This is a genomic window from Sporomusa termitida (assembly GCF_007641255.1).
Classification (GTDB): domain Bacteria; phylum Bacillota; class Negativicutes; order Sporomusales; family Sporomusaceae; genus Sporomusa; species Sporomusa termitida.
Window position 1 is genome coordinate 1,499,460 of the sequence record NZ_CP036259.1, and the last position, 115,343, is coordinate 1,614,802.

109 protein-coding genes, 5 tRNA genes and 1 other annotated feature (2 of these 115 cut by a window edge) are annotated in these 115,343 nt (G+C 47.9%); of the genes, 108 read left to right on the forward strand and 6 right to left on the reverse strand.

Annotated features, from left to right (window positions below):
* Positions 1–913 carry the 3' portion of an ATP-binding protein gene (locus SPTER_RS06560; RefSeq protein ID WP_144349592.1) on the forward strand. The gene continues 359 nt to the left of window position 1, outside the view, so 913 of the gene's 1,272 nt are visible here — the last part of the coding sequence; the start codon falls outside the window, past its left edge; it ends in the stop codon at positions 911–913.
* 11 nt (positions 914–924) lie between these two features.
* On the opposite strand, the gene SPTER_RS24620 is transcribed toward SPTER_RS06560, so the two are convergent.
* Positions 925–1,152 carry a hypothetical protein gene (locus SPTER_RS24620; protein WP_170233180.1) on the reverse strand — a complete coding sequence of 76 codons (228 nt, stop codon included), beginning with the start codon at positions 1,150–1,152 and terminating at the stop codon, positions 925–927.
* A 259-nt stretch (positions 1,153–1,411) separates the two neighbouring features.
* Between SPTER_RS24620 and SPTER_RS06565 the strand changes: the two genes are divergently transcribed.
* The 7 genes from SPTER_RS06565 to SPTER_RS06595 all read left to right on the forward strand — a co-directional run bounded on the left by SPTER_RS06565 (position 1,412) and on the right by SPTER_RS06595 (position 6,048).
* Positions 1,412–2,071 carry a hypothetical protein gene (locus SPTER_RS06565; RefSeq protein ID WP_144349593.1) on the forward strand — a complete coding sequence of 220 codons (660 nt, stop codon included), beginning with the start codon at positions 1,412–1,414 and terminating at the stop codon, positions 2,069–2,071.
* Positions 2,072–2,171: 100 nt separating this feature from the next.
* The gene (gene hrpB, locus SPTER_RS06570) at positions 2,172–4,679 is read left to right on the forward strand and encodes an ATP-dependent helicase HrpB (protein ID WP_144349594.1); all 2,508 of its coding nucleotides are present in this window, start codon (positions 2,172–2,174) and stop codon (positions 4,677–4,679) included.
* A 139-nt stretch (positions 4,680–4,818) separates the two neighbouring features.
* Positions 4,819–4,894: transfer RNA gene (locus tag SPTER_RS06575), tRNA-His, on the forward strand.
* A 16-nt stretch (positions 4,895–4,910) separates the two neighbouring features.
* Positions 4,911–4,986 (forward strand) — tRNA-Gln (locus SPTER_RS06580).
* A 126-nt stretch (positions 4,987–5,112) separates the two neighbouring features.
* A tRNA-Lys gene (locus SPTER_RS06585) sits at positions 5,113–5,188 on the forward strand.
* 66 nt (positions 5,189–5,254) lie between these two features.
* A tRNA-Leu gene (locus SPTER_RS06590) sits at positions 5,255–5,339 on the forward strand.
* 145 nt (positions 5,340–5,484) lie between these two features.
* On the forward strand, positions 5,485–6,048 hold the full coding sequence (locus tag SPTER_RS06595; protein ID WP_144349595.1) for a CDP-alcohol phosphatidyltransferase family protein: 564 nt from the start codon (positions 5,485–5,487) through the stop codon (positions 6,046–6,048).
* A gap of 66 nt (positions 6,049–6,114) precedes the next feature.
* Here the strand turns inward: SPTER_RS06595 and SPTER_RS06600 are convergent, their stop codons facing one another.
* Positions 6,115–6,363, reverse strand: coding sequence for a hypothetical protein (locus SPTER_RS06600; RefSeq protein WP_144349596.1), 249 nt, complete (start codon positions 6,361–6,363; stop codon positions 6,115–6,117).
* A 170-nt stretch (positions 6,364–6,533) separates the two neighbouring features.
* Between SPTER_RS06600 and SPTER_RS06605 the strand changes: the two genes are divergently transcribed.
* Entirely contained in the window at positions 6,534–7,118 is a 585-nt protein-coding gene (locus SPTER_RS06605; RefSeq protein WP_144349597.1) for a DUF2238 domain-containing protein, read from the forward strand.
* A gap of 69 nt (positions 7,119–7,187) precedes the next feature.
* On the opposite strand, the gene SPTER_RS06610 is transcribed toward SPTER_RS06605, so the two are convergent.
* Both SPTER_RS06610 and SPTER_RS06615 read right to left on the reverse strand, forming a co-directional pair.
* A complete protein-coding gene (locus tag SPTER_RS06610) occupies positions 7,188–7,544 on the reverse strand; it encodes a hypothetical protein (RefSeq protein WP_144349598.1) in 357 nt (118 codons plus the stop codon).
* Positions 7,544–8,782 carry a radical SAM protein gene (locus SPTER_RS06615; RefSeq protein WP_144349599.1) on the reverse strand — a complete coding sequence of 413 codons (1,239 nt, stop codon included), beginning with the start codon at positions 8,780–8,782 and terminating at the stop codon, positions 7,544–7,546. The genes SPTER_RS06610 and SPTER_RS06615 overlap by 1 nt, the downstream gene beginning before the upstream one ends.
* A gap of 159 nt (positions 8,783–8,941) precedes the next feature.
* Here SPTER_RS06615 and SPTER_RS06620 point away from each other — a divergent pair.
* The 52 genes from SPTER_RS06620 to SPTER_RS06875 all read left to right on the forward strand — a co-directional run bounded on the left by SPTER_RS06620 (position 8,942) and on the right by SPTER_RS06875 (position 67,209).
* A tRNA-Gly gene (locus SPTER_RS06620) sits at positions 8,942–9,016 on the forward strand.
* Positions 9,017–9,261: 245 nt separating this feature from the next.
* Positions 9,262–10,551: a trigger factor gene (gene tig / locus SPTER_RS06625; RefSeq protein WP_144349600.1), complete on the forward strand. Its 1,290-nt coding sequence runs from the start codon at positions 9,262–9,264 to the stop codon at positions 10,549–10,551.
* A gap of 36 nt (positions 10,552–10,587) precedes the next feature.
* Positions 10,588–11,193 carry an ATP-dependent Clp endopeptidase proteolytic subunit ClpP gene (gene clpP, locus SPTER_RS06630; protein ID WP_144349601.1) on the forward strand — a complete coding sequence of 202 codons (606 nt, stop codon included), beginning with the start codon at positions 10,588–10,590 and terminating at the stop codon, positions 11,191–11,193.
* A 12-nt stretch (positions 11,194–11,205) separates the two neighbouring features.
* Entirely contained in the window at positions 11,206–12,468 is a 1,263-nt protein-coding gene (clpX, locus tag SPTER_RS06635) for an ATP-dependent Clp protease ATP-binding subunit ClpX (RefSeq protein ID WP_144349602.1), read from the forward strand.
* A 279-nt stretch (positions 12,469–12,747) separates the two neighbouring features.
* Positions 12,748–14,442 (forward strand): ATP-dependent protease LonB, encoded by a 1,695-nt coding sequence (gene lonB / locus SPTER_RS06640; protein WP_144349603.1) that lies wholly within the window; start codon positions 12,748–12,750, stop codon positions 14,440–14,442.
* A 145-nt stretch (positions 14,443–14,587) separates the two neighbouring features.
* A complete protein-coding gene (gene lon / locus SPTER_RS06645; protein ID WP_144349604.1) occupies positions 14,588–16,906 on the forward strand; it encodes an endopeptidase La in 2,319 nt (772 codons plus the stop codon).
* Positions 16,903–17,541, forward strand: coding sequence for a ribosome biogenesis GTP-binding protein YihA/YsxC (gene yihA / locus SPTER_RS06650; protein WP_144349605.1), 639 nt, complete (start codon positions 16,903–16,905; stop codon positions 17,539–17,541). Before lon ends, yihA begins: the two co-directional genes overlap by 4 nt.
* A gap of 72 nt (positions 17,542–17,613) precedes the next feature.
* A complete protein-coding gene (gene ahbA / locus SPTER_RS06655; protein WP_144349606.1) occupies positions 17,614–18,063 on the forward strand; it encodes a siroheme decarboxylase subunit alpha in 450 nt (149 codons plus the stop codon).
* 55 nt (positions 18,064–18,118) lie between these two features.
* Positions 18,119–18,616 (forward strand): siroheme decarboxylase subunit beta, encoded by a 498-nt coding sequence (gene ahbB / locus SPTER_RS06660; protein ID WP_144349607.1) that lies wholly within the window; start codon positions 18,119–18,121, stop codon positions 18,614–18,616.
* Positions 18,609–19,517, forward strand: a complete 909-nt coding sequence (locus tag SPTER_RS06665) for a phosphate butyryltransferase (protein WP_246105512.1) — start codon at positions 18,609–18,611, stop codon at positions 19,515–19,517. Before ahbB ends, SPTER_RS06665 begins: the two co-directional genes overlap by 8 nt.
* 351 nt (positions 19,518–19,868) lie before the next feature.
* The gene (locus SPTER_RS06670; RefSeq protein WP_144349608.1) at positions 19,869–21,497 is read left to right on the forward strand and encodes an L-lactate permease; all 1,629 of its coding nucleotides are present in this window, start codon (positions 19,869–19,871) and stop codon (positions 21,495–21,497) included.
* Between the two features lie 504 nt (positions 21,498–22,001).
* Positions 22,002–23,078 carry a ferredoxin oxidoreductase gene (locus SPTER_RS06675; protein WP_144349609.1) on the forward strand — a complete coding sequence of 359 codons (1,077 nt, stop codon included), beginning with the start codon at positions 22,002–22,004 and terminating at the stop codon, positions 23,076–23,078.
* Between the two features lie 19 nt (positions 23,079–23,097).
* A complete protein-coding gene (locus SPTER_RS06680; RefSeq protein ID WP_144349610.1) occupies positions 23,098–23,868 on the forward strand; it encodes a thiamine pyrophosphate-dependent enzyme in 771 nt (256 codons plus the stop codon).
* Positions 23,869–23,872: 4 nt separating this feature from the next.
* Positions 23,873–24,589: a 2-oxoacid:ferredoxin oxidoreductase subunit gamma family protein gene (locus tag SPTER_RS06685; protein WP_144349611.1), complete on the forward strand. Its 717-nt coding sequence runs from the start codon at positions 23,873–23,875 to the stop codon at positions 24,587–24,589.
* Positions 24,590–24,601: 12 nt separating this feature from the next.
* Positions 24,602–24,850 carry a 4Fe-4S binding protein gene (locus SPTER_RS06690; RefSeq protein WP_144349612.1) on the forward strand — a complete coding sequence of 83 codons (249 nt, stop codon included), beginning with the start codon at positions 24,602–24,604 and terminating at the stop codon, positions 24,848–24,850.
* A gap of 99 nt (positions 24,851–24,949) precedes the next feature.
* Complete coding sequence (locus SPTER_RS06695) at positions 24,950–25,903, forward strand: polyprenyl synthetase family protein (protein WP_144352784.1); 954 nt, start codon at positions 24,950–24,952, stop codon at positions 25,901–25,903.
* 22 nt (positions 25,904–25,925) lie between these two features.
* On the forward strand, positions 25,926–26,711 hold the full coding sequence (locus SPTER_RS06700) for a FadR/GntR family transcriptional regulator (protein WP_144349613.1): 786 nt from the start codon (positions 25,926–25,928) through the stop codon (positions 26,709–26,711).
* Between the two features lie 130 nt (positions 26,712–26,841).
* Positions 26,842–27,057 (forward strand): twin-arginine translocase TatA/TatE family subunit, encoded by a 216-nt coding sequence (locus SPTER_RS06705; protein ID WP_144352785.1) that lies wholly within the window; start codon positions 26,842–26,844, stop codon positions 27,055–27,057.
* A complete protein-coding gene (gene tatC, locus SPTER_RS06710) occupies positions 27,057–27,887 on the forward strand; it encodes a twin-arginine translocase subunit TatC (protein ID WP_144349614.1) in 831 nt (276 codons plus the stop codon). Before SPTER_RS06705 ends, tatC begins: the two co-directional genes overlap by 1 nt.
* 32 nt (positions 27,888–27,919) lie before the next feature.
* On the forward strand, positions 27,920–29,380 hold the full coding sequence (locus SPTER_RS06715) for a menaquinone biosynthesis decarboxylase (RefSeq protein ID WP_144349615.1): 1,461 nt from the start codon (positions 27,920–27,922) through the stop codon (positions 29,378–29,380).
* Positions 29,373–30,224, forward strand: a complete 852-nt coding sequence (locus tag SPTER_RS06720) for a UbiA-like polyprenyltransferase (protein WP_144349616.1) — start codon at positions 29,373–29,375, stop codon at positions 30,222–30,224. The genes SPTER_RS06715 and SPTER_RS06720 overlap by 8 nt, the downstream gene beginning before the upstream one ends.
* 293 nt (positions 30,225–30,517) lie before the next feature.
* Positions 30,518–31,150, forward strand: coding sequence for a cyclodeaminase/cyclohydrolase family protein (locus tag SPTER_RS06725; RefSeq protein ID WP_144349617.1), 633 nt, complete (start codon positions 30,518–30,520; stop codon positions 31,148–31,150).
* A gap of 16 nt (positions 31,151–31,166) precedes the next feature.
* Positions 31,167–32,030, forward strand: coding sequence for a bifunctional 5,10-methylenetetrahydrofolate dehydrogenase/5,10-methenyltetrahydrofolate cyclohydrolase (locus tag SPTER_RS06730; RefSeq protein ID WP_144349618.1), 864 nt, complete (start codon positions 31,167–31,169; stop codon positions 32,028–32,030).
* 52 nt (positions 32,031–32,082) lie between these two features.
* Positions 32,083–32,730: a DUF3786 domain-containing protein gene (locus SPTER_RS06735; RefSeq protein ID WP_144349619.1), complete on the forward strand. Its 648-nt coding sequence runs from the start codon at positions 32,083–32,085 to the stop codon at positions 32,728–32,730.
* A gap of 95 nt (positions 32,731–32,825) precedes the next feature.
* On the forward strand, positions 32,826–33,590 hold the full coding sequence (locus tag SPTER_RS06740; protein ID WP_144349620.1) for an ATP-binding protein: 765 nt from the start codon (positions 32,826–32,828) through the stop codon (positions 33,588–33,590).
* Between the two features lie 42 nt (positions 33,591–33,632).
* On the forward strand, positions 33,633–35,306 hold the full coding sequence (locus SPTER_RS06745) for a formate--tetrahydrofolate ligase (RefSeq protein ID WP_144349621.1): 1,674 nt from the start codon (positions 33,633–33,635) through the stop codon (positions 35,304–35,306).
* Between the two features lie 188 nt (positions 35,307–35,494).
* The gene (gene cooS, locus SPTER_RS06750) at positions 35,495–37,432 is read left to right on the forward strand and encodes an anaerobic carbon-monoxide dehydrogenase catalytic subunit (protein WP_144349622.1); all 1,938 of its coding nucleotides are present in this window, start codon (positions 35,495–35,497) and stop codon (positions 37,430–37,432) included.
* Between the two features lie 71 nt (positions 37,433–37,503).
* Complete coding sequence (acsB, locus tag SPTER_RS06755) at positions 37,504–39,633, forward strand: acetyl-CoA decarbonylase/synthase complex subunit alpha/beta (RefSeq protein ID WP_144349623.1); 2,130 nt, start codon at positions 37,504–37,506, stop codon at positions 39,631–39,633.
* A gap of 134 nt (positions 39,634–39,767) precedes the next feature.
* Positions 39,768–41,114 (forward strand): acetyl-CoA decarbonylase/synthase complex subunit gamma, encoded by a 1,347-nt coding sequence (gene acsC, locus SPTER_RS06760; protein ID WP_144349624.1) that lies wholly within the window; start codon positions 39,768–39,770, stop codon positions 41,112–41,114.
* Positions 41,115–41,182: 68 nt separating this feature from the next.
* A complete protein-coding gene (locus SPTER_RS06765) occupies positions 41,183–43,153 on the forward strand; it encodes an ASKHA domain-containing protein (protein ID WP_144349625.1) in 1,971 nt (656 codons plus the stop codon).
* Between the two features lie 46 nt (positions 43,154–43,199).
* The gene (locus SPTER_RS06770) at positions 43,200–43,955 is read left to right on the forward strand and encodes an ATP-binding protein (protein WP_144349626.1); all 756 of its coding nucleotides are present in this window, start codon (positions 43,200–43,202) and stop codon (positions 43,953–43,955) included.
* Positions 43,956–43,976: 21 nt separating this feature from the next.
* On the forward strand, positions 43,977–44,945 hold the full coding sequence (cdhD, locus tag SPTER_RS06775) for a CO dehydrogenase/acetyl-CoA synthase subunit delta (RefSeq protein WP_144349627.1): 969 nt from the start codon (positions 43,977–43,979) through the stop codon (positions 44,943–44,945).
* 99 nt (positions 44,946–45,044) lie between these two features.
* Positions 45,045–45,836, forward strand: a complete 792-nt coding sequence (locus SPTER_RS06780) for a methyltetrahydrofolate cobalamin methyltransferase (protein WP_144349628.1) — start codon at positions 45,045–45,047, stop codon at positions 45,834–45,836.
* 131 nt (positions 45,837–45,967) lie between these two features.
* Positions 45,968–46,462 carry a 4Fe-4S dicluster domain-containing protein gene (locus SPTER_RS06785; RefSeq protein ID WP_170233181.1) on the forward strand — a complete coding sequence of 165 codons (495 nt, stop codon included), beginning with the start codon at positions 45,968–45,970 and terminating at the stop codon, positions 46,460–46,462.
* Complete coding sequence (locus tag SPTER_RS06790) at positions 46,459–47,322, forward strand: CoB--CoM heterodisulfide reductase iron-sulfur subunit B family protein (protein WP_144349630.1); 864 nt, start codon at positions 46,459–46,461, stop codon at positions 47,320–47,322. Before SPTER_RS06785 ends, SPTER_RS06790 begins: the two co-directional genes overlap by 4 nt.
* Before the next feature lie 118 nt (positions 47,323–47,440).
* Entirely contained in the window at positions 47,441–50,284 is a 2,844-nt protein-coding gene (locus tag SPTER_RS06795; protein ID WP_170233182.1) for an FAD-dependent oxidoreductase, read from the forward strand.
* A 1-nt stretch (position 50,285) separates the two neighbouring features.
* Positions 50,286–50,717, forward strand: a complete 432-nt coding sequence (locus tag SPTER_RS06800; RefSeq protein ID WP_144349632.1) for a hydrogenase iron-sulfur subunit — start codon at positions 50,286–50,288, stop codon at positions 50,715–50,717.
* Positions 50,714–51,382: a methylenetetrahydrofolate reductase C-terminal domain-containing protein gene (locus SPTER_RS06805; protein WP_144349633.1), complete on the forward strand. Its 669-nt coding sequence runs from the start codon at positions 50,714–50,716 to the stop codon at positions 51,380–51,382. Before SPTER_RS06800 ends, SPTER_RS06805 begins: the two co-directional genes overlap by 4 nt.
* Positions 51,379–52,335: a methylenetetrahydrofolate reductase gene (locus SPTER_RS06810; RefSeq protein ID WP_144349634.1), complete on the forward strand. Its 957-nt coding sequence runs from the start codon at positions 51,379–51,381 to the stop codon at positions 52,333–52,335. The genes SPTER_RS06805 and SPTER_RS06810 overlap by 4 nt, the downstream gene beginning before the upstream one ends.
* Positions 52,336–52,500: 165 nt before the next feature.
* The gene (locus SPTER_RS06815) at positions 52,501–53,022 is read left to right on the forward strand and encodes an NADH-quinone oxidoreductase subunit NuoE family protein (protein WP_144349635.1); all 522 of its coding nucleotides are present in this window, start codon (positions 52,501–52,503) and stop codon (positions 53,020–53,022) included.
* On the forward strand, positions 53,010–54,311 hold the full coding sequence (locus SPTER_RS06820; RefSeq protein WP_144349636.1) for a complex I 51 kDa subunit family protein: 1,302 nt from the start codon (positions 53,010–53,012) through the stop codon (positions 54,309–54,311). Before SPTER_RS06815 ends, SPTER_RS06820 begins: the two co-directional genes overlap by 13 nt.
* A 2-nt stretch (positions 54,312–54,313) precedes the next feature.
* On the forward strand, positions 54,314–56,059 hold the full coding sequence (locus tag SPTER_RS06825; protein ID WP_144349637.1) for an NADH-dependent [FeFe] hydrogenase, group A6: 1,746 nt from the start codon (positions 54,314–54,316) through the stop codon (positions 56,057–56,059).
* A 169-nt stretch (positions 56,060–56,228) separates the two neighbouring features.
* The gene (gene pabA, locus SPTER_RS06830; RefSeq protein ID WP_144349638.1) at positions 56,229–56,834 is read left to right on the forward strand and encodes an aminodeoxychorismate/anthranilate synthase component II; all 606 of its coding nucleotides are present in this window, start codon (positions 56,229–56,231) and stop codon (positions 56,832–56,834) included.
* Positions 56,831–58,237, forward strand: coding sequence for an aminodeoxychorismate synthase component I (gene pabB / locus SPTER_RS06835; RefSeq protein WP_144349639.1), 1,407 nt, complete (start codon positions 56,831–56,833; stop codon positions 58,235–58,237). The genes pabA and pabB overlap by 4 nt, the downstream gene beginning before the upstream one ends.
* A 10-nt stretch (positions 58,238–58,247) precedes the next feature.
* A complete protein-coding gene (locus SPTER_RS06840; RefSeq protein WP_170233183.1) occupies positions 58,248–59,093 on the forward strand; it encodes an aminotransferase class IV in 846 nt (281 codons plus the stop codon).
* Complete coding sequence (gene fdhD / locus SPTER_RS06845; RefSeq protein WP_170233184.1) at positions 59,090–59,896, forward strand: formate dehydrogenase accessory sulfurtransferase FdhD; 807 nt, start codon at positions 59,090–59,092, stop codon at positions 59,894–59,896. Before SPTER_RS06840 ends, fdhD begins: the two co-directional genes overlap by 4 nt.
* 131 nt (positions 59,897–60,027) lie before the next feature.
* Complete coding sequence (locus tag SPTER_RS06850) at positions 60,028–61,053, forward strand: molybdopterin-binding protein (protein WP_211367502.1); 1,026 nt, start codon at positions 60,028–60,030, stop codon at positions 61,051–61,053.
* Positions 61,054–61,067: 14 nt separating this feature from the next.
* Positions 61,068–62,282 carry a molybdopterin molybdotransferase MoeA gene (locus SPTER_RS06855; RefSeq protein ID WP_144349643.1) on the forward strand — a complete coding sequence of 405 codons (1,215 nt, stop codon included), beginning with the start codon at positions 61,068–61,070 and terminating at the stop codon, positions 62,280–62,282.
* A gap of 343 nt (positions 62,283–62,625) precedes the next feature.
* Complete coding sequence (gene fdhF / locus SPTER_RS06860) at positions 62,626–64,719, forward strand: formate dehydrogenase subunit alpha (RefSeq protein ID WP_144352786.1); 2,094 nt, start codon at positions 62,626–62,628, stop codon at positions 64,717–64,719.
* A gap of 51 nt (positions 64,720–64,770) precedes the next feature.
* Positions 64,771–65,316 (forward strand): 4Fe-4S dicluster domain-containing protein, encoded by a 546-nt coding sequence (locus tag SPTER_RS06865; RefSeq protein ID WP_144349644.1) that lies wholly within the window; start codon positions 64,771–64,773, stop codon positions 65,314–65,316.
* A gap of 12 nt (positions 65,317–65,328) precedes the next feature.
* Positions 65,329–66,699 (forward strand): [FeFe] hydrogenase, group A, encoded by a 1,371-nt coding sequence (locus SPTER_RS06870; RefSeq protein ID WP_144349645.1) that lies wholly within the window; start codon positions 65,329–65,331, stop codon positions 66,697–66,699.
* A 3-nt stretch (positions 66,700–66,702) separates the two neighbouring features.
* The gene (locus SPTER_RS06875) at positions 66,703–67,209 is read left to right on the forward strand and encodes a 4Fe-4S dicluster domain-containing protein (RefSeq protein ID WP_211367504.1); all 507 of its coding nucleotides are present in this window, start codon (positions 66,703–66,705) and stop codon (positions 67,207–67,209) included.
* A 77-nt stretch (positions 67,210–67,286) separates the two neighbouring features.
* Here the strand turns inward: SPTER_RS06875 and fdhF (SPTER_RS25275) are convergent, their stop codons facing one another.
* Positions 67,287–69,971, reverse strand: coding sequence for a formate dehydrogenase subunit alpha (gene fdhF, locus SPTER_RS25275; protein WP_144349646.1), 2,685 nt, complete (start codon positions 69,969–69,971; stop codon positions 67,287–67,289).
* A gap of 377 nt (positions 69,972–70,348) precedes the next feature.
* Between fdhF (SPTER_RS25275) and mobA the strand changes: the two genes are divergently transcribed.
* The 45 genes from mobA (at position 70,349) to mrdA (ending at position 113,355) form a co-directional block, all read left to right on the forward strand.
* A complete protein-coding gene (gene mobA / locus SPTER_RS06885) occupies positions 70,349–70,903 on the forward strand; it encodes a molybdenum cofactor guanylyltransferase (protein WP_170233185.1) in 555 nt (184 codons plus the stop codon).
* A 161-nt stretch (positions 70,904–71,064) separates the two neighbouring features.
* Positions 71,065–71,293, forward strand: a binding site (T-box leader).
* Positions 71,294–71,343: 50 nt separating this feature from the next.
* Complete coding sequence (locus SPTER_RS06890) at positions 71,344–74,004, forward strand: valine--tRNA ligase (protein WP_144349648.1); 2,661 nt, start codon at positions 71,344–71,346, stop codon at positions 74,002–74,004.
* A 59-nt stretch (positions 74,005–74,063) separates the two neighbouring features.
* On the forward strand, positions 74,064–75,347 hold the full coding sequence (locus SPTER_RS06895) for a bifunctional folylpolyglutamate synthase/dihydrofolate synthase (protein WP_144349649.1): 1,284 nt from the start codon (positions 74,064–74,066) through the stop codon (positions 75,345–75,347).
* A gap of 234 nt (positions 75,348–75,581) precedes the next feature.
* Positions 75,582–76,745, forward strand: a complete 1,164-nt coding sequence (locus tag SPTER_RS06900) for an O-antigen ligase family protein (RefSeq protein WP_246105513.1) — start codon at positions 75,582–75,584, stop codon at positions 76,743–76,745.
* 202 nt (positions 76,746–76,947) lie between these two features.
* Complete coding sequence (locus SPTER_RS06905; protein ID WP_144349651.1) at positions 76,948–77,310, forward strand: DRTGG domain-containing protein; 363 nt, start codon at positions 76,948–76,950, stop codon at positions 77,308–77,310.
* Positions 77,307–77,735: an ATP-binding protein gene (locus tag SPTER_RS06910; protein WP_144349652.1), complete on the forward strand. Its 429-nt coding sequence runs from the start codon at positions 77,307–77,309 to the stop codon at positions 77,733–77,735. Before SPTER_RS06905 ends, SPTER_RS06910 begins: the two co-directional genes overlap by 4 nt.
* 51 nt (positions 77,736–77,786) lie before the next feature.
* Complete coding sequence (locus SPTER_RS06915) at positions 77,787–79,133, forward strand: [Fe-Fe] hydrogenase large subunit C-terminal domain-containing protein (RefSeq protein WP_144349653.1); 1,347 nt, start codon at positions 77,787–77,789, stop codon at positions 79,131–79,133.
* Positions 79,134–79,145: 12 nt separating this feature from the next.
* Positions 79,146–79,487 (forward strand): serine kinase, encoded by a 342-nt coding sequence (locus SPTER_RS06920; RefSeq protein ID WP_144349654.1) that lies wholly within the window; start codon positions 79,146–79,148, stop codon positions 79,485–79,487.
* Entirely contained in the window at positions 79,484–80,227 is a 744-nt protein-coding gene (locus tag SPTER_RS06925) for a PHP domain-containing protein (RefSeq protein ID WP_246105514.1), read from the forward strand. The genes SPTER_RS06920 and SPTER_RS06925 overlap by 4 nt, the downstream gene beginning before the upstream one ends.
* A 58-nt stretch (positions 80,228–80,285) precedes the next feature.
* Positions 80,286–80,792, forward strand: a complete 507-nt coding sequence (gene nuoE / locus SPTER_RS06930; RefSeq protein WP_144349655.1) for an NADH-quinone oxidoreductase subunit NuoE — start codon at positions 80,286–80,288, stop codon at positions 80,790–80,792.
* 8 nt (positions 80,793–80,800) lie between these two features.
* Entirely contained in the window at positions 80,801–81,355 is a 555-nt protein-coding gene (locus SPTER_RS06935; protein ID WP_144349656.1) for an ATP-binding protein, read from the forward strand.
* Positions 81,352–81,717, forward strand: coding sequence for a (2Fe-2S) ferredoxin domain-containing protein (locus tag SPTER_RS06940; RefSeq protein WP_144349657.1), 366 nt, complete (start codon positions 81,352–81,354; stop codon positions 81,715–81,717). The genes SPTER_RS06935 and SPTER_RS06940 overlap by 4 nt, the downstream gene beginning before the upstream one ends.
* A gap of 36 nt (positions 81,718–81,753) precedes the next feature.
* Positions 81,754–83,544, forward strand: a complete 1,791-nt coding sequence (nuoF, locus tag SPTER_RS06945) for an NADH-quinone oxidoreductase subunit NuoF (RefSeq protein ID WP_144349658.1) — start codon at positions 81,754–81,756, stop codon at positions 83,542–83,544.
* Positions 83,545–83,612: 68 nt separating this feature from the next.
* Complete coding sequence (locus SPTER_RS06950; protein ID WP_144349659.1) at positions 83,613–85,340, forward strand: NADH-dependent [FeFe] hydrogenase, group A6; 1,728 nt, start codon at positions 83,613–83,615, stop codon at positions 85,338–85,340.
* A gap of 529 nt (positions 85,341–85,869) precedes the next feature.
* Positions 85,870–86,514 carry a redox-sensing transcriptional repressor Rex gene (locus SPTER_RS06955; protein WP_144349660.1) on the forward strand — a complete coding sequence of 215 codons (645 nt, stop codon included), beginning with the start codon at positions 85,870–85,872 and terminating at the stop codon, positions 86,512–86,514.
* Between the two features lie 80 nt (positions 86,515–86,594).
* The gene (locus tag SPTER_RS06960; protein WP_170233186.1) at positions 86,595–86,747 is read left to right on the forward strand and encodes a hypothetical protein; all 153 of its coding nucleotides are present in this window, start codon (positions 86,595–86,597) and stop codon (positions 86,745–86,747) included.
* 305 nt (positions 86,748–87,052) lie between these two features.
* Complete coding sequence (gene scpC / locus SPTER_RS06965; RefSeq protein WP_144349662.1) at positions 87,053–88,561, forward strand: succinyl-CoA:acetate CoA-transferase ScpC; 1,509 nt, start codon at positions 87,053–87,055, stop codon at positions 88,559–88,561.
* 102 nt (positions 88,562–88,663) lie between these two features.
* Positions 88,664–90,283, forward strand: a complete 1,620-nt coding sequence (locus tag SPTER_RS06970; RefSeq protein ID WP_425474359.1) for an acyl-CoA mutase large subunit family protein — start codon at positions 88,664–88,666, stop codon at positions 90,281–90,283.
* Positions 90,284–90,303: 20 nt separating this feature from the next.
* A complete protein-coding gene (locus tag SPTER_RS06975) occupies positions 90,304–90,696 on the forward strand; it encodes a cobalamin B12-binding domain-containing protein (protein ID WP_144349664.1) in 393 nt (130 codons plus the stop codon).
* 36 nt (positions 90,697–90,732) lie between these two features.
* Positions 90,733–91,671 (forward strand): methylmalonyl Co-A mutase-associated GTPase MeaB, encoded by a 939-nt coding sequence (gene meaB, locus SPTER_RS06980; protein ID WP_144349665.1) that lies wholly within the window; start codon positions 90,733–90,735, stop codon positions 91,669–91,671.
* 107 nt (positions 91,672–91,778) lie between these two features.
* On the forward strand, positions 91,779–92,222 hold the full coding sequence (mce, locus tag SPTER_RS06985) for a methylmalonyl-CoA epimerase (RefSeq protein WP_144349666.1): 444 nt from the start codon (positions 91,779–91,781) through the stop codon (positions 92,220–92,222).
* A 216-nt stretch (positions 92,223–92,438) separates the two neighbouring features.
* Positions 92,439–93,968 carry a methylmalonyl-CoA decarboxylase subunit alpha gene (mmdA, locus tag SPTER_RS06990; protein WP_144349667.1) on the forward strand — a complete coding sequence of 510 codons (1,530 nt, stop codon included), beginning with the start codon at positions 92,439–92,441 and terminating at the stop codon, positions 93,966–93,968.
* 46 nt (positions 93,969–94,014) lie between these two features.
* A complete protein-coding gene (locus SPTER_RS06995; protein ID WP_144349668.1) occupies positions 94,015–94,287 on the forward strand; it encodes a hypothetical protein in 273 nt (90 codons plus the stop codon).
* Positions 94,288–94,326: 39 nt separating this feature from the next.
* Complete coding sequence (locus SPTER_RS07000) at positions 94,327–94,719, forward strand: biotin/lipoyl-containing protein (RefSeq protein WP_144349669.1); 393 nt, start codon at positions 94,327–94,329, stop codon at positions 94,717–94,719.
* 132 nt (positions 94,720–94,851) lie between these two features.
* The gene (locus SPTER_RS07005; RefSeq protein ID WP_144349670.1) at positions 94,852–96,009 is read left to right on the forward strand and encodes a sodium ion-translocating decarboxylase subunit beta; all 1,158 of its coding nucleotides are present in this window, start codon (positions 94,852–94,854) and stop codon (positions 96,007–96,009) included.
* A gap of 12 nt (positions 96,010–96,021) precedes the next feature.
* Positions 96,022–96,171: a hypothetical protein gene (locus tag SPTER_RS24625; protein ID WP_170233187.1), complete on the forward strand. Its 150-nt coding sequence runs from the start codon at positions 96,022–96,024 to the stop codon at positions 96,169–96,171.
* Positions 96,172–96,291: 120 nt separating this feature from the next.
* Complete coding sequence (locus SPTER_RS07010; RefSeq protein WP_144349671.1) at positions 96,292–97,593, forward strand: SLC13 family permease; 1,302 nt, start codon at positions 96,292–96,294, stop codon at positions 97,591–97,593.
* A gap of 305 nt (positions 97,594–97,898) precedes the next feature.
* Positions 97,899–99,248 (forward strand): SLC13 family permease, encoded by a 1,350-nt coding sequence (locus tag SPTER_RS07015; protein WP_144349672.1) that lies wholly within the window; start codon positions 97,899–97,901, stop codon positions 99,246–99,248.
* Between the two features lie 304 nt (positions 99,249–99,552).
* On the forward strand, positions 99,553–100,095 hold the full coding sequence (locus tag SPTER_RS07020; protein WP_144349673.1) for a hypothetical protein: 543 nt from the start codon (positions 99,553–99,555) through the stop codon (positions 100,093–100,095).
* Positions 100,096–100,446: 351 nt separating this feature from the next.
* A complete protein-coding gene (locus SPTER_RS07025; RefSeq protein WP_144349674.1) occupies positions 100,447–100,866 on the forward strand; it encodes a SoxR reducing system RseC family protein in 420 nt (139 codons plus the stop codon).
* A 70-nt stretch (positions 100,867–100,936) separates the two neighbouring features.
* Positions 100,937–102,259, forward strand: coding sequence for an electron transport complex subunit RsxC (rsxC, locus tag SPTER_RS07030; RefSeq protein WP_144349675.1), 1,323 nt, complete (start codon positions 100,937–100,939; stop codon positions 102,257–102,259).
* A 16-nt stretch (positions 102,260–102,275) separates the two neighbouring features.
* Positions 102,276–103,295 (forward strand): RnfABCDGE type electron transport complex subunit D, encoded by a 1,020-nt coding sequence (locus SPTER_RS07035; RefSeq protein WP_144349676.1) that lies wholly within the window; start codon positions 102,276–102,278, stop codon positions 103,293–103,295.
* A gap of 12 nt (positions 103,296–103,307) precedes the next feature.
* Positions 103,308–103,919: an RnfABCDGE type electron transport complex subunit G gene (locus SPTER_RS07040; RefSeq protein ID WP_144349677.1), complete on the forward strand. Its 612-nt coding sequence runs from the start codon at positions 103,308–103,310 to the stop codon at positions 103,917–103,919.
* Between the two features lie 15 nt (positions 103,920–103,934).
* A complete protein-coding gene (rsxE, locus tag SPTER_RS07045; RefSeq protein WP_246105515.1) occupies positions 103,935–104,621 on the forward strand; it encodes an electron transport complex subunit RsxE in 687 nt (228 codons plus the stop codon).
* Positions 104,614–105,192, forward strand: a complete 579-nt coding sequence (locus tag SPTER_RS07050) for an electron transport complex protein RnfA (protein ID WP_144349678.1) — start codon at positions 104,614–104,616, stop codon at positions 105,190–105,192. The genes rsxE and SPTER_RS07050 overlap by 8 nt, the downstream gene beginning before the upstream one ends.
* A 51-nt stretch (positions 105,193–105,243) precedes the next feature.
* Positions 105,244–106,191, forward strand: coding sequence for an RnfABCDGE type electron transport complex subunit B (rnfB, locus tag SPTER_RS07055; RefSeq protein WP_246105516.1), 948 nt, complete (start codon positions 105,244–105,246; stop codon positions 106,189–106,191).
* A gap of 139 nt (positions 106,192–106,330) precedes the next feature.
* A complete protein-coding gene (locus SPTER_RS07060; RefSeq protein WP_144349679.1) occupies positions 106,331–106,711 on the forward strand; it encodes a NusG domain II-containing protein in 381 nt (126 codons plus the stop codon).
* A 1-nt stretch (position 106,712) separates the two neighbouring features.
* On the forward strand, positions 106,713–107,255 hold the full coding sequence (locus tag SPTER_RS07065) for a Gx transporter family protein (RefSeq protein WP_144349680.1): 543 nt from the start codon (positions 106,713–106,715) through the stop codon (positions 107,253–107,255).
* A gap of 67 nt (positions 107,256–107,322) precedes the next feature.
* A complete protein-coding gene (locus SPTER_RS07070) occupies positions 107,323–107,613 on the forward strand; it encodes a DUF4321 domain-containing protein (protein WP_246105517.1) in 291 nt (96 codons plus the stop codon).
* Between the two features lie 16 nt (positions 107,614–107,629).
* The gene (locus SPTER_RS07075) at positions 107,630–108,199 is read left to right on the forward strand and encodes a Maf family protein (RefSeq protein WP_144349681.1); all 570 of its coding nucleotides are present in this window, start codon (positions 107,630–107,632) and stop codon (positions 108,197–108,199) included.
* Complete coding sequence (gene radC, locus SPTER_RS07080; protein WP_144349682.1) at positions 108,196–108,885, forward strand: RadC family protein; 690 nt, start codon at positions 108,196–108,198, stop codon at positions 108,883–108,885. The genes SPTER_RS07075 and radC overlap by 4 nt, the downstream gene beginning before the upstream one ends.
* A 29-nt stretch (positions 108,886–108,914) precedes the next feature.
* Positions 108,915–109,949, forward strand: a complete 1,035-nt coding sequence (locus SPTER_RS07085) for a rod shape-determining protein (protein WP_144349683.1) — start codon at positions 108,915–108,917, stop codon at positions 109,947–109,949.
* Positions 109,950–109,998: 49 nt separating this feature from the next.
* Positions 109,999–110,916, forward strand: coding sequence for a rod shape-determining protein MreC (gene mreC / locus SPTER_RS07090; RefSeq protein ID WP_144349684.1), 918 nt, complete (start codon positions 109,999–110,001; stop codon positions 110,914–110,916).
* Positions 110,913–111,407 carry a rod shape-determining protein MreD gene (gene mreD, locus SPTER_RS07095; protein ID WP_144349685.1) on the forward strand — a complete coding sequence of 165 codons (495 nt, stop codon included), beginning with the start codon at positions 110,913–110,915 and terminating at the stop codon, positions 111,405–111,407. Before mreC ends, mreD begins: the two co-directional genes overlap by 4 nt.
* 115 nt (positions 111,408–111,522) lie before the next feature.
* Positions 111,523–113,355 (forward strand): penicillin-binding protein 2, encoded by a 1,833-nt coding sequence (mrdA, locus tag SPTER_RS07100; RefSeq protein ID WP_144349686.1) that lies wholly within the window; start codon positions 111,523–111,525, stop codon positions 113,353–113,355.
* A 118-nt stretch (positions 113,356–113,473) separates the two neighbouring features.
* Here mrdA and SPTER_RS07105 read toward each other — a convergent pair whose 3' ends face one another.
* Positions 113,474–114,436, reverse strand: a complete 963-nt coding sequence (locus SPTER_RS07105; RefSeq protein ID WP_144349687.1) for a bile acid:sodium symporter family protein — start codon at positions 114,434–114,436, stop codon at positions 113,474–113,476.
* Positions 114,437–114,610: 174 nt separating this feature from the next.
* Here SPTER_RS07105 and minC point away from each other — a divergent pair, with 174 nt between their 5' ends.
* The gene (gene minC / locus SPTER_RS07110) at positions 114,611–115,294 is read left to right on the forward strand and encodes a septum site-determining protein MinC (protein ID WP_144349688.1); all 684 of its coding nucleotides are present in this window, start codon (positions 114,611–114,613) and stop codon (positions 115,292–115,294) included.
* A gap of 32 nt (positions 115,295–115,326) precedes the next feature.
* Positions 115,327–115,343, forward strand: partial view of a septum site-determining protein MinD gene (gene minD, locus SPTER_RS07115; RefSeq protein ID WP_144349689.1) — the beginning only. It continues 775 nt past the right edge of the window; only the first 17 of its 792 coding nucleotides appear in the window; the start codon lies at positions 115,327–115,329; its stop codon lies beyond the right edge, outside the window.

Sequence of the window (115,343 nt, forward strand, 5' to 3'; positions counted from 1 at the left end):
TGAAGACTACCGGCCTGTAAGCGGGGTGCAGGGCAGCCGGCAGGCAGGACTTCAGAATCTGAGTTTGCTCAGGGCCCTGTTTCTGGACGTTGCGGCAAGCCCGGCACCGGCGGCTGTCGTTAAGGCTCTCAGCGGGTATTACAACCGTTACGGCTGTGGCCGGTTAGCCGGCTATTATGCTTTTAAATGGGATGCGGAACAACGGGAGCTTGCCGGTATCGGTCATACTGATCCTGTCCAGTTAAGCGATATCATCGGCTATGAATATCAAAAAGCCGAACTTGTGCGAAACACCGAGGCTTTTATGAGCGGTAAACCGGCTAATAATGTGCTGCTGGTCGGTGCCCGGGGGACGGGCAAGTCATCCTCGGTAAAAGCAGTGGTCAACCGTTATGCTGATCAGGGTCTCAGGATTATTGAAATAGCGAAAGCTGATTTTAAACAAATTCCTGAGATTATGAAAATTCTGCGGCAGTGGGGCCAAAAATTCATCGTTTTTATTGATGATTTATCATTTGAAGAGTATGAGGCTGAATATAAGATTCTAAAATCGCTTATTGACGGCGGGGTCGAGGTGAGGCCGGACAATGTTTTGATTTATGCGACTTCCAACAGGCGGAATCTGATCAAAGAGACCTGGGATGACCGGGACGGCAGTGAACTGCACCGGCAGGATACGGTTAATGAAAAGATTTCGCTGGCCGACCGTTTTGGGGTTACCCTGTTCTACGCATTACCCAATCAGGAAGAGTATTTTAAGATGGTGGAAGCGATTGCCCGGAAGAACCGTATTGACCTGCCCCGGGAGGAGCTGCGGAGTGCGGCATTGCGCTGGGAAATGTCGCACTCCGGGCGTTCAGGCCGGCTTGCCCAACAATTTATTGACTATCTGGGAGGAAATATTGCCAATTAGTTAACTGTCGGCTATACATTTGGACTTGGTCTAAACCAAGTCTTTTTATTGTTGTAATTTGCAGATAAAAAGAATTTATATTCATGTAAACGATTTGGGACAGGGCCCATGTTCTGGCCTGCGCGGACAAAATTCGCCAGGCTTTGCGGTGGCAGCCCGGGTATACCGATATCAGAAAGATCATTGCCACAGCCTGGCGGTGGCATAAAGGCAATCCGGTAGGCCGGTTGTGCCTGCATAGCAGCTTAAGGGGGAGCAATTTTTGACATAATGGCGACAGGGCCAGGTGAAGTTGGATACCGCCATTGAGGCTGACGGTCCGCTCTGCTGTTGTGGTAACAGCCGAGACAAGCAGCGCCTAATTTGCAGAAATGCAAATCAGGCGCTGACTGTTTAGTCTCCGATTTACATCTGGCTTTTTTGTGGTATTATATAGTAGTGGGTATAAGAACCAGCTAATATATCCAGCCTTTAAAAGTCGGAGGAGGAAGAATTTACTTGAAAAAGATCATAGCAGCAACAGTGGGCCTCGTTTTCGCAGGCACTGCGGCATTGGCATCGCCGGCGGTTGATTATACTCCGGGGGCAGTAACCGTTGAGTTTGGCAGCACATTAAATTCAACTTTTAATGGCAAAGGCGCAATCGATGATTCGGTTGATGGCAAATCCGGCTTTAAGTACGGGGTTGCTGCCGGTCTGGGCGACAATTTTGCGCTGCAGTACAAAGGCGGGCATTTTGTATCAGAAGACTTTGCGGCGCTCGGCCGCACGATTCACGGTGTTTCGGATTTACAGGAAGTTAACCTTCTGTACAGGCTGAGTCCCGAAGTCTCTATTGTTGCCGGCTGGGTGCAGAATAAGGTATCTTATAGCAGCCTGATTAGTGATGCGAAAGTCTCAGGCCTGCATTTTGGCTTAACGGGGTCCAGGCAGCTTGATGATAAGTCGGCTCTGTTTGCCGCCTACATTGCCGGCAGTGACACTTTATTCTGGGAAGCCGGGGTTAGCCGCAAGCTGGGAAAAGCTACATACTTAAATGTCTCTTATGCTGTGCGTGAGTTCAGGGAGGTTGATCTGTATGTGCCGGCTATTAATCAGGGGAGCAAAGAGGATTATACGCTCAAAGGCATCAGTTGTGTAGTTGCGACTAAACTTTAAGCAGAGAGTAAACCGTACAGCCGTAAAAGTGGTTTGTACGGTTTAATTTTTCCGCTATAATAATAAATAACATTACTTGTTCATACTTATGAGGTGACAAATGAACCGGCTTCCTATTGAAGATATACTGCCTGATCTTAAGGCCGCACTTACTGCCCAGGCCAGCGCTGTGCTGGTGGCGCCGCCGGGATCAGGCAAGACGACCCGTATTCCGCTGGCCCTGATGAACGAAGAGTGGCTCCGGGGCCAGCGCATCCTGATGCTTGAGCCCCGGCGGCTGGCGGCCCGGGCGGCTGCCCGCTATATGGCGCAATTGCTGGGCGAACAAGTGGGAGAAACAGTGGGGTACAGGGTCCGGCTGGACAGTTGTGCCGGACCCCGAACGCGCATTGAGGTGATTACCGAAGGCATACTTACCCGCATGCTCCAGGCTGACCAAGCCTTGGCCGGGGTAGGGCTTATTATATTTGATGAATATCATGAGCGCAGTCTGCAGGCGGACCTGGGGCTGGCACTGGCGGTAGAAGCACAAGCTGTACTGAGAACGGATCTGCGGTTATTGATCATGTCGGCAACCCTGGCGGCGGAAGCCGTGGCTGAGCTGCTGGGCGGCGCCCCTGTAATCTGCGGCAGTGGCCAGGCTTATCCTGTAACGACTCATTATCTGGAGCAGCGCAGGGAAGAACGGTTGGAAGCTGCTGTTGTGAAAGCTGTAGGCAGAGCTCTCGCTGCCGGTTCAGGCGATCTATTGGTATTTTTGCCTGGCGCCGGCGAGATCCGGCGTGTCCAGGCCGGGCTGATGCGGGCAGGAATCGGCAAATATGCGCAGGTTGCCCCCCTGTATGGCGGATTATCGCTGGCCGCCCAGGATTTGGCTATATTACCAAGTACGCAGGGGGGGCGTAAGATTGTTCTGGCGACCTCCATTGCCGAGACAAGCCTTACCGTAGAAGGGGTCCGCATTGTTATTGACAGCGGTTTAATGCGTGTGCCGCGTTTTTCAGCCCGTACCGGCCTGACGCGCCTGGAAACCGTGCGGGTATCGCGGTCGTCTGCCGATCAGCGGCGGGGCCGGGCCGGGCGGCTGGGACCGGGGGTATGTTTCCGGCTTTGGACCAGACAGGAGGATTTATATTTAGAGACTGCTGCTACGCCGGAAATTTTGGCTGCCGATCTGACAGCACTGGCACTGGAACTGGCAGCCTGGGGCGTTTCTGACCCCGGACAGCTGCAATGGCTGGATGCACCGCCGGCAGCCGCATTCCTCAAGGCCTGCGAGCTGCTTAACCGGTTGGGCGCGATGGACAATGGCATTATCACCGGCCATGGGCGGCAAATCGTCCGCAGCGGTTTACACCCGCGCCTGGCGCATATGATCCTTAAGGCTGCAGAGCTTGGTTTGGGCGGCTTGGCCTGTGAGCTTGCGGCGATTCTCAGTGAACGGGATTTTTTCAGCGGAGCTGACATTGATTTGCGTCTGCGTGTTGATATGATCCGCAAGCTGGCAAATAACAAAAACGATACGGCCTGGCTGGCCGCGCAAAATATAGATGCAGCTGTATGCCGGCGGATTATGCAGGCAAGCAATCAGCTTAAACAGCAATTCGGGATTGCCGCTGACTGTCGGGAGGATATTGAAGCCTGCGGCCTGGTCGTGGCTATGGCCTATCCGGACCGAATCGGGCAGCAGCGGGACAATGGCCGGTTTTTGTTAGAGAACGGGCGTGGTGCCATAATCGCTGAGACGCAGCCGCTGGCGCACAACGCCTATATAGTGGCCGCAGATCTTGATGGCCAAGGAAGCGACAGCCGTATTTTTCTTGCTGCGCCTGTAACATTGGAGGAGCTGAGGTGTTATCTGGCCCCGCAAATCGTCACTGAGACAACCGTTGCTTGGGATGAGTCGGTGCAGGCGGTGCGGGCCAAGGTAGGCGAACGGTTAGGGACACTGATTCTAAAAGAAAGTCCTGAGCCTGAGCCTGATCCAGCCGCCGTGTTAGAGGCTTTGCTAGCGGGAATCGCCGGTGAGGGACTGAGCATTTTGCCCTGGACAAAGGCCGCGCGGCAGTTGCGTCAACGCCTGCTGTTCATTCATCAGCAGGAACAGAACTGGCCGGATGTTGCCGATGAAGGGCTGCTTGCTACTCTTGCAAACTGGCTGGGTCCGTATGTGTATGGATTAACCGCCCGGGCTCAGCTGGCGCAGTTAAACCTTGCGTCTATATTAGAAGCCATGCTTAGCCGGGAGCAGCTACGGGAGCTTAATGCCTACGCGCCGGCTCAGTTGACTGTGCCCAGCGGGCAAAGAATTTCTATAGATTACAGCAATCCCGAGCAGCCGGTACTGGCGGTAAAAATTCAGGAAATGTTCGGACTTAGTGAAACGCCGCGTATTGCCGGCGGCAAGGTTTGTTTAACCTTGCATTTGCTGTCGCCGGCCCAGCGGATTGTGCAGGTTACGCAGGATTTGGCTAATTTCTGGTCTAAAACCTATTTTGAGGTAAAACGGGATTTACTGGGACGATATCCGAAACATCCCTGGCCTGATGAACCAATGAAGGCTGTCCCGACAAGACGCGCCAGGCCAAAACCGATTAAAGCGGAGTGAAGTTTATTCTGGCTTAAAAACAGGTACCGGGGCAGCTGATAATACAGCAATAGCGGGGGATTTCTTGATAGAAATGATGCTTGACATATTGAATTTGGCATGATAGAATAAACTCTGTCGTTAAACGATGTTTCACATGGTGGCTATGGTGAAGTGGTTAACACGGCGGATTGTGGCTCCGTTATTCGAGGGTTCGAACCCCTCTAGTCACCCCAATTCAAATTTATTTGTAGGGGCGTCGCCAAGTCGGTAAGGCAACGGACTTTGACTCCGTCATGCGTTGGTTCGAGTCCAGCCGCCCCTGCCAACTTATTCTATTGCATAAGGAGCTGCCAGCGCAGCTTTGCGTTTTCTCCTGTTGCTGCTGAATGCAGGCGGAGTGGTTCATCAATATGCAGGGTTACAGTATACTGTTTATCGGTATTTATACGTCGACCTACTAGCTCAGTCGGTAGAGCACCTGACTTTTAATCAGGGTGTCCCGCGTTCGAGTCGCGGGTGGGTCACCAAATGGTATTGACATAGTACTACTACTATGATAATATAGCTTTTGCAGCGTAAGCTGCTGATTTAATGCGGGAGTGGCGGAACTGGCAGACGCACTAGACTTAGGATCTAGCGCCGTGAGGCGTGCAGGTTCAATTCCTGTCTCCCGCACCAAAACTTTGATATGAAAAAAGAGGCTGCCCATAGCGGGCGGCCTCTTTGCATATAGGCCGGCAAGGTTCTACAGCTGAAGGCACGCCCGCCTGCAGGCAGCGAATATAACCTGGCGGGATAAAGTATGCTATAGCTAAATAATGGCATGGAGAGGGTTTTTATTATGGCCGGATTACCCAATGTGCTTTCATGTTTGCGGATTGTGCTCGCTTTATTGCTAGTGCTTCTTTCAGAATCACCTGCTTTATTTACAATAACTTATATTGTATGCGGCATCACCGACATTGCCGATGGCTATATCGCGCGGAAGTACAACGCGGCAACAAAATTAGGCTCTAAGCTAGACAGCCTGGGGGATTTCATTTTTTGGGCTGTTGTCGTAGCCGTGCTTTTCTTTCGGACCAGTATATATACAGATAGCCTGGTCCTAACAGGCGGCTTGGTTGTAACAATAATGCGCGCAGCCAATTTTTTGATAACAAAAATCAAATTTAAGCAATGGGGTATGTTGCATTCTACCGGGAATAAAGCAGCAGGGCTGGCCCTCTACCTTGCTTTACCTATTTGTGTTTTATTGGGCTACATGCCGCTTTATCTTGCAATTCCTGTATTTATCATCGCCCTGCTATCTGCCTTGGAAGAAATGGCGATATTGGTTACTTCCAATAAATACAACGCTAATAGAAAGAGCCTGGCCACAAAAGATTAAACCTGAAAATTCCGGTAAAAACTAAAAAATAGCTGGCGCAATTTTGCACCAGCTATTTTCCTTCCACTACTTTAAGCTGATAATGTCCATGCTGGCCGGCCAATTTTGGACTCTGGCCAGCAGGCTGCACCATTCGGCTGTGTTAAGAATCACCTGCCCGGGTTCCAATACATGAGCCGGTATCCGGAAATTTTCCGCACTGCCTAAACCGGTGCCGAATAAATCACCGCCATAGGCCGAGATTGCGATGCGGTCAATCTTTTTAATGGGGAGTGTCTGACTGAGAAAAAAATCTTTGCTTACAATTGCCCTCATTAAACTGCCCTCCCGGGAAATGAGATGTTTTGTAGCCGTAACCCTCTGGAATTATCATACCATATACTTCTCCGGCTACGGAAGAGGCGGCTGGCATTAGTCCTGGCAGCAGGGCCTGCTGATTATAGTTTCCCTAAACTGGACAATAATAAGAGCAGGGAGGTGTCTCGTTGACAGACCATAACAAGCTTCTTTATTTCCTCACAGGCCTATTTCTCTTGAGCATGATTGCCATTATTGTTGCCTTGGCAGTACAGGAGCGATATGAGTTTGCGCAAAACATAACGGTAAAAACCTGCTTGCTGACAGTGCTTACCTGGCTGGAGGTAAAATATACCGTTAAAATTCCCCATACCATACGCATACTGGTGTTAACAGCAATTCTTAGTGATAGTTTCTTTGGGCTGTATATGAATTTATACACTACGTCGGCAATCTTTGATAAATTGCAGCATGTTTTCGGCAGCTATACATTTTCCTTATTTTTTTATAATCTGATTTGTCAGCTTACCCAACCGGCAATAAGCCGCACATTTAGCTTTATCTTTGTTATATCGCTGGGGTTAAGTATCGGGGTTTTCTATGAAATTGGTGAATTTATCGGCGACTTGACGATTAAGCCCAGTGTTCCCAGTCAACCCAGTTTATTGGACACAAACCTTGATTTAATTGCCGATGTGATCGGGGCGTTTATTGCTGCTGTGCATCTGATAATTGTGTTGCAAATTAATGATAATCGGTTTGATAAGAAATAGCCAGAGAGTATAGAACGACACAGAGGCGTTTGCTTTCGCCCAGATGCGGCCCGGCCGCGTTTGCTTTATTTACAGAGGCATGCAGGGACGATTGGGTTTGCATTTACGGGGCCAGCAAAAGCGTGGTGAGCATGCATTCGGCTGGCAGGGAGTCGAGGAGGGGCGGCAGCCGATTGGCTGGTTAGGCCGGCAGGGAGACCAGGAAGGGCGGCAGCCGATTGGCTGGCTGGGCCGGCAGGAAGACGAGGAGGGGCGGCAGCCGATTGGCTGGCTGGGCCGGCAGGGAGACCAGGAGGGGCGGCAGCCTATATTATTTACCCGCTCATCAAACTCTTCGTCATCAAACTCGTCATCAGTAAAATCATCATTCCACTCTTCGATATTAGGGGCTTCCCATTTAGGTTTTTTGTATTTTTCATCAGACATTAATTATCCTCCTCCCATTTTCCGGTGTAAGGGTTATACAGACAGTCGGCAGGTGCGGCCTGCCACGACTTTTGCGGGTCGGTACCCTGAGCCAGCGGCCGGCAGTCATAACAGGCATAACGATACTCACAGGCCTTGCATTTATTTACACAATCTTTAGTCGTACACCAGCACTCGGCCAGCAATTGTCCATTAAGGATGTCAGCCAGTGAACTTTTCAATATATTTCCACAGATTTGATCGCGGGCAAATATGCAAGGGATAACGTCGCCGTTGGCGGTAATAGCAACCCGGCCGGCCAAGCAGCTGTGAAACTTCCGGGATTTATCAAACGTTTCCGCATCAGTAAAAAACGGCGGTTTAATCATTGGTTTACTGTAGGTAAGCGGCAGCAGGGCCTGATCATCGCCCCGCCCGGTGGGGCGTACTACATCAGGCGGAGCCGGTTCCAGCCCGAGCCGGGCGTATAAATTCATGATGTTTTCCACTTCATGCTCATTGGCTTGCATAATAATTGACGCAATGCGCAGGGGGATATCGTTAGCTAATAGCTTTTTAACAGCGGCCATGGTTTTTTCGAAGCTGCCCTCATGAAGTGTCACGGTGTCGTGAACCAAAGCATTGTCGGCGTAAATGGTCGTAGCAATGCTGATATTATGCTGTTTAAAAAAATCAATACAGTCGTCATTGACAAGCGTAGCATTCGTGAAAATTTCAATTAATTCGTAGTTTTCCTGACGGGCTTTAACAATAAGTTCCTGCCAGCGGGGATACAGCAATGGTTCGCCCCCAATAAGCTGGATACTGTTTGCCCCTTGCCGGCGGGCCTCGCTAATGAGGTCAAGCCAGCGGTTATGCGGCACCAAACCCGCAGGGGTATGGGGGCTGCTTGCCGAGTAGCAGTGCAGGCAGCGATTGTTGCAGCTGGTAGTAAGTTCCAGCCAAAGAAATTCTAGCTGGGGCTTATAATCTGACAGCGCTCTCTTCTGGTCAGGGGGGGGATCAGTATAACCGGCTCCTAGCCCGAGCGCTGTCAGTCTATCAAGAAATGACAGATAGAGTTTGTTATCAGATAAAGTAAGGTCCATTATGTCTTCCAGAGCCGCTTGCCGGCAGGCCTGCAATAAATTTACTGCACCCTGATTAATTGAATATACCCGGCCTGTGGTTAATGCATAAATAGCTCCCCGGGCCTGGCCTTCTACTAGCACGCAGTCTTTGTTCAGCCGGTAATGCAACTGGCCAGCCTCCTTCAGGATATTGTTTCGTTGTATATCCCTGATACATAATATGCAGGCTGTCAGGCAGGTGTTAGCTGAGAATTAATTAGCAAATTTTTCAGGTTGACAAATAATTGATTATGGTATAAGATAAATAATGTTCTTGACGAGGTAAACGCGGAAGTAGCTCAGCGGTAGAGCATCGCCTTGCCAAGGCGAGGGTCGCGAGTTCGAATCTCGTTTTCCGCTCCATATTACACATAACCCAGCACAGAACTGCTGGGTTTTTTGCTCATATCTTGTCTTTGTTATTTACTTGTGTTATGATATTATCCATGACATTGCTACAAATTATGGACACTGGCCAAAAAAAATATTGGTTAATCCAAGAACCCCATAAAATTTATGTCAATAATGGGAATACTATTTACGGGAGAACTATGTTGACAATTAATAAGCTGTGTCAGCAGTTAATTTAATAAGGAGGAAATACATAAATGAAGGTAACAGCGGAAAGAATAGACAATCATAAAACGGTGCTTAATCTTGAGGTACCCCAGACTGAGGTGGTTAAGGCTGTTGAAAAAGCATACCGCAAGCTGGCTAATCAGGTCAACATACCCGGCTTCCGTAAAGGTAAAGCTCCCCGTAAAGTAGTGGAAATGCGTGTTGGCAAAGAGGCACTGCTTGACGAGGCCTTCGAAATTCTGGCTCCTCAGGCCTATGCCAAAGCATTGGAGGAACAAGCAATTGATCCTGTGGGTCGTCCGGAAATTGAAGTTGTTACGCTAGCGGAAGATCAACCGTTAGTGTTTAAAGCTACTGTCGTTAAAAAACCTGAAGTTACTTTAGGTCAATATAAAGGTCTGACAATAGAAAAGACGGCTGCCGAGGTTACTGATGCAGACGTGGATAGTGAACTGGAAAAAAACCGCAGCCGCAATGCCAAAATGGTAGTGGTAGAGGACGCTGAACTTAAACAAGGTGATTTGGCCATTATTGATTTTAAAGGTTTTGTGGACGGCGTTCCTTTTGATGGCGGCGAAGGCAAGAGTTATCCGCTTGAAATCGGGTCTGGCAGCTTTATTCCCGGCTTTGAAGAACAACTGATTGGGGCTAAGTCGGGGGATGAGCGGGAGGTAAGTGTTTCTTTTCCGGCAGATTATTTTGTGGCCGAATTAGCTGGCAACGAGGCTAAGTTTACGGTTAATATCCACGACATCAAACGCAAGGAAATGCCGGAGCTTGATGATGAGTTCGCTAAAGAGACCGGGGAATTTGATACGCTGGCGGAATTAAAAAGCGATATTAAGAATAAGTTAGAACAGACTGCTGCCGACAAAGCCGAACGTGAGTTCCGGGCTGCTGCCATCAAAGCTGTAGTTGATGGGGCTGAACTTGATGTTCCGGACGTAATGGTTGAGAATCAAATTGATAACATGATTCAGGACCTGGATGTAAATTTACAGCAGCGCGGCATGCAACTTGCAAAATATCTTGAATATACTAAAATGGATATGGCAGCCCTGCGGGAAAACTACCGTACTGCGGCCTTATATAATGTAAAGACCGACCTGGTGCTTGAGGCTATTGTCAAAGCGGAAGGCTTTACTGCTGCGCCTGAAGACCTGCAGCGGGAGATTGAATCCATGGCGCAAAACTATCAAACAACAGTGGAAGAGATTGTCAAAGTGATTCGTGAAACAAACCGTTTTCAGGCGCTTAACGACTCAGTCCTGCGTAAAAAAGCTGCACAATTAGTAATTGATAGTGTTGCAGCCCAATAATTTAGATAAAAAATTTAGATATTGAGGTGATTTTTTATGCCCTATGTGCCAATTGTAGTAGAGCAGTCTAACCGCGGTGAGCGAGCTTATGATATTTACTCCCGGCTATTAAAGGACCGTATTGTATTTATCGGCGGACCGATTGACGACAATGTGGCAAATTTGTTTATTGCTCAGCTGCTGTTTTTGGAGTCGGAGGATCCGGAGAAAGATATTCATGTATATATTAACAGCCCGGGGGGAGTGGTAACGGCGGCAATGGCTATGTATGATACCATGCAATATGTCAAGCCGGACGTAACGACTACCTGCATGGGGCAAGCCGCCAGTGCGGGTGCATTGCTGCTTGCAGCCGGCGCGAAAGGTAAACGCTATGCCCTGCCTAATTCACGCATTATGATTCATCAGCCTCTTGGTGGTACGCAAGGGCAAGCTACCGATATTGAAATTCATGCTCGGGAAATTCTCCGTATGCGGGAACATTTAAATGGCATCCTTGTCCATCATACCGGTCAGCCGTTAGAAAAAATTCAGCGTGACACGGAGCGTGATTTTTTCATGTCCAGTGAGCAGGCGAAAGACTACGGCCTTATTGACTCAGTTGTGGTGCGGGGTGACAGACACAAGGAGACTCCCAAGTAGAGAGGTGGTAATATGTTGAAATTCGGTGATGACAGGGGTCAACTAAAGTGTTCGTTTTGCGGTAAACTGCAAGAGCAGGTAAAGAAACTTGTTGCCGGCCCAGGAGTGTATATTTGTGATGAATGTATAGAACTTTGCAATGAGATCATTGAAGAAGAACTGAGCGAAGATATGGATGTTGAGCTCAGGGATGTTCCTAAACCCAAAGAGATCAAAGACATTCTTGACCAGTATGTCATTGGTCAGGAGGAAGCTAAGAAATCTCTGGCTGTAGCTGTGTACAATCATTACAAGCGAATTAATCTGGGGGCTAAAATGGATGATGTTGAGCTGCAAAAATCCAACATCATTATGCTTGGTCCAACTGGCAGTGGTAAAACGTTGTTAGCACAAACGCTGGCTAAAATTCTCAATGTTCCCTTTGCCGTAGCCGATGCCACCTCGTTAACTGAAGCCGGTTATGTAGGTGAGGATGTAGAGAATATTCTCTTAAAACTTATCCAGGCTGCTGATTACGATGTGGAAAAAGCCGAAAAGGGCATTGTGTATATTGATGAAATTGATAAAATTGCCCGTAAATCAGAAAACCCCTCAATCACCCGCGATGTTTCCGGCGAGGGTGTACAGCAGGCCTTGCTTAAGATACTGGAGGGTACGGTAGCCAGTGTGCCACCGCAGGGTGGGCGTAAGCATCCCCACCAGGAGTTTATTCAAATTGATACCACAAATATTCTTTTTATCTGCGGCGGTGCTTTTGATGGCATTGACAAGCTGATCAGCGCCAGAACCGGTAAAAAATCTATGGGGTTTGGGGCTGAAGTCCGCAGTAAGGAAAAGAAGCTTCTGGGTGAGATTCTTAGAAATATTCTGCCTGAGGATCTGCTTAAATTTGGGCTTATTCCCGAGTTTGTCGGGCGTTTGCCTGTTATTGTCACCTTAGACGCACTTGATGAAGAGTCATTGGTGCGGATCTTAATCGAACCCAAAAATGCTTTGGTAAAACAGTATCAGAAGTTCCTGGAAATCGACAATGTTCAGCTTGAATTTAAAGATGAGGCGTTAAAAGCGATTGCGGCTGAGGCCTTGAAGCGCAACACCGGTGCCAGGGGCCTGCGGGCTATTATCGAAGGCATCATGCGAAACGTAATGTATGATATTCCGTCACGGACGGATGTTGCCAAATGCATTGTCACCAAAGAGGTTATTGTTAACAAAGAGGAACCGGTGCTGGTGACTGCGGAACGAAAAACAAAGAAAAAAGAAGAATCTGCTTAACAAAAGGAGCCGGCCGGCTCCTTATTTTTTACCCCAGCAAAAATCATAAAATTTTGAGGTCCGGATCTAAGGATAAGAAAAATCTCAGGCGGCTGCCGGCGTCCTAAAGGACTTGGCACAAGCCAAGTTTTTAATGCCAGGTATTTAATGGTACCCGCTTTTTTTGCAATGTGCCTGCCGGGTTTTGCCAGGATAAAATCATGTTCATTGCCTATACTAGACACATGGTAATTTAAAAACACTCAAATCTTTTGCTCGGGAAAGGAGGTTCATTGAATTTTGGATTATGCTGTAAATATTATCAGTGTGATTCAGTTGTTTTTTGCCGTGGTGATCGGGCTCTATTTTTGGAACCTGCTAAAATCGCAGCAAGGCAACAAGATGGCGGTGGAGCGCGAATCCAGAAAAGAAATGGACAAATTGCAAAAAATGCGAGAGATATCCTTAACTGAACCGCTAGCTGAAAAGACCAGGCCCACCGACTTTTCTGAAATTGTCGGTCAGGAAGAAGGTCTTAAAGCGCTCCGTGCCGCTCTGTGCGGTCCCAACCCGCAGCATGTTCTTATTTACGGACCCCCTGGTGTAGGCAAAACTGCGGCAGCGCGTCTGGTACTTAATGAAGCCAGGCGTAATGGTTATTCACCTTTTCGGGTTGCGGCTAAATTTATGGAACTAGATGCCACAACCGCCAGATTCGATGAGCGTGGTATAGCCGATCCATTGATCGGCACGGTCCATGATCCTATTTATCAAGGGGCCGGACAAATGGGGATGGCCGGAATTCCCCAGCCCAAACCGGGCGCTGTAACCAAAGCGCATGGTGGCGTGCTGTTTATTGATGAAATCGGTGAACTCCATCATATCCAGATGAATAAACTATTAAAGGTGCTGGAAGACCGGAAAGTATTTTTGGACAGTTCATACTATAATAGTGAAGATACTAATATACCACAGCATATCCATGACATATTTCAAAATGGACTGCCGGCAGATTTCAGACTGATTGGGGCAACAACCCGCATGCCCCAGGATATTCCTCCGGCCATCCGCTCCCGGTGTGTGGAAATATTTTTCCGGCCGCTGCTGGCCGACGAGATTGCTAAAGTAGCTCTTAACGCTACCAAAAAAATCAACTATACCCTTGATGATGGTGCTTTAGAAGTCATTAAGCGTTATGCCACAAACGGGCGTGAGGCTGTGAACATCATCCAGATTGCTGCGGGTATTGCCCAAAGCAGTTGTAAAAATGATAACCTCCTTACCCAAGCTGATGTTGAGTGGGTAATCAATTTTGGCCAGTATAGTCCGCGCCCGGAGAAAAAGATTCCCGCCAAATCTCAGGTAGGTGTAGTAAACGGGTTGGCTGTGTATGGAGCCAATATCGGTATGCTAATGGAACTGGAGGTAACGGCCGTACCCAACAATTATGGTACCGGGAAAATGACGGTTACCGGGGTTGTTGATGAAGAGGAGATAGGCTCGCCGGGGCGTACCATGCGCCGCAAGAGTATGGCCAAAGGCTCGCTTGACAATGTACTTACCGTCTTGGCCAAGGAATTTGGCATTGATTATACCAAATATGACATACATGTTAACTTCCCAGGCGGCGTGCCTGTTGACGGACCATCAGCCGGTGTGACGGTCGCAACTGCGATTTACTCGTCGATTTTCAATCTGCCAATTGATAATACTGTGGCCATGACCGGTGAAATCTCTATCCGCGGCCTGGTAAAACCTGTCGGCGGTGTAAGTGCGAAGGTAACTGCTGCCAAGCAGGCCGGAGCACGCCGGGTCATTATCCCCAAGGAAAACTGGCAAGAGTTGTATGCCGATATGGATATTGAGGTTATACCGGTGGAAACTCTGCAGGAAGTGCTGAAACATGCAATGGTTAAAAACGGTGAAGTTCTGCGGAAGGATATACCGGTGGCCATGCCGGAGGTGCTTGCTGCTGCCGGTATTGATAAAGTATGATTAATTTTAGCCGGGTTAACTAACCCGGCTGTTATTATTGGCAAATAAAAGGATTTTTTGCTAATCACTCAGAATATTTTACATAGCGGTGTTGAAACTATTATTAACTACTGATACCGCGGGTTACCGAAGGGAGGAAATAATTTTGGCGGAAAAACGGCGTACAATACCACTCTTGCCGCTCAGAGGCATATTAGTTTTCCCATATATGATTATTCATCTGGATGTTGGCCGGGAAAAGTCAATCAGCGCCTTAGAAGAAGCCATGGTTCAAGACCGGCTGATCATGCTGGCAACACAAAAAGATGCTCAAAATGACACACCTCAGCCTGAAGATATTTTTTCAGTGGGCACTGTCGCTGAAATTAAACAGTTATTGAAGCTGCCAGGCGGCACTATCCGGGTGCTGGTAGAAGGTCTGCACCGGGGGGAGATTGAAGAATTTATCAGTTTTGATCCCTATTATCAGGTGCAGATTCGCGAGTTTTCCGACGTGGAACCGAAGACACCGGAAACGGAAGCACTTACCCGTACGGCAATTAACCAGTTTGAACAATGGGTCAAACTGAGTAAAAAAATTCCCCCGGAAACCCTGGTTTCGGTGGTGGTAGTGGAAGAGCCCGGGCGTTTGACCGACCTTATCGCCAGCCATTTATCGCTGAAAATTGAAGATAAACAGATACTGCTGGAGGCTGTTGGTGTTAATGCCCGGCTGGAACGCTTGTGTGAAATTTTAGGACGGGAAATGGAGATTCTTGAACTTGAGAAAAAAATTCACGTCCGGGTTCGCAAGCAGATGGAAAAAACACAAAAAGAGTATTACTTGCGGGAACAGCTTAAAGCCATTCAAAAGGAATTAGGCGAGAAAGACGAGCGTACGGCTGAAGTGGAAGAATACCGTCAGCGGGTCAAAGAACAGAATTTGCCTAAGGATGTAGCGGAAAAGATAAATAAAGAAATCGACCGTCTGGAAAAGATGCCGCCCATGGTGGCTGAAAGCGGTGTAATCCGTACGTACCTGGACTGGCTGCTGACATTGCCGTGGACTGTGGAGACCGATGACCGCCTTGATATTACTGTGGCCGAGAATATATTGGATGAAGATCATTACGGGCTGGAAAAAGTCAAAGAGCGTATTTTAGAATACCTCTCCATCCGTAAGCTGACGGAAAAAATGAAAGGTCCGATTTTGTGCCTTGTGGGGCCGCCAGGTGTTGGTAAAACGTCGCTGGCCCGTTCGATTGCCCGCGCTATGGAGCGGAAATTTGTCCGTGTTTCCCTCGGCGGCGTTAGAGATGAAGCCGAAATCAGAGGCCATCGGCGGACTTATGTTGGCGCGTTACCAGGCCGGATTATTCAGGGGATGCGTACGGTTGGCTCGAAAAACCCGGTATTCCTCTTAGATGAAATTGATAAGATGAGTGCTGATTTTAGGGGTGACCCCTCATCTGCCCTGCTGGAAGTGCTTGATCCTGAACAAAACAATTCCTTCAGCGATCATTATGTGGAGCTGGCGTATGACTTATCCCGGGTGCTGTGGGTGGTTACTGCTAATGTGATGCATAATATTCCCCGGCCATTGCTGGATCGTATGGAAATCATCACAATTGCCGGTTATACCGAGGAGGAAAAGGTCGAGATTGCCAAGCGTTATCTTATCCCTAAGCAGACAACCGACCATGGCTTGTCGGGCAAACAGATTTCCTTTTCGGAAGGAACAATCCAAAAAGTTATCCGCGAATATACCCGGGAAGCGGGTGTAAGAAACCTGGAACGCAATATTGCCAATCTCTGCCGTAAAGCCGCCCGCAAAATCGTGCAGGACCAGGGGCCGGTTATTAAAATCACTGCCCAGAACCTGCATACATTCCTGGGGGCGACAAAATATCGTCATGCCCAGGCTGAAGAAACCAGCCAGGTAGGTGTAGCTACCGGTCTGGCCTGGACCGAAGTAGGCGGTGATGTATTGGCTGTTGAAATTTCCACGATGAGAGGCAAAGGCAAATTAACCCTGACCGGACAATTGGGCGATGTTATGCAGGAATCAGCGCAGGCCGGGTTCAGCTACATCCGCTCCCGGGCTAAGGACCTGGGCATTGAAGAAGACTTTCATGAAAAACTGGATATCCATATTCATTTACCGGAAGGCGCTATTCCGAAAGACGGACCGTCGGCAGGCATCACCATGGCTACCGCCGTAGCCTCAGCCCTGACCGGCAAGCCGGTCAGAAGCGACATCGCCATGACGGGAGAGATTACTCTGCGCGGCCGGGTATTGCCCGTCGGGGGAATAAAAGAAAAAGTGCTTGCCGCTCACCGGGCCGGTATCCGGAAGGTTATGCTGCCTAAAGAGAACAAGCGTGATCTTGATGAAATCCCGGCTAATGTTAAACGCAGTCTGGAGTTTGCTCTTGTCGAGCATATGGATGAAGTGCTTAAAACAGCATTGGTGACCACGGAATGACCGCTGTTGCCGCGTTTAATATTGTCAAGGCCAGCTATGTAGCTACGGCTGTGAATGCCGGTCAGTACCCGGAGAGTGAATTAACCGAGATTGCTTTTATTGGCAGGTCTAATGTCGGCAAGTCTTCATTGATTAACTCACTGTGCCGCCGGCATGGTTTGGCCCGCACCAGCGGGACACCGGGCAAGACGCAGACCATTAATTTTTTTAGTCTTACCGGTAAACTGCCTGATGAGTCGCGCCTGGATTTTATGCTTGTGGATCTTCCCGGTTACGGGTATGCCAAACGGGCGCAGACGGCACGGGCAACCTGGTCTAATTTTATAGAAGAGTACTGGCTGAAATCAACCCGGCTGAAGCTGGTGTGCCAATTAATTGATGTCCGCCATCCGCCCATGGAGAGTGATATAAACGTTTATCAATGGCTGGTGGAGCATGGCCTGCCTGTTCAGGTAGTGGCTACTAAAGGTGACAAAATTCCCAAAAGCCGTATTCAACAGCATGCACAGGCAATCAGCACAGGCCTTAATATGCCTGTGCTTGCTCCCGGCGGCCGCGTTATTACTTATTCAACCGTTACCGGTGCCGGACGGGATGAACTCCTTGACGTAATCAGAATTATTTTGCTAAAATAATAGTGCTACACTGAGGAGACAGTCGGCAGGCTGTCTCTTTTGCTTAATTACAAATTCAATTAGGAGGCATGCATGCTAAGTACCTTTGATAAAGCACTGCTTAATATTATCCAGACAGGGTTGCCTCTTGAGCCGCGGCCTTTCGCCAAGGTGGCTGCCTGTCTGGCGGTTGATGAAGCTACGGTGCTTAAACGGTTGGTTTGGCTTAAAAAACATAATTATGTACGGCGAATAGGTGCTTTCTTTGATTCCGCTTATTTGGGGTATGTCAGTACTCTGGCGGCAGTTAAAGTACGTGACGGCTATACAGAGGCAGTTGCCGAGGCTATTAACACTTATCCTGGTGTTACCCATAATTATGAGCGTGAGGGCGAATATAACCTTTGGTTTACACTCCTTACCGCCGGTCAGGACGAGCAGGAAAAAACGCTGGCAGCTATAGCGCAATTAGCAGGGGTTGACAGCCTGATTAGCCTGCCGGCCACTGAAAAATACAAAGTCAGTGTCGAGTTTACCCTGTAAGAAATAAATTAAGCTGCTTTCTGAAAAGATAATAGCGGTTGGCGAGGTGTGTCTGATGTTAGATAGCCTGGATAAAAAAATTATTGCCGTCATGCAAGGCGAGTTTCCTCTGGTAGCGGAACCTTATAAGGAGCTGGCGCAGCAAATTGGCATTACCGAGGAGGAACTGCTGGCAAGGCTGAACAAATACCGGCTGTCGGGGCAACTGCGCAAGATGGGAGCCGTATTACGGCACCGGGAGGTTGGCTATGCAGCCAATGCGTTGTGCGCCTGGGTAGTTCAGGAATCGCAGTTGGACAAAGTCGGCCGGATAATGTCCGGCTTTAGGGTGGTTACTCATTGTTATGCCCGTATTCCCCAACCAGGCTGGCCTTATAATTTTTATACCATGCTGCATGCCCATACCCGGGACGAATGCCGCCGATTGGCCGCAGAACTGGCAAAGACAGCCGGGCTTGAGACATACACCCTGTTATTTAGCACCCGGGAGTGGAAAAAGACCAGTATGAGTTATTTCCCTGAATACGCGAAAGGAGAGGAAGCTTTTGACTGACAAGCTGCTGAAAAATTTTGCTGATGTGCTGGCGGCGGTACAGAATAAGGCGCCTAAGCGGGTTGCTGTGGCTGCCGCCCAGGATGATGCCGTGCTTGAGGCTGTTCAGGGAGCGCAGGCCCAGCAACTGGCCGAGTTTATTCTGGTAGGCGATACGGATAAGATTAAAGCTGTTGCCGGCAAAATTGGCGTTACGCTCGACACTGTCAGGCTGATCAATGAACCTGACGACCGCAAAGCCGCCTACCGGGCGGTAGCCCTTGTATCCAGCGGCGAAGCCGATGTGCTTATGAAAGGCATAATTAATACGGCCGATTTTCTTAGGGCAGTGCTTGATAAGGAAATTGGCTTAAGAACAGGCAGGGTGCTCAGCCATACTGCCGTCTACGATCTCCCGGGTTTTAACCGGCTTATTATGATTACTGACGGGGGGATGAACATTGCGCCGTCGTTACAGCAAAAAGCCGATATTATTCAAAATAGTGTTCAATTAGCTACCGTACTGGGAATCAGACCTGCCAAAATAGCCATCCTGGCGGCTGTCGAGGTGGTTAATCCTGATATGCCGGTAACGCTGGAAGCGGCGGCTCTGGCCAAAATGGCGGACCGGGGCCAGATTAAAGGGGCTATTGTTGATGGTCCGTTAGCGCTTGATAATGCAATCAATATGGAGGCAGTGAAACATAAAGGCATTACCAGCCCTGTGGCCGGTATGGCCGATATCCTGGTTGCACCTGATATTGAAGCCGGCAATATCCTTGGCAAATCATTAGTCTACATTGCCAATGGTAAAATGGCCGGCTTGGTATTAGGTGCCGCTAAGCCTGTCATAGTAACATCACGGGCCGATACTTACGAAGCAAAAATTATGTCAATAGCACTGGGAGCATTACTTGGTTAGTCATAGGGGCAGCTTTCGGCAGGGCTGCCCTTTTATGACTTTTATTAAGATATATAGAAAATTACCAAAAAGATAAAAAGTTATAAATATTTGGATTTTACAAGCAGGATTTTGTTAGTACAAGTAGAATAACATCAGAGGTAAGATGGTCAGACCACCAGTCCTCTAGGGCGGCCAATTTTGCTTACATCTGCAGGTGCCCGGACGGGTGGTTTATGCAAAAAGGTTAGTAACTTTTGCAACTTTACTGGAAAGCGAGGGGGTATAAGCAGCGTCTTAACTTGCAGACTATTCAAACAAATTAATTTAGAGAGAAAGCGTTAATGCTAAAAAAGAGGGGTGTAAAATTTCATGACGTGGACACAAATATATGACCCAATGGGAAATTTAGCTTTATCGGCATTTATGGCAGCAATCCCGATGATTATAATTTTTTATCTGCTTGCCATTCGCCGGACACCTGGTCAAATTGCCGGCGCAGCCGCTGTAACCTCGGCTGTGCTTGTGGCTATACTGGTATATAAGATGCCTGTGGCAACAGCGCTTACGGCTACCGGTATGGGGGCAATGTATGGTGTATTCCCCATCTTTTGGATCGTTATTACCGCAATTTTCATTTACAATATGACCGTTGAGACCGGTCAGTTCGAAATTATTAAAAACTCAATCGCTTCTATTACCGATGACCGCCGCCTGCAGGCGCTGCTGATTGCGTTCGCTTTCGGCGCATTTCTGGAGGGGGCTGCCGGTTTTGGCACGCCTGTTGCTATATCGGCAGGCATGCTGGTAGGCCTTGGCTTTAACCCACTCTATGCAGCAGGTCTTTGCCTGATCGCAAATACGGCCCCTGTTGCTTTCGGTGGTATTGGTATTCCAATTATAGTAGCTGGACAGGTAACCGGTTTGGATACGATGAAGATCAGCCAAATGGTAGGGCGCCAACTGCCATTCCTCTCGGTAATTATTCCAATTTGGCTTGTTGTCCTTATGTCGGGCTGGAAGTCGGCAATGGAAGTGCTGCCTGCCTGTCTGGTAGCAGGTATTTCGTTTGCCACGGTTCAATATCTTTCATCTAATTTCATTGGTCCGGAACTTCCCGATATCCTCTCGGCGTTAGCTACAATTGTAGCTTTAACAGTATTCCTGAGATCGTGGAAGCCTGCTAAAATCTGGCGGTTCGCCGATGAAAAAGCTGCAGCTACCGCCACAAAAATTCCTGTGTATTCATTGGGAACAATTATTAAGGCCTGGTCACCCTTTATTGTTCTTACCGTTATGGTTATTTTATGGGGCTTAAAGCCGATTCAGGCTGTAATTGATGCAGTTTCACTCAAGATATTGGTGCCTGGTTTGGATAAAGCGGTTATGCAGGTTGCACCGATTGCGAAACAGTCAACAGCGATGGCGGCCTTGTACAAAGTTAACTGGCTGAGTGCCGCCGGCACGGCTCTGTTTATTGCCAGCATTATTTCAGCCGCTATTTTGGGTGTTGGTCTCAGCCGTTTCTGTAATATTTTTGTCAAGACCTTTAAACAGTTAACAAAACCGTTAATTACTATCCCCTGTGTGCTGGGGCTTGCTTATGTTATGAATTATTCCGGCATGAGTTCCACTTTAGGTTTGTTCCTGGCAGGAACAGGCAGCTTTTTCCCCTTTTTCTCAGCCTTCCTGGGCTGGCTGGGTGTATTCCTGACCGGTTCGGATACTTCTGCTAACGCTTTATTTGGCAATCTGCAGGCTGTCACCGCTCAGCAAGTGGGCATGGATCCGGTCCTGGCTGTGGCCGCAAACTCCTCCGGTGGTGTAACCGGTAAGATGATTTCACCGCAGAGCATTGCTGTAGCTACTGCTGCTACCGGCCTGGTCGGCAAAGAGGGAGATCTTTTTAACTTTACTGTATTGCACTCCCTTACTCTGGCTGTTATGGTCGGGCTTATGACCTATGCCCAGGCGTATATTCTGACCTGGATGATTCCTTAGCTTAATTAGGATTACTTGTCAGTAACGCCAGATACAGGCGCTGCATATAGAACTGCCGGATGCTGGGTATGATATGAGGGGGGGGGAAATATCCCCGCCTCATATCATTATCTGTATATAGGCCAACCATTTTTTGAAAACTAGTGTCTTGGCAAAGTTAGATGTTAGTTTTAGACAACGTAGATTTTTTCGCAATGCAAGGCGGAGGACGCTAACTGATTCATTAAAATCTGCTTTAATGAGACCTGTATGATATGGGCCTCTTATTACTTGCACGGGCCGCGCAGATCGGCAATCTGTAAGGCGACGACAACGAAGCAGTGCGGGAAAAGATGCGTTGTATAACCGAACATTTGACTTTGTCAAGATACTAGTACATGAATCTATAGCTTGACCAGTGTCCGGGACGAACCCGCCGCGGGTGCTGGTCAGGCTATAGCCTGAGTAAGGCCCGGCCGCAAGGCTGATCGTAAGCAAGGCTATATATTTTCAGGAGGTGCTCTTATGGCCGAAGTTTCACTGAAAGGTGAACAAAGAGTATTCATGACAGGCAACGAGGTGTGTGCCTGGGCTGCAGTGGCGGCTAAAGCCGATATTATGTACGGCTACCCAATCACACCGCAAAATGAGATTATGCATTATTGGACAAGGCTGGCGCCTAAATACGGCAAACGCTTTCTGCAGACGGAAGATGAGATTTCTGCCGGTTTTACCACTCTTGGCGGCGTAATTTCAGGCCGCAAGGCATTTACGGCAACGGCAGGGCCTGGCAATGTTTTAATGCAGGAATCCGCCGGCATGGCCGAAATGATGAGGCTGCCGATTGTGTACATTATTCAGCAGCGGGGCGGCCCCTCGACCGCCACCGTTATCTATGCCCAGCAGGAAACGACCCTGACTACCTTCGGCGGCAACGGCGAGGGCCATCGTATCGTATATTCCACTGCCACTCACCAAGAATTATTTGATTATACGATTAAATCATTTAATGCGGCCTGGACTTACCGCTTTCCGGCCTTTGTGCTGGGCGACGGTTATCAGGCGAAAATGCGTGAACCGCTCACTATTTATGATCCTGAAGAAAAAGGAATGGAATTGGTTAAGCCAGCACCGATCCTGGGGGATACTGAAAAACCGGACCGTCAGATTAAGCATATTCGCAATACTTACAACACGGAAGATGAATTATATGAAGTAGTGATGAACCATCAGCGCGACTGGGAAAAGATGGCGGCTGAGATTGTGGAATGGGATGCCAAAGGGTGTGAAGATGCCGAGGTGATTTTTGTTACCCATGGCATTGTGTCCCGCGCGGCTTTGACCGCTTACAACCAGTTGCGGTCTGAAGGCAGGAAAGTAGGTTATTTCCGGCCGGTCACGCTTCGCCCTTTCCCTGGCAAACAGCTTACAGCTGCCAGCAAAGGCGCTAAGAAACTGCTGGTGGCTGAATCGGCCTATGGTCAACTGCTCAAACTTGTTCAGCATGAAATCTTCGGCAGCACCATTGAAATTGTCCCGATGCTCCGGCCTGGGGTCGGGATTACGACCGAAGAAATTATCGAAGAATATAACAAACTGTAAACCAGAAAGGAGGACTAACATGCAAGACCTGAAACAAAACGATGTTTTGCAGCCGGCCATGCCTGCCAGCTGGAACCAAGATACGAAGGCGCATAAGTTCTGTCCGGGCTGTGGGCATGGTATTATTCTGAAATGTCTGGGTGAGGCTATTGATGAACTAGGGATAAAAGATAAGATGGTGTTCGGCTGTGACATTGGCTGTTCACTTCTGGCCTGGGATTTCTTTAACGTTGATACGGTGCAAACCCATCACGGACGCACGACGCCGGTAATAACAGGCATGAAGCGGGCCAATACGGACATTATCGGCGTTGCCTATATGGGGGATGGCGGCGGCTATGCCATTGGTTCCCAGCATCTGTTCAATGCCGCTGTCCGGGGTGAAAAAATCACAATTTTCCTGTGTAATAACTGTAACTATGGTATGACCGGCGGGCAGATGGCACCGACCACACTGCCGGGAATGAAAACGGAAACTACACCTTACGGACGTGATGTGGAACAGGCCGGATATCCGACTAAAGGACCGGAAATGGTTGCGGCAGTGGCCCCCGCCGGCGCGTATGTGGCCCGTGGTACTGTTGCTAATCCCCGGCAGTTGAAAGGCTTTATTAAAAAAGCCCTGCAGAACCAAATCGAGGGTAATGGCATCTCCTTTGTGGAATGTCTGGCCGGCTGCCCGACCAACTGGCGCACTAACGCCAAACAAACCTGGCAATTTATTGAAAAAGATATGGCTCAATACTTTAAAGTCGGCGAGCTCCGCACGCCGCAAGCGAAGGAGGGCTAAACCAATGGCAAAAGTCATTAAAATAGCGATTGCGGGTGAAGGTGGTCAAGGCGTTCAGTCCATTGCCGAAATTTTAGCGGAAGCTGCTAACGCAGAAGGTAAAAATGCCTTGTATATTCCGAATTTCGGGGTCGAGCAGCGGGGCGGTGTTTCCATTGCTTTTGTTCAGGTTAGCGATGGTGCCATTGGGGCGCCAAAATTCCAGAAAGCCGATATTCTTATTCCCGTAAGTCCCCGCGCTGTTGACCGGACCCAAATGTATGCCGGGAAAGAGACTGTATACATATATGATAATTCGCTGATTCAGGAGGGTGAGGTTAACGACAGTATCATCGGCCTGCAGTACTTTGATGTAACCCCGCCCTGTCCGACCGCGGAACATCCCAATGCCGATTTGCCGCAGGACCTGATTGCCGGCGAACCCAAGACCTGTTCGTTTACCAAACCCGGACCGGGGGTAGACCCGGCATCGATTCCGGAAGTTAAGAAAATTGTAGCCATCCCTGCCAATGACATTGCGAAAAATGAACTGCATCCACGCGTGTTCAATATCATTATTTTGGGTGCCGTCATTGCCGCAACTGAGGTTTTGCCAATGGACAGTATTAAAAAGGCGCTGGAGACTAAGCTGGGCGATAAGTTTAAAGCAAATCCCGCACTCCGAGACATGAATTTTAAGGCTCTCGAACGCGGCTATCAACTCATTAAGAGTGCAATGTAAGGAGGGGCTGCAATGGCTAAAGTTAACTGGGAATCTGTAAAATCTGACGGCGAAAAAGGCTTTTGGGCTGTTTTTCCTAACCTGTGCAAAGGCTGTGGCTTGTGTACGGAAAAATGTCCGGTAAAGTGCATTACCTGGTCAGAAGAGCTGGGAGTATATGGTACACCGCGCGTCGAAGCCGACATGGAAAAATGTATCGTGTGTGGTATTTGCCAGATGGTTTGTCCTGATTGTGCTATCCGCGTGGAAAAAAATAAGTAAAGGTCTGCCAATATTGTAGACTACTGCCGGTATATGGTGTATTATAGAGACAGATTTTGTCTTGTAGGTGATTATTGAGTGAGCAAATTTCCAAACAACATATTTGGCATAGTTCAAGATGATCTGGCTGCTGTGGAAAAAGAACTGTATTCTATTATACAATCACCGGTTGATTTGGTTAACGATATTAGCGTGCACCTGGTACAGGCGGGCGGTAAGCGTTTACGGCCCGCTTTGTATCTGTTATGTGCCCGGGGCGCTACTCCTAATCAGTCTGAGCTTTTACCCCTGGCAGTAGCCATTGAATTAATTCACATGGCTACCCTGGTACATGACGATGTGATTGATAATGCCGCAACCCGGCGCGGGAGCCCGACAGCTAACGCCCGCTGGGGTAATCATAGCTCGGTTTTGACTGGCGATTATTTGTTTGCCAAGGCGTTTTCGGCGGTAACCGCCGGTGCTGATAACCACATGCTGAGGATTCTGACTGATGTCATTTGCACAATGTGTGAAGGTGAAATCATTCAACTAAAAGAATCTTTTAACCCCGAGCAGGATGAAGCTGATTATCGTCTGCGAGTGGCGCAGAAGACAGCAGAGTTTATTGCGGCGAGTTGTGAACTGGGGGCTTTGTCCGGGCGGATGGAACACAGCGAGGTGGTGCAGTTACGGGAGTACGGCTATTCAATTGGCATGGCTTTTCAGATTACTGATGACATTTTGGATATTACAGCCTCGGCCGAACAAATTGGTAAACCGGTTGGGAATGATTTGCGGCAGGGGATAGTTACTTTGCCGGTTATCTATGCGTTAAAAAACAGCCCTGATCATGCTGAACTCAGACAAATAGTTGTAAACCAGGTTATGTCGGACGAGGATGTTAAACGTGGGCTGGAAATAGTCCATGGGACTGACGCCATAGAATATAGTTATGCTCAGGTCCATAAATACCTGCAACATGCTCGTAATAGTTTGCCAGTAACACTCAACAGCCCTGTGAGACAATCCTTATTGGCTGTAGCCGATTTCGTAGGTCTGCGTAAGTACTGACGGCATTGCCGCGGAAGGTGCTATGTTTAAGCCGGTTAAGACAAAAAAAGTTTATGAAGAAATTATTGGCCAAATCAAAAAACTTATTATTGACGGTAAATTACATCCTGGTGACAAATTGCTGTCTGAGCGGGAGCTGGCCGACACCCTAAACGTCAGCCGCGCGTCGGTGCGTGAGGCGTTTAGCGCGCTTGAGATTATGGGGATTATTACCATTCGCCCGGGGGAAGGCAGCTTTGTCAGACAGGTTTCTTATGAAGGCATGATGGAGCCCTTATCTTTTCTTTTACAGATTGAAATTGATGATATTGTGCAGTTGCTGGAAGTAAGGAAAATTTTAGAGATTGAAGCAGCGGCCCTTGCGGCCTCACGCTCCAGTCCGGAAGATCTGGAGAATATAAAACACGCGCTTGTCAGCATGCTTGAGGAGGTAAACGCCGGCGGTATCGGGGAGATTGGTGATGCATCTTTTCACTTTTCAATTGCTAAGGCAGCCCATAATCCCATACTGATCAAATTAATGAATGCCATTTCAGACCTGCTGACAAATACGTTCCGCACATCAAGGCAAAAACTATTTTTAATTGATAATATGCCGACTTTATTGCATCAATCACATTATGAAATATATGAGGCGATAGCGGCCCGTAATCCGCGTTTGGCAAAACGGAAGATGCAGGAGCATCTCAACCTGGTGGAAGATGTTCTCATTAAGATTAAAACAGGCAAAGTCCATACCATTAATAAACGCAAGAGCAATAAAGAGCTGCTGCAAATTCCTAACGAAGATTACGGCTTTCCTTCGTAATGTGTCTTGACAGGACATAACATAACAGGGTTAGCCGTATTTTGCTATTCGTTTTGATGGATTGTATTTTGCGGGACGGGCAGGTATAATATAGCTGTATATTAATATGCAGAAAAAGGGGCTGGTTTTGATGTTTAGTTTCAGCATGCCGGAATTAGTGTTAATTTTAGTTATTGCACTGGTCGTTTTTGGGCCGGGGAAACTGCCGGAGGTTGGTAAGGCGATTGGCAAAGGGATCCAGGAATTCCGCCGGGCCAGCAGCGATATTGTAAATAAGGATGAACCGTCCAAAGTTGAAGCCACAGCCGATAACAAACAGCCTGATGAGAAAAAGAAGGATATTTAATGCCAGATCGCACGCAAAATGAACCGAATCAGCCGGCAGTGACGCCAGCTGAAAATAGTGTAATATACAGTGACAAAGTGGCTAGAGATGAGCCGTACCGGGCAGAAAACGATGAAGTTGCTGCTGAAGATCAGCCGCAGGGGGGAATGTCTTTAATCGGTCATCTTGAAGAGCTGCGCCGCAGAATCATTATTATGATCGTTGCCATTGCTGCCGGTAGTTTAATTTGCTATTTTTACGCCACCGAGATTACGGGCCTGATTACCGCCCCGGCGGGGAAGTTATATTATATGAATCCGGCCGAGGCTTTTTTTACCTACTTAAAAGTTTCTGTTTTTGCCGGATTTTTGTTGGCACTGCCTATTGTTATGTATCAGATATGGTCGTTTGTTATGCCGGCATTGACCAATAATGAACGGACGGCAGGGGTCTTTCTGGTACCGGCCTCAATTATTTTATTTTTTATTGGCCTGTTTTTTTCTTATTATCTGGTCTTGCCGGCCGGGATTAAGTTTTTTATGGGCTTTGCCAATGAAAGCCTGCAGCCCATGTTTTCCATCAGTCAATACATATCATTCGTAATTTCTTTTTTATTGCCTTTTGGCTTTATTTTCGAGTTGCCGCTGTTTATTCTGGTTATGGCCAGAGTCGGCCTTATTAGTTCTGCCTTTTTGACCGCCAAACGCAAAATCGTTTTGGTTATGTCTTTTGTTATTGGCGCTTTAATTTCCCCGACACCCGACGTTTTTTCCCAGACAATGGTGGCTGTTCCCATGATTTTGTTATATGAGGTCAGCCTCCTGATTGTAAAATATATATTGCGCAAATAGTGGTTTTTTTCTTGGGAAAGGAGCATTTTACTTTGGCCTATAACGATCTGCGGGAATTTATTGCGGCACTGGAGTCGCGGGGCTGGCTTAAGCGGATCAGCCAGCCTGTGGAATGCGAGCTTGAAATTACTGAGATTACCGACCGGGTTTCAAAAATGCAAGGCGCAAAAAACGTTGCTTTGCTGTTTGAGAATGTTAAGGGGTATGATATGCCTGTGCTGATGAATGCTTTTGGCAGCATGGACCGTATGGCTCTGGCCCTGGGGGTTGAACATATCGATGATATAGCCCGTGAAATCAGGCAAATTCTGAAGCTGCCCTATATCTCGCTCCAGAATAAAATGGATTTGGTTAGGATCATCCCCGCCGCCAAGCGGGCCATTAATTTTCCAAAATATGTAAAAAATGCTCCCTGCAAGGAAGTGATTATTAAGGACAAGCCGTCACTGGCCAAGTTCCCAATCTTAAAATGCTGGCCGGGTGATGCAGGGCGGTTTATTACCCTGCCGCTGGTCTTTACCAAAAATCCGCTTACAGGCAAACGCAATGTCGGTATGTACCGGCTACAGGTGTTTGACAATCAGACAACAGGTATGCACTGGCATATCCATAAAAACGGGGCCGAGAACTACCGCGCCCACCGGGAACTGGGGAGGGACAGAATCGAGGTTGCTGTTGCCATCGGCGGCGATCCGGCGATAACCTATTCCGCAACAGCCCCGTTGCCCCGTGATATTGATGAAATGGTTTTTGCCGGCTTTTTACGCAAGAAAGCGGTGGAAATGGTTAAATGTGAAACCATTGATGTTGAAGTACCGGCAGGCTCGGAGATTGTGCTTGAGGGTTATGTGAAAATAGATGAACTCAGGGTGGAAGGTCCCTTTGGCGATCATACCGGTTATTATTCGTTAGCCGATAACTACCCTGTTTTTCATATCACCTGTATTACCCATCGCCAAAACCCTGTGTACCCGGCGACAGTTGTCGGCAAACCGCCAATGGAAGACTGTTTTTTGGCCAAAGCCACGGAACGGATTTTTTTGCCTGTATTACAGACCCAGTTACCGGAGATTGTGGATATAAACCTGCCCCTGGAAGGTGTATTCCATAATTGTGCCGTGGTGGCAATCAAAAAAAGCTACCCGCAGCAAGCGAAGAAAGTCATGCATGCCATCTGGGGGATGGGGCAGATGATGTTTACAAAAATGATTATTGTTGTCGATGAGCATGTCAATGTCCAGGATATGAACGAGGTCTGGTGGCGGGTGTTTAATAACATTGATGCCCGCAGGGACATAACAATGGTCGATGGTCCGCTTGATGTCCTTGATCATTCTTCGCCCCTGCCGAACTGGGGGACCAAAGTCGGCATTGATGCGACCAAGACCTGGCGGGAAGAAGGTCAGACCCGTGAATGGCCTGATGAAATTATTATGTCGGCTGATATAAAACAAATGGTCGATGCCAAATGGAAGGAATTAGGTCTTGAGTAAGTTAAAAGCCCATATGGATAATATTGCCTTGTCCCACTCTATTTTTGCGTTGCCGTTTGCCTATATGGGGGCTTTCCTGGCGGCTGGCGGCCTTCCCGACGGACATGATCTCCTGTGGATTACGGTCGCTATGATCGGTGCCCGCAGTGCCGCGCTGGCGCTCAATAATCTTATCGACTTAAAATATGACCGGCTGCACCCCCGGTTTACCCAAAGGCCGATGGTTACCGGCCTGGTTAAACCCTGGGAGGCGGTGGCTTTAATTGCCGGCAGTCTGTTACTGTTTCTGCTGGCTGCCGCCCGGCTGCAGCCGTTGTGCTTACAGCTGTGGCCGCTGGCGCTTATACCGCTGGTACTATATCCTTATATGAAACGGTTTTCCTGGACCTGCCACCTGGTTTTAGGGGGGGCGTTAGCGGCAGCGCCTGTCGGGGCCTGGATTGCTGTCAGGGGTGATATATCACCTGCTGTCTTGATTCTGGGGTTGGCGGTGGCAGTATGGATTGCTGCCTTTGATGTCATTTATGGCTGTCAGGATGTGGAGTTTGATAAAGCCCAGGGTCTGCATTCGATGCCTGTGCGCTTTGGGGTAGCGGGAGCATTATGGTTAGCCAGATGTATGCATCTAGTAAGCATTGCCGGTTTTGTTATTGTCGGGTTTTGTTTAAAATTGTCCAGCCTTTATTACGCCGGGGTGGCCCTGGCGGCAGCCGTACTTGTCTATCAGCACTTGATTGTGAGTCCGGCGGATTTGAGTAAAGTGACCCAGAAATATTTTATGCGCAATGGCCTGGTAGGGATGGCAATGCTCTTATTTACTGCATTGGCCCTGCTTTACAAGTAAAACATTTGGTCCGGATTTACACTTAAATACTGAAGGTCCTAGATAAATAACTAGCTTACGCTGTCTGTAAAGAAGGTAAGGTAGTTTATTTTTATACGGAAGCTTCGACAATATTAGACAATAAAATTTTTTTTGAATAATTAAAAACTAGCAGGAATTTCAGAATAAAAAGCGAATTTTTTCCATTGGAATGTATGTGAAATAACAAACTAGTTTACACGGAATATAAGGCGTGTTATTTTACAACCAAATTGTACAGCAAATAACAAAGCAGATGGGAGGAGAAAACATTAATGAGTATGCTGGATAAGTCCTGTACGGATTTTCTGGATGTACTGGCCTCAAAGGCCCCGGTGCCGGGCGGCGGCGGGGCTGCAGCTCTGGGCGGTGCGATTGGCATGGCTCTTTCCAACATGGTAGGTAACCTTACCGTTGGCAAAAAGAAGTATGCTGAAGTTGAGGATGAGGTCAAGGAGCTGATTGTTAAAGGGGATAAGGTAATTGCGGAATTAAGAGCTTTAGTGGATGAGGACGCTGCGGTTTTTGAACCTCTGTCCAAGGCTTATGGCCTGCCTAAAGATACGCCGGAACAGATTGCCTATAAAGAAAAAGTGATGGAAAAATGCTCTAAGGATGCCTGTGAAGGCCCTATGCAGATTATGCGTAAGTGTTATGAAGGCATCAAGATTCATGAGCGTATGGGCCAGATAGGAACAAATCTGGCTATTTCTGATGTCGGCTGCGGGGTCGTCTTCTTGAAATCGGCGCTGATCAGCGGGATGCTTAATGTTGTCATTAATCTTAATACCATCAAAGATCAGGAATATGTCAGCAAAAACCGGGCGGAGATGGAACAACTCCTGGCTGCCGGTTCGCAGATCGCCGATGCGACGTTGGAATTGGTTTTAAATAAAATAAAGAAATAGGAGGGGATGTTGGATAATGGCTGAGAGATTAGCCGGTAAAGCAGTTGCCGATGCCATGAAGGAGGAACTCTCCCAGAAAGTGGCAGCAATTAAAGCCAAAGGCATTACGCCCAAATTAGGAATTATCAGGGTTGGAGCCCGGCCGGACGACCTGTTCTACGAGGGCGGTGCCAAGAAAACCTGTGATTCCGTCGGTATGGCTTATCAGGTCTTTGAGTATCCGGCCGATATTGACCAGGCTGCGTTTGAACAAGCAGTGACTGCTGTTGGCGCGAATAAAGAAATAAACGGTATTTTGATGTTTGCCCCGCTCCCCAAGCAATTGGACGAGAAGAAGATCCGTAATCTGATCCCGGTGGAAAAAGATGTTGATTGCATGACAATTGGCAGTGCTGCCAAGGTGTATACCGATGATCCCACCGGTTTCCCGCCCTGTACGCCCACGGCCTGCATGGATATCCTCAAATTTTATAATATCCCGCTGAAAGGCAAAAAGGCAGTTGTGCTGGGCCGCTCCCAGGTTGTTGGCAAGCCTGTGGCGATGTTGTTGCTCAGAGAACATGCCACCGTTACCATTTGTCATTCCCGTACTGACAACCTGCCGGCAGTATGTGCTGAGGCCGATGTCCTGATTGCTGCCGTCGGCCGTGCTAAAATGGTGAAGGCCAATTATGTCAAGCCAGGCCAGATTGTCATTGATGTAGGTATCAATGAAGATCCCGCTAACCCCGGTAAATATTGTGGTGATGTGGATTATGCCGAGGTTGAGCCCATTGTCGGTAAAATTACGCCGGTTCCCGGTGGTGTCGGGTCTGTAACTACGGTGGTTCTCTGTAAACAGACCATTCAGGCCTGCGAAATGCAAAACGGACTGGCATAGTTTTCTGATAATCGTTAGTTTCACTTATCTATCGCGCTAGGAGGCACAGCTGATGCAAACTGGTAACATTATTCCGCAGCATCTGCAGAACGGCTATTTATTAGCGTATGAAAAAGCCTGTACAGACCTGTCTGCTAAAAATCCGGCAGCAATGGCCGCCCGCAGTGGCGCTGGATTTGATAGTGCCAACAAGCTTTTTACCCTTAACTATCTCAATGAAGTATATACTGTCAGCTATCCTGAAGGGGAAGTAAGCTATGCCTGCCGGCAGGAGCAAGTGCCGCTGGCGGCAAAGGTAGTCATCCTGCATTATTTGGTGACCGCCGGCGGTCAGCTGTTAAGCGGACAATTGATATCCTTTAAAGAAATACCGGGCGGTATGATTTATTTACAGCCTTTTAATGGCCGCGTTCTCGGCGGCTTTAAAGCAATATTTGGCAAGAAAGCCGGACTCCTGGTTAAAGCCGGGGAAAAGCTGGACGGCCGGATTGTAAAGTATGGTGATGCTGCTGTTACTGTGGATGTCTTGCCCAGGGTTCCTGTTACCTATGTGATCTGGGAAGGTGACGAAGAGTTTCCGGCCAACGCCACGGCGCTGTTTGACGCTACGGCCTCCGATTACCTGCCTACGGAGGATCTCGTTGTAGCTGCCGCCGCCGGCGCCAGTTTGCTGGGGAAGACGGCCCGGGCACTTGCCTGATGCAATGGCAGACTGTCTGAATTTGGCAGATAATTTAGTCAATAACAAAATAACCAGTTTTACTGGTCCGCGTACGTGGGAAAGGAGGTGAAATTTTGAAAATCGCAGTCTCCGGCAAAGGCGGCGTCGGTAAAACGTCTGTCTCTGCCAGTTTAGCCAAATTATTTGCCCGTGATGGTCGTCGCGTTTATGCAGTGGATGCTGACCCGGATGCCAGTTTAGGTCTTGCTCTGGGAATTTCTGATGATATCTTGGCTAAAGTAATTCCGTTAATTGATATGGAAGAAGTGATTAAGGAAAAAAGTGCCGGTGGTGGCCTGTTCTACACCCTTAATCCTGATGTTGACGACATTTTAGACGAGTATTCCATTAGCGTGGGTAACATCAGATTTTTAAGAATGGGTGCCGTTAAACCCGGTGGTTCAGCCTGTTACTGCCGCGAAAATGCTTTTTTGTTTTCAGTTGTGGATTCCCTGATCCTTGAAAAAGATGATGTCGTTATTCTTGATATGGGTGCCGGCATTGAGCACTTAACGCGGGGAACATCGAAAGGTGTAGACCTGATGATTGTGGTAACAGAACCCAGTAAAACCAGTGTGCAAACTGCAAGGGTGGTCATGCAGCTGGCAAAGGATTTAGGCATTGAAGTTGCAAAAGTAATCGCTAATAAAATACGTTCTCCTAAAGAAGAAGCATTTATCCAGGAACAGTTTGCATCTCATGAACTGTTAGGCGTCATTCGTTTTGATGATGAACTGCTGGATGTTGCTCTCGGAAATGGAGGGGACATACTTACCGGAGCCTTCAAAACGACAATGGAGGAAATTTATGCGCGGCTGGCCGCCAACTCCAAACCCTAGGTTTTAAAGAGCAAAGCTCGAAAATATTGGAGGTAAGGATGAATGTCTTTTAAAAGTGACGTAGAAATCGCTCAAGAGGCGAAGATGTCCAAAATCATTGATGTTGCCAATGAACTCGCGATCCCTGCAGAAGAGCTGGAACTCTACGGTAGTTACAAAGCTAAGGTTTCCCTGAAAACCTGGGAACGCATTAAAGAACGGCCGGATGCCAAGCTGATTCTTGTAACCGCCATCAATCCGACCCCGGCCGGTGAAGGCAAAACCACGACTACGGTCGGACTTGGCGATGCTTTGCGGAAAAAAGACAAAAAGGTTGTTATTGCCCTGCGTGAACCATCCCTTGGACCCTGTTTTGGCGTTAAAGGCGGCGCTGCCGGCGGCGGCTATGCCCAGGTAGTGCCAATGGAAGATATTAACCTGCATTTTACCGGTGATTTCCATGCGATTACCACTGCCCATAACCTCCTGGCAGCAATTATTGACAATCACCTGCATCACGGCAATGCTCTGGGGATTGATCCCCGCCGTGTAACCTGGCGCCGGGTGCTGGACCTTAACGAGCGGGCCCTGCGTTTTATCGTTTGCGGTCTGGGCGGCAAAGCCAACGGCGTACCGCGGGAAAATGGCTTTGATATTACGGTTGCGTCGGAAATGATGGCTATTCTGTGTTTGGCTAAAGATCTTGATGATATGAAAGCCCGTATCGGCAAGATTATTGTTGCTTATACGCTGGACGGCAAACCGGTGACTCCGAACGACCTGAAAGTAACCGGGGCTTTGACTTTGCTCTTCAAAGATGCCATTAAGCCGAATCTGGTGCAAACCCTGGAAAACACACCGGCTTTCGTCCATGGCGGCCCGTTTGCAAACATTGCTCACGGCTGTAACAGTGTATCTGCCACCAAATATGCCATGAAGCTTGCCGATGTTGTTGTAACTGAAGCCGGTTTCGGTGCTGACCTGGGGGCGGAGAAATTCCTGGATATTAAATGCCGTTTTGCCGGCTTTACGCCTGCTGCAGTTGTGATAGTCGCCACAGTTCGGGCCCTCAAGATGCATGGCGGCGTACCTAAAACCGAACTGGTCGGCGAAAATATGGCGGCACTGGAAAAAGGGCTTGCCAATCTTACCAAACACATTGAAAATATGCAGAAATTCGGACTGCCCACGGTTGTTGCCATCAATGCCTTCCCGACTGATACGGATAATGAACTTGCATTTGTTGAGGAAAAATGCAATGCTATGGGGGCAGAAGTCGCCTTATCCGAGGTTTGGGCCAAGGGCGGCGAGGGCGGCCTGGTACTTGCCGATAAAGTTCTGGCAGCTTGTGAAAAGCCCAACAACTTTAAATTTATCTACGACGAAAAAGCTGGTATTAAAGATAAGATCAGTGCTATTGCCACCGAAATCTATGGCGCTGACGGTGTAAACTATACCCCGGCGGTGGAAAAGACCATTCAGGAGCTGACTGCTCTTGGTTATGATAAAACGCCGATTTGCATGGCGAAAACCCAATATTCCCTGAGTGACGACATGGCTAAACTGGGGCGTCCGTCCGGATTTAGCATCACTGTCCGTGAACTGCGGGTTGCCGCCGGTGCCGGTTTCCTGGTGGCAATCACCGGCGAAATTATGACAATGCCCGGTTTGCCGAAAGCCCCTGCCGCCGAAAGAATGGATATTGATAATACCGGTAAAATTATTGGTTTATTCTAATTCTACAAAAAATACTAATATATCAAAAATTTTTCGCAATCCTTGCAGGTATTCGCCCGATATAGGGCGAATACTGAAGATAGAGTTTGTGAAAAAAACCTCATAATCGTAAAAACCTGAGTAGCCAGCTCCTTTGTAAGTGGACTCACTGAAAAACAACTATGAAGAACATAGGGAGGAAAAGAAGAATGTCCGACAAAAGAACAATCGACGTGGCAGCCACCCCAATGCTGGATAGGGCTAAAGAAATCGGCTTTTTAACAACATTTGACCGCGCCAAAGCGCAAGAGCCCCGTTGTACTTTCGGGAACACAGGTATCTGCTGCCGTATTTGCCTGCAAGGCCCCTGCCGTATTCTGCCTAAGAAACCGGGTGGAAATAAAGGCATCTGCGGTGCTATGGACTACACTATTGTTGCCCGTAACATTGTCCGTTATATCGCCGGTGGTTCCGCTGCTCACTCTGACCATGGCCGTCACATTGCGGAAACCGTTCTGCATGTTGCCGAAGGCAAACTGAAGGATTATCAGATCACTGATGCTGTAAAACTAATAGCTGTTGCTAAAAAGATTGGTGTCGAAACGGAAGGCCGCGATGTACTGGCTGTTGCCAAGGATGTTGCCACAGCTGCTCTGGATGAGTTTGGCCGCGTTAATGAAGACGAGATTACCTGGCTTACTGCCAATAGCAATGAAAGCACATTGGACGTCCTCCGTAAAACCAACATCATGCCCAGCGGGATCAATCTGAGTCTGGCCCAATTATTGCACCAAACCCATGCGGGTAATGACGCCGATCCTGTTAATATTATTTTCGGCGGCCTGAAGGCTGCTCTGTGCGACTATGACGGTATGGCGCTGGCTACCGATCTTTCCGATATTCTGTTTGGTACCGGTGTACCTGTAGTGACTGAAGCAAACCTTGGCGCCATCAAAGCTGACAAGGTTAACATTGCTCTTCATGGCCATAACCCGCTGCTCTCGCAAATGGTAGTTAAAGCTGCCAAAGAGATGCAGGGAGAAGCTAAAACTGCTGGCGCTGCAGGCATCAACCTTGTTGGTATCTGCTGTACTGGTAATGAAGTCTTGACTCGTGAAGGTGTCGCTATTGCCACTAACTTTGCTACTCAAGAATTGGCTATCCTTACAGGAGCTATGGACGCGATGGTTGTTGACGTACAGTGCATTATGCCGAGCTTACGCAGCCTGGCTGAGTGCTATCATACCAAGATTATTACTACCATGCCGATTATGAAAATTCCTGGATCCTATCACCTGGCCTTTGATGAGCACCGTGCCCTGGACAGCGCCAAAGAGATTATCCGTCTGGCTATTGATGCTTACAAGGTTCGCGATACTGAAAAGGTTTGCATTCCGGATGTCAGAAACACGGTTGTTGCCGGTTTTACGCTGGAATCACTGCTTAATATCTTTAAGAAGATAAATGCCGATGCGCCAATCCGGGTTCTGACCGATGCCATTGAGGCTGGTGAAATAAAGGGAGTTGCCCTGTTTGCCGGTTGCAACAACCTTAAGGGCACTCACGATGAAAACCATTTCACTATCGCTACCGAGCTGGCTAAAAACGACGTATTTATTGTCGCTACCGGTTGCGCAGCCCAGGCATTTGGTAAAGAAGGCCTGCTAAACGGTGACGGTGTGCAGAAATATGCCGGTGAAGGACTTAAGAAATTCATTGCCCGTTTGAATGCAGCTGCCGGTTTAACAGCTGAGCTGCCACTTATATTCCATATGGGCTCTTGCGTTGACAACAGCCGTGCCCAGGACCTGGCCAATATGATGGCGAAGGAAATGGGCCTGGATAACCGTGATGTGCCTTATGTTGCCTCAGCGCCGGAAGCAATGTCGGAAAAAGCTGTTGCCATCGGTTCCTGGAATGTTGCTCTTGGCAATCCTGTGCATGTGGGCGTTGTTGCTCCTACTGTTGGCAGTACCCTTGTCAATGACGTTGTTACTAAGGTTGCGGAAGACGTGTTTGGCGGCTTCTTCTTCTGGGAGACTGATCCGGTTAAAGCAGCGACAAGACTGGTAGACATCCTTGAAGAACGCAACTGGAAGAATGCCATGCGCAAGAAAGCCAATCAAGCAAGAGAAGAAGCTAACTAAGTAACTTTAAATATATATTGCACCTTTTTGATACTGAGAAATTGACTCTATGAAGGAGGACGAAAAATAATATGTCTATGGAGCTTTTTAAAGGCGCCTACGAAGGTGCTGTTACAGCTACTAGCTATGCGGAAATTCTTCTGGCCAAAGCCATCAAGGAACATGGTGCCGATTGCCCGGTAAAATATCCTGATACTGCCTACAGACTGCCGGTAATTACAGCTTTGAGCGGTGAAGAGGTTAATACCATTGGTGACCTGGCCCCTATTCTAAACCGGATCCGGACGACTAACATCAGGGAAGGATTAACTTTTGAAAACGCTAAACTGAACGGGGAAGCAACCCTGTATGCCGCTGAAGTTATTGAGGCCTTGCGTTATCTTAAAGGTGTTAAACCTGATAAATTTCCTTACTGTGGGTTCATTGCTGACCCTATTCTGCGTAAGTTCGGTGTGCCACTGGTTGACCAGACGATCCCCGGTGTTGCCGTTATTGTCGGCAAAGGCAAGGACAGCAAGTCAACTGCCAAGCTGGTAAAAGACCTCCAGTCTAAAGGGATAATGATCTTCTTATGCAATGAGGTTATCGAGCAGTGTATTGAGGAAAACGTTAAAATCGGCGCCGATTTCATTACCTTCCCGCTCGGTAACTTTACTCAGGTTATCCATGCTGTTAACTTTGCTTTCCGTGCCGGTCTGGCCTTCGGCGGCATTCCTGCCGGTCAGCGTGAACGGGCCATTGAATACCAGGGTAAACGCGTACTGGCCTTTGTCGTTCAGCTTGGACCCAATGATATTGTTAAATTTGCCGCCGAATTCGGCGCCATCTTTATGGGCTTCCCCATTGTCACCGACCAGCCGGTGGCCGAGGAAATTCCCGACTGGTATCAATCTGAACCGGACTATGAGAAAATCGGCAAATTGGGTCTTGAAATGCGCGGCATCAAAATCAAGATCGTTGATATCCCTGTACCAATCACCATTGGACCTGCTTTCGAAGGCGAAACCATCCGCAAAAAAGATGCTCATGTTGAGTTCGGCGGCGGTCGTTCCACCAGCTTCGAGCTTGTTCGGATGTGTGAGGCCGATGAGGTGGAAGACGGCAAAATTCAGGTTATCGGACCGGAAATTGATGAAATGCCGGAAGGCAGCGTCTTCCCGCTCGGTGTCATGGTTGATGTCTATGGCCGTAAGATGCAGGAAGACTTCGAAGGCGTGCTTGAGCGCCGTATCCATTACTTCGTTAACTACGGCGAAGGTTTATGGCACGTAGCTCAACGTAATATGATGTGGGTGCGTATTGGCAAAAATGCTAAAGAGCTAGGCTTCAAAATTAAAGATATTGGCGAGATTCTTATTGCTAAATTCAAATCTGACTATCCGGCTATTATTGACCGTGTACAAGTCACTCTTGTTACCGATAAGGATGTCATTGAAGAAAAAATCAAACTGGCAATCGCCAAATACTCTGCCCGTGACGCCCGTCTCAAAGGCCTCACTGACGAAGCAGTCGAAACCTGGTACACATGCACACTCTGCCAGTCCTTTGCACCTAACCATGTGTGTATTGTAACGCCAGAACACGTAGGCTTGTGCGGTGCTGTTAGCTGGCTGGATGCCAAAGCCTCCAATGAAATTACCCCAACCGGCCCCAATCAGCCGGTTACAAAAGGCGATTGCATAGATCCTGTAAAAGGTCAGTGGCAAAACCTTAATGAATTCTTCTACTCAGGCTCCAACCGGACGATAGAAAAGGTTAATTTTTATACCATGATGGAAGATCCGATGACTTCCTGCGGATGTTTCGAAGCTATTATGGCGATACTACCGTTGTGTAATGGTGTCATGCTTACCACTCGTGAACACACTGGTGATACCCCTTGCGGCATGACCTTCTCGGCTTTGGCCGGTACTTGCGGCGGCGGTGTTCAAACCCCTGGTTTCATGGGAATGGGCCGTCGTTACCTCTGCAGCGCTAAGTTTATTCCAGCAGATGGTGGTTTGGCACGTGTTGTCTGGATGCCGAAAGAACTTAAGGAATTCCTGGGTCAGGATTTGATTGATGCGGCTGTAGCGGCCGGACTGGGCGCTGATTTTGTCGATAAAATTGCCGACGAAACTGTTGGCACCGATGAAGAGGCAATCCTGCCGTTCCTGGAAGAAAAACAACATCCGGCAATAACTATGGATCCCATGATGTAATAAAGCAGCTCTTGGTTATTTAATTTAAGGAAGAATGAGTGGCACATCTTGGTACTGAGTATTATATAGGGTTCAAGATGTGTCACAATTCTCATATTTATTTAAAGTGCTTATAATCGAAAGGAGAAGAGAAAATGGCATTAACAGGTTTGGATATCTTTAAACAACTACCAAAGACAAACTGTAAAGACTGTGGTTCACCTACCTGCCTGGCTTTTGCAATGGCAATGGCTAACGGCAAAGCATCCCTAGATATGTGTCCGCACGCAACGGAGGCGGCGAAAGAAACCCTGGGCGCGGCTACTGCTCCGCCTGTACGCACTGTAAAGGTCGGCGTCGGCGAACAAGAGGTTGTAATGGGCGATGAAACTGTCCTGTTCCGTCATGACAAAACCTTCTATCATCCGACTGCTTTGGCAATTCAGATTTCCGACACCCTGTCCGGTGCGGAACTGGATGCTAAGATTGAAAAAATCAACGGTCTGGTCATGGACCGCGTAGGCCAAAAAATAGCCATTGATATGGTTGCTGTCACCAACTGCTCCGGCAATGCGGCTACTTTTAAAGCTGCCGTTGAAGCTGTTGCTGCCAAAGCTAATTTTGCGCTCCTGCTGGTAGCCAATCTGGAAGGCCTGGAAGCAGCTGTGCCTGCAGTAGCTGCCAAGAAACCGCTGCTCCATGCGGCAACTGCTGAAAACTGGGAAAAGGTCGTAGCTCTGGCCAAAGCCAATAACTGCCCGGTAGTAGTAAAAGGTGACGGCCTTGACGACACAGCCGCCCTGGTTGAAAAAGTGGCTGCCCAATATAAAGAGCTTGTTATTGATTTCGGAAATAAGCAACAGGCGAAAACGTTAGCCGAATTGATTAATGCCCGCCGGCTGGCGATCAAGAAAAAATTCCGGCCTTTCGGCTACCCGCTGCTTGCTTGCACAGTAGCCACCGATTCCAAAGAAGAAATTGTCGAAGCGGCTACTTATGTCGCTAAATATGCCAGTATTGTCTGCTTGAAGGTTGATGAAAAAGCTCAATTGCTGCCTTTGATGGCCTGGCGCATGAATATCTATACAGATCCGCAGAAGCCAATGGCTGTTGAGTCCAGTAAGGTTTATGAAATTGGCAATGTTGGTCCTGACTCGCCTGTGTATGTATGCACAAACTTCGCTCTGACCTATTTTGCTGTTGAAGGTGAAGTGGCAGCAAGTAAAATTCCCGGCTATATCGTAGCTGTTGATACCGACGGTGCTTCAGTTCTTACTGCCTGGGCCGCAGGGAAGTTTGTTGCTGAACCTATTGCTGAATTCATTAAAAATATCGGCATTATGGATAAAGTGAATCATAACAGCATTGTTATTCCCGGTTATGTTGCTATTATCAGTGGTAAACTGAAAGAAAAATCCGGTTTAGACGTAATCGTTGGACCGCAGGAAGCTGCTGGCATTCCGGCTTTTGCCAAAGCACGTTACCCGCACCTTGTGAAATAATCACCCCTGTAACTGTTGGCTGAATGCTAATAGCAGCCTTGCTCAACGAATCAGGAGGGTAGTTTAAGATGAACAAACGGTTCGTAACATTTCTTCCCGCAGGAGTCAAAGTTGAGGTGGTTGCAGGCACTGATCTTCTCACTGCCGCCGGTAAAGCCAATATCGAAATGAAAGCACCTTGCGGCGGCGACGGTACTTGCGGTAAATGCACAGTACACATTAAGAGCGGTGCTGTTAAAGCCAAACGGGACAGCCATTTGGCAGCTAAGATTGCAGAGCAGGGCTTCAATTTAGCCTGCCAGACTTTGGTTCAGGACGAGGATTTGGTGGTAGAGATCCCTAAAACCTCGGTCATGAGCAAAAATCAGGTGCTTGTTGCTGACAATAAGCTTAATAGTGGAATTTCCGAAGCCTTAAGCAACTATTTGCTGCATGTATGGCAGCTTAAAGAATTGTTGCTCGAGAAACAGGAAAGCCCACTGAACGGCTATCCGCTCAACCCGCTCTGCCGGTGTATCAGGCTGACCCTGCCTGCAGCTAACCTGCAGGACAATCGTGACGACCTTAATCGTTTGACTTTGGCTCTTAAGAAAGAAACTAAGTGTACGGATATTAATATTTCCCTCCCGATTATTCGGAATTTGGGAGAAACCCTCAGGGCTGCCCAATTTAAAGTGACTGTACTGGTGTCTGAGGTTGGTGGCAAGGCGGAAATAATTGCTGTTGAGCCAGGCCATAGTCAACAGCCTCTGTATGGTATTGCCGTCGACATCGGTACTACTACCGTAGTGGCCTATCTCCTGGACCTGGAGAAGGGCCGGGTTGTTGAAACTGCAGGTACTCATAACCGGCAAGCCCGTTTTGGTGATGATGTCATCAGCCGTATTGTTTATGCAGTAGATGAGCCTGATGGCTTGAAGACTGTCTATCAATCAATTATTGATACGATAAACACTTTGATTACAGACTTATTGATTAAGCAAAAGCAGATTAAAGAAGCTGATATCCGGGTAATGATGGCCGCCGGTAACACTACCATGGCTCATTTGTTCCTGGGGATTAGCCCCAAATTCATCCGCCTCGAGCCGTATATTCCGACCGCTAACTTCTTTCCTGTGGTTAAGGCGCAGGCATTGGGGCTTAGAGTGAATCCTGATGCCTTGGTGTTCAGCTATCCGTCAGTGGCTAGTTATGTTGGTGGCGATATTGTATCAGGCACTTTGTTTACCGGTATGGGCAATGAGGATGCACCAATCTCCCTGTTGATTGATATTGGAACAAACGGCGAGATGGTCTTAGGTTCCGGTGACTGGCTGGTAACCTGTTCCTGTTCAGCCGGTCCGGCCTTTGAAGGGTCGGGGATAACTTTTGGTATGCGGGCTATGTATGGTGCGATTGAGCGCGTGGAAATAGACTCGCAAACCTATGAGGCATCTTATTCGACGATCAATAACGGCAAACCAATCGGCATCTGCGGTTCCGGGCTGATTGACTGCCTGGCTAAACTTCGGCGTACCGGCATCATTGACAGGGCCGGAAAATTTCAGACCAGTCTGCCGACTGAACGCATCCGCATTGGTGATACCGGGCCGGAATATGTCCTGGTTTGGCAGGAAGAAACGGATATTGACCGTGATATTGTCATTAGTGAAGCCGATGTCAAAAACCTGCTCAGAGCGAAAGGTGCAGTTTTTGCCGGTATTCGCACTTTGCTGAATGTAGTGGGTTTCGAGCTTGAGAGTATTGAAAACATCTATGTGGCCGGCGGCTTCGGTAATTACCTTAATATACCTGATGCAATCGCTATTGGCTTATTACCGGATATACCTATAGAAAAATACAAATATGTTGGCAATACCTCGGCCAAAGGTGCCTGTATGGCCCTGTTATCGCAAGAAGCCTGGCTTGAAGCCAACAGTCTCGCCGGAAAAATGACATATATTGAATTATCGGTTGGTAATCTGTTTATGGATGAATTTGTCTCATCCTTGTTTATTCCACATACTGATTTGACCTTATTTCCCAATATCAGTCTTTGATGCAGAGACTGTTTAAGCCGGGTGTTATTGAAAGGAGTTTCAAGATATGGCAAAGCATATAGCAGTGGCAGGGAAAGGCGGTACCGGAAAAACCACATTTGCGGCGTTACTGATTCGGTATCTTGTTAAAAACAATAAAGGCTCCATTTTGGCAGTTGACGCAGATGCCAACGCTAATTTGAATGAAGCGTTGGGTATGGATGTTGACCAAACGATATCGGAAATGATAACAAGTACCAAAAATCCCAAGAACATTCCTGCCGGTATGACCCAGGAAACTTATATTGAATATAAACTCCAAGCTTCATTAGTCGAATCAGACAATGTTGATATGCTCGTGATGGGTGGACCTGAAGGCCCAGGTTGTTATTGTTTTCCTAATAACCTTCTTAAAGGCTATATGGATAAGCTGAGCAAGAACTACAGCTATGTGCTGATGGATAACGAGGCCGGTTTGGAGCATATCAGCCGCCGCGTAACCCAGGATATTGACTATATGTTCGTGGTGAGTGACGCCTCAGCCCGCAGTATTCGTTCGGCCGGACGTGTGCGGCAGCTTGTTGACACACTAAAATCGGACGTGAAAAAAATCTATTTAATCGTTACTAAAACCCAAAGCGATGAGGATCTCCTTACCCTGCAGGGAGAGATTGACAAAACCGGTCTGGAATTAATCGGCGTAATCCCCAATGACCCTTTGGTAGCTAAATATGATTTGCTTAGTCAGCCCCTGTTCGATTTACCAGACAGTTCAGTGGCTGTACAGGCGGTAAACGCCATTTGTAAAAAAGTAGAAATCTAAAAGTTTGGAAGGAGCGTAACTATGGCAACTAATATATTGAAAGAAAGATATTCCGGTAAAATCAATACCGTTACCCTCGGTGCAACCAAAGAAGAGGGCGGCACCCGTACCAGCACCGTAACTGTTGGCGGCGAAACGACAATGCCGTTCCTTCATTTTGAAGGTGACATGCCGTTAAAGCCTGTAGTTGCAATGGAAATTCAGGACATTAATCCTGGCTGGCATCCTGTTCTGAATGAGGTTTATGCCGATGTAATCGACAACCCTGTTGCCTGGGCCAAGAAATGCGTCGAAGCCGGCGCCGACCTGATCTATCTGAAACTGGCCGGTGCCCATCCTGACAATGGCGATAAAAGCCCCGAAGACTGCGCAAAAATCGTTAAGGAAGTACTGGCTGCAGTGGGTGTGCCGCTTATTGTTGTAGGCTGCGGCGAGGATGAAAAGGATAATGCGGTTTTGCCTGTTGTTGCTGAAGCCGCTGCCGGTGAGAACCTGCTTATCGGTTTGGCTAAACAGGACAGCTATAAATCCGTGGCTGCCGCAGCGATGGTGCATAAGCACAAAGTGCTGGCCCAAAGCCCGCTTGATATCAACATTTGCAAACAGCTGAACATCCTTATCTCCGAGCTGGGCCTGTCTGCTGAAAACGTTCTGATTGATCCAAGTACGGCAGCGCTTGGTTATGGTATTGAGTATACCTATTCTATCCTTGAACGCGGCCGCCTGGGCGCTCTGGCCGGCGATAAAATGCTGTCCCAGCCTGTAATCTGTCAGGTTGGCTATGAAGCATGGCGGGCCAAAGAGGCAGTGGCTACCGAAGAAGACTTCCCCAACTGGGGCAACCAGGCTGACCGTGCCATCCTGTGGGAAGCCATGACTGCGGCCGGTTTGTTGCAAGGCGGCGCTCACATTATGGTTCTCCGTCATCCGGAAGCGGTTCGTCTCTTCAAGAAAAATTCGGAAGAATTAATGGTTAAACCTGAAATCTAATTCTTATACACAATGCCGCGCTATACAGGGACTTGGTGAGACACTTTCTTTAATTGCGATTTCCCTTAATATAATTAATAAAATCGAGGAGGATTACTAATGCTTATTATTGGCGAGAGAATTAATGGTATGTTCAAGGACATCGGTTTAGCAATTCGGGAGCATGACCCGAAACCGCTCCAGGAATGGGCTGCAAAACAAAAAGAAGGCGGTGCTCACTACCTGGACGTAAACACCGGCCCTAACTCGGAAGATCAAACAATTGACCTTCCCTGGATGGTAAGTGTGTTAAAAGAGTGCACTGATCTGCCGCTGGCTATCGATACTACGAACTATGATGCTATGGAAGCCGCTCTTATCGCTTATGGTAAACCGGGCGCTATCATCAACTCTATCGGTTGCGAGCAGGAAAAAATTGACCGTGTATTCCCGATGGCTGCAAAATACCAGGCTGATGTTGTTTGCCTCTGTATTAATAAAGTCGGTATTCCGAAGAGCGCTGAAGACCGGGTAGCAATGGCAATGGAGTTTGTCGCTAATGCTGAAGCTTATGGTCTGCAGCCGGATAACCTTTTCATTGACCCGATTATTTTGCCGGTTAACGTTGCCCAGGAACATGGCATTGAAGCTTTAGAAACAATTCGCCAGATTAAGATGATTTCTAATCCTCCTCCCAAAACCACTGTCGGCCTTTCCAATATCTCGCAAAAAAGCCCGCATCGTCCGCTGATCAACCGCACCTTTGCCGTAATGGCGATGACTGCCGGTCTGGACTCCGCAATCTGCGACGCTAATGATGACGCGCTGGTGGATGCTATCGCCACTGCCCGCTTAATCCTGAATCAGGACATTTACTGCGACTCCTACGCTAAGGTGTTCAGACAGCGTTAATACCGCTGGGTTTACGCCAGGAAAGGAGGTCAATGATGTCAACGGTGAACGAACCCGTAAAGGGAAAAGCTTCTTTCTGCCAGGAAATCGAAGAAAAATCTCATCAGCCAATCACTTCATGCTATCATTGCATGAAGTGTGCTGGTGGCTGTCCGATAAACTTTGTCATGGAGCATAACAATTACGAAATCTTGCGGATGATTCAGCTGGGAGAAAAGGATAAGGTTTATCAATCCAATACTCCATGGCTCTGCGTTGGTTGTAAAACCTGCGCAGTACGCTGTCCAAACGGAATTGACACATCCAAGGTCATGGACACGATTAAGATGGAGACCATTGCTGAAAACAAAATTCCGGCCAGCCATTATAATGTCAAGTTGTTTTACGAATTGTTTCTTGACTCCATGAAAGGGTTTCCGGTGATCGGCGGCGAAGGCCGGGGTTATGAACTTGGTCTCATGGGACTTTACAAATTGTGCACAGGCACTTATTTGGCGGACATGAATCTCGGCAAAGAAATGACTAAACGGGGCAAAATGCCGTTTTTGCCACATAATGCCCTTAAGCGGCGCAAGGGTGAAGTCAAGAAAATATTTCAGAGAGCAAAGGAGAAAAAGGCGCGATGAAACTAGGCTATTATCCAGGCTGTTCGCTGCACTCCACTGCGGCTGAATACAATATGGCTACCGAGGCTGTATTTAATGCGCTAGGGCTGGAGTTAGACGAACTGCCCGAGTGGAATTGCTGTGGCGCTACCGCCGGTCACTCCACTGACAAATTTCTTGCGCTTGCCTTGCCGCTGAGGAATCTCGTTATTGCTGAAGCCGAACAGCAAAAAGAACTGGTCCTGCCATGTGCTGCCTGTTATAATCTTGTGAAAGGCGCGGACCATTATTGCCGTGAAGGTACTCCGGAAGCCAGGGATGCTAACGAAGAACTGAAAAGTATAATGGGATCAGCCTACAATGGCACTGTTCATGTCACCCACCCGCTGGAAGTCATTATGAGGAAAGAATATATCAGTAAGGTTGGCGCGCAGGTTAAAAAACCGCTTAGCGGTCTTAAGCTTGCACCTTATTATGGCTGTCTTCTTACCAGACCTACGTATGTGGCTTTTGATGACGTAGAGCAACCGCAGGCGATGGACCAACTGATGAAACTGGCCGGTGCCGATGTCAAGCGGTGGTCATATAAAACTGACTGCTGCGGCGGCAGTTTAACGGTGCCACGTACCGATGTTGTTTACGAGATAACGAAAAATCTGGTGACTGCCGCGCAACGGGCAGGGGCCGATGCGATCGTAACAGCATGTCCATTGTGTCAGATGACTTTAGAAACCCGGCAGAAAGAAATACAGAAACCCATACCAGTCTTTTTCTTCACCGAATTGCTGGGGATTAGTTTCGCTCATCCTGAAGCAAAAAAATGGATGAAGAAACATATTATTAATCCCATACCGCTCTTGACATCATTGCAGTTGTTGTAACCTATCCAGAGAAACCGGCAGAACTATTATATAGCTATGTCCGGTTTCTCGGCGGTTATACCACCTAATTTGCAATGATGGTGAAGATAAGATATTTTAGCGAAAGGCAGTGAGAGCCATGCAAAAGGATGTGCTCGTTATTGGCGGTGGCATTGCCGGTCTGCAGGCGGCTCTGGAATTAGCTGGGGCAGGATACCCGGTTCATCTGGTAACAGATGAAGCAAATCTTGGCGGCAAACTAATCGACTCCTCCGGACAGGGCAACCAGTCGGCCTGTATCTGGGGTGAGCAGGTAAATATTTCCGCTTTGTATTTGGGTGGTAATCTCCATGCAGCCAGTACGGTGTTGGGGTCACTCATTATCCGGGCCTGCAACAACCCGCTTGTTCATGTTTATACCAGCAGCAGGCTGGTGGAATTACAAGGGGATGTAGGCCATTTCCAGGCTACCATCAGCGATGTTGCCGCAGGCAAGCGCAGCCAAAAACTCGTCGTCGGAGCGGTTATTCTGGCAGCAGGTTTCAGCATGTATGATGTATCCCAAAAAGGCGAATACGGATATGGGTATTATAAAAATGTCATTACCAGTTTAGAGTTTGAACATTTATTATCCGAAAGCCGTTATCGCTCAGACTGTATCAGACGCCCGTCAGACGGAAACTGTGCCGAAAAAATTGCTTTTATTCAATGTGTCGGCTCCCGGGATGTAGTATCCAAAGGGGAATATTGTTCAGCTATTTGCTGTATGTTTACGGCCAAAGAAGCTATTTTGGCCAAAGAGTTTGCTCCCAAGACTGATGTTACTGTGTATTATCTAGACCTAAGAGCCTGCGGCAAGAACTTTGATACCTTTTTAGCGCGGGCGCAGGAATTAGGCACTAACTATGTACGGACTATGATTTCTGAGGTTAAAGAAGACCCTGTAACGGAAAAATTATCAATTAACTATGCTGCGGCTAGTAGACCAGTGAAAGAAGAGTTTGATCTGGTTGTACTGGCGGCAGGTATTCGTCCGTCTACCCGTTTGCAAGAAACTGCCGCAATTTTGCAAATTCAGTTAAACCAGTTTGGTTTTGTTCAGGTTGACCCACTTGAACCGGTAACTACCAAACGGCCTGGTATTTTTTCAGTTGGTGGCAGTCAAGGCCCGCTTGACGTCCCGGAAACAATGGCCCTGGCCAGCGCAGCAGCTGCTGCCATTACGCGGGCCTTAGGGAAGCCGGAAGGCCGTCCAGGCCGGAGGCCGGCGGCTGAGCGTGATATCAGCCAGGAACCTGTCCAGGTTGGCGTATTCCTTTGTAAAAGCGGTCTAGCTACTATGGGGGCGGATGCCGATGCTGTAGCTGCAGCAGCGAAAGGTCAGGCCGGTGTAACTGTAGTTGAATGTGATCAGGCGGTTTGTCAGCCTGAAGCCATAGCGAAGATTCAGAGGCTGATTGCCACGCAGGGACTGAACCGTATTGTTGTTGCTCCCTGTGTTTTAAAACATAACCTAAATCTTTTCCAGGAAACAGCACAAACGGCGGGTTTAAACCGGATGCTTGTTGAACTGGCAGAGGTGCCGGCCAGGGTTTGGGATAAGAATGCCGAAAAGGCCACGAAAGCGGCCACGGCGGTAACTGTCCGCGCTGTAAATGATGTCAAAGCCTTTAAGCCGCTTAGGTGGCATGCTGAACCGGTGACCCCCCGGGCCCTGGTGGTCGGCGGCGGCGTCAGCGGCCTGGCGACAGCGCTGGCACTGGCAGATCGTGGTTATGGCTGTACTATTGTGGAGAGAGCGGCTGTACTTGGCGGATATGTTAATAATTTCACCGGCAGTTTAGAAACTGAGGATCTTAAACAAACTGTTCAGAATCTGACTAAAGAGGTGCAGCAAAACGACAAGATTCAAATACTGCTTAATTCAGAGGTAACGGAGCTTAGCGGCCGCCAGGGGAATTTTATCACCACTGTTGCCACCGGTCAAGGTCCTGTTAAAGCCGTTAAGAAGGTTGAACACGGAGTGGTTATTCTGGCTACCGGCACGACCGCTTATGTTCCGTCAGATTATTTATATGGTCAGGATCAACGGGTGATTACCGGGGTTGAGGCCATGTACCGCCTGATTGACGGCCGCTTACCGCTTAAGGGCGAGGCTACGTATGTCTTTGTGCAGTGTGTTGGTTCGCGGAATGAGGAACATAAGTATTGCAGCCGTACCTGCTGTGGTGAGACAATTTATGCAGCCACAAAGATAAAAGAACAAAAGCCTGAGGCCCAGGTCTATGTACTATCACGTGATATTCGCACACCAGGCTATCTTGAGTTGAAATATCGTGATGCCCGTAAAGCCGGTGTCATCTTTATCCACTATGATGAAACTGCCCAGCCTGTCCTGGAAAAAGACAATGCCGGCAACCTGTCGATGGCTGTCTGTGATCCCCAGTCAGGCCTGACACTGACACTGAAGCCGGACCAGGTGATTTTGGCAGTTGCCCAGACAGCATCACCGGCGGCCCGGCAAATGGCTGAGATATTCAAAATTCAGGTCAATGCCGATGGTTTTCTGTCAGAAACGCATTCTAATTTCGGTACAATTGCCTTCCCCGGCGGTGGTATTTTTATTGCCGGTGCCGCCCATGGTCCCAAATCAGTTGTGGACTGCCTGATTCAGGCCAAGGGGGTAGCAGGTCGTGCCGCCCGTATTCTGGCTCAGCCCGCGCTGATGATGGGCGGGATGGTGGCAGAGGTGGAGTGGGATAAATGTGCCGCCTGTTTGACCTGTGTACGGACTTGCCCGTACACCATTCCGCAGATTACCCGGGAGAAAAAGGAAATGGGGGCTGCTTATATTCCGCCGGCCGATTGCCGCGGCTGTGGAATGTGCGCGTCTGAATGCCCGAATAAAGCAATTTTTGTCCATCATTATCAGGATGATGAGGTCCTCGCCCGGGTTGAGACCGCGTTGACGGAGGTAGGTTAAAATGAGTGATGTTAAAGTAGTTGGGTTTGTTTGCCGCTTGTGCGCGCTGATCAGCTCTGACCTAGGTCCTCCGGCCGACGTTACTATTAAAATCGAGACTGTTGAGTTGCCTTGCGCTGGTAAAGTTGACGGCAGACTGCTGTTAGAAGCGTTTGAAAAAGGCGCTGATGCCGTATTTGTAGCTGGCTGTCCTGAGCATGAGTGCATGAACGTGAAAGGTAGTTCCCGTGCCCGGAAGCGTTTAGAGCATATTAAGGAAATGCTGGATCAGGTTGGGGTTGGCGGCGACCGTTTGGTTATGTATAACGTGTCCGGCACACATGGCCCGCGTTTTGCCCAGATCGCCCGGGATATGGCCGGACTGCTTGAAAAATTAGGTCCGAGTCCGTTAAGGCCCGGAAGGCCTAGAAAGGAGACGAGTCAAGCGATATGATAGTTGCAGAAATAAAGCCGATTGAGGAAATTGCCGAGGCGATAAAAGGCGCAAAAAAAGTATTGGTTGCCGGCTGTGGCGGCTGTGTTACCGTGTGTCTGTCCGGTGGGCAGAAGGAAACTGATATTATGGCCAGTGCTCTCCGGATGAAAATGAAAGTTGACGGTCAGCCTCTGGAAATTGAAACGGCAACGTATGAACGTCAGTGCGACCCTGAATATGTAATCAGATTTAAAGAGCATTTGCAAGACGTAGATGCGGTTGTGTCTATGGCCTGTGGTGTTGGTGTACAGTTTATGGCCGAGAATTATCCTGAAATCATTTTTGTGCCCGGTCAGAACACTAAATTTGCCGGTGCTGCCATTGAACACGGGATCTGGGAAGAGCGCTGTATGCTATGCGGTGAGTGTGTACTTGCCAAAACCGGCGGTGTCTGCCCGGTTATCCGCTGTTCCAAGAGCCTCATGAACGGACCGTGCGGCGGCTCGCAAAACGGCGTGTGCGAGATCAGCAAAGACACTCCCTGTGCCTGGCAGCTTATTTATGACCGCCTCAAAGGTCAAGGACGTCTGGATATGATGACCGAAGTACTGCCGGCTAAAAACTGGTCTAAGAACAGAGACGGCGGTCCCCGCAAAATTGTGAGGGAGGATGTGCGGTTATGAGTGAAGCAGTAGCCCTTGATAAACAAGCTGAATTAAAGACCGACAGCAAACTAGAGAAGCTGTACTCCTTAGGTCATTTTGTCGTCACCGGTGAGCTTGGTCCGCCTCAGCATGCCGAAGGCCATGAACTGGAGCACCATGCCCATGAACTGAAAGACATCGTGGACGGGTTTAACCTGACTGACAATCAGACCGCTATTGTACGTTTGTCCAGTATTGCTGCCGGTATTCATGTTCTCAAAGGCGGCGGTGTTCCCATTATCCAGATGACATGCCGGGACCGGAACCGGATTGCGATGCAAAGTGATTTGCTTGGTGCCTACAGCCTGGGGATTCGTGATGTTTTGTGTTTGAGCGGCGACCACCAGTCTTTCGGTAATCACCCGACCAGTAAGAATGTATATGATGTTGACTCAGTGCAATTGATTGCCATGGTCAAAAAGATGCGGGATGATAAAAAATTCCTGTCAGATGCTGTCATAAAAGCTAACGAGCCGCGGTTTTTTATCGGCGCGGTAGAAAATCCATTTGGTGATCCCTTTGAATTCCGGGCAATCCGTCTGGAAAAGAAAGTGAACGCCGGCGCCGATTTTATCCAGACGCAGGCAATATTTGATCTGGAAAAGTTTGCCCGTTTTATGGAAATGGCTGTAGCACGCGGGATTCATGAAAGAACCAAGATTACAGCCGGTATTCTGCCGGTACGTTCGGTAAAAGCGCTGCAGTATATGAAAAAAGACGTTGCCGGTATGGAAATACCTGACAGTCTCATTGAGCGGATGAAAAAAGCCGAGGATCCGAAAAAAGAGGGTATCCAGGTTGCTATCGAAATGTGTAACGAGCTCAAAAAAATCCCTGGTGTTGCGGGTATTCATATTATGCCTGTTGGCTGGGAAGCCGCACTACCTGAGATTGTCAAAGGTGCTGGATTCCTGCCTCGCCCTAAAGTTTAAATAATAGACAATTTCAAAAGTAGCGGATCAAGTATTAGCTTGTCCGGAGCAAATGCAGTGTATGGGGTCAGCTGGAATACTGGCTGATCCTGTATTGTTTTAAGATTATAACAGCCTTATTCTCCGTAGCCTTAAGAGGTCATAGGAAAGGGTGAGATAAAAAGCATGTGTTCAAAAGTGACAAAAGATCAGGCATTAGAAATTATCGGGAAATATGAGAAAGTCCTGGCCATCATTAATAAGTACGGTAAAGCGAAAGAACAATTGTTATCTATTCTCCTGGATATTCAGTGTGCTTCAGGAGAGAATTACGTAGCTGAGGAATGGGCTGAGGTGGTAGCTTGTCAGCTGGATCTGCCTATTAGCAAAGTACATGATGTTCTTACTTTCTATGCGATGTTCAACATAAAGCCTCATGGTAAATATGTCATTGAGATCTGCAAAAGCACACCCTGTCATGTCACAAAAGCTGACGCCGTAGTTAAAATGTTTGAAGAAGTATTGGGTATAAAACTGGGCGAAACCACTCCCGACAATCTTTTCACCCTGATGCATACCAGTTGCGTTGGTGCCTGCGACATTGGTCCGGTAGCCAAGATCGGTGATGAAGTATATGGTAACCTGACAGCGGCTAAAGTGGCCGAGGTTGTTACTAGTTACCGGGGGGTGTCCTCATGTCAAAAATAAATAAACTTATTTCCAGTAATTGCGGCGTAATCAGACCCGATTCTGTTGAAGACTATGTGAAAGCAGGCGGGTATGAAGGTCTGAAAAAGGCTTTCACTATGACGCCGGAAGAAATTATTAGCGAAGTTAAAAAGGCTAAATTGTTAGGTCGCGGTGGCGCTGCTTATCCGGCTGGTTCAAAATGGGAACAATTGCTGGCAATCCCGGAGTTCCCGAAATATATTGTTATAAATGCCGATGAAGGCGAGCCAGGTACTTTTAAGGATAAGTTGTTGCTAAGTCAAGATCCACTTAGAGTAATCGAAGGTATGACCATCTCCGGACATGTTTTCAGTTCCCATGACGGCTATATCTATATTCGCGGTGAATACCGCGCTATTCAAAAGGTTTTCCAGAGTGCCATTGATAACGCTGTAAAGGCCGGGTATCTTGGCACAAACATTATGGGTACTGATTTTGAGTTTAATATCCATATTATGACCGGTGCCGGCGCTTATGTATGCGGTGAAAACTCGGCGCTCCTTAACTCCATTGAAGGTAAAGCCGGACGTCCACGCATTAAACCCCCGCATTTGGCAGAAGTCGGATTGTTCCTTATGCCGACACTTGTTAATAATGTGGAATCAATCGCCAATATCCCGACAATTGTTCTCGATGGCGGTGATAAATACCTGAGCTACGGCACCAAAGACAGTGGTGGGACAAAACTTATTTGTCTGTCAGGCAATGCTGTTAACCGCGGCGTATATGAAATTCCTTTTGGTGTGAGCCTGCGTGATGCCATTTATGATCCTGAAATGGGCGGTGGTGTTCCTAACGGCAAAAAACTTAAATTCTTCCATCTTGGTGGTCAGTCAGGTCCGATAGGCGCTGAGGCGCAGTTAGATACTATGTATTGTTATAAAGCGCTTCGCAACGCCGGTTTGAGCGTTGGTTCCGGCGCAATCGTGGTTATGGACGAAGATGTCTGTGTAATTGATTATTTAAAAGGGGTCACTGAATTCTTTATCCATGAGTCTTGCGGTAAATGTACTCCTTGCCGGGAAGGTAACAAGCAAATTTATGCAATACTTTGTAAACTCTCTGAAGGTGAAGCGACCAAGGAGGATATGGCAGTTCTTAAGCGAATGATTGATACAATGACCAATACCTCATTCTGCGGTCTGGGTCAATCGGCAGCAGTTGCCTTAAATACCTGCTGGAAGCTTTTCAAAGCTGAATTTGAAGATCACCTGCATAAGAAATGTCCGGCGCAAGTTTGCTTTACTGAACAGGAAAGGGGTGAGTAGTGATGGGCCATCATGCTTCAGATCCTAACAAGATAGTAAATATTACAATTGACGGTATTCCTGTATCATGTCCAGAAACCACACTTATCCTGGATGCCGCAAAAATGGTTGGTATAGATATTCCCGTATTATGCTATCATCCTGACTTGAAAGTGCGTGCTACCTGCCGGGTATGTGTAGTAGAGATGAAAGGCCAGAGGAAACTTAAGACTGCTTGCGGTAATGAGGTTTGGGACGGTGCAGAGTTTATCACTAACAGTCCGTCAGTTCGCCAAGCCAGGAAAGATGTTCTTGAACTTATCCTGGCTGAGCACCCGCAGGACTGCTTACAATGCATTAGAAGTACAAATTGCGAACTGCAACAGTTAGCAAGAGATTTTGGTATTAGCAAGCCATTATTTGCAAACCAGCCTAAACAAATCCCGATTGAGGATTCCAATGGCGTTATTGTCCGCGACATGGAAAAATGTGTAAAATGCGGACGCTGTGTTGAGATGTGCCAAGAGGTTCAAACCGTTGGCGCCATCAATACTGCCCATCGCTCAGTTGAATACGAAGTGACCACTGCTTTTGACCGGCCGCTGCAAGATACTACCTGCGTATATTGCGGACAATGTATTGCGGTTTGTCCGGTAGGCGCATTATATGAAAAAGATGATAGCGAAAAGGTTTGGCAGGCGCTTGCTGATGCCGACAAACATGTTATTGTCCAAGTCGCCCCGGCTGTCCGGGTAGCATTGGGTGAGGAATTCGGTATGGGCTCAGGCAGTATTGCTACAGGCAAAATGGTGGCTGCTCTCCGGCGCTTAGGCTTTGATAAAGTGTTTGATACCGATTTCGCTGCCGATGTAACCATTATGGAAGAAGGTAGCGAGCTGTTAGAAAGAATGAGTCATGGTGGCGCATTGCCGCTTATTACCTCTTGCAGCCCAGGGTGGGTTAACTTTGTTGAGACATTCTATCCGGATTTATTGCCTAACGTGTCAAGCTGCAAATCACCGCAACAAATGTTTGGTGCATTAGCTAAAACCTATTATCCGCAAAAAGCTGGTATTGATGCCAGCAAAATAGTATCGGTGTCTATCATGCCTTGCGTTGCTAAAAAATATGAGAGTGCCCGCCCTGAAATGAATGGCAGCGGCTATCGCGATGTAGACATTGTTTTGACCACACGGGAGTTAGCCCGGATGATTAAACAGTCAGGATTTGACTTCAATAAGCTAACAGATGAAGAGTTTGACGCTCCGCTTGGTTTGTCTACTGGTGCGGCTGTTATCTTCGGTACCTCTGGTGGCGTTATGGAAGCAGCCCTTCGTACTGTGTATGAAGTTGTGACTGGCAAAGAGCTAGCCAATGTTGACTTTGACGGCATACGCGGCTTGGCCGGCGTTAAAGAAGCCGAAGTTGACCTCGATGGCCAAAAAGTTAAAGTAGCCATTGCCAATGGTCTTAAAAACGCCCGCCAGATTTTGGATAAGATTCGAGCCGGCGAATGTGAATATCAGTTTGTTGAGATTATGTGCTGCCCAGGTGGCTGTATTGGCGGCGGCGGTCAGCCGTGGGGTACTACTGCTGCTACTAAAGAGGCTCGCATGGCCGGTCTCTATCAGGCAGATCGTGAAACTCCGATTCGTCAGTCGCATAAGAATCCGGCAGTGAAAGCATTGTATGAAGAGTTTTTAGGTAAACCGCTTAGCCATAAGTCTCACGAACTTCTTCATACTCACTACCATCCCCGCCATAAGTAGGAGTAAGTAAGAGCTTGTAGATTGTTAATGAGGACGGCTTCCCATAGCCGTCCTCATTTGTCAGCTATAATATAAAATAGCTGTTTGTGTAGTAGCGACGGGCTGTGATAAAATACAAATAGAGCCTATCCAACTTGTTAACGAGAACATGCCAAGGAGGATCTGACCCTTGATATTAATGCTAGATAACTATGATTCCTTTGTATATAACCTCGTCCAGTACCTTGGCGAAATGGGAGAAGATATCCGGGTTTTCCGGAATAATAAACTGACGCTTGCTCAAATTGAAGACATGCGTCCTGACCACATTGTTCTCTCACCCGGCCCTTGCACTCCTAATGAAGCCGGTATTAGCCTTGAACTTATTAAGTATTTTAAAGGTAAAATACCTATTCTGGGCGTTTGTCTTGGTCATCAGGCCATCGGACAGGCGTTTGGCGGCGATGTTGTGCGAGCGCCACGCTTGATGCATGGCAAAACGTCTCTGGTATATCATGACGGTAAAGGTGTTTTCTGCGGTTTAAAGAACCCATTATCAGCTACCCGCTATCATTCATTAATAGTTAAGAAAGAAACCCTGCCTGATTGCTTTGAGATTACTGCTGAGACTGAGCTCGGCGAGATTATGGGAATTCGACATAAAGAGTATCTGATTGAAGGTGTCCAGTTTCATCCAGAGTCCATTCTTACTGAAGAGGGACATGCCATGTTGGAAAACTTTCTTACGATGAACCCTACATGGACAACCAAGAGAAAGGGGCCAGCCGGTAAATGAGACCGACACCGATTATACGCGAAATCAACCTGACATTGCCGCCTGCTGAAGTATTTTCGTTATTTGCCCAGCAGCCTTACAGTGTTTTTTTGGATAGCGGCGTGGATACAAACGGTATGGGACGCTATTCTTTTATAGCCCGTGACCCATTTTTGCTGTTTTCCAGCAAGGCACAAACAATACATATTGAAGATAAGAGTGGTAGCCGGACTTTGGCTGGCAACCCTTTTGACGAGCTTAAGCGACTACTTACTATATATAAAACCCAAAAAGTATCCGGACTACCCCCGTTAACAGGCGGGATTATCGGTTATTTCGGTTATGATATGGGATATCTCTTAGAAATAATTCCCGGGTTAAGTACAGATGACCTCAACAACCCTGACTGTTTCTTTGGTTTTTATGATACAGTGTTGATTTTTGACCACCATACCGGTAAGTCATACATTGCCGCCAATGGTTTTCCTGAACACAACGAGCCGGCACGGCACCAGCGGGCTGAAGCCCGCATTGCGGAACTGGCTGGTATGCTAGCTGCAGCTAAACCATTGCCTGAACCTAAACCTCAAATACCTGAAGGTGACTTCCAGTCAAATTTTACGCGCGAGGGACATTGTGCAATGGTGCAGCAAGGCATAGACTACATTGCTGCCGGTGATATATTTCAGGTAAATCTGACACAACGGTTTAACGCTAAAGTGACGGTTCCTCCTTACGAGCTTTATCGCTATCTTCGGCATATCAATCCAGCGCCCTTTGCTTCATATTTAAATTTTGGTGAGGTTATTGTTGCCAGTGCTTCACCTGAACGCTACTTACTTGTGACTGATAAAATGGTGGAGACAAGGCCAATAAAAGGCACAAGACCACGTGGCACAGATCCGGAAGCAGACAGGCTGCTCAGAGATGAACTGCTCGCCAGTGAAAAGGATCGGGCTGAGCTGGTTATGATTATCGACCTTGAACGCAACGATCTGGGAAGGGTTTGTGAGTTTGGCAGCGTCCGTGTGCCTGATTTAATCCGGTTGGAGCAATATGCGACAGTCTTTCATCTTGTATCAACTGTGGTGGGAAAGCTGGCAGAGGATAAAGATATTATTGATCTTGTAAAAGCCTCTTTTCCCGGCGGTTCGATTACCGGAGCCCCTAAAGTCCGGGCAATGGAGATTATTGATGAGCTTGAGTCAGTCCGGCGAAGTATCTATACCGGTTCGGTTGGGTATATTGATTTTAACGGCGACGCTGACCTAAATATTATTATCCGAACATTTATTATTAAAGGGGACCGTGCTTATTATCAGGTCGGGGGTGGTATAATAGCTGACTCTATTCCTGAGCTTGAATATGAAGAAAGTTTAGACAAGGCCCGGGCGCTTATGCGAGCTCTGGGTTATCATGTGTAAGGACGTTGTGATGATTATTTATTTTAATGGTCAGCTTGTTCCCGCAGGCGATAGTATTGTTTCTCCGTTAGATCACGGCTTTCTTTATGGGCACGGCTTATTTGAAACTATGCGCGCTTATAAAGGCAGAGTTTTTTGTCTTGCAGAACATCTCAAACGCCTTGAAGAGGCCGCTGATTTTCTTGGCTGGCCTAAAATCCCCGGCAGGGTGGAATTAAGTATGGCTATTGCCAGTGTGCTAAGCGAGAATCATCTGAGTGATGCCTCAATTCGCCTGACATTATCCCGGGGTATTGGGGCTGCGCGCCCAGACCCCGGCAGTTGCGGTCAACCGACAGTGGCAGTGTATGCTTCGCAGCTACCGCCCCCATTGTCACCAGCTGGCTGGCATATAGCTATAGTAAAATTACGCCGGAATTTGTCTTCACCACTTGTTAGAATCAAATCTGCCAATTACCTTGACAACCTGTTAGCCAAAGCTGAAGCCCGGTCCCGCAATGCCCAGGAGGCCATTATGCTTAATACTGACGGCTTTGTTGCGGAGGGGGCGATGAGTAATATATTTTATGTTACAGAGGGACGGCTGATTACCCCTGATGATGACAGTGGCATTCTGCCCGGTGTGACCAGGCGTATGGTAATAGAACTGGCGCAAGCGGCAGGTATCCCGGTTGAGATGCGGCAGGTATCCCTGGCAGAGCTTATCAGGGCTGATGAAATATTTTTAACAAGTTCAATTATGGAGATTATGCCGGTAACTGCATGTGAGGGCAAGACAATTGGCGCTACGCCGGCAGCCGGGGTTATTACAGCAAAGTTGCAGACACTGTACCGGGAATTGGCCGCAAGGGAGTGAGAAACACGGACCCACTTAAAGGAACAGCCCAATATCAGGTTGTTAAATTCCGAGGGGCGGATGTTACAAACACTGAAGAACCGGTCGTCGAAGAATTGCCCCTTACTATATACTTAAATGGTAAAGAACTTGTGACAATGCTCGCTGCTTATGGTGAAGAAGACTATTTGGTGACAGGCTTTTTGGCTACAGAAGGAATAATCCAGAATATTAAAGATATTAAGAGCCTTGATGTTGATGTGCTCCAAGGGATCATTCATGTAACAACCGCATCTGGAGAAACAGTAGCTGAAAAGATGTTTTTAAAACGTTATCTTACCGCCTGCTGCGGCAAAGGGCGGAGTGCCTTTTACTTTGCCAATGATGTTTTAACCGCAAAAACTGTTGATAGCGAGATCAAGCTAACAGCGCAGCAAGCGATGGCTTATTCGGAAATGCTGGAATCAGCCTCTGCGACATTCCGGCTAACCGGTGGCGTACATGGAGGTGCATTGGCGGCAGAGGGTAAGTTAGTCTGTTGGAGTCAGGATATTGGACGGCACAATGTCTTCGATAAACTATACGGGCGTTGTTTAATTGAAGGAATCAGCACTCATGATAAAGTTCTGGTTTTTTCCGGGCGGGTATCATCGGAGATAATTCTAAAGGTTAGCAAAATGAACATATCTATTATTATTGCCCGTTCGGCGCCGACAAGCTTAGCCCTTGATATGGCTGAAGAACTTGGTGTGACAGTAATTGGCTTTGCCCGGGAAGAGCGGTTAAATGTGTATACTCATGCGGAGCGAATTATTGGCTGTTAGAGCAACTCTTCCTAAGGTAGAATTCTTTCGGACGAATTTGCATAGGCAGGGATTTTAAGGGCATTACGTGAATCTACTATTTGAAATATCTACGCAAATAGATGCAGATTGGTAGGCAGGAGGAGACGCTAGTGGCACTAAAAAAAGTGCGGGTAAGTGAAGCAGTTGGCATGGTATTGGGTCATGATATAACCAAGATTGTACCAGGAGAGTATAAGGGACCGGCATTTAAGAAAGGGCACATTGTTTCCCCGGAGGATATACCACATCTGCTTAACATCGGCAAAGATCATATATATTTACTGGAATTAGGTGAAGGACAAGTCCACGAAAATGATGCCGCACAACGAATTGCCTGTCTGGTGGGTGGGGAGAACACCTGTTTTGCAGGGCCAACCGAGGGCAAGGTGAATATCTTAGCTAAGCATGACGGGTTGTTAAAGATAAACCGCGATGCAGTAATCAGGATAAATTCGGTTGAATATACAGTTTTATCTACTTTGCATGGTAACAGACTGGTTAAAGCCCGTGAAATTTTGGCTGGAGTAAAGGTCGTACCATTGATCGTAGATGCAGAAACAATTGAGAAAGTCGAAAGAATAGCAGGTAAGTATCACGATATAGTATCAGTAAAACCATTGCAGTCTTTGAAAACAGCTGTAATTACAACAGGTAATGAGGTTTATTACGGGCGTATCCAGGATAAATTTGGCCCGGTATTAGCAGAAAAAATTAAAACCTATAACGCAACTTTTAGCGGGTTGAGCTTTCAGCCTGATGACAAAGAAAAAATCACTCAGAATATTTTGGATTGCATTCATGCCGGGGCAGCGGTCATTGTTGTAACCGGCGGAATGTCTGTTGATCCTGACGATGTTACCCCTGATGCTATTCGGGCAACCGGCGCTGAGATTATTACCTATGGAACACCGGTATTGCCGGGTGCTATGTTTATGCTGGCCTATCTTAACAATGTAGCCATTTTAGGATTGCCGGCTTGTGGTATGTTTGCAAAAATCACGGTATTTGATCTGGTTTTCCCAAGAATACTTGCTGGTGAAAAATTGAGCAAGCAGGATTTTGCGGAAATGGGATATGGCGGTTTATGCATGAATTGTAAAGAATGTGTTTATCCGTGCTGCCCGTTTGGAAAGTGATGGGGGGAATATCCGTGTCAGTTAAATTAGAGGTAGCTCAGGAGATTTTATTAAATTTAGTAAAAGTGATGCCAAAGGAAAAAGTGGTGTTGAGCGAATGCTGGCGCCGGGTGTTGGGGGAAACGGTCGTTTCTGATATGGACTTCCCGCCTTTTGATCGATCACCGCTTGATGGTTATGCCCTCATTGATGCAGAAGTGGCTGGCGCGACTCCGGAATCCCCGGTAATCCTGCAGCAAATTGACTATATTCCGGCAGGCGAGACCCCCCATAAGCCTGTTATTCCCGGAACTGCATGCCGCATCATGACCGGCGCGCCGATACCGCCGGGGGCCACAGGCGTAATCCGTTTGGAGGACACCATTGTAGATGGTGATAAAGTAACGATTCTGGATGGCAGAGGGGCCGGCAAAAATATATGTCTGCGTGGCGAAGAGATTGCGCGGGAAGAAGAGGTCATTTTTCAGGGTACTGTTATCAATGCTGGCGTAATGGGAATGTTAGCTGTGCTTGGCAAGAGCCGTCCTGCTGTATTTTGCAAGCCACGTGTGGCTCTTATTGCTACAGGCAGTGAGATTGTGCCTGTTGATTTTCCCCTGACACCGGGGAAAATCCGAAACTCAAATAGTTTTATGCTGAGCGCGCAGGCTGCTGAGGCTGGGGCTCAAACTGTTTTATTGGGTAATGCATCAGATAATGTTGATGAGATTGCTCACTTGTTGGAAACAGCCTCTGACTGTGATGTATTTATCACTACCGGTGGCGCCTCTGTCGGCGATTATGACTTTATTAGTGAAGTGTATAAGAAATTAGGAATCACATTGCTATTTGAACGAGTAAGTATTAAACCCGGAATGCCGGTGCTGGCCGGAATTCGTGATGGCAAACTCTATTTTGGCCTATCAGGCAATCCGGCAGCAGCGGCGATTTCCTTTGAACAGCTGGTACGGCCTGTATTGATGAAGATGGGGGGGCGTAAGGTGTGGTGGCGGCCGCGAATTAAAGCCATATTGGCAGCTCCTTTTAAAAAAATGACAGGTGCCAAACGTTTTGTGTGGGCACGGTGCTGGCAAACAAATAATGATATCTTAGTTGAGCCGTCACGCGCTCAGGGTAACGGTATGCTTAAATCGGCGATGGGGGCTAATGCAATTATAGTTATTCCCGAGAATTCTCCACCATTACCGCTAAATGCTGAAGTTGAGGTTATTTTGCTAGTTGATGCATAATATTATAAACTGTAAATTGAATCTGACGTTTACCAGCAGGAAGTGAGGTCTGGATAGGAATAAGTTGCCGGCAGGCCTAACTTGCAATGGTTTGTAGGCAATGAATTTGAGCTTAAGGTCTGTTAGCTTTGACAGTAATACCTGTGAAATTCTTTTCACAATGAGGCAGGAGTTTATTAAGAGAAAGGGAATAAAGTCAGAAGATTGTAATTTATATTTCTGAGTTGCATTAAATCGATACTGAAATGCAATAAAAAGCGACTCAGGTGCTACAAGGTTTATTGGGGGGAGCAATTTGGAGAAAGTTTTAACAGTCTGTCCTTACTGTGGTGCCGGCTGCCAAATGTATCTGCTGGTCGAAAACCAGCAGGTTATTGGTGCTGAACCGGCAAACGGACATATTAACGAAGGTGAGCTCTGTTTAAAAGGTCATTATGGCTGGGATTTCCTCAATGATACGAAGATCCTGAGCAAACGATTGACCAAACCATTGCTCAGATATGACCGCAAAGAAGATTTCCATGAAGTAGAATGGGATGAAGCGCTCGATTATGTTGCTGCTAAGCTTAAAGCCATTAAGGAGAAATACGGTCCTGACGCCATCATGGGCACAGGCTCAGCCCGGGGTATGGGAAATGAACCCAACTACCTCATGCAAAAATTTATGCGCGCGGTGATTGGTACTAACAATATCGACCATTGCGCCCGTGTTTGACACGCTCCCTCTGTAGCCGGTCTGGCTACTACATTTGGCAGTGGCGCAATGACAAACTCCATCATCGAAATTGAAGATGCTACCTGTTTATTGATATTTGGCTATAATGGCGCTGATTCACATCCGCTGGTGGCCCGCCGCATTCTGAAGGCTAAAGCAAAAGGGGCTAAAATTATTGTTGTTGATCCTCGCAAAACAGAATCAGCCAGAATCGCTGACATCTGGCTGCCGATCAAAAATGGCTCTAATATGGCGGCCGTTAATAGTTTCGCCAATGTTATACTGGCAAAAGGCTGGGCCAACAAGGCTTATATCGACAATTATACTGAAGGTTTTGAGGAATACAGAAAAACTGTTGCTAAATACACGCCTGAGTACGCACAGGCAATTTCAGGTCTTGACCCTAAGCTTGTGGAGCAGGCTATGGAGATTTATGCAAAATCAGAAAGATCGTTCATTCTCTATGGGATGGGCGTATGTCAATACAACCAGGCTGTGGACGTAGTCAAGGGCTTGGGCGGTTTATGCCTGCTGACCGGACAAATTGCCAAACCCAGCTCCGGGATTGGCCCTGTACGCGGACAGAATAATGTACAGGGAGCCTGCGATATGGGGGCATTGCCTAATGTGTTTTCCGGTTATCAGCCGGTTACCAACCCCGATATCCGCAAAAAGTTTGCCCAGGCCTGGGGTGTGGAGAATTTGCCGGACAAAGCGGGCTATATGCTGACAGATGTTCCGCATTGTGCCGAGGAAGGAAAACTTAAGGCCTTTTACATTATTGGCGAAGACCCCGTGCAGAGCGATCCGGATGCCGCTGGTGTGAGACAAGCGCTTGAGGAACTGGAATTGGTGGTTCTGCAGGATATATTCATGAATAAAACAGCGTTGCAGGCGGATGTTATTCTGCCGGCTACCGCCTGGGGTGAACATGGCGGCGTATTTAGCGGTGCAGACCGTAGGTTCCAGCGTTTCCGTCAGGCGGTGGATGCTAAAGGTGACGTTAAAGACGACTGGGTTATTATCTGCGAATTAGCGAAACGTTTCGGTTATGAAATGAACTATAATAATACTGAGGAAATCTGGAATGAAATGATTAGTTTGAGTCCGAGCTTTGCCGGGGCTACTTATGCCAGAATTGAAGAATTAGGCAGTATCCAATGGCCATGCCCTACTGTGGAACATCCGGGTACATCATATCTGTTCAAAGGTAATGTATTCCAAACTCCCAGTATGAAAGGAAATTTCTTTGCTGCCGAGTGGCGGCCGCCGATTGAACAGCCTGATGCCGAATACCCACTGGTATTGTCTACAGTACGGGAAGTCGGTCACTATTCATCCCGCACAATGACCGGCAACTGTTGGGGGCTTGCCAAATTGGCCGATGAGCCCGGTTACCTCCAGATTCATCCAGCTGATACGGATAAACTTGGCATTGCTGACGAAGACCTTGTGCGTGTGACAACACGGCGTGGCTCAGTTGTAACCAGGGCGTTAGTAACTGACCGGGTGCGTGCAGGTGTTGTATATATGACTTACCAATGGTGGCTTGGGGCTTGTAACGAACTGACTATTCATGCTGTTGATCCCATATCTAAAACGCCTGAATATAAGTACTGTGCGGTCAGGGTGGAAGCCATCAAAGATCAGCAAAAGGCTGAAGAAGAACTTACTGCCGCCTACAATGAGCTTAAACGTAAAATGGGTGCTGTTGTTTCCTAATAAGTAATCAGCAGGGATGAAGAAGCACTGCTTCTTAAAAAGGAGGTACTTATGGAGAAGTTAAGCCACTTTGTTGTTGGGGACGGAACAAAATGCATAGGCTGTAAAGCCTGTGAGGTTGCCTGTCATGCGTCCCATAGTGTAAACGGTATTACGGCAGGCAATATCGACACACCGGTATTCCCCAAGTTATTTGTTACCCGCGTGGAAGAAGTGACTGTTCCGGTGCAATGCCACCATTGTGAGGATGCGCCCTGTGCTCAGGCTTGTCTTGAGAAGGCCATTTATTTTGCCGGCGACAAGGTACTCATTGATACAGACAAATGTAAAGCTTGCAAAGATTGTCTGATGGCCTGTCCGTTTGGCGCAGTAGAGCTTGTTTCCCAATTTGTCAACGGCGAGGAAGTAATTCAGGAGAATTTAAAAAAGCCGCGCATGTATGCCAACAAATGTGATTTGTGCGATACCCGGAAGCAAGGACCGATTTGCGTTGAGGTATGCCCAAAACAGGCATTGCGTCTAGTAGATCCACACAAAGAGAAAAAAGAAAAAAATAGAAAAGCTGTCGCTACGATTGTGGGCATGTTTAAAAAATAGGAGGTGAATTTCATGCAATATACAGTTGAGATTGATCAGGAATTATGTACCGGCTGTCATCGCTGTATTGATGTTTGCCCTGTTGGCGCTATTGGAGGACCGGCAGGAATGGCGGCAGATATCAATTATGATAAATGCTGTTTCTGTGGTCAATGTGTTCAGATTTGCAGTGCTTATCAAGAATATAAATCAGAAACTTCGGCACCGCGTGAAACCAAGATGAAGGATCGAGGCCTATTGGCTAGTGTCAGGGAACCGCTATTTGCGGCCCACAACATGGGACACGCGCAGAAGGTATGGGAAGCTATCAATAACCCTAATGTTGTAACAATGGTCCAATGTGCACCCGCTGTCAGGGTTGGCTTGGCCGAAGATTTTGGTGTAGCGTCCGGTGAACTGGTTGCCGGGAAAATGATTACTGCTTTAAGAAAATTAGGCTTCGATCGAGTATATGATACCAATTTTACAGCTGATCTGACAATTATGGAAGAAGGCAGTGAGTTAATTAAACGGATCCAGGAAAATGGTGTATTGCCCATGTTTACTTCCTGCTGTCCGGCCTGGGTTAAATATGTAGAACAAGAACATTTTGAACTTCATGAAAACCTGTCTACCTGCAAGTCTCCGCAGCAAATGGCCGGCGCTTTGTTTAAGACTTATGGCGCCCAGGTTGACAAACTGGAGCCTAAGAAAATAGTCAGTGTATCAGTTATGCCCTGTACTGCCAAAAAATTTGAGGCTTCCCGGCCGGAAATGAATGCAAGCGGCAGTCAGGATGTTGATCTTGTTCTGACAACCAGAGAATTGGCAAATTTAATTAAACATGCCGGTATTGATTTTAAAAGCCTTAAGCCGAGCCAGCCTGACTCTGTACTGGGGACTTATACAGGGGCCGGTCATATATTTGGGGTTACCGGCGGGGTTATGGAAGCCGCCCTGCGTACAGGGTATGAATTGATTACCGGCAACCCTCTTGATGATATCAATATCCTGGATGTACGGCATAGCCAGGGCGTAAAACGTGCTACGCTCCAGGTGGGCGATTTGGCTGTTAAAACCGTTGTAGTGGCCGGACTGGAAAATGCAGCGCCAATCATCGATGAGATTAAAAATGGTACTGCTGATTTCCATTTTGTCGAAGTTATGGCTTGTCCTCAAGGCTGTATCAGTGGCGGCGGCCAGCCCAAGGTTCTGTTAGAAACTGAACGCAAGCAGGTTTACGCCAGCCGTATGGCCTCCATGTACAAACATGATGAGGAGCTACCGCTGAGAAAATCGCATGACAACCCTGAAATAACCAAGGTCTATAAAGATTTTCTGGGCAAGCCACTGGGGCATAAATCCCATGAATTATTGCACACCCATTATTGCCGGAGGGGATAAACAATGCTGAATACAGCTTTTGTTATCGGTAATCCTGACTTATGCATTGGCTGTCGCACCTGTGAAATTGCCTGCGTTATGGCACATACCAATAAAGTACTAGGCACCGAAGCGATTAAGGATGTGCCGTTCGTACCCCGCTTGTCGGTGGTAAAGACAGAAGATATCAGTGTTCCTGTTCAGTGTCGCCAATGTGAGGATGCCCCTTGTGCTGAAGCCTGTCCGGAAAAGGCAATTGTACAGCGGGGTCAAATAATTTATGTGCTTGCCGACAAATGTGTCGGCTGTAAAAACTGTATTATGGCCTGCCCGATAGGCGCAGTCTATTTAACCTGGGTTGAAGATAAGCCCTGGCAAAAAACTGCTTATAAATGTGATTTGTGCATTGAATTACCTGATGGGCCGCAGTGTGTAAAAAAATGCCCGACAAAAGCACTGTCGGTAGTTTTGCCTGATGAAATTGAAAAGAGTATTAAGCAAAAACGCGTAAACGTTGTAAGAGCTGTATAAAGACGGCTTGGGAATAAGGCAACACAAAAAAATCTGTGGCGCTCCGGTGAGCGCCACAGATTTTTATATCTACTTGCTTAATCAGGTGCTATAATTTTTTCAACTTTTATAGCACACACTTTATATTCATATGTTTTCGTTACTTTATCAACTGCGCTGCTGGTTATTTCGTTAGTTGGACAGGCTGCAAAGTGGAAGGACATCCAGATTACGCCAGGTGGGACGCGGTCTGTTACCCAGGACTTAGCTTGTACCTGGCCCCGGCGGGATGAGATTCTAATTGTTTCCATATCCTGGATATCTAACCGGTTCGCATCGTCAGGATGAATCATAACCCGTTCTTCAGAGCGATAATCAGTGAGCGTTTTGGAATAGCCAGGTGTAGTAATATTATAATGGTAGAGGATACGCCCGGTGCTCAGCAAGAAGGGATAATCAGCGTCAGGTGATTCTCCCGGCGGTTGATGCTCTATCGGCTTAAACACGCCGAGACCGCAGGCGAATTTACCGCCAGCATGAAGGTATTGTGTACCCGGATGTTCTTTATGAGGAACAGGCCATTGTAAACCCTGCTCATCGATACGTTCATAAGAAACGCCGGCATATATCGGACTTAGTGAGGCCATTTCATCCATAATTTCACTCGGATGGTTGTAAGTCATGGAATAGCCCATTTTATTCGATAAGTCTCGAATAATTTGCCAGTCAGGGCGGCTATTGCCGATTGGATTAATGGCTTGCCGGACACGCTGGATACGGCGTTCGGTATTAGTGAATGTACCGTCTTTTTCGGCAAATGAAGCACCTGGAAGCACGACATCAGCCAACTTTGCTGTTTCTGTCATAAATAGATTTTGGACTACTAGAAATTCGAGATGTTTCAGCCCTTTAATTACATGATGAGCATCAGAATCGGTCAATACCGGATCTTCGCCCATGACGTACATGGCTTTTAGTTTACCGCTAATAGCAGCATCAAACATATCCGGAATCATCATACCCGCCTGTTCAGGCAGCTTGACGCCCCAGGCTTTTTCAAATTTTTCCCGGGAAGCCGGATCGGTTACTTTCTGGTAGCCGGAGTAGACGTTTGGCAGAGCCCCTTGATCACAGGCTCCCTGGACGTTATTCTGGCCGCGCATCGGGTTTACGCCAGAATTAAGCTTGCCAATATTACCTGTCATCATCGTTAAATTAGCCAGGCTCATGACATTGTCGGTACCGCAAACATGTTCAGTAATTCCTAAGGTATAAAATATTTGGGCGCGTTCAGCCGTGCCATAGATTCTGGCTGCTGCTTTCAACAAATGCTGAGGTACACCTGTAATTGTTTCAACATATTCCGGCGTATATTTTTCCACTGTTTCGACTACTTTTTCAAAGTCAACTGTGCAGGATTCAATAAACTTCTGGTCATGCCAGCCGGATTTTAAAATAATATGCATCAAGCCGTTGATAAGCGCAATATCGGTACCTGGTTTCAGCCGCAGCCATACATGCGCTTTGCCGGCAAGTTCGGTTTTCCGTGGATCAACGACAATCAATTGGGCGCCATTACGGAGTGCCTGACGCATTTTTGCCCCAATTACAGGATGGGCTTCGGTTGGGTTGGAGCCGATAACAAATAAAACCTTACTCTGGGGTATTTCGTTGATTGAGTTTGTCATTGCCCCTGATCCAAATGAGGTGGCCAGACCGGCCACAGTAGGGGCGTGTCAGGTACGGGCGCAGTGATCAATATTGTTGGTGCCAATCACTGCGCGCATAAATTTTTGCATCAGATAGTTTTCTTCGTTAACACAACGGGCCGAACTGAGGGCCGCCAGAGCGTCGCCGCCATGGGCATTTTTTATAGCGGCAAATCTGGCGGTAATTAAGTCCAGTGCTTCATCCCAGGTAGCCGCCACAAAGTCACCGTCTTTTTTGATTAACGGTGTTGTCAGACGCTCCGGGCTGTGGACATAGTCAATACCAAACCGGCCTTTTACACAAGTGAGCCGGCCATTAACCGCACTGGTCAGATTTGAGGTTACCCCAATAACCTTATCGTCCTTGACATTCAGATCGAAATTGCAGCCAACACCGCAGAAGGGACAGGTTGTTTTAACTTTTTTATCCGGCAAGCCGGCATGCCTCATGGGTTTTTCCGTCAGGGCGCCTACCGGGCAGGCAGAAACGCAGGTGCCGCAAAAAACGCAGCTCGATTCAGGCATGGGCACATCAAAAGCGGGTGCTATTTTTGTATCAAAGCCCCGGTTCGTCCATTCGAGGACATCGCAGCACTGTACCTGCTGGCAAACCCGGACGCACCGGCCGCAGAGGATGCATTTATTATTATCTCTGATAATAAAGGGATTACTGTCATCAACGGCATATTCGCGGCGTTCGCCGGTAAAACGGATTTCCCGGATTCCCAGATTGTTTGCCAGCGTTTGCAGCTCGCAATCCAGGTTGCGCTGACAGGAAAGGCAGTCCTGGGGGTGGTTGGCCAGCATCAGTTCAATTACACTTTTGCGGGCTTCACGGATAGCGGCTGAGTTGGTCCGTACAACCAGTCCCGCCGATGCCGGATAGGTACACGCCGTGACCAGCCCGCGTGCGCCTTCCACTTCGACAACACAGACCCGGCAGGCTCCTTCCGGGGTTAAGTCGGCAAGGTGGCACAAGGTTGGGATCCGGACGCCGGCGTTGCGGGCCGCTTCCAGCACGGTAGAGCCTTCAGGGGTTTCAATGATTTGCCCGTCAATTGTCAATCTGATCATTTACTGTGTTCACTCTCCTTGTGGTGGAATAAATGCTTTTTGCTGCTTTGCGCGGTAATTAGCGGAAAATGCAATTAGGTTTTTGCCTCCTTTCGTAATTGAATAACCTATTTATATATTTTACCAAATATTTTGCATAAATGATATATATCTTGGTAACTGCTCAGCCAGTACAGCCGTTATTTTATCACCGCTTGCTTGCCTGCCGTCAGGGCAAATATGTTACACAGGTTGACTTACAGGTCATACTCTTATTATAATAAAGTCAGATTCTGCTTATATACTGGAGCGCTATGAATTTGAGTGAAAATAAGACTAATCTCCAATGGTGCAGGCTGATTACTCCGTTCATATTGGCAGGCGGGAAAAGCCAGCGAATGGGTACGAGTAAATCTTTTGTAAAACTAGGTTCTCAGCCATTAATAGAGATTGTAATACAGAAAGTTACCGATTTTTTTCATAAGCAGCCGGTTCTTATTACTAATCAATTTGCTGATTACCGTTATTTAGGCTGTGATATGGTTGGAGATATTATACAAGGCAAGGGGCCGCTGGGGGGGATACAGGCCGGTTTAATCAAATCTGTCACTCCCTATATCTTTGTCTTTGCCTGTGATATGCCGTTTATTGATAAAACACTTGTGCATTATATGCTCAACCGGCTGGGCAGGGAGGATATTCTTATTCCCCGGTATGGGACAAGGATGGAACCTTTGCATGCCATTTACTCAAAACGGTGCTTGCCGGCAATTACGGCTCATTTAGATAACGACAGGCGTAGTGTGCAATCTTTTTTTGATGAGGTAAATGTTGTTTATATCGATCAGGCAGAAATGAACAGGCTGCAGGTACCGGAATATTGCTTTCTGAATATTAATACTAGGGAAGAGCTAGATAATGCCAAGGCTTATCTCGATAATTTGCGCTCGTAATACTGAAGCCGAATCCTTTCATCCTGTCAGCGGCAGAAGCCAATAAGGTTGGACTTTAGCTATATGGAATGAGAGGCTTTTACTTTTGGACATGCTGGTACAATGACTGCCAAAACTTGACACTGTCCGTCTGAGCCGGTATAATGAAAGCAATTGTATACATATCAGCAATGAAGAGAAGAGTATGTTGATACGCCTGGACAGAGAGAAGGCCCGCCGGCTGCAAGGCCTTTCAGTGAGGTATTAACAGAAGGTCATCTCTGAGCTGCTGGACTGAAAATTTTGTAGGTCCAGCCGCTGTGTCACGTTACGGCATAGCAAGAGTCCGGCACCCAGCAGAGGCCGGAAATCAAGGTGGTACCGCGGAAGCTAAGCCCTTTCGTCCTTAGGGGACAAGAGGGCTTTTTTTTATGAGAAACGATATAATTCAAGGAGGATATATGGAAGAGAAACAGATACATACGATTGCTACTGTGTATGATCCCCAGGCCGTGGAAGCCAAGTGGTATAAATTCTGGGAAGACAACCGGTTATTTCATGCTGAGGTTAATAGGGGCCAGGCTCCGTACAGTATTGTTATTCCGCCCCCTAACGTAACCGGACAGCTGCATATGGGGCATGCGCTTGATAATACGTTGCAGGACATTCTTATCCGTTTCAAACGGTTACAGGGCTATAACACGCTGTGGATGCCGGGCACCGACCATGCCGGTATTGCCACGCAGATTAAAGTGGAAGAGGTTCTGGCCGAAGAAGGCCAAACCCGCTACGATCTTGGGCGGGATGTGTTTATCAAGCGGGTCTGGGAGTGGAAAGCCCGGTATGGCAGCCGCATCATCAATCAGCTTAAGCGTTTAGGGGCCTCCTGTGACTGGGAACGGGAACGTTTTACTATGGATGAAGGCTGCTCAGCCGCTGTGCGCGAAGTATTTGTTACTTTATATGAGCAGGGGCTGATCTACCAGGGCAACCGCATCACGAATTGGTGTCCACGCTGCCATACCGCCCTTAGTGATATTGAGGTTGAGCATGAAGAGAAGCCGGGGCATTTATATCACGTACGTTATCCGGTGGCGGGGGCTGACGGTGAATACGTAACCGTAGCTACCACGCGCCCGGAGACTATTCTGGGTGATAGCGGTGTGGCCGTACATCCAGAGGACGTACGTTATCGTCATCTGGCAGGGAAGTATCTGATCCTGCCAATGCTGGGGCGCCGCCTGCCTATTGTCGCCGACGACTATGTTGATCCGGCGTTTGGTACCGGCGCAGTTAAGATCACCCCGGCCCATGACCCGAACGACTTTGATATGGGCCTCAGGCATAAGCTGCCCGAGATTGTGGTGATAAATCCTGATGGCACCATGGCCGCTGATACCGGCAAATATGCCGGCATGGATCGTTATGAATGCCGTAAAGCCCTGCTCAATGACCTTAAAGACCAGGGGTATCTTGTAAAAATTGATGAACACAACCATGCTGTCGGCCATTGCCAGCGCTGCAGCACAGTGATTGAACCCTTGGTGTCCAAACAGTGGTTTGTTAAGATGGAACCGCTGGCTAAGCCTGCTGTTGCGGCGGTAACCGAAGGCAGAACTCAGTTTGTGCCTGACCGGTTTACTAAGATTTATAGTAACTGGCTGGATAATATCCGCGACTGGTGCATATCCCGGCAAATCTGGTGGGGCCATCGCATTCCGGCCTGGTATTGTGCCTGTGGCGAGGTTACTGTGTCGAGGAGCGATATTCACGCCTGCCCCCAATGCGGTGGTGCTGTTGAACAGGATCCGGATGTGCTTGATACGTGGTTTAGTTCGGCCCTGTGGCCATTTTCCACCATGGGCTGGCCGGAGGAGACCGCGGAACTTAAACAGTTTTATCCGACAAGCGTGCTGGTTACCGGTTATGATATTATTTTTTTCTGGGTAGCCCGCATGATGATGATGGGACTGAAATTTCAGCAGGAGATACCGTTTAGGCATGTGTTTATTCACGGTCTGGTACGGGACAGCCAGGGCCGGAAGATGAGTAAATCGCTGGGCAATGGTATTGACCCGCTGGAGGTTATCGAGAAATATGGTGCAGATACACTGCGGTTTATGCTGATTACCGGCAATACGCCAGGCAATGACATGCGGTTTTATTGGGAGCGGGTGGAGTCCAGCCGCAATTTCGCCAATAAAATCTGGAATGCCTCGCGTTTTGTGCTTATGAATCTGGAAGGCTTTGACCCTGATTTTTCGCCAGATCCGAAAGCATTTACAACTGCAGACCGGTGGATTTTAAGCAGGTATAACACAACGGTTGCTGAAGTAACCGGCAATCTGGAGCGGTTTGAGCTAGGTGAGGCAGCCCGGACGGTTTATGAATTTATCTGGGATGAATTTTGCGACTGGTATATAGAGCTGGCCAAGGGGCGTCTTTATAACAAAGCCGATGCAGCCAGCCGTCAAGTGGCTCAGTATGTCCTTCAATACGTCCTTGGCAATACCCTTAAACTATTGCATCCTTTTATGCCCTTCATTACGGAGGATATTTGGCAGAGTCTGCCCCAGCAGGGAATCAGCATTATGACTGCCGGCTGGCCGCAGGCGCAGCCGGAATTGGCGAGCGCTCCGGATGAGCAGCTGATGAGCGTTATTATGGAGACAATTAAAGCAGTGCGCAATATGCGGGCCGAGGTTAATGTGCATCCGGGCAAGAAGAGTGAGGTAATACTTAAGATTGCCGCTGGGGACCTTAAAGGGCAGATTGAGGCTAACCTTGGTTATATCAAGACGCTGGCGGCTGCTGAACCTGTCAGCCTTCTTGCCGATAACGGGACAACACCGGAAAACGCCATGACGGCAGTCATCAGCGGTGTTGAGATCTATCTGCCGCTTAAAGGCCTTATTGATATCGGGAAGGAAACAGCCCGCCTGAATAAGGAACTGGACAACCTGGATAAAGAAGTAGCCCGGATTGCCGGCAAACTTAATAATCCGGGCTTTACCGCCAAAGCCCCGGCGGCAGTTATTGAAAAGGAAAAAGCCAAGCAGGCCGAGTATCTGGAAAAGCAAACCGCTGTCAGGGAGCGACTGGAATATATAACACGCCTGTAATAAATTTAAACGCGGTCAATACTGTCGCTGAGATTAATTATTTATGGAGGTGCAGCAATATGACTTATGAACAAACGTTAGCCTACCTCGAAAATTTGAGTAAGTTTGGGATTAATCTGGGCATGGCCCGCATAGAGCGGCTGCTGGAGCTTATGCAGCAGCCGCAGCGCCGCTTTAAAACCATCCATGTTACCGGCACCAACGGCAAAGGATCAACGACCGCCATGGTGTCAGCAATTCTGACTGCCAGCGGGATTAAAACAGGTATGTATACCTCGCCTCATTTGGTGGATTACCCTGAACGCATGCTGATTAACGGGCAGGAGATCACCAAAGAGGAGTTTGCCCAGGCAATTCACTATACCAGCCGGTTTGTGGAGCAAATGCTGGCCGCCGGGTTTGAACAGCCGACCGAGTTTGAAGTCATTACGGCTGCTGCTTTTTACTACTTTGCCGCCATGGGGGTTGAATATGCAGTCATCGAAGTGGGGCTGGGGGGATTGCTGGATTCCACTAATGTTGTTGTTCCTGAGCTTGCGGTGATTACTAATGTTACGCTGGAGCACACTGATCGCTGTGGTTCCACTATTGCCGAGATTGCCCGGCATAAAGCAGGCATCATCAAAGATAATGTCCCGGTAGTCACTGCTGCCCGGGGAGAGGCGCTGGCTTTGATCAGGCAGACGGCAGCCGGGAAGAATGCTGCCGTTTACAGTAAAGACAGGGATTTTACCGGCCGGTTTAAGGGTCTGGCAAACGGTAAACAGCAGGTATGTATTGATGCCGGTGAATTGGGCCGGATTGAAACCGATCTAAACCTTATTGGCTGTCATCAGCTGGAAAACAGTGCCGTTGCGGTTACTGTCGCTCTAATCCTGGGAACAAAGGATAAGCGGATTACAGCCGGGACAATTCAACAGGCGCTGGCCACTGTATGCTGGCCAGGCCGGTTCGAAATAATAGCCGGCGAGCCGGTGATTGTCATCGATGGCGCCCATAATCCCGATGGGGCCAGAGTGCTTCGCCAGAACCTGGATCAAGTGTTTCCCGGCCGGGAAGTAACCTTTGCCCTGGGGATTTTGCGCGATAAGGATGTAACAGGCATTATCCGTGAACTTATTCGGCCTGTCGACACTGTTGTTACAGTGCAGCCCCTGTCGTACCGGGCGGCAACACCGGAGGAAATTGCCCGGGAAATAGAGGCCCGCCATGTAGAGGCAGCAGCGGCTATTGGCAGTGGTATTGAGCGGGCTAAATACTTAGCCGGTTCGCAGGGGGTTGTTTGTGTGGCCGGTTCACTTTATCTAATTGGTGAGGCTCGCCAGATTATTCTTAAAAAGTAGACAAATTAGTGTTAATTGTATATAATAGATCTGGCGCTTGGGGGAGATTCAAGCGCCAGTATTGTTTTAGTATATTGGCATAGGCAAGAAATCCACGCTGCTAATTTAATACTATAACGGGAAGAAGAACCAGTAAAATATTGAACCGTAGGTGAAACTGTGCGCATTGCATATACGTGTAGGAGCCAACCCCAATTCCGGCTTGATTATTTAATTGAGCACTGCATTCTGGCTGTGGCCTTTTTTTTACCTTTATCATTAAATATTACCACATTATTTTTAGGGGCAGGAACAGTATTATGGATTGCCAAGATGGTGCTGTTAAAAAAACTTTTTTTAAAACGAACGCCATTTGATGAAATGATCGCGTTACTAGTCATCGTGTCGGCAGCGTCAATCAGCGTAGCTCCTGACAAAGATTTCAGCTTCTACAATTACTATCATTTAATGGGGCGCTACATACTTATTTATTATCTTGTTATTAATAACCTGAATGCGATAGAGCAGCTAAAAAGGCTGGTATGGTCAGTTATGGCCTCGGCTGTTGTTGTTACCTGTTACGGTTTTTATCAGTATGTTCATGGTGTCGATATATCAGCTTTTCAGTGGGTTGACGGCGAGCAGTTTCCCGAGCTTAAAGTCCGAATTTTCTCTACGTTGCAAAATCCTAACCTGTTAGCCGGCTTCCTGGTTGTGGTTATGTCGCTGGCTGTTGGCATCGGACTGCACACTGAAAATATACAGGAAAAAGTGTTCCTGTTTGCATTTGTGGCTGTGCTGGGCACCTGCCTGGTACTTACCTATTCACGGGGCGCGTGGCTGAGTATTGTGGCGGTGACTGCGCTATGCGGGCGTTTATATAATCGCAAAGTGTTATGGATATTTTTAGTTATCCCGGCGATTGCCCTCTTTTGCCATGACGGGGTGATGGAACGCCTCCTGTCAATTTTTAATCCGACCGATACTTCGTCAACTCTCAGGCTTGCCCTGTGGGAAAGTACTGTTGCGATGATTTTAGATAAGCCGTTCTTAGGCATTGGCTGGGGATCCTACTGGCTGGTGTATCCTGACTACGATTTTTTTCTGAACAACCCGGCGGCAACTATCGTTCATGCCCATAATATGTATCTACATATTGCGGCTGAAATTGGGATTCCGGGGCTAATTGTATTTTTAGCAATTATTTATGGACATGCCAGGAAAGCAATTCAGGTTTTGGACCAGACGCAAAATCCCTGGGTGGCCGGGGTAATGCTGGGAAGCGTTGCGGCCGTGCTGGGGCTGGTAGTAAACGGGTTTACTGATTATATTATGTTTAACGTCCAAATGTCGATGTTGTTTTGGCTCTTAAATGCTGTCATCATCGCTGCTTGGGATTCGAGCCGCCGTTACCGTTAACTGTTAATTGTATAACGCCTAACATTTGCTCTAATATTAAATTCAAATTAAGCGCATTTTATAGAAGGAATTATTGCAAATAACGCGAATATACAAACAATATTACTAATTATGAATATTATTGGGGGGATAATCCCCTTAATTTTTTATATAAAATATTGTGAAATTTCGCACAAGACTATTGCGAGGGAGGTAGCCTAATTTGAAACTGGCCCAAATACAAAAGGTCCTGGAGGCTGAGGTGCTCTGTGGAGTAGAGTTGCTTGACCAGGAAGCGAAATGTGCTTGCGGATCAGACCTGATGAGTGATGTCTTGGCCTTTACTAAAGAGCGGGCTATCTTATTGACAGGGCTGACCCACATTCAGGTTATCCGTACTGCGGAAATGAGTGATTTGGCAGGCATAATATTTGTCCGTGGCAAACGTCCGGGGCCGGAGGTCATTATAATGGCCCGGGAAATGGGAATACCGCTGTTGCTGACTCAGCGGCAGATGTACGAAGCTTGTGGCATTTTGTACAAGGATGGGCTGATAGGATCGTCATTAAAGGAGGAAACTCTGTGACACCCGAACAAGGCTTAACGCTGGAGTTTGCACTGACCGGTGCGGATTTTAATAGTGCCGGCGAGGCTTCAAGCAAAATTAAGCGTACACTGCAACTGCTGGGGATTCGGCCGGATATTATCAGGCGAATTGCCATCAGTGCTTATGAAGCGGAAATGAATGTCATCATTCATGCGTACCGCGGCTCGATCAGGGCCGACATTCACCCTAATCGCACCGAGGTGACTGTGGCCGATGAAGGCCCGGGAATCCCGGATATTGAGCTGGCGATGAAAGAGGGATATTCAACGGCGCCGGATTATGTCCGGGAGATGGGCTTTGGTGCCGGCATGGGCCTGCCGAACATGGCACGTTGTACAGATAAATTTGATATTAAAACCGAAGCCGGAGTGGGAACACAACTTAGTATGACCATCTATCACTAAGTCCGACTTTGTTTATGATTAGAGTATGTACAGTTTGGTGGTGAAAAAGCGGTGGCAGAACGATACCATTCGGTTCGCCTGACGGATGAGAAATGTCAGGGCTGTGTGAACTGCACTAGGCGGTGCCCTACGGAAGCTATCCGCATTCGCGGCGGCAAGGCGCAAATAACATCTTCGCGATGTATTGATTGTGGCGAATGTATCCGCTACTGTCCGGGACATGCCAAGACAGCAGTGACCGATGAGCTTGCCGACCTGAAAAAATATAAATATAATATTGCCCTGCCTGCCCCCAGCCTCTATGGCCAGTTTAGTGTGGACATTCCGGTAAGGGCTATCCTGTCGGGGTTGTTAAAGCTTGGCTTTAATGAAGTTTTTGAGGTGGCTCATGGAGCCGAAATTGTGTCCCTTGCCATCCGAGATCACTTAAAACGTAAGGATATCCCCAGGCCGGCAATCTCGTCAGCCTGTCCGGCTATCGTCCGGCTGATTCAGGTAAAATACCCTGAACTTATCGATCATCTGGCACCCTTTGACGCCCCGGTCGAGGTTGCGGCAAGATTGGCGCGGGCGGAGGCTGAAGAACTGCCGGGCCTCACACCGGAAAACATCGGTGTATGGTTTATAACGCCGTGTCCGGCGAAGATGACGGCAGTATATCAGCCGCTGGGAGCAGAAAAATCTAATATTACCGGGGCGATCGCAATTAGTAAAATTTATCCCGCTTTATTAAAAGTAGTGACTGCCGAACTTCAGGATGCCAGGCGTCAGGCCTCCTGGGTAGGGGTTGGCTGGGCCGTTTCCGGCGGTGAAACCAATTCGGTTGGCGCGGACAATGTCTTAATCGTTCATGATGTTCACCATGTTGCCAATGTATTGGAGCAAGTGGCCTTAGGCAAACTCAAGGATGTCGATTATATCGAGATGCTGGCCTGTGCCGGCGGCTGTATTGGCGGCCCTTTAACTGTTGAAAACCGGTATGTCGCCGAACACCGGATGAAACAGCGTATTTCCAGGAAAAAGATGGAGGACCCTAAATTTGGCAGACTGCCGCGGACCGATTACTCGGAGTTCGAACTTGGGGTAGCCGGACGCCGGGCCATAGAGCCCAAACCGATATTGCGCCTTGATGCTGATATTACCAAAGCCATGAATAAAATAGAATTTATGGACCGGACTTTAAAGAGTCTGCCGGGACTGGATTGCGGCTCCTGCGGCTCGCCCAATTGCAAGGCTTTGGCGGAAGATATTGCTCAGGGACTAGCCAGTATGACCGACTGCGTATTTATCCTCCGGAAAAAGGTCCGGGATTTGGCGTATGAAATGGTTGACCTGGCAGATAAGCTGCCGCCGCCGCTTGATAAAAACCAGGAGTATGAGGAGAAGGAAAAATGTTAGGAGGATCTAAGAGTGACTGTTGAAGAATTAATTACACTACTGCCGCTGACAGTCGTGTCAGGGCAGTCCAAGCTTGGTCATGAAATTACCGGCGGTTACGTTTCAGACCTGCTGAGCAATGTTATGGGGCAGGCCTGTGCCGGCAATGTCTGGGTTACTATGCAGGGACATCAGAATATCGTGGCAGTTGCATCTCTGACAGGACTGGCAGCGGTTATTATTGCCGGCGGCGTTAAGCTTGACAAGGATGCTGCCGGCAAGGCCGAGTCAGAAGAAATAGTGATTCTGAGTACGCTGCTTTCCTCTTTTGAGATAACAGGACGTTTATATCAGTTGGGGATTGCCGGAAAATGATGCGTCGGTTTGTGGCGGATCTGCATGTCCATACGCTGTTATCACCGTGTGCGGCTGTCGAAATGACGCCGCGCAATATTGTGTGGCAGGCTGTGGACCATAAGATTGATATTATTGCCATTACTGACCATAATGCCTGCGATAATGTTCCTGCAGCCCTGGAAGCCGCCAAAGGCACAACTGTTACTGTCCTGTTAGGCATGGAGGTCGAAAGCAGGGAAGAAGTGCATCTGCTTGTCTTATTTGATAAAATGAGGCAAATGAAAGAATGGGAGTTATTTACCAAAGCCCATATGTCAGGGCGCCTTAATGATGCTGCCCGGTTTGGCGCCCAGTTCATCGTCGATGCCGATGATAATTTTATAGCCGAAAAAAATGAACTTTTATTATCTTCCCTGACGGCCGGGGTTGCTGAAATCTCTGCACAAGTAAAACGCTTAGGCGGCATATGTATTGCCAGTCATATCGACAGGCCTGTATATAGCATTATTTCGCAACTGGGGTTTATTCCGCCTGATGTTGAGTTGGCAGCAGTCGAAGTATCAAGGCACATGAATGCGCAAGATGCGTCTGTCCGTATTCCTGCTATTGGCGACCTGCCTGTAATAACTGCCTCAGACGCTCATGTCATGGAAGACTTTATCAACGGCCCGAAAACGGCTTTTTATCTTGAACAGCCAACAGTGGGCGAAATCCGGCAGGCATTATTATCTCAAAATTTACGAAGGGTGGTGGTGTAAACCACTGATACACTAAGCTTGCCAGTGACTAGTAATTTTTTCATAAGGAGGATGTAACATGAACAGCGATAAGGAAACCAAATGCTGCTGTGGCGGCGGTGAAGCAGGCAAGTTAGCGCTTGACCAACTGGATGTGATACTTGCAAAATATCAGGGGGTAAAAGGGGCTCTCATCCCCGTACTGCAGGAAGCGCAACATGCCTACGGCTACCTGCCTAAAGAAGTAATCCAGGCTATTGCGGAAAAAATGGCGATTCCTGTCAGTCAAATTTATGGTGTAGTAACTTTCTATTCTCAATTTCATTTAAATCCCCGGGGAAAAAATATTATCCGTGTCTGCCAGGGGACTGCCTGCCATGTACGTGGTGCCAAGGCAATCCTCACTATGCTGGAAGAGAATTTAAGCGTCAAAGCCGGCGGCACTACCCCTGATCTTAAGTTTACGTTAGAAACAGTAGCCTGCATCGGTGCCTGCGGGTTGGCTCCAGTGTTAATGGTTAATGATGATACCCACGGCCGGTTGACTACGCAACTAATACCTGAAATCCTGGCTAGATACGCCTAATAACTGCTATGCGTGAACTATCACTCCATATCCTGGATTTAGTGCAAAACTCGCTTGAAGCCGGGGCTAATATTGTTAAACTTGAAGTTATTGAAGATCTGTCAGCCGATGTTTTAGTTATCCGCGTGGCTGATAACGGGCGGGGTATGGATGAGAAGCTCCGTCAACTTGTAATTGACCCTTTTGTTACTACCAGGTTGACACGACGCGTTGGCTTAGGACTGCCGTTAATGGAGATGTCGACCAAACGCTGTGACGGATATTTGAAAATACAATCAACACCAGGCCAAGGGACAATAATAGAGGCAAGTTATCGTCATCATCATCTGGACCGACCTCCATTAGGTAACATAGTAGAGACAATTAAGACAATTCTTGTTGCTAACCCCACATTGAACTTTTTGTATCGTCATACTGTCAATGACAGAAAATTTACTGTTTCTTCGCAGGAGTTAGCCGATATCCTGGATGGTGTACCGCTAACCCAACCAGATATATTAATCTGGCTTCATAAATACTTGTCCGATCATATAGCTAATTTGTACGGAGGTGTCGAAAAGTGAAAACATTAGAAGATTTAAAACGCCTACGGGAACAGCTTAAGACCAAAAATACTGTGCGCCACGAAGGTGGCATCCAAATTATTGTGGGCATGGGTACTTGCGGAATAGCAGCCGGCGCCCGTCAAGTGATGACCGCTATTTTAGATGAGATTGCCAAGCAAAATCTGCAGACGGTTAAGATAAGCCAGACCGGCTGTATTGGCATGTGTGAGAAAGAAGTGCTGGTGGATGTTGTTCGCCCTAATGAACCGAGGATAACCTATGGCCGCGTTACAGTAGACGACATCCCTAAAATTATTTCTGAGCATATCGTTAACGGTCGTATTGTTGCAGAGCTTGCTATTGGCAAATTCACTGAATAAATATATAATCTTGCTAGAATAACGGGAGGGGATAATATGGAACGCATAAGAGCGCATGTGCTCCTTTGCGCCGGTACTGGTTGTGTGTCTTCAGGTTCGAAAAAAGTTGAAGCAGCCTTCCAGCAGGAACTGGCTAAAAAAGGCTTAGATAAAGAGGTAAAAATTATTGAGACCGGTTGCCATGGCTTCTGCGAAATGGGGCCGCTGGTCATTATTTATCCGGAAGGAACTTTCTATGTCCGGGTTCAGGAAGAAGATGTGGCAGAACTTGTTGAAACCCATTTGTTTAAGGGGCGTATTGTAGAACGGCTGTTGTATAAAGAACCGATCAGTCATGAAAAGATCCCCAGTTATAATGATATTGTTTTTTATAAGAAACAGATGCGATATGTACTGGCCAACTGCGGACACATTGACCCTGAAGATATTAACGAGTATATTGCTGAAGGCGGTTACGAAGGCCTTGGTAAAGCTCTCTCGGAATTGAAGCCGGCCGACGTTGTGGCGGAAATAAAAAAATCCGGGCTCAGGGGCCGGGGCGGCGGTGGTTTCCCGACCGGTATGAAGTGGGAGTTCACCCGCAATGCTCCCGGTACTAAAAAATATGTGGTATGTAATGCCGACGAAGGTGATCCCGGTGCCTTTATGGACCGCAGTGTGCTTGAAGGCGACCCTCATCGACTCATTGAAGGCATGGCTGTCTGTGGTTATGCTATTGGGGCCGACGAAGGTTATGTATATGTCCGGGCCGAGTATCCGCTGGCGATTAAACGCCTTAGAATTGCGATTAAGCAAGCTGAGGAAATAGGGTTATTAGGTGACAACATTTTAAGTTCCGGTTTTAATTTCAGACTGAAAATCAAGGAAGGGGCCGGCGCCTTTGTGTGTGGTGAGGAAACCGCCCTGATTGCGTCAATTGAGGGCAAGCGCGGTATGCCGCGTCCCCGTCCGCCGTTCCCTGCCGTTTCCGGTTTGTGGGGCAAGCCTACCAATATCAACAATGTGGAGACTTTTGGCAATGTACCGCAGATTATTACCAAAGGTGCGGACTGGTATGCCTCAATCGGCACCGAACGCAGCAAGGGCACTAAAGTATTTGCCCTTACCGGCCGGATTAATAATACCGGTTTAGCAGAAGTTCCCATGGGTATCAGCATGCGGGAAATTATTTATGAAATTGGCGGCGGCATACCTAACGAGAAAAAGTTTAAGGCTGTGCAAATCGGCGGCCCGTCCGGCGGCTGTCTGCCGGAAAACATGCTCGATCTGCCTGTAGATTATGATTCTCTTATCAAGGCCGGGGCAATGATGGGATCCGGCGGCCTGGTTGTTATGGACGAAACCACCTGCATGGTTGACGTTGCCAAGTTCTTCCTCAATTTCACCCAGTCCGAGTCCTGCGGTAAATGCACACCCTGCCGTGAAGGGACTAAACGCATGCTGGAGATTCTTACCCGCATAACCGATGGGCTGGGTCGTCCCGGTGATATTGCACTGCTTGAATCAATGGCGAAAAATATTAAAACCACCGCCTTGTGCGGCCTTGGTCAAACGGCCCCCAATCCGGTACTTTCCACCCTGCGCTATTTCCGTGATGAATATGAAGCCCATATTCATGATCAACGCTGCCCGGCCGGGGCTTGCACCAATCTGCTGCAGTACAACATTACCGATACTTGTAAGGGCTGCGGTCTGTGCAAAAAGGTATGCCCGGCTGAAGCTATTAGTGGTGAGGTCAAGGCGCAGCATGAGATTGATTTGTCCAAGTGTATCAAATGCGGTGCCTGTATTGCTAAATGTCCGTTTAAATCAATTGTTAAAGCCTAAGGCTGCTTAAAATAGCTACTGCCCATTACAAACACTAGACTGAGTGAAAAAGAGAGGGTGACACGAAAATGGAAATGGTTAATTTAACAATCGATGGACAAAAGGTTTCTGTGCCTAAAACATCGACTGTTCTGGAAGCGGCAAATTCGCTGGGAATAAAAGTGCCGACTTTGTGCTATCATCCTGAACTGCGTGTGGAAGGGGCCTGCCGGGTGTGCATGGTAGAAGTTGAAGGCGCCCGCAGTTTGGTTGCGTCCTGCGTGTATCCTGTAAATGAAGGCATGGTTGTCCGGACGAATACAGCAGATGTGCGTGAAGCCCGGAAAATGGTGGTCGAGCTTCTACTGGCCAACCACCCGACAGAGTGCTTGGCCTGCCAGCGTAACTTAAACTGTGAACTCCAGAATATGGCAGCCGATCTGGGAGTCAGAGAAATCCGGTTTGACGGCGACAAGAAAAATTATCCGCTGGACGATAAAAATCCGTCTTTGGTCCGCGATCAAAGCAAATGTATTTTATGCGGCCGCTGCATCCGGGCTTGCAGTGAACGGCAAGGGGTTCATGTGTATAGCTTTGCTAACCGGGGTTTTAACACAACGGTTGTACCGGCCTTTAATCTGGGCTTAGATGAAGTGGCATGCACCTACTGCGGTCAGTGTGCGGCTGTGTGTCCGACCGGCGCTATTGTCGAAAAAGACGATACCGAAGCGGTATGGCAGGCTATCGGTGATCCAGCGAAGCATGTCATTGTTCAAACGGCTCCCGCTGTACGGGTGGCTTTAGGTGAAGCACTAGGGCTGCCTCATGGTACAATCGTTACCGGCAAGATGGTGTCAGCTTTAAAACGGCTGGGCTTTAACAAGGTTTTTGATACAGATTTTACTGCTGACCTTACTATCTGGGAAGAAGGTTCAGAATTTATCGACCGCCTGAGCAATGGTGGCAAGCTGCCGATGATTACCTCCTGCAGCCCGGGCTGGGTTAACTTCATTGAATTAAAATATCCCGATCTGCTGGATCATCTGTCCTCTGCCAAATCACCGCAACAGATGTTTGGTGCATTGGCTAAAACTTATTATGCCGAAAAGGCCGGCATTGATCCTAAGGATATTGTCTCTGTATCCATCATGCCGTGTACAGCCAAAAAAGCGGAGGCCGCCCGGCCGGAGATGAATTCCAGCGGCTATCAGGATGTTGACTATGTCCTGACAACCCGTGAATTATCCCGGATGATCCGTGCCGCCGGCTTAACCTTTGCAACTCTGGAAGAGGCCGAATTCGACGCTCCGCTTGGTATTGGCTCAGGGGCCGGCGTAATCTTTGGTGCTACCGGCGGGGTTATGGAAGCTGCCCTCCGGACGGTTGTGAAACTGGTTACAGGCAATGAGCTTGATAATATTGAGTTCCATACCGTTCGCGGCATGACTGGCATTAAAGAGGCTGAGGTGCCGGTAAAAGAAGGCTTAACAGCTAAAGTTGCCGTAGCTCACACTTTGGCCAATGCCCGTGTGCTGCTTGATAAAATTCGCGCCGGTGAGGCTGATTATCACTTTATTGAAATAATGGCTTGCCCCGGCGGTTGTTCAGGCGGCGGCGGCCAGCCGATCATTACGTCTGCTGAACACCGGCAAAAACGTATTGATGCCATTTATGAATGTGATAAGTGCTCTACTCTGCGGAAATCGCATGATAATCCGGCTGTTGCCGAACTATATGAGAGCTGGCTGGGTAAACCGCTGGGTGAAAAGTCGCACCATCTGCTGCATACTCACTATCATCCACAAAAGAAATGTTAAACCTTTTAAGGGATGTCCGCCGGGACATCCCTTTTACTTGCCCTAGTGCCTTGACAAAGTCAAATGTTAGGTTATACAACGCATCTTTCCCGCCCTGCTTCGTTGCCGTCGCCTTACAGATTGCCGATCTGCGCGGCCCGTGCAAGTAATAAGAGGCCCATATCATACAGGATCATTAAAGCAGATCTGTCAGTTAGCGTCCTCCGCCTTGCATTGCGAAAAAAACTACGTCGTCTAAAACTACATTTAATTTTGCCAAGGCACTAGCAGAATTTATAAAAATCCGGGGGTCATGATTTAAGAGATCAGAAATCTTTACCCTAAAGGCACCGGCGGCTTCTGCCGGCGGCCTAAAGGACTTGGCATAAGCCAAGTTTTTCTAATTTTTTAGGATTAATTATTTGTAAAATGTGAAAATTAAAAGTAGTAGCAGGAATTAACCGGTGTGAGTGAGAATAAATTACAAATAATACTAAGGAACATAAGCTGCTGAGATAAGCGCTGAGTACTGCTAGGGAGAGTTGTTTCAATGAAAGAACACAAAGAGAATGCGGTGATCTCTAAAGCAACGATTGATAGACTGCCGCTTTATTATCGGTACCTTAAACTAAGTCAGGAGGAAGGGATTGAGATTATATCCTCTGACGAATTGGGGCGGAAAATTGGCGTTACACCGGAGCAGATACGCAAAGATTTATCCGCTTTTGGTGAGTTTGGCAAAAAAGGTGTTGGCTATTACGTGCGCGAGCTTACGCGCAATATCGGCGAAATACTGGGACTCAACCGTCAGTGGAATATAGCTATTGCCGGTGTGGGGCACCTGGGCTGGGCTTTGGCCAATTATGCTAATTTTTCGCCCCAGGGATTTCAATTGCAGGCTATTTTTGATATTGATCCAGATAAAATCGGGCGATATATTAATGAAATCGAAATTTTTCATATTGCCAGAATACCGGAAATCATTGCTGCCAGGAATATTCAAATCGGGATAGTAACGGTGCCGGCCGAATACGCCCAGGACATCACTACAAGCTATGTTGAGGCCGGAATTAAAGGTATCTGGAATTTTGCGCCGATAAAGCTTGAAGTCCCCACAACTGTCCATGTAGTCAGTGAAGACCTGTCAATAGGCTTAAGCAGTATGTCATATTATCTTTCCCGCCAATTATATTAGAAAACCTTGGCTTGTGCCAAGTCCTGAGGACGCCGGCAGAAGCCAAAGTGAGTCATAGCAGTGAATTTTTTGTAGACTTGATGGGGTTAGAAAAACTCGCTGAGCCTTTGGCGAAGTGGAAGTCGCTGCTGCCCTGCCGCCAGCGGCAAGGATACTTTTTGTCAGGAAAAGAAATTACAAAATATTTTTTAAAAAATTGGATTATAGTAGCAGGAGTTTTACTTCTATCGTAGAATACCAATAGTGTAAAACAATATAATTATAGTATTAATCTATATTACGGACAGACAGCTTGTTGCTTTCTGAAAGTTACCTGTAAACTACGCCCTTATGGTCTGTTGCCCTGCCGGTAATGGATACTTTAGTAAGTGCGCACCTAGGTTTTTTTGTTTAGTACAAAATAAACAAAAACCAATAGGTGCTTTTTTATTGCCTTGGCGAGGGTGGCGTAGAATAATTTTTGCGGTTTCCTGGATAATAACAAATGATTATCTCAAAATTTATATAAAATTAACCGCATTCGAAGGGAGAGTACGCAATGATTGACATTAAAGACCGTGTCAGAAACAAAGCGCTGCAAGCCAAAATTGTTAGTGCAGAGCAAGCGGCTGCCAGCATTAAGCCAGGGATGAATATTGGCGCCAGTGGTTTTACGCCTGCAGGCTATCCAAAGGCTGTGCCACTGGCACTGGCAGAGAGAATGAAGCAGGAGAATTTCACCGTAAACCTTTGGACCGGGGCCTCGGTAGGCCAGGAACTTGACGGGGCTTTGGCTGAGGCCAAGGGGATTGCTAAAAGGCTGCCCTATCAAACAAACGACAGTATCAGAAAAGCGATTAACAACGGTACTATCCAGTATACCGACCTGCATTTAAGCCATGTGGCGCAAATGTCGCGTTATGGTTTTCTGGGTGGCAAAGTAGATGTTGCCATTATTGAAGCTTGTGCGATCACGGAGGAGGGGCAGATTGTACCAACAACTTCACTTGGCAACTCGGCTTCCTTTGTGCAAAGCGCTGATTTTGTAATTGTTGAGATTAATACCAGCCAACCGCTTGAATTGGAAGGTATGCATGATGTCTATGTGCCGCTTGATCCGCCCCATCGTCAGCCAATACCGCTGGTGAAAGCCGATGACCGTATTGGCACTCCCTATATTCCGTGCGACCCGGAAAAAATCGCGTACATAGTTCCTTGTGATATAAAGGATGATGTTCGTCCGCTGGCAGCCATTGATGATGACGCCCGGGCCATGACCGGTCATCTTATTCAATTCCTCAAGCAAGAGATAGAAGCAGGCCGTATGCCGGAAAATCTGCTGCCACTGCAATCCGGTGTAGGTTCTGTGGCCAATGCCGTTGTGGCCGGGTTAGCTGATTCTGATTTTGAAAACCTTACTGTTTATACAGAGGTTATTCAAGATGGTATGTTTGACCTTATTGATGCGGGTAAACTGACTTTTGCGTCAGGAACTTCGATTACACCTTCACCTGATGGCTTAAAACGGCTTTATGATAATATTGGTGAATATCGCAAAAAAATCATTCTCCGGCCGCAAGAGGTTGCCAACAGCCCGGAAGTGGCCCGTCGTATCGGTGTAATTGCCATGAATACGGCGATTGAATTCGATATATTCGGACATGTCAACTCCACCCATATTATGGGTACCAAAATGATGAACGGGATCGGCGGGTCAGGCGACTTTGCCCGTAATGCCTACCTGACCTTCTTCTTTACGAATTCGATTGCCAAAAAAGGTGATATTTCTTCGGTTGTGCCGATGTGTTCGCATTTTGACCATACCGAACATGATGTTGATGTATTTATCACCGAACGCGGTGTTGCTGATGTCCGCGGCTTGAGCCCCAAAGAACGGGCCCGGGTTATTATCAATAATTGTGCCCATCCTGATTACCAGCCAATGCTGCTGGATTATCTTGACCGGGCTGAAAAAGCCACCGGTTATGCCCATACCCCGCATCTCATGAATGAGGCTCTTTCCTGGCATACTCGCTTCCTGGAAACAGGCAGTATGAAAATAAAATAGGAAGACAGCCTTACGGCCAGTCTTTCTGCTGTAGCAAGGAATATATACTTAAAGGAGGAATTAGAAATGTGCACAGCTAGCACAGATAGTTTAAAACAAAAAATGGCTGAGTACACCGGTAAGGTGGAAAAATCACTTGCCAAATTTCCCGAGCGAAAAAACCTGGCTTACAACAGGCTTTATACTCCGCTTGATATTGAAGGTCTTGATTATGAAAAAGATCTCAGCTTTCCGGGACAATATCCGTTCACGCGTGGTGTGCAGCCTACCATGTATCGCGGTCGTTTCTGGACTATGCGTATGTATGCCGGCTTCTCAACCGCCGAAGAATCCAATAAGCGTTACCGCTACCTCTTAGAGTCGGGCGGCACCGGCCTTTCCTGCGCGTTTGACCTGCCAACCCAGATTGGCTACGACTCGGACGATGCCATCGCCGAAGGTGAAGTGGGTAAAGTAGGCGTGGCGATTGACTCCCTGGCCGATATGGAAATTTTGTTTGACAGCATTGATCTTGGCAAAGTATCAACTTCGATGACAATTAATGCCCCTGCTTCGGTTCTGCTGGCTATGTACATCGCCGTTGCCGAGAAACAAGGTGTTAGCCCGGATAAGCTGAACGGTACCATTCAAAATGACATTCTTAAAGAATATGCTGCCCGCGGTACCTATATATTCCCGCCCAAACCTTCGATGCGCCTTATTACTAATATTTTTGAATATTGCTCAAAGAGTGTTCCTAACTGGAATACCATTTCGATTTCCGGTTATCATATCCGTGAAGCCGGTTCCACCGCTTCCCAGGAAATCGCCTTTACCATAGCTGATGGTATTGCCTATGTAGATGCTGCTATCAAAGCTGGCTTAAATGTCGATGATTTTGCCGGTCGTCTGTCTTTCTTCTGGAATGCTCATAATAATGTACTGGAAGAAGTGGCTAAATTCCGTGCTTCCCGCCGCGTATGGGCGAAGGTGATGAAAGAACGTTTCGGCGCTACCAATCCTAAGTCCTGGATGCTGCGCGTGCATACCCAGACAGCCGGTTCCATGCTGACGGCGCAGCAGCCTGACAATAATGTTGTCCGCGTTGCCTTGCAAACCGCTGCCGCAGTGCTTGGCGGTACGCAGTCGCTGCATACCAACTCCAAAGATGAAGCGCTGGCGCTGCCTACGGAAGATTCCGTGCGTGTTGCCCTGCGCACCCAACAAATTGTGGCCTATGAAAGCGGCTTGGCCGATGTGGTTGACCCGTTGGCAGGATCTTATTATATTGAGGCCCTTACCAACCAAATCGAAAAAGAAGCCTGGGAATATATCGGTAAAATTGATGATATGGGTGGCGCCGTTGTGGCGATTGAAAAAGGCTATATTCAGCGTGAAATCCAGGAAAGCGCCTATAAATGGCAAATGGAAGTGGAAAACAAACAACGTATTATTGTTGGCGTTAACCAGTTCCAGGTTGCAGAAAAACCGATTGAAGGCTTATTGCGTGTTGACGCTTCTGTCGGCGAATTGCAAAAGAAAAAGCTGGCCGACCTTAGAGCCCGCCGCGATAATGGTGCTGTTGCCGACAAACTTGCCGCACTGGAAGCAGGCTGCAAAGATGAGAATACCAATCTTATGCCTCTTATCCTTGAGGCCGTTAAAGTCTATGCAACCCTGGGAGAAATCTGTGGCGTAATGCGCAAAGTATTCGGCGAATACGAAGCGCATGTAAGCCTATAAGCTGAGTAGGAGGGACAACGATGGAAAAACGTATTAGAGTATTGGTAGCAAAGCCTGGCCTGGATGGTCATGACCGCGGCGCCAAAGTCGTAGCCCGCGCTCTCCGCGATGCCGGCTTTGAAGTAATATATACCGGTCTTCGTCAGACGCCGGAGCAAATTGTGGAAGCAGCCCTGCAGGAAGACGTAAATGTGGTAGCCTTAAGTCTGTTATCCGGTGCCCATAATCATCTTTTCCCGCGCATTGTGGCCATGTGCAAAGAAAAAGGTATGAGTGATGTGCTGATTGTAGGCGGCGGCGTTATTCCTGACGCCGATATTGCCGGCCTGAAAGCTGCCGGTGTATCTGCGGTCTTTACCCCGGGAACACCGACCGGCAGTATTGTTGAGTTTATTAAAACCAACGTAAAATAAGTGCTTGTCATTGTGTAACTGGGCAGGTGATATAGAATGAATATTGTAGAAGATGTGCTGGCCGGGTCCAAACGGGCCCTGGCCCGCGCCATCACTGCTGTTGAAAATGAATATGATGAAGCAGCCGAGATTATGCAAAAGCTCTATCCTCATACCGGCAAAGCCCATGTGATCGGCATTACCGGCCCGCCTGGTGCCGGGAAAAGCACGCTAACCGATAAATTGGCCAAAGAATACCGTCTGCAGGGAAAAACGGTTGGAATCATTGCTGTTGATCCGACCAGTCCCTTTTCCGGCGGCGCTATTTTAGGTGACCGTATCCGGATGAATGAACTGACCCTTGATGAAGGGGTTTTCATCCGGAGCATGGGGACCAGAGGCAGTTTGGGCGGTTTATCGCGCAAAACGGCCGAAGCAGCGAAAATAATGGATGCTGCCGGCAAAGATGTTATCTTTATCGAAACCGTCGGGGTTGGTCAGTCTGAAGTCGATGTCATCAAAGCCACTGATACCACAATTGTTGTATTAGTGCCTGGTCTTGGTGACGATATTCAGGCAATCAAAGCCGGCATATTGGAAATAGCCGATATTTTTGCCATTAATAAAGCAGACCGCGATGGTGTGGAGCGATTAAATAACGAGATCGAAATGATGCTTGAGCTGAATCAGAATATGGTCGACTGGCGGCCGCCGGTACAACGGACAGTAGCCAGCAAAGGCGAAGGCATTGCCGAGCTCATAGGCGCAGTCAAAGACCATATTACCCATCTTCAGCAATCAGGACAGTTGGCGGTGCGGCGTACGGAGCGGACAAAAAATGAGCTGCTGGCATTACTGGATGAACAGATTGGCCGGCATGTTCTCCGGCAGATTACAACCGGCGGCAATTTCGATAAGCTGGTAACCTCAGTAGAAAAACGGGAACAGGATCCGTATACGGTTGTAGCTGAATTATTGCGGCAAATGTTACGATAAGGGGAAAATATACCATTAATATGGGAAAATATAGTACCAGATATTAAAATATGGTATCATATATATAGATTGGAATAATCAATCGAATCTAACAGGAGGTATTGGATATGTCTCAAGCTAGTGCCGGCGGTGTTAATGCCCGCAAATTTAAGGTTCTTAGAGTTGACCACATCGGTATTGCAGTCAAAGATATGGAACAAGCTAAGAAATTTTACACTGATGTGCTTGGTATGACCGCCATGGGCGAAGAAGTTGTCGAGCAGCAAAAAGTAAAAGTTTGCTTTATTCCCTGTGGCGACAGCGAAGTTGAACTCTTGGAGTCAACGTCTCCCGATGGCCCGGTGGCCAAATTCATCGAAAAAAACGGCGAAGGAATTCAACATGTTGCCTTGCGTGTTGACAACATTGAGGCAGCTCTGGCTGATCTCAAAGAACAGGGTGTCCGTCTGATTGATGAGTCGCCGCGTTATGGTGCCGGTGGTGCCAGCATTGCTTTTGTTCATCCCAAAGCAACCGGCGGCATCCTGCTCGAACTTTCGGAAAGAAAGTAGACATGCTCATAAACGCCCAGCTGCGTTGCACCTGCAAGAGGTAGGCCGCAGTTCCAAGCGCTGAAGCGCCAGGAACTGCGCACTTGCTTCTCAGCCGCTTTGCTTGCGTCCGCGTACGCGGCGCTTCAGCGTCTGCCTGTGCGCCTAGCAGCTGAGCATTTCTGAACAGTCTAATAGGGAACATTTAGTTTCCACAGTAATGGAGGTGTTTTTCTAATGGCTACAATCCAAGAAAAAATTGAAGATCTAAAAAAACGCCAGGAGAAAGTAAAGTTAGGCGGGGGCCAGAAGCGTATCGACAAGCAGCATGCGAGTGGTAAGCTCACGGCCCGTGAACGTGTGGAAAAACTGCTGGATCCTGGTACCTTTGTTGAACTTGATCAATTTGTCAGCCACCGCTGCACTAACTTTGGCATGGAGGCAGTCGAAGCTCCGGGCGAAGGTGTGGTAACAGGCTATGGCACAGTTGACGGCCGCTTAGTCTATGTATTTGCCCAGGATTTCACGGTAATTGGCGGCTCGCTGGGGGAAATGCATGCTGCTAAAATTGTAAAAGTACAGAAACTGGCACTGAAAATGGGAGCTCCCCTGGTAGGAATTAATGATTCGGGCGGTGCCCGTATTCAGGAAGCCGTTGATGCTCTGGCCGGTTATGGCAAGATTTTTTATGAAAACACCCTGGCTTCGGGTGTCATTCCCCAAATTTCGGTAATTATGGGGCCTTGCGCCGGCGGCGCGGTATATTCACCGGCGCTTACCGACTTTATTTACATGGTGAAAAATACCAGCCAGATGTTTATTACCGGCCCGCAGGTTATCAAATCGGTTACTGCCGAAGAAGTAACGGCCGAGCAATTAGGCGGCGCCATGACTCACAACGCCACCTCCGGTGTAGCTCATTTTGCCACCGAAAATGATGACGACTGCATGCAGCAGGTGCGTTATCTGTTAGGTTTCCTGCCCAGCAACAATATGGATGATGCCCCGATTGTTGATACCGGTGATGATGCTAACCGGATGGATGAAGGACTAAACACCCTTCTGCCGGATAATCCCAATCAGCCGTACAACATGAAAGATGTTATTAAATCCATTGTTGATAACGGCGAATTTTATGAAGTTCTTGCCCATTATGCACAGAATATTATCACTTGCTTTGCCCGTTTTGACGGACAGCCTGTGGGCATTATCGCCAATCAGCCTAATGTTATGGCCGGCTGCCTTGACATTAATGCATCTGACAAGTCTTCGCGCTTTATCCGCTTCTGCGATGCTTTTAATCTGCCGCTGGTTAATCTTGTTGACGTTCCCGGCTTCCTGCCCGGCACGGATCAGGAGTATGGCGGAATCATTCGCCATGGCGCTAAAATGCTGTATGCTTATTCAGAAGCTACTGTTCCTAAAATTACTGTTATTACCCGGAAAGCTTATGGTGGTTCCTATCTGGCTATGTGCTCGCAGGACTTGGGAGCCGATCAGGTAATGGCCTGGCCGAGCGCCGAGATTGCTGTTATGGGCCCGGCCGGTGCCGCCAATATCATCTTCCGCGGTGATGCTGAGGCTGAAGCGAAAACAGCAAAATATGTGGAAGATTTCGCCACCCCGTATAAAGCGGCAGAACGCGGTTTCGTTGATCAGGTCATTGAGCCGAAAGAAACCCGTCCCCGGATTATTACTGCGCTCAATATGCTGGCTTCCAAGCGTGAGCAGCGTCCGGCTAAAAAGCACGGTAATATTCCGCTCTAATTCTCTCGCTTACACTTCCGTACTGGCAAGAAAGGGGATAGTTAACGTGGGCTTTTTTGATTCGTTATTTGGCAAACCTGAGCCGCCTAAGGCTAAAAAGAAAAAGAAAAAATCCGTAGCAGCAGCAACGGAGTCGGACGTTGCGAACACAACGACCGTGGCCGCGCAGGGGATTAGCCCGGAGATTGTTGCCGCGATTACCGCCAGCATCTATGCCACGATGGGTACCGGCGACCTAGCCATTAAGATTACCCGCACCGGCAACCAGTGGGCAAACGCCGGCCGGCAAAAGATTATGGACAGCCGTCAGTTTGCTTAAGACATATAGAACACCATCAATGAATGGAGGTCTGTTAGAATGAAAAAATTTAATGTAACAGTTAATGGTAGTACTTATGAGGTGGAAGTAGAAGAAGTGGGTGGCGCTGTTTCAGCGCGGCCGGCCGCCGCTCCGGCCGCTGCCGCCCCGGCCGCTGCGCCGGCCGCCGCCCCGGCGCCTAAAGCCCCGGCCGCTGCACCGGCCCAGGTTGCTGCCGGCGACAGTCCGGTAGCTGCCCCGATGCCTGGGAAAATAGCGAAAGTAATTGCTAAACCCGGACAGCAAGTCAAGAAGGGGGATGTTATCCTGATTCTTGAAGCCATGAAAATGCAAAATGAGATTGGTTCACCGGCTGATGGTACTGTTAAGTCCATTAATGTAAATGCCGGCCAAAATGTAAAGCCAGGTGAGGTTATGGCTGTTATCGGCTAATTCAGCCGGGTAATTGTGTGCGGCTCAGCTTGTGCCGCACAATTACCCTCCCGTTGTACGTTAAACCAGGAACCTGTTTATTGTCGCTAATGTAATTTTTCACAAACAAAACTTAGGAGGTACAAAATACACATGGAAGCATTGATTCACCAGTATCCGTGGCTCGATGAGCTGCTCATGGGTTTCCTCGGCCTTTCCTGGAAACATGTGGTTATGTGGGGCGTAGGTGCCCTGCTCATCTATCTTGCAGTAAAACATGACTATGAACCGGCACTGCTGTTACCGATTGGCTTTGGTGCGATTTTGGCCAATATCCCGCATTCTTCGGCAGTCTCAACTCATCCCGGTGAGGAAGGCTTCCTGATTGTCCTTTATAATGCGGGCATTGCCAATGAACTTTTCCCCGTACTTATTTTTATCGCCATTGGCGCAATGTGCGACTTTACACCACTGATCCGTCGCCCCTCGGTGATGTTGTTTGCCGCTGCCGCTCAGTTTGGTATTTTTGCCACCGCAGTTGGTGCAACTTTGGTAGGCTTCTCTTTTGAGCATGCTGCCTCGATCGGCATCATTGGGGCTGCCGACGGTCCCACAACCATTTATGTGGCCAGCCGTTTTGCTAAAGACCTGTTAGGACCTCTGTCTGTTGCCGCCTATTGCTACATGTCTCTGGTGCCGGTTATCCAGCCGCCGGTTATCAGAGCGTTGACCACCGTTAACGAACGTAAAATCAAGATGGGTTTTGAAGGGGAAGAGCCTGTTTCCCAAACCACAAAATTCTTCTTCCCGATTATGATCGTTGTTATCGCCGGTATCGTTGCCCCCATCTCGGTCGCTCTGATCGGCAGCCTGATGTTTGGTAACCTGCTGAAAGAAAGCGGCGCTGTTGAAAACCTTTCCAACTGCGCACAGAACGAACTTGCCAATCTTGTTACCCTGGTACTTGGCATTACCATTGGCGGCACTATGTCTGCTGAACGCTTCCTGACTTACGATGTTCTCCTGATTATGGCCCTGGGTGCCGTCGCCTTCGTTTTTGATACTGCCGGCGGTGTACTCTTTGCCAAGCTTTTAAACACTTTCAACCCGACTAAGATTAATCCGATGATTGGCGCTTGCGGCATATCGGCTTTCCCGATGTCAGGCCGGGTAATCGCAAAAATGGCGTTGAAAGAAGATCCTACTAACTTCATTATCCAGCATGCTATCGGGGTAAACGTAGCCGGGCAGGTTGCATCTGTTGTGGCCGGCGGACTGGTACTTGCTCTGATTCCGGCACTGGCGAAATAAGGAGGTAAATATATGGAAACTGCAACTTCAAAAGCTTTAACGCTGATGGCAATTGCCCTGCCGACAATGTTTGCTGTTATCGGTGTTTTCATTTTCGCAACCAAGGCTCTGCATGCTGCTTTCCCGGCACCGGTGGAAGATGAGGACGAAGACGAAGAATAGAATCATAATATTATAAATACCAGCAAACAATGATTATCTGTACCAGAATTTGCTCACTACTTTTTGCTTGAAATAAACATAGTTTAGCTGGACTATCATATGCAGTAGGGAGAGATGTTTATGGAGATCAGTACCGCTGCGCTGGCGTCAGTTATTGCGCTGGCCATCGTAGTTCTCATTTCCTGCTTTAAGGAAATGAATGTTGGTATTCTGGGTATTGCTTCGGCATTACTTGTGGGTATCGTGTTCTCCGGCATGCCAGTCGCGGCTATCTTTAAAGGCTGGCCGGTCGGGCTGTTCATGATCTTAATTGGTGTTACGTTTATGTTTGCCTGCGCACAGGTAAATGGGACGATGGAAAAGTTTAGCGCCTATGCGGTGCGTTTAGCCAAAGGCAATACTGCCTTAATTCCGATTATCCTGTTTTTACTGATCACACTTGTTACGACAATTGGTCCTGGCAACATTGCCGCTACGGCGCTTATGGCCCCGGTAGCTATGGCAATTGCCGGCCGTATCGGCTTACCGGCATTTGCCATGACCCTGCTGGTAGTCGGCGCTGCCAACGGGGCAGCGTTCTCACCCTTTGCCCCAACCGGTATTATCTCCAATGGTATTATTGCCAAAATGGCTCCCGGTTTGGGAATCCCTGCCGACCAGCTTAACAGCCTGGCCTGGAAGGTGCATTTTAACTCAGAAATCGTGCAGGGCATAGTAAACTTCGGCGGTTTCTTCCTGCTCGGCGGTCTGGCCTGGATGCGCAAGCAACGCGGAGCTTCGGCCCTTAATATTGATGAAATTGCCCCTAAGCCTGAACCCTTTACCTCTCACCAAATAGCTACTTTGGCAGGTATTGCCGCCTTAGTGCTGTCAGTAATTGTGCTTAAATGGGATGTTGGCGCCGTCGCCTTCGGCATTGGCGCAATCTTTATGCTGTTCGGCATTGCCGATGATGCCAAAGCGGTCAAAGCTATGCCCTGGGGTGTAATCCTCATGGTCTGCGGTATGTCGGTGCTGATTGATGTTATGGATCAGGCCGGCGGTTTAAATGCTCTGGTCTCGATGATTGCGGTTGTCTCTAATCCGACAACTGTTAACGGGGTATTAGGTTTCATTACCGGCATTCTCTCAGCCTATTCGAGTTCTTCCGGGGTGGTAATGCCGATGTTTTTACCCATGGTTCCCGGTATCATTCAACAAATTGGCGGTGGCAATCCGATTGCGATTATTTCGTCAATTAACATTGGTTCGCATATTGTAGATACCTCACCCCTGTCCACTCTCGGCGCACTTTGTATTGCCTGTGCCGCTGAGCATGAAGACAAAGCCAAATTGTTCAGAAATTTAATGTTATGGGGCCTGTCTATGGCGGTAGTGGGTGCTTTGGTATGTTATGTAGCCTTTGGTATCCTGGGATTATAAAAATTAGAATAAACAAGACGGGGGAGGGGCTCCCCTCTCCCGTCTTTTTATTTTAATTAAACATTTGAAAAAATATCGATTTATGTCTGAATAAAAAGGAATATATCGTTTATTGTCGAATTTGCCCAAAAAGCAAGGATGCTTTTTTTTTGCTGAAAGTTTTCAGATAAGTGTGTATTTATCTAATTATGTGAAATAAAAAAATTTTTGCGGGGAGGGATTGAGGCAGCGTAAATGTGGAATAGTAATAATTGCAGTTCGGCAAGTAACCCATTCATAAATTCACAATGTGGGGAGGATTGTAAATGGATATCTCATTAGCGGCAATTATGTCCATAGTCGCTCTGGTGATTGTGGTAATTATCAGTTGCGTAAACGAAGACCTTAATGTAGGGTTTCTGAGTATTGGTTTCGCTATCATTGTTGGCGGGGTCTGGGGTGACACCACCGGTGCCAAAGTGCTTGGTTATTTTCCCACCAGCCTGTTTATGATTTTAGTCGGGGTAACTTTCTTATTCGGCATGGCCCAGACTAACGGTACGATGGAGAAATTAACCGCCTATTCTGTTCGCTTATGTAAAGGGAATACGGCAATCGTACCTTTGATTGTATTCCTGCTGACAACCTTTGTTACTACCATCGGACCTGGTAATATTGCCGGCACAGCCCTTATGGCGCCTGTGGCCATGGCAATTGCTACCCGGATTGGCATGCCTGCTTTTTTAATGACACTTTTGGTCGTTGGTGCAGCTAATGGTGCGGCTTTTTCGCCTTTTGCCCCTACCGGTATTATTTCTAACGGCATAATAGCAAAAATGGCTGCCGGACTTGGCATTCCTGCCGACCAGTTAAGTGGCTTGGCCTGGAAGATCCACTTTAACTCCGAAGTTGCCCAGGGTGTGGTAAATATTGGCGGGTTTTTCGTTCTGGGCGGATGGGCCTGGATTCAGAAGCAACGGGGAGCGGCTCTTGATATTAATGAACTGGCGCCTAAGCCTGAACCGTTTAATAAGCATCAATGGCTGACCCTTGGAGCTGTGGCTGTTCTTATTCTCTTGGTCATTCTGCCTGGCCTGCCGGCCACGAAAGGTTTATTTGCCCCGGCGGCTATGAATCTTTTGTCCAATGTCGGCACGATTGCTTTTATCCTGGCCGGCATATTGATGCTGACCGGTTCCGGTGACAGCAAAGCAGCGATTAAGGTTGTACCCTGGGGCGTAATCATGATGGTCTGCGGGGTCACTGTGCTGATCGAGGTTATGGATAAAGCCGGCGGCCTTAATGCCATGGTAAAGATGATCGGTGCAATCTCTAATCCGACCACTATTAATGGTGTACTTGGCTTTGTAACCGGTCTGCTTTCGGCCTATTCCAGTTCTTCCGGGGTGGTAATGCCGATGTTCCTGCCAATGGTGCCGGGGCTGATCAAGGAAGTTGGCGGCGGCAATCCCATTGCCCTGATTTCCTCAATTAACATTGGTGCCCACCTTGTTGATACTTCACCGCTGTCCACGCTTGGTGCACTATGCATTGCCTGCGCCGGTGAACATGAGGACAAGGCTAAACTGTTCCGCAATCTCCTGATGTGGGGCCTTTCCATGTCGGTTGTGGGCGGTATCGTCTGCTATATATTCTTTGGCATACTGGGTCTGTAATCAATAGCAATAATAGGCCGGGCTGACACCCGGCCTATTATTTTTTGATATTCGCTATTTTTCTTAGAGAATAACAGCTAATAAATATTACACATCCCGGCTGGACGAAATATATAATCAACTGACCGCAAGACAGGACAAAGTAGAAATCTGCATGCGGTTCACTAAAATTTTGGCTCAGATACAGGAATTTGAACGCTCTTAAGAGAATAAAACAACTTAGGAATGGTAAACTATTATTCTCTCCGGCTCAGATTTTTTAACAGGAGAATAGGAATTACAGGATTATGGAGGCTGCAGTTAATTGGAAAAAATAGTGGTAGAATCAGAGGCCCGCAAAAAGAATGTTATTGTTATGGTAATCGCCGTAGCGGCTTTTGCCGCTCTTGTTATTTTTACCCTCTACAAATGGTTTGCCCTTAATGTATTCCAGCCCTTGGAATTAATGGCCGGGGTATTGGTGTTATTCGTCCTTGTGGAGCGAATGTCGGCTAAATATACCTATGTAATGGATAAAAAGGTTTTTAGACTTATTAAACGCGGGTTGTTAGGAACTGTGACCCATGAAGTGCCCTATGGCAATATTTTTGGGGTTTACCGTTATAAACCTCAACTAATAGGTGTTCTTAAATTCCGACGCACCTATCGCTTTAATTCAGCGCTGGATGGGCGGGATGTATGGACTTTAGCCTATACAGTACCGGGGAAGAAAGGGAAATCGCAAAACCGGCGTTTTTACTTTAAGCCCGGTGATAAACTATTGGCTGCATTGCAGGCCAAACTACCGGAAAAAGTAATGGCGGAAGAACAAATTATCAGAGATGTGCTAAGCAAGGAGCAAGATTAGGATTTTGTCTATAACAGGCAATAGTGGCATTAAAAAAAATCTGTTTGTCTTATATAATAACCTTGAGTATCCTTTCCGAACATTACAAAATGTTGATCGGAAGGACTTTTTTTTAAAAACATGTAAATTTAATAGGATTTGTACATAATTTCACAAAAAAACTATAGTAATTTTTTAAAAAATCTGGTATTGTAATATTACAGTTAGAATTTTTTCAATTTACTAACATCAAATTTGCTTAATAACTATAAATGAGCAAAAATGTCCCCCTGAGCAGGAAAATTGAATATAGTAGTAGAAACATATATATCCTGACTGCACAGGCTAAAAAAACGTGGAGGTGAAAGCCTGATGGATAAGGAGCATGAAGGGGTAGTTCTCGAGACTGACGGTGGCGTGGCCCGCATAAAGGCAAGCCGCCATAACGATTGCGAAAGCTGTGGCTCGTGTCCCGGCAACAATGCGATAGTTCTTGCCGCGCGCAACCCGGTGGGCGCGAAACGCGGGCAGAGGGTGGTTTTTGAAATCCAGCAGACAAGCATGCTGAAATCGGCTGTTGTTGTTTATGCCGTTCCTCTTTTGGGCACCATTGCCGGCGCTGTCGTGGGCTGGTATTGTGGAACCGAGCTGATGGGGATTAACGACCCTTTCTGGTTGCAAATGGGCGGCGGGACTATTGCTTGCGTCCTGTCTCTTTTGTATGTTCGTTATTATGATCGCAAGGCCAGAACCAGGGCAGACATGCAGCCGGTAATCACCCGGATTTTGTAAGTAGTTTGGTTTGGCTGGCCAAAATATTAAATTGCGTTGAAAAATTTCTAAAAAAAAGGGAGTTGAATTTATGGCAAAAAGCTTTCGCGGCGGGGTTCATCCCGACGACCGCAAGCGATATACGGCGGCTAAATCGATAGAAGTGGCGCCGTTGCCGCAGAAACTCATCATTCCTACCAGGCAGCATCTGGGAGCGCCTTGCGCACCGATAGTCAAGGTGGGCGATTTGGTCAAGAAAGGACAGGTAATAGCTGAGGCACAAGCCTTTGTTGCCAGTCCGATTCATGCTTCAACATCAGGTAAGGTGGTGGAAGTTGCCGAATATCCTCATCCGGTTTTTGGCGCCTGTCAGGCAGTTGTCATTGAAAGTGACGGCAAGGATGAATGGGCACCCGGTCTGCCGCTTAGCCGCGACTGGCAGTCGCTTGATGTTAAAGAACTGAAAGAGATTGTCCGCCTTGCCGGTCTTGTCGGTATGGGGGGGGCAACTTTTCCGACACATGTAAAAATGTCTCCGCCTCCGGAAAAGCCTATTGACTCATTTATCCTAAACGGCGCAGAATGCGAACCGTACCTGACTGCCGACCACAGGGTAATGTTAGAGCAAACCGAGCGCATTATTACAGGCATGAAGATTGCAATGAAGATTCTTGGCGTAAGCAAAGGCTATGTCGGCATCGAAAAAAACAAGCCTGATGCCATTGAAATTATACGTAAAGCCTGTACCGGTTCTGCCATCGAAGTTGTACCGCTTAAAACAAAATATCCGCAAGGTGCGGAAAAGACCCTGATTAAGGTTATCCTTGACCGGGAAGTACCATCCGGCGGCCTGCCTATGGATGTAGGAACTGTTGTTCAAAACGTTGGCACGATGGTGGCTATGGCTGATGCTGTCGAGAAAGGTATCCCCTTGATCGAGCGTGTTGCTACCATTACCGGTGGCGCTATTGCCGAACCTAAAAATATTTTGCTGCGGGTAGGCGCAACTTTTGCCCAGGCAATTGAATTGTGTGGCGGCTTTAAAGAGCAGCCTGTCAAAGTGATTATGGGTGGACCCATGATGGGGATGGCCCAACGCACTGTCGAAGTACCTGTTATCAAAGGTACTTCCGGTATTTTAGCCCTGAGTGCAGCTGACGTAAATATGGGGGATGAACAGCCATGTATTCGCTGCGGCCGCTGTATAGAGGCCTGCCCGATGGGGCTGGTACCCAACATGCTCAGCATTCTTGGCGAACGCGGCCCGTTTGAGGTGGCCGTGAAAGAATATAACGTTTTGGACTGCGTGGAGTGCGGCTCATGCGTCTATGTATGTCCCGCCAAGCGCAATATTGTTCAGTATATCAAACTATGTAAAGCCCAAAACGCGGCCCAGGCTGCGGCGAAGAAATAGGAGGTGACGCAAGAGTATGAGCGCAGAAGTAAAACTTGACACCGGTATGTTTACGGTCTCGGCGTCGCCGCATATCAGATGCGACGAATCCATTTCCAAAATAATGTGGACCGTTAATACGGCTCTGGCGCCGGCGGCTTTATTCTCTATTTATCAGTTTGGAATCGGGGCTTTTAGTACTTTGGCCCTGTGTATAGCGGTATGTGTTTTGACCGAATATCTTATTCAAAAATGGCAGGAAAAACCTATTACCATAAATGACGGCAGCGCGTTTTTGACAGGCCTTTTGTTGGGCATGAACATACCGCCGGATGTGCCGTGGTATATGCCGATTTTTGGTTCTGTCGTTGCCATCGGCATTGCCAAACACACCATGGGCGGGCTTGGGTTTAATATTTTTAACCCCGCGCTAATCGGCAGAGCGTCGCTGGTTGCTTCCTGGCCGGTTTTGATGACAACCTGGCCGAAGATGGATATGCCCGGCAAGGTTGACGCGCTTACTACCGCCACTCCTTTGGGTATTTTAAAAATGGAAGGTTATGCCAAGCTGGTGGAGGTTTTCGGCGACCAAGCCACTATGTACAAGGCCATGTTTTTGGGCACACATGGCGGCAGTATGGGCGAAACTTCGGCGGTTCTCCTGATTTTGGGAGGATTTTACCTCATTTATCGGGGTTATGTAAATTGGCAAATTCCGGTTGTTATGATTTCTACCGTAGCGGTTTTGACTTGGATTTTTGGTGGCTTGTATAATGTTAGCGGCTCTACCGGCCTTCTCACAGGCGACCCGATTTTGAGCATACTTTCCGGCGGACTGATTTTGGGGGCGTTTTTCATGGCTACCGACATGGTTACTATCCCCATTACCGTCAAGGGGCAGATTATATTTGCCGCCGGAGCGGGAGCTCTTACTGTTTTGATTAGGCTTCAAGGCGGCTATCCTGAGGGTGTTTGTTACGCTATTTTGCTGATGAACTCGGTAACGCCGCTTATTGACCGCGCTATTAAACCCGTCAGGTTCGGAAAAACGGTGTAAGGAGGTGGGAGCATGTCACATGATTCTGGTAAAAACGACAGTCTTATAAAAATTGCCCTTAACTTGACGACGGCCTGTCTGATCTCAAGTATAATTCTTTCCGGAGTGTATTTTATTACCGCGCCTTACGCGGCTGCAAATGATACGATTAGAAAAGAAAAAGCTATGCAGGCGGTAATTGAAGCTGTGCCGAATAAGGAGTTTGCTTTAAATTTAAGCCCGGATGCTTGGGGTATAACCCCGATTGAAGACAAGAGCGGATGGTATAAAGCCGCAATGAAGGCTGACGGCAAGGTGATAGCTTATATTGTCCCGGCTGCGAGCAAAGGTTATTCCGGGGTGGTTTCGATGATTATCGCCGTTAACCCGGAAGGGAAACTATTAAATTTCAAGGTTGTATCCCAAACGGAAACTCCCGGCCTTGGCGACAAATTCTATGAGCAGAAATTTTATCAACAGTTTCCGGGGAAAAAACCTGAAGATTTGGTAGTTGTAAAAGAACCAACCGATAAAAATATTCAGGCGATGACCGGCGCGACTATCACTACAAGGGCAATTGCCAAAGGTATTAGAGAAGCGGCTGAGGAAGTTGTAGTATATATGAAAGAAACCCAGAACAAGTGAGGTGAATAAAATAATATGAGTAACGAAAATATGAGATTGTGGCCTGAATTTAGCAAAGGGCTTTTCGAAATGAATCCCATTTTCCGGCTGGCCTTGAGTTTGTGCCCGGCTTTGGCGGTAACTGCGACCGTGAATAACGCGTTTGCCATGGGCATTGTGGTAACTTTTGTTATTACCACGAATAATATTGTTATTTCTCTTTTGAAAAACTTTATCAATCCCAAAGTGCGCCTCCCTGTTTTTATCACTTCCATCTCCACAATTGTTACGGTAAGCGGGTTGGTACTGCAAGCTGTTTCTCCGGAGATTTATGAGGCGCTGGGCATTTATTTGCCGCTGGTGGTCGTTTTTGCTATTATTATGGCGCGTGCGGAAGTTTTTGCCACAAAAAACCGCGTTATCCCTTCGGCTGTGGACGGCTTAGGTATGGGCATCGGCTTTCTGGGTGCCATGGTTTTAATCAGTGCTATCCGTGAATTGTTTGGCGCCGGGACTTTGTTTAAGATTCCTATATTTCCCGAAGGCTTTTACAATCCGGCACTCATTATGATTTTGCCGCCTGGAGCTTTCATGCTTATTGGACTTTTGATCGGCCTTTTTGCCATCATTGGCCAATATCAAGAGAAAGCGGCGGCTAAAAAACTGCAAGCGGCAAGAATGCAAAAAATGGCGTTGCAAAAAGGAGTGAGTGCGAATGGGTGATTATTTCACTTTATTTATCGGAGCTGTTCTTATTAACAACTTCGTTCTAACTCGTTTCTTGGGCCTGTGCATATTTTTCGGTGTTTCCAAAAGCCTTGACGCCTCGCTTGGCATGGGGGTTGCGGTAACTGCGATTATGGTGGTAAGTTCGGTAATGACTTGGCTTGTATACACCTTTGCCCTTGTTCCATTTGGACTTAAGTTTTTGCAAACACCGGTTTTTGTCCTCCTTATCGCCTGTTCTGTGCAGCTCTTGGAGATGATTATCAAGAAACATTCGCCTGCTTTATATAATATGTGGGGTATTTACTTGATGCTGATTGCCGCAAACTGCATAGTATTCGGTTTGCCTGTAATCAATGCCGCAGAGGGTTATGGCTTTGTTATGAGTGTCGTAAACTCTTTTGGTTCCGGTGCGGGATTTGCCCTGGCTATCGTGCTTATGGCGAGCCTTAGGGAAAAATTACAGTATGCGAATGTGCCTAAGACGCTTGACGGCCTGGGGATTTCCTTTATTCTGGCTGGTATGCTGGCGTTGGCGTTTCTCGGCTTCTCCGGCATGATTTCGTAGAAAGGAGGTTTGGCTGAATAAATTATGAAAAAAACTATAAGGAAATGCGCAATGAAAAAAATAACAGCCGGCATTCTGCTTCTTATGCTGGCCGGATTTGATCAAGCTGTACATGCTGCAGTGGCAGTCGAGTCGTCGATTGACGCGAATGTCGGGGCTGATACCGTAATTGCAGCTATAGTTTTACTAGTCTCCATGGGACTGTTGTTCGGTATTATTATGGCCTATGCCAACAAGAAGTTTGCCGTTGAGGTTAATCCGCTTATTCATATTGTTGAGGACATACTCCCCAAAGGACAGTGCGGCGCGTGCGGCTATCCCGGCTGCATGGGCTATGCCGAGGCCGTGGTGACCAATCAGGATGTCCCGCCCAATCTCTGTACCCCTGGCAAGGACGTTGTCGCCAAACTGGTCGGCGAGCTGACAGGCAAGGCGGCGGCGCCCGTTGACCCCCGGATTGCCCAGGTCAGGTGCGCCGGTACGCATGCCAAGGCCGGTAAGGCCAATGAATACGCCGGTGTGAAGGACTGTGTGGCAGCCAACCTATTATTTGGCGGTCCCAAGAGCTGTAAATATGGCTGCTTAGGCCTGGGGACCTGTGTCAGGGCTTGTCCCTTTGGTGCGATGGCAATGAGTCCGGCCGGGTTGCCGGTTATTGATCCTGATAAATGCACCGGCTGCGCCAAATGTGAAACTGTATGTCCGAAGAAAGTAATCGGCATGATGCCAATTGGTGCTCATGTGCGTGTTAACTGTAATTCCCATGACAAAGGGGCTGTGGCCAAGAAAGCTTGTACTGCCGCCTGTATTGGCTGCACCCTGTGTCTGAAAGAATGTCCCCACGGGGCGATTAAAATGGATAACAACGTTGCTGTTGTTGATGCTAAAGTGTGCATGGAAAAATGCGACAATCCGGTCTGTTTGGCAAAATGCCCGACAAAAGCGATCAAACAGGCTGTGCTGGGGGTAGTTCCAGGCAGTGAGGAAAGTGTCGCATAAGTTAAAATAAGGATTATGTAAGCGAGGAGGGGCAACCCTCCTCGCTTGTTATTTTCACATTGGTCAAAACCTGGTATTGTTTGCATTAGGCAGTGTTTTAATGTAAAATAAAATAGAATATAGGCAGGGTGGCAAATTAATGTTGACAAAAGGTGATAAATGGCTGGTTATGGTGTTATTGAGCATTGCACTTGCCGGCGTTGGCTTACACATGTATTACATAGCGGCAAATGGGCAGGGGCAAACGGTAATTATCACTGTCAACGGCCAGACTGTGAAGACATTTCCTTTGCGTCAAGGTTATGTCGGTGAATTTCGCCTTGGCGATGATCACGGCTATAATATTATTGAATATAGCGGCGGTCGCGTACGGGTCCGGGAAGCAGACTGCCCTGATCAGATATGTGTTAATTCAGGCTGGATAAGCATGTCGCCACAACAGATTGTCTGTCTGCCCTACCGGGTTGTCGTCAAAGTAGTAGCAGGCGTTCCTGCTGATGTTGATGATATTGCGAGGTAGCATGAGTAAAACCAAACGGCTGGTACTGCTGGCGCTGTTAGTCGCTATGGCAGCAACTTTACATGTTATAGAAGGCTGGTTACCTGTACCCATGCCTGTACCTGGTGCTAAATTAGGCTTGGCAAATACAATCTCCCTGGTAGCACTTGTTATCTTTGGCTGGCAGGACGCTGTTTATATTGCCATAACCCGTGTTTTGCTTGGTTCCTTATTTGGCGGGGGGCTGTTTGGCCCGGCCTTTATCATGAGCATGGGCGGGGCGCTTATTAGTATTATCATAATGACTCATGTCCATAATAAGCGGGCCGGTATTTTTTCCCTGGTTGGTGTCAGTGTGGCCGGGGCAGTCGCTCATAATCTGGCTCAGGTGACGATGGCAGCGGTTATCGTGTATAGTCCCGGGCTTTTATGGTATGCCCCGTATTTAGTGCTGTTTGCTGTACCGACAGGTCTGTTTACCGGTCTGGCAGTCAATTATCTTTTCGCTAAAGCCCCGGCAAGCTATTGGTTTAACATTAAAAACAAGGATTTGCAAAATAAATAAGGTTTTGTTTATCAGCATGGAAATTAATATAAGGGATGAATTTCAGAATCCCCGGGAGGTGTTTAGGTTGAAGACCGGAACTAAGAGGAGCAGTTCTGCCGGCCGCGGTATGGGCATGATGGTATTATTTTTGCTTACGGGGGCAGTGGTTGGTGGTATTTTAGGCGAGCTTGCTGCCAGCATTACCTTGTTTGCTGATGTTGTTCCGTATCTTATAAAGCCATTTCCTGTGTTTGACCTACCGCCTGTGGCAATTAATCTGTACGTGATCAAAGTTGTTATCGGCTTTGCGTTATACCCGAATCTAATGAGTATATTAGGAATTATAGCGGCAATTATTCTATTCCGGCGTTTTTAGGGAGGGCTGAACAGGCATGGCGATAGTTCTGGCATCATCATCACCCAGGCGGCAACAGCTGTTAGCGTTAATTGGCCTGGATTTCGAGATTATCCTTAGCGATGTCGAAGAAGATAATACCAAAGATATGCCACCACATGAACTGACTATTGCCCATGCCCGTGAAAAAGCCTTGGATGCCGCCCCACGGGCGAACCCCGGTGATATCATTATTGGGGCTGACACTGTTGTCGTGCTGGGCGGTCAGGTATTTGGAAAACCGGCAGACGCTGCTGAGGCCGTACGGATGCTGACGGCTTTAGCCGGCAGAGAGCATGTTGTCATTTCCGGCGTGGCCGTAGTCAGGGGGCACCAGGTTTTCACCGGCTTCAATGCTACTACTGTCAGAATAAAGCCGTTATTGCCAGCGCAAATCGAACGTTATGTCAGCAGCGGTGAGCCGCTGGACAAGGCTGGGGCCTATGCCATCCAGGGGCGGGGGACGCTGCTGGTGGAAAGTATTAATGGCTGCTACAATAATGTAGTGGGGCTGCCGCTTGCTACCCTGGCTGATCTTTTGCGGCAAGCCGGAGTAGAACTGCTATGACAATGGACAAACCGCTGATGATGAAAGAACTGCCCGCAACCGAACGGCCGCGGGAAAAAATGCTTGATAAAGGAGCTGCGGCTCTGAGTAATGCTGAGTTGCTGGCCATCCTGCTGCGTACCGGCACCAAAAATTTGCCTGTTCTTCGTTTGGCTGAGCAGCTTTTAGTTAAATATGACCTGACTGGTCTTGGCTGCATCTCACCGCTGGAATTAAGCAAAACGGCAGGTATAGGCCTGGTTAAAGCCGTTACTGTAGTAGCCGGCATTGAACTTGGGCGTAGATTAAGTTATAAAGAGCCCGGTGAACGGCCGGTCATTAAAAGTCCTAAAGATGCTGCCGGTTTAATGATGGGAGAACTGCGGTATCAGACGAAAGAGCATTTTATGGCCTTGCTGTTATCGACCAAAAATCATGTTATTGCCCGGGCAATCATTTCGGTGGGCAGTTTAAATGCTTCTATTGTTCATCCGCGGGAGCTATTCCGGGAGGCTATTATCTATAGTGCGGCCGCTATTATCTTAGTCCACAATCATCCGAGTGGTGATCCGGCCCCTAGTCAGGAAGATATCACTTTGACTAAACAGCTTGTTGAAGCAGGCAATTTGCTTAATATTTCAGTACTTGACCACGTAATAATCGGCGATGGCAAGTATGTTAGTTTTAAAGAAAAGGGAATAATATAAACAGGTTGTAATGAAAGGGGCAAAATTGTATGTTTAATTTTTTCAGTTCACTGTCACGCGACATGGGGATAGATCTGGGTACTGCCAATACTTTGGTACATGTTAAAGGCAGGGGGATTGTTCTCCGTGAACCATCGGTAGTGGCAATCCAGCGTGACACGGGTGAAGTGCTGGCTGTTGGTGAAGAGGCCAAACAGATGATTGGCCGTACTCCTGGCAATATTGTGGCGATTAGACCGCTCAAAGACGGCGTTATTGCTGATTTTGACGTAACCCAGGCCATGCTCAAATACTTTATCAGAAAAGCAATGGATTCAAAGTCTTTTATCCGGCCCAGGGTAATTGTCGGGGTCCCTTCCGGTGTTACGGAGGTTGAAAAACGGGCAGTTATTGATGCCACTATCCAGGCCGGTGCCCGGGAGGCCTATTTAATCGAAGAGCCAATGGCAGCTGCTATTGGTGCCGGTTTGCCGGTGCATGAGCCAACAGGCAACATGGTTGTTGATATTGGCGGTGGTACAACAGAGGTGGCGGTAATTTCCCTCGGCGGCATCGTTACCAGCCGTTCGATCCGTGTTGGCGGCGATGAAATGGATGAGGCAATTGTTCAATATATAAAACGCACTTATAATCTAATGATTGGCGAACGTACTGCCGAAGAGGTAAAAATTAAGATTGGTTCGGCAATTCCGCCCCGAGCCGATGAGCAGATGGACGTGCGGGGACGTGATCTGGTAACCGGGCTGCCCAAGACCCTGACTATTAAAGCCGGCGAAGTGCAGTTAGCTCTGAGCGAACCGGTAGCGGGAATTGTTGAGGCCGTCAAAGTAACCCTGGAAAAAACTCCGCCCGAACTGGCTTCGGACATTATGGATCGTGGTATTGTTATGACTGGGGGCGGATCGTTGTTAAGAGGGCTTGATATCCTTCTTAATAAAGAAACCGGTATGCCGGTACATATCTCTGAGGATGCTTTATCCTGTGTGGCCGCAGGTACAGGCGGGGCCCTGGAGAGTATTGACTTATTAAAACGCGTTTTAATGACTCCCAAAAAGCTTGGATAAGGAATATAATATTTTTTTGATATATTAAGGTAAGAAAGGAGTCCGGAAAGTGCGATTTATTCACAAAAAGACGGTCATCCTTGTAGTGGCGGTACTTACCGTCTTTTTGCTGGCCGGTACTATAGCCAAGGGGAAATATCAATTTGCTGTTATGGAACAGGTTGTGATCACGCTGCTAACGCCGGTGGAATACGTCCTCATGAAAGTGGGCTATGGTGTCCGCCAAACCGGATCATTTACCGGTCAGCTTATGACCGTTTACAGGGATAACCAGACGCTTAAGGCTGAAATTGAAAACCTGCGCCAAAACAGCATTAATATTACTGAAATTCAGGCTGAGAATACGCGGCTGCGGGCAATGCTTGATTATAAGAACCGGGCACCGCAATTTGATTTTGTTACTGCCCAGGTTATTGCTCGAGACCCGGGTACCTGGACCAGCATAATTATGATTAACCGTGGCGCTGCTGACGGTATTGCCAAAGATATGCCGGTGGTAACTGCTCAGGGGCTGGTGGGCAGCGTTATTAGTGTCTACAGCAATGCTGCCAAGGTGCAGCTCATTTTAGACCCGCGCAGTGCGGTGGGGTGCCTGGTACAGCGCCCCGAGTCGCGGGTAGCCGGGATTGTGGAAGGCAAGAGTGCTAGTCCGTTGTCGCCGCATATGATTAATATTGCCCGGGACGCGGATATTATTAAGAGCGATAAAGTAATTACTTCCGGTTTTGGCGGCATTTATCCCAAAGGGGTATTAGTGGGAGAAGTAGTGGATATTATTAATGATGAAGGCGGATTGTTAAAATATGCTGTCTTGAAGCCGGCGGTTGATTTTGATAGACTAGAAGAGGTATTAGTCATTGTACGCTCACGCGAACCGGCACCTGGGCCGCAACCGGTAACAGCGCCGGCTATACCCGGGAGCCAGACCTCTGGCCAGCCGGGGCCGGCGAAAGGGACAGCGCAATGAAGACAACACTGGCCTGGGCTGTATTATTGATTGGCACGGTCGCCGTTCAGGCTGTCTTGCTGCCACTTATCTTTACTCAAGGTGTTAAACCGGACATCATTTTAATTATCACTATGTCTGCCGGTTTGCTGGCCGGACGGGAGCGTGCTGTCGGTGTGGCATTTTTTGCCGGCTTGATGCAGGATTTTGCTTCCGGTAATGTTTTTGGTCTCAACACGCTAGCCAAGATGGCCACAGGCTATACTGCCGGTTTAGCTGAACGCAAGGTGTTTAAAGAAAGTATTTTATTGCCTGTATTAGCAGTTATTATAGCTACTCTCTTTAACAGCGCATTTATGCAAGCGCTGCTTTTTATACTGGGATATAAGGTTGAACCTGCCGCTGTTTTCATGAATCAGGTCCTGCCGTCCATCGGTTATAATATCTTGTTTTGTATTCCTGTTCACAGATTAATTTACCGGATGACTTTCGGCAACCGCAGCCAGTTTTAATTAGCTGCATACCAGCCATTAAAGACTACAGATGCCCATTCCCATAGGGGGTACTCCAAGCGAGCGCGGTCAGAATCTTATTGGTTTACAGGTCATTTTTGAGAAAGAGGTCGTTATGCTTACTAAGCGAGTAAATGGCAGGATTGAAATTCTGGGTTTTGTCATGATTTTTATATTTATTGCCTTAGTGGGCCGCCTGGGCTATCTGCAAATGGCACAGGGACAGTATTATGAGCGGCTGGCCGACGGCAATCGAATCAGGCTCATTCCTATCATGGCCCCACGCGGCGTTTTTTATGACCGGAACGGAGTTATGTTAGTATCCAACCGTCCGGGGTTTACAGTCTCCTTACTGTCGATTAGTGGTCCTGTGCCTGATGCGGTCCTGGATAAATTAGCCGGGATTCTGAACATGAACGTCCGCGAAATTAAAGCCAAAGTAGCGCAGCAATCCGGTTCCTTTGAACCTGTTCGTATTAAGACCGATCTCGGCCCGGATATTGTTACCAAGATTGAGGAGCGCAGGGCGGAATTGCCAGGTGTGGTTATTGAAATTCAGCCGCTCCGAAATTATGTTTATAATGAGCTCGCCGCCCATATTTTTGGTTATGTCAGCGAGATTAATGAAACAGAGCTGGAAAATCGTAAAGCTGATGGCTATAAAGCCGGCGACATTGTTGGTAAATTTGGTCTGGAAAGGGTTTATGACAAAGAAATTCGCGGTACAGACGGCGGCAATCAGGTCGAGGTTGATGTTAGCGGCCGGCCGGTACAGGTTCTTGGCAAAAAAGATCCGCTGCCCGGGCATAATCTGGTGTTGACAATTGATTACCGGGTGCAAAAAGCAGCAGAAACAGCGATTGATGAGCAGCTTATGCATCTGCAGACGAAAACTGAGTTTAACAAAGCCCAAGCGGCGGCAGCGGTAGTGATAAATCCTAAGAACGGCGAAATTTTGGCGATGGTTAGCCGGCCTAGTTTTAATCCTAATCTGTTTAATGGCGGTATCTCCGAGAAAGACTGGAAGCTGCTCAACGACAACCCCTACCACCCGATGGATAATAAAGCAATCTCAGGCGAATATCCACCAGGATCTACCTTTAAAATAATTACCGGTACGGCGGCGCTGGAACTGGGGAAGGTAACACCGCAGGAGAAAATCCTGGATACCGGTAGACACTGGCTTATCCCCAAGGGGAATGCTATGGGCGAAGCTCTGGGGTGGATTAATTTCCGGGAAGCATTGTCTAAGTCTGATAACGTCTATTTTTATGAAATGGGCAACCGGCTGGGAATTGACAACCTGGAGAAGTATGCCCGTATGTTTGGGCTGGGAGCGGTTACAGGCATCAACCTCCCCGGCGAGTCGGAGGGCTTGGTAGCTAACCAACGCTATAAGCAAAAAGTATATGGTGAAGACTGGTATTTATCTGAGACTTTTGATGCTGCGATTGGTCAGGGGTTTCAATTGACAACACCGCTGCAAATGGCTGTGGTTATCGGCGAGATTGCCAATGGCGGCCATCGTTACCGGCCTAACCTGGTGAGTAAGATTACCAGTACCAGCGGTGAGACCCTTACAACCTTTGGCCCGGAAGAGGTTGGGCAAGTGACTATTTCCGACAATACACTAACTCTTATTCGAGAATCACTGCGGGAGGTTGCCCAGGAAGGCGGTACAGCTGCGGCTTATTTTGGTGATTTCCCTATTGCCATAGCCGGTAAGACAGGAACGTCGGAGAATTCGCATGGCCATGATCACGGCTGGTTTGTCGCTTATGGACCCTATGAGGATCCGCGCGTGGCTGTGGCTGTTATTGTTGAGCAGGGTGGATTCGGTTCCTCATCGGCTGCGCCGATCGCGAAAAAGATTATGGAAGCCGCTTTTAATATTAACCAGACGGTCTCTGAAGCAGCAAAAATCCACCGGCCCCAGACTGCGTTATAATGTGCTTTTGTTTGTGTTGCGTCAGGCCGAACTCCCGGCAATATAACAGGATCAGGCATTGCAATGCCTGATCCTGTTATATTTTTACGAGCCGGAAGTCCGGCCTAGGAGTGTGCCGTCAGGCCAGATGTTTATTAGGGGTAAATTTCTGAAACAGATAAGGAATGACTGCGGCAAAGGGCTGTTGATACAAGATAAACATTGTGATTGGCACCGCAACCGGCGGGGGAAAAAAGGTCAGGGCTAAAACCAGGCCAAAGCTTATATTGCGCAAGCCCACGCAATAAATCATGGCTAAGGCTGTTGCTTTAGATCTGTCACCGAACACATAGGAACCCAGGAAACCGGTAACATAGCCGGCGGCTACCAACAGCATAGTAACTAAAACTATCTTCAGGGTGGAGAGGTCCCAGCTAATGCTGGGACCGACGATCGCTGCATTGATAAAAATTACTGCAAAAAAGGCAATTTTAGCGATAAAACCGGCAACGATTCTAATAGCGGGAGTAAGTATTGTGCTGCTATAATCATGCAGTGCCATGCCTAATAGGCTGGGTACGGTTACCATGAGCAGCAGCTGGAACATCATTTGCATATAGTCAATTTGCAGCACCTGCCCAATAACGATTTTACAGAAAAAGGGCAGCATTACAGGTACAATGAGGGTGTCAAGCGTTACGGCAACCAGTGCAATCGATACATTACCCTGGGTCAGTGCCGTCCAGATAACTGAGGTTACGCCGATCGGGGTAGAGGCACCAATTAAATAGCCCAACTGCACATTATGATTGCCGGCGAACAGGCTAAGCCCGGCCAGCCAGGCAATGAAGGGGGAGATAATATGGATTAATATTAATATCCATATGGGAATAAGCGGCTTTTTAAGTACCTGCAGGAACTCTTTAAAGCTGATGTCAAGGGCGGTAACAAATGTCATATAGGCGAAAGCGCCAATTACCACTGTCCGGAGAATAGCAGAGTCGGAGAGTGGAGCGAGAAAACCAAAGAACAAGGCCGATAAGACAATCAAAAACATGCGCTGGCTCAGCCAGGCAGTTATTTTTGCCAAACAACTAAGCATGGATTAACCCCCTAGAGAAAAACTAAAGTTACTATATTCCTGGTTATGGGTTAGATCTCTTCCTGGTGGTAATTTTAACTGGCGCTGATTAATTGTCTGCAGGAAATTTGTTAATTAAGGCGAATTTTAGTTGACATATAGATAATAACATATGGTAAAATTTAGGGAGTAGGTATGCGGGAGGATATAGTATTTAAAGGAAATAAGGGCGGTCTTGAACTGGTAATCAACGAATCCGTCGATTTTACCTCTCTTTTGGAACAGCTGAAAGAGAAGTTGGAATCAGCCGCTCATTTTTTTACAGGCAACGCCGGTGTAAAAGTGGTAGCTGGATCGAATTCGTTGACCGGGGATGAACGGCGGCAGCTTATCAGTCTGTTGGCAGATTATGGACTGGCTTTGGAGGATCAGACGATACCGCCGAATTTGACAGAGGACACTTTGGCAACCGGGGCCGGCAGCCCGGACGGTGAAATCCCTGTGGAATACCGTCAGGAGCCTGAGGGCGGAAAAACTTTGATAGTGTCAAGAATGCTGCGCGGCGGACAGCGGATCGTATTTAGCGGGTCGGTTATTATTATGGGGGATGTAAATCCCGGGGCGGAGATCATTGCCGGTGGCAGTATTACGGTTACCGGAACCTGCCGGGGGGTGGCTCATGCCGGCGCCAACGGTGATCAACTGGCGACAATTACTGCTGACAAACTGATTGCAGGCCAGCTAAGGATCGCGGGCATGATTGCCAGAGCTCCCGATAATGAGGACAACCCCACCTGCAGGGAGACTGCGCGCATAGTTAGAGGTATCGTTGTTATTGAACCGGCCGATAAGGTGAATTTAGCGTCAAAGGAAGTGTAAACTGTCTTTGATAAGTTTAGGGAGGTACATAGATGGGGGAAGTAATTGT

What these genes read in the sequence shown, in the direction of transcription:
- rsxE (WP_246105515.1), top strand. Translation starts at nt 103,935, where the DNA reads ATGAGTAACGAAAATATGAGATTGTGGCCTGAATTTAGCAAAGGGCTT.
- SPTER_RS24625 (WP_170233187.1), top strand. Translation starts at nt 96,022, where the DNA reads ATGGAAACTGCAACTTCAAAAGCTTTAACGCTGATGGCAATTGCCCTG.
- nuoE (WP_144349655.1), top strand. Translation starts at nt 80,286, where the DNA reads ATGAACAGCGATAAGGAAACCAAATGCTGCTGTGGCGGCGGTGAAGCA.
- SPTER_RS06670 (WP_144349608.1), top strand. Translation starts at nt 19,869, where the DNA reads ATGACGTGGACACAAATATATGACCCAATGGGAAATTTAGCTTTATCG.
- SPTER_RS06970 (WP_425474359.1), top strand. Translation starts at nt 88,664, where the DNA reads ATGGCTGAGTACACCGGTAAGGTGGAAAAATCACTTGCCAAATTTCCC.
- SPTER_RS06725 (WP_144349617.1), top strand. Translation starts at nt 30,518, where the DNA reads ATGAGTATGCTGGATAAGTCCTGTACGGATTTTCTGGATGTACTGGCC.
- SPTER_RS06800 (WP_144349632.1), top strand. Translation starts at nt 50,286, where the DNA reads ATGAGTGATGTTAAAGTAGTTGGGTTTGTTTGCCGCTTGTGCGCGCTG.
- SPTER_RS06890 (WP_144349648.1), top strand. Translation starts at nt 71,344, where the DNA reads ATGGAAGAGAAACAGATACATACGATTGCTACTGTGTATGATCCCCAG.
- SPTER_RS06730 (WP_144349618.1), top strand. Translation starts at nt 31,167, where the DNA reads ATGGCTGAGAGATTAGCCGGTAAAGCAGTTGCCGATGCCATGAAGGAG.
- mrdA (WP_144349686.1), top strand. Translation starts at nt 111,523, where the DNA reads ATGCTTACTAAGCGAGTAAATGGCAGGATTGAAATTCTGGGTTTTGTC.
- SPTER_RS07075 (WP_144349681.1), top strand. Translation starts at nt 107,630, where the DNA reads ATGGCGATAGTTCTGGCATCATCATCACCCAGGCGGCAACAGCTGTTA.
- SPTER_RS24620 (WP_170233180.1), bottom strand. Translation starts at nt 1,152, where the DNA reads ATGCAGGCACAACCGGCCTACCGGATTGCCTTTATGCCACCGCCAGGC.
- SPTER_RS06745 (WP_144349621.1), top strand. Translation starts at nt 33,633, where the DNA reads ATGTCTTTTAAAAGTGACGTAGAAATCGCTCAAGAGGCGAAGATGTCC.
- SPTER_RS07005 (WP_144349670.1), top strand. Translation starts at nt 94,852, where the DNA reads ATGGAAGCATTGATTCACCAGTATCCGTGGCTCGATGAGCTGCTCATG.
- SPTER_RS06785 (WP_170233181.1), top strand. Translation starts at nt 45,968, where the DNA reads ATGAAGTGTGCTGGTGGCTGTCCGATAAACTTTGTCATGGAGCATAAC.
- SPTER_RS06875 (WP_211367504.1), top strand. Translation starts at nt 66,703, where the DNA reads ATGCTGAATACAGCTTTTGTTATCGGTAATCCTGACTTATGCATTGGC.
- SPTER_RS07050 (WP_144349678.1), top strand. Translation starts at nt 104,614, where the DNA reads ATGGGTGATTATTTCACTTTATTTATCGGAGCTGTTCTTATTAACAAC.
- SPTER_RS07040 (WP_144349677.1), top strand. Translation starts at nt 103,308, where the DNA reads ATGTCACATGATTCTGGTAAAAACGACAGTCTTATAAAAATTGCCCTT.
- nuoF (WP_144349658.1), top strand. Translation starts at nt 81,754, where the DNA reads ATGGAACGCATAAGAGCGCATGTGCTCCTTTGCGCCGGTACTGGTTGT.
- SPTER_RS06610 (WP_144349598.1), bottom strand. Translation starts at nt 7,544, where the DNA reads ATGTCTGATGAAAAATACAAAAAACCTAAATGGGAAGCCCCTAATATC.
- SPTER_RS06825 (WP_144349637.1), top strand. Translation starts at nt 54,314, where the DNA reads ATGGGCCATCATGCTTCAGATCCTAACAAGATAGTAAATATTACAATT.
- SPTER_RS06810 (WP_144349634.1), top strand. Translation starts at nt 51,379, where the DNA reads ATGAGTGAAGCAGTAGCCCTTGATAAACAAGCTGAATTAAAGACCGAC.
- rnfB (WP_246105516.1), top strand. Translation starts at nt 105,244, where the DNA reads ATGAAAAAAATAACAGCCGGCATTCTGCTTCTTATGCTGGCCGGATTT.
- SPTER_RS07065 (WP_144349680.1), top strand. Translation starts at nt 106,713, where the DNA reads ATGAGTAAAACCAAACGGCTGGTACTGCTGGCGCTGTTAGTCGCTATG.
- minC (WP_144349688.1), top strand. Translation starts at nt 114,611, where the DNA reads ATGCGGGAGGATATAGTATTTAAAGGAAATAAGGGCGGTCTTGAACTG.
- mce (WP_144349666.1), top strand. Translation starts at nt 91,779, where the DNA reads ATGTCTCAAGCTAGTGCCGGCGGTGTTAATGCCCGCAAATTTAAGGTT.
- SPTER_RS06680 (WP_144349610.1), top strand. Translation starts at nt 23,098, where the DNA reads ATGCAAGACCTGAAACAAAACGATGTTTTGCAGCCGGCCATGCCTGCC.
- SPTER_RS06675 (WP_144349609.1), top strand. Translation starts at nt 22,002, where the DNA reads ATGGCCGAAGTTTCACTGAAAGGTGAACAAAGAGTATTCATGACAGGC.
- tatC (WP_144349614.1), top strand. Translation starts at nt 27,057, where the DNA reads ATGCCAGATCGCACGCAAAATGAACCGAATCAGCCGGCAGTGACGCCA.
- SPTER_RS06895 (WP_144349649.1), top strand. Translation starts at nt 74,064, where the DNA reads ATGACTTATGAACAAACGTTAGCCTACCTCGAAAATTTGAGTAAGTTT.
- SPTER_RS06700 (WP_144349613.1), top strand. Translation starts at nt 25,926, where the DNA reads ATGTTTAAGCCGGTTAAGACAAAAAAAGTTTATGAAGAAATTATTGGC.
- SPTER_RS07015 (WP_144349672.1), top strand. Translation starts at nt 97,899, where the DNA reads ATGGATATCTCATTAGCGGCAATTATGTCCATAGTCGCTCTGGTGATT.
- SPTER_RS06950 (WP_144349659.1), top strand. Translation starts at nt 83,613, where the DNA reads ATGGAAATGGTTAATTTAACAATCGATGGACAAAAGGTTTCTGTGCCT.
- SPTER_RS06935 (WP_144349656.1), top strand. Translation starts at nt 80,801, where the DNA reads ATGCGTGAACTATCACTCCATATCCTGGATTTAGTGCAAAACTCGCTT.
- SPTER_RS07025 (WP_144349674.1), top strand. Translation starts at nt 100,447, where the DNA reads ATGGATAAGGAGCATGAAGGGGTAGTTCTCGAGACTGACGGTGGCGTG.
- mreD (WP_144349685.1), top strand. Translation starts at nt 110,913, where the DNA reads ATGAAGACAACACTGGCCTGGGCTGTATTATTGATTGGCACGGTCGCC.
- clpP (WP_144349601.1), top strand. Translation starts at nt 10,588, where the DNA reads ATGCCCTATGTGCCAATTGTAGTAGAGCAGTCTAACCGCGGTGAGCGA.
- mobA (WP_170233185.1), top strand. Translation starts at nt 70,349, where the DNA reads ATGGGTACGAGTAAATCTTTTGTAAAACTAGGTTCTCAGCCATTAATA.
- SPTER_RS06975 (WP_144349664.1), top strand. Translation starts at nt 90,304, where the DNA reads ATGGAAAAACGTATTAGAGTATTGGTAGCAAAGCCTGGCCTGGATGGT.
- SPTER_RS07000 (WP_144349669.1), top strand. Translation starts at nt 94,327, where the DNA reads ATGAAAAAATTTAATGTAACAGTTAATGGTAGTACTTATGAGGTGGAA.
- SPTER_RS06820 (WP_144349636.1), top strand. Translation starts at nt 53,010, where the DNA reads ATGTCAAAAATAAATAAACTTATTTCCAGTAATTGCGGCGTAATCAGA.
- SPTER_RS06705 (WP_144352785.1), top strand. Translation starts at nt 26,842, where the DNA reads ATGTTTAGTTTCAGCATGCCGGAATTAGTGTTAATTTTAGTTATTGCA.
- SPTER_RS06600 (WP_144349596.1), bottom strand. Translation starts at nt 6,363, where the DNA reads ATGAGGGCAATTGTAAGCAAAGATTTTTTTCTCAGTCAGACACTCCCC.
- scpC (WP_144349662.1), top strand. Translation starts at nt 87,053, where the DNA reads ATGATTGACATTAAAGACCGTGTCAGAAACAAAGCGCTGCAAGCCAAA.
- ahbA (WP_144349606.1), top strand. Translation starts at nt 17,614, where the DNA reads ATGCTAAGTACCTTTGATAAAGCACTGCTTAATATTATCCAGACAGGG.
- SPTER_RS06770 (WP_144349626.1), top strand. Translation starts at nt 43,200, where the DNA reads ATGGCAAAGCATATAGCAGTGGCAGGGAAAGGCGGTACCGGAAAAACC.
- SPTER_RS06690 (WP_144349612.1), top strand. Translation starts at nt 24,602, where the DNA reads ATGGCTAAAGTTAACTGGGAATCTGTAAAATCTGACGGCGAAAAAGGC.
- meaB (WP_144349665.1), top strand. Translation starts at nt 90,733, where the DNA reads ATGAATATTGTAGAAGATGTGCTGGCCGGGTCCAAACGGGCCCTGGCC.
- SPTER_RS06595 (WP_144349595.1), top strand. Translation starts at nt 5,485, where the DNA reads ATGGAGAGGGTTTTTATTATGGCCGGATTACCCAATGTGCTTTCATGT.
- SPTER_RS06870 (WP_144349645.1), top strand. Translation starts at nt 65,329, where the DNA reads ATGCAATATACAGTTGAGATTGATCAGGAATTATGTACCGGCTGTCAT.
- cooS (WP_144349622.1), top strand. Translation starts at nt 35,495, where the DNA reads ATGTCCGACAAAAGAACAATCGACGTGGCAGCCACCCCAATGCTGGAT.
- SPTER_RS06865 (WP_144349644.1), top strand. Translation starts at nt 64,771, where the DNA reads ATGGAGAAGTTAAGCCACTTTGTTGTTGGGGACGGAACAAAATGCATA.
- SPTER_RS06780 (WP_144349628.1), top strand. Translation starts at nt 45,045, where the DNA reads ATGCTTATTATTGGCGAGAGAATTAATGGTATGTTCAAGGACATCGGT.
- cdhD (WP_144349627.1), top strand. Translation starts at nt 43,977, where the DNA reads ATGGCAACTAATATATTGAAAGAAAGATATTCCGGTAAAATCAATACC.
- hrpB (WP_144349594.1), top strand. Translation starts at nt 2,172, where the DNA reads ATGAACCGGCTTCCTATTGAAGATATACTGCCTGATCTTAAGGCCGCA.
- SPTER_RS06765 (WP_144349625.1), top strand. Translation starts at nt 41,183, where the DNA reads ATGAACAAACGGTTCGTAACATTTCTTCCCGCAGGAGTCAAAGTTGAG.
- SPTER_RS06925 (WP_246105514.1), top strand. Translation starts at nt 79,484, where the DNA reads ATGATGCGTCGGTTTGTGGCGGATCTGCATGTCCATACGCTGTTATCA.
- yihA (WP_144349605.1), top strand. Translation starts at nt 16,903, where the DNA reads ATGACCGCTGTTGCCGCGTTTAATATTGTCAAGGCCAGCTATGTAGCT.
- SPTER_RS07105 (WP_144349687.1), bottom strand. Translation starts at nt 114,436, where the DNA reads ATGCTTAGTTGTTTGGCAAAAATAACTGCCTGGCTGAGCCAGCGCATG.
- SPTER_RS07010 (WP_144349671.1), top strand. Translation starts at nt 96,292, where the DNA reads ATGGAGATCAGTACCGCTGCGCTGGCGTCAGTTATTGCGCTGGCCATC.
- clpX (WP_144349602.1), top strand. Translation starts at nt 11,206, where the DNA reads ATGTTGAAATTCGGTGATGACAGGGGTCAACTAAAGTGTTCGTTTTGC.
- SPTER_RS06815 (WP_144349635.1), top strand. Translation starts at nt 52,501, where the DNA reads ATGTGTTCAAAAGTGACAAAAGATCAGGCATTAGAAATTATCGGGAAA.
- SPTER_RS06790 (WP_144349630.1), top strand. Translation starts at nt 46,459, where the DNA reads ATGAAACTAGGCTATTATCCAGGCTGTTCGCTGCACTCCACTGCGGCT.
- SPTER_RS06795 (WP_170233182.1), top strand. Translation starts at nt 47,441, where the DNA reads ATGCAAAAGGATGTGCTCGTTATTGGCGGTGGCATTGCCGGTCTGCAG.
- SPTER_RS07060 (WP_144349679.1), top strand. Translation starts at nt 106,331, where the DNA reads ATGTTGACAAAAGGTGATAAATGGCTGGTTATGGTGTTATTGAGCATT.
- SPTER_RS06685 (WP_144349611.1), top strand. Translation starts at nt 23,873, where the DNA reads ATGGCAAAAGTCATTAAAATAGCGATTGCGGGTGAAGGTGGTCAAGGC.
- SPTER_RS06805 (WP_144349633.1), top strand. Translation starts at nt 50,714, where the DNA reads ATGATAGTTGCAGAAATAAAGCCGATTGAGGAAATTGCCGAGGCGATA.
- pabB (WP_144349639.1), top strand. Translation starts at nt 56,831, where the DNA reads ATGAGACCGACACCGATTATACGCGAAATCAACCTGACATTGCCGCCT.
- SPTER_RS07035 (WP_144349676.1), top strand. Translation starts at nt 102,276, where the DNA reads ATGAGCGCAGAAGTAAAACTTGACACCGGTATGTTTACGGTCTCGGCG.
- ahbB (WP_144349607.1), top strand. Translation starts at nt 18,119, where the DNA reads ATGTTAGATAGCCTGGATAAAAAAATTATTGCCGTCATGCAAGGCGAG.
- SPTER_RS06840 (WP_170233183.1), top strand. Translation starts at nt 58,248, where the DNA reads ATGATTATTTATTTTAATGGTCAGCTTGTTCCCGCAGGCGATAGTATT.
- radC (WP_144349682.1), top strand. Translation starts at nt 108,196, where the DNA reads ATGACAATGGACAAACCGCTGATGATGAAAGAACTGCCCGCAACCGAA.
- acsB (WP_144349623.1), top strand. Translation starts at nt 37,504, where the DNA reads ATGTCTATGGAGCTTTTTAAAGGCGCCTACGAAGGTGCTGTTACAGCT.
- SPTER_RS07085 (WP_144349683.1), top strand. Translation starts at nt 108,915, where the DNA reads ATGTTTAATTTTTTCAGTTCACTGTCACGCGACATGGGGATAGATCTG.
- tig (WP_144349600.1), top strand. Translation starts at nt 9,262, where the DNA reads ATGAAGGTAACAGCGGAAAGAATAGACAATCATAAAACGGTGCTTAAT.
- SPTER_RS06960 (WP_170233186.1), top strand. Translation starts at nt 86,595, where the DNA reads ATGGGGTTAGAAAAACTCGCTGAGCCTTTGGCGAAGTGGAAGTCGCTG.
- mmdA (WP_144349667.1), top strand. Translation starts at nt 92,439, where the DNA reads ATGGCTACAATCCAAGAAAAAATTGAAGATCTAAAAAAACGCCAGGAG.
- SPTER_RS06735 (WP_144349619.1), top strand. Translation starts at nt 32,083, where the DNA reads ATGCAAACTGGTAACATTATTCCGCAGCATCTGCAGAACGGCTATTTA.
- acsC (WP_144349624.1), top strand. Translation starts at nt 39,768, where the DNA reads ATGGCATTAACAGGTTTGGATATCTTTAAACAACTACCAAAGACAAAC.
- rsxC (WP_144349675.1), top strand. Translation starts at nt 100,937, where the DNA reads ATGGCAAAAAGCTTTCGCGGCGGGGTTCATCCCGACGACCGCAAGCGA.
- SPTER_RS06955 (WP_144349660.1), top strand. Translation starts at nt 85,870, where the DNA reads ATGAAAGAACACAAAGAGAATGCGGTGATCTCTAAAGCAACGATTGAT.